108 protein-coding genes, 1 tRNA gene and 1 pseudogene (2 of these 110 running past the window's edge) are annotated in these 115,343 nt (G+C 69.8%); 42 read left to right on the top strand and 68 right to left on the bottom strand.

What is annotated here, in order from left to right; translation table 11 throughout:
* Positions 1-1,013 carry the 3' portion of a D-alanyl-D-alanine carboxypeptidase family protein gene (locus EDF50_RS01920; protein WP_148076739.1) on the top strand. Its footprint begins 166 nt before the window's first position, so the window shows 1,013 of its 1,179 coding nt (coding positions 167-1,179); its start codon lies off the left edge, out of view; the stop codon is at positions 1,011-1,013.
* A gap of 9 nt (positions 1,014-1,022) precedes the next feature.
* On the opposite strand, the gene EDF50_RS01915 is transcribed toward EDF50_RS01920, so the two are convergent.
* Positions 1,023-1,811, bottom strand: a complete 789-nt coding sequence (locus tag EDF50_RS01915; RefSeq protein WP_123517713.1) for an SGNH/GDSL hydrolase family protein — start codon at positions 1,809-1,811, stop codon at positions 1,023-1,025.
* A 22-nt stretch (positions 1,812-1,833) separates the two neighbouring features.
* On the opposite strand from EDF50_RS01915, the gene EDF50_RS01910 reads away from it, so the two are divergent.
* From EDF50_RS01910 to EDF50_RS01895, 4 genes are all read left to right on the top strand, one after another.
* Positions 1,834-3,036 (top strand): acyl-CoA dehydrogenase family protein, encoded by a 1,203-nt coding sequence (locus EDF50_RS01910; protein ID WP_233570264.1) that lies wholly within the window; start codon positions 1,834-1,836, stop codon positions 3,034-3,036.
* 91 nt (positions 3,037-3,127) lie between these two features.
* Positions 3,128-4,411: a DNA polymerase IV gene (dinB, locus tag EDF50_RS01905; protein ID WP_123517710.1), complete on the top strand. Its 1,284-nt coding sequence runs from the start codon at positions 3,128-3,130 to the stop codon at positions 4,409-4,411.
* Positions 4,412-4,422: 11 nt separating this feature from the next.
* Positions 4,423-6,303: a DEAD/DEAH box helicase gene (locus EDF50_RS01900; RefSeq protein ID WP_123517708.1), complete on the top strand. Its 1,881-nt coding sequence runs from the start codon at positions 4,423-4,425 to the stop codon at positions 6,301-6,303.
* 17 nt (positions 6,304-6,320) lie between these two features.
* A complete protein-coding gene (locus EDF50_RS01895) occupies positions 6,321-6,575 on the top strand; it encodes a hypothetical protein (RefSeq protein ID WP_123517706.1) in 255 nt (84 codons plus the stop codon).
* Here the strand turns inward: EDF50_RS01895 and EDF50_RS01890 are convergent.
* From EDF50_RS01890 to EDF50_RS01840, 11 genes are all read right to left on the bottom strand, one after another.
* Positions 6,524-7,081, bottom strand: a complete 558-nt coding sequence (locus EDF50_RS01890; RefSeq protein ID WP_148076738.1) for a hypothetical protein — start codon at positions 7,079-7,081, stop codon at positions 6,524-6,526. The genes EDF50_RS01895 and EDF50_RS01890 overlap by 52 nt on opposite strands.
* Positions 7,082-7,173: 92 nt before the next feature.
* On the bottom strand, positions 7,174-7,698 hold the full coding sequence (locus EDF50_RS01885; protein ID WP_233570314.1) for an adenylyltransferase/cytidyltransferase family protein: 525 nt from the start codon (positions 7,696-7,698) through the stop codon (positions 7,174-7,176).
* A gap of 62 nt (positions 7,699-7,760) precedes the next feature.
* Positions 7,761-9,218 carry a hypothetical protein gene (locus EDF50_RS01880; protein ID WP_148076737.1) on the bottom strand — a complete coding sequence of 486 codons (1,458 nt, stop codon included), beginning with the start codon at positions 9,216-9,218 and terminating at the stop codon, positions 7,761-7,763.
* Positions 9,215-10,012, bottom strand: coding sequence for a CDP-alcohol phosphatidyltransferase family protein (locus EDF50_RS01875; RefSeq protein ID WP_233570263.1), 798 nt, complete (start codon positions 10,010-10,012; stop codon positions 9,215-9,217). Before EDF50_RS01875 ends, EDF50_RS01880 begins: the two co-directional genes overlap by 4 nt.
* Positions 10,009-11,271 (bottom strand): glycosyltransferase family 4 protein, encoded by a 1,263-nt coding sequence (locus tag EDF50_RS01870; RefSeq protein ID WP_123517699.1) that lies wholly within the window; start codon positions 11,269-11,271, stop codon positions 10,009-10,011. Before EDF50_RS01870 ends, EDF50_RS01875 begins: the two co-directional genes overlap by 4 nt.
* Before the next feature lie 77 nt (positions 11,272-11,348).
* Positions 11,349-12,920, bottom strand: coding sequence for a sugar transferase (locus EDF50_RS01865; protein ID WP_123517697.1), 1,572 nt, complete (start codon positions 12,918-12,920; stop codon positions 11,349-11,351).
* Between the two features lie 689 nt (positions 12,921-13,609).
* Positions 13,610-14,623: a glycine betaine ABC transporter substrate-binding protein gene (locus tag EDF50_RS01860; RefSeq protein ID WP_123517696.1), complete on the bottom strand. Its 1,014-nt coding sequence runs from the start codon at positions 14,621-14,623 to the stop codon at positions 13,610-13,612.
* Positions 14,620-15,408 (bottom strand): ABC transporter permease, encoded by a 789-nt coding sequence (locus EDF50_RS01855; RefSeq protein WP_123517694.1) that lies wholly within the window; start codon positions 15,406-15,408, stop codon positions 14,620-14,622. The genes EDF50_RS01860 and EDF50_RS01855 overlap by 4 nt, the downstream gene beginning before the upstream one ends.
* Positions 15,405-16,655: an ATP-binding cassette domain-containing protein gene (locus tag EDF50_RS01850; protein ID WP_123518383.1), complete on the bottom strand. Its 1,251-nt coding sequence runs from the start codon at positions 16,653-16,655 to the stop codon at positions 15,405-15,407. The genes EDF50_RS01855 and EDF50_RS01850 overlap by 4 nt, the downstream gene beginning before the upstream one ends.
* Complete coding sequence (locus EDF50_RS01845) at positions 16,651-17,301, bottom strand: ABC transporter permease (protein WP_233570261.1); 651 nt, start codon at positions 17,299-17,301, stop codon at positions 16,651-16,653. Before EDF50_RS01845 ends, EDF50_RS01850 begins: the two co-directional genes overlap by 5 nt.
* A 244-nt stretch (positions 17,302-17,545) precedes the next feature.
* Positions 17,546-18,934 (bottom strand): LLM class flavin-dependent oxidoreductase, encoded by a 1,389-nt coding sequence (locus tag EDF50_RS01840; RefSeq protein WP_123518382.1) that lies wholly within the window; start codon positions 18,932-18,934, stop codon positions 17,546-17,548.
* 82 nt (positions 18,935-19,016) lie between these two features.
* Between EDF50_RS01840 and EDF50_RS01835 the strand changes: the two genes are divergently transcribed.
* Positions 19,017-20,216, top strand: coding sequence for an MFS transporter (locus EDF50_RS01835; RefSeq protein WP_233570260.1), 1,200 nt, complete (start codon positions 19,017-19,019; stop codon positions 20,214-20,216).
* A gap of 12 nt (positions 20,217-20,228) precedes the next feature.
* Here the strand turns inward: EDF50_RS01835 and EDF50_RS01830 are convergent, their stop codons facing one another.
* Entirely contained in the window at positions 20,229-21,686 is a 1,458-nt protein-coding gene (locus tag EDF50_RS01830) for an MFS transporter (RefSeq protein ID WP_233570259.1), read from the bottom strand.
* Between the two features lie 81 nt (positions 21,687-21,767).
* On the opposite strand from EDF50_RS01830, the gene EDF50_RS01825 reads away from it, so the two are divergent.
* Positions 21,768-22,340, top strand: coding sequence for a TetR family transcriptional regulator (locus tag EDF50_RS01825; RefSeq protein WP_123517691.1), 573 nt, complete (start codon positions 21,768-21,770; stop codon positions 22,338-22,340).
* Positions 22,341-22,432: 92 nt separating this feature from the next.
* On the opposite strand, the gene EDF50_RS01820 is transcribed toward EDF50_RS01825, so the two are convergent.
* The 5 genes from EDF50_RS01820 to EDF50_RS01800 form a co-directional block, all read right to left on the bottom strand.
* Positions 22,433-23,764 carry an NAD(P)/FAD-dependent oxidoreductase gene (locus EDF50_RS01820; protein WP_123517689.1) on the bottom strand — a complete coding sequence of 444 codons (1,332 nt, stop codon included), beginning with the start codon at positions 23,762-23,764 and terminating at the stop codon, positions 22,433-22,435.
* Positions 23,765-23,882: 118 nt separating this feature from the next.
* Positions 23,883-24,170: a BatC protein gene (locus EDF50_RS01815; RefSeq protein ID WP_123517687.1), complete on the bottom strand. Its 288-nt coding sequence runs from the start codon at positions 24,168-24,170 to the stop codon at positions 23,883-23,885.
* 97 nt (positions 24,171-24,267) lie between these two features.
* Entirely contained in the window at positions 24,268-25,245 is a 978-nt protein-coding gene (locus EDF50_RS01810) for an aldo/keto reductase (RefSeq protein WP_123517685.1), read from the bottom strand.
* A 55-nt stretch (positions 25,246-25,300) separates the two neighbouring features.
* Entirely contained in the window at positions 25,301-26,218 is a 918-nt protein-coding gene (locus EDF50_RS01805; protein WP_123517683.1) for an alpha/beta hydrolase fold domain-containing protein, read from the bottom strand.
* Between the two features lie 159 nt (positions 26,219-26,377).
* Positions 26,378-26,462, bottom strand: a tRNA-Leu gene (locus tag EDF50_RS01800).
* 109 nt (positions 26,463-26,571) lie between these two features.
* On the opposite strand from EDF50_RS01800, the gene EDF50_RS01795 reads away from it, so the two are divergent.
* The 5 genes from EDF50_RS01795 to EDF50_RS01775 all read left to right on the top strand — a co-directional run bounded on the left by EDF50_RS01795 (position 26,572) and on the right by EDF50_RS01775 (position 32,196).
* Positions 26,572-27,900, top strand: coding sequence for a M20/M25/M40 family metallo-hydrolase (locus EDF50_RS01795; RefSeq protein ID WP_123517682.1), 1,329 nt, complete (start codon positions 26,572-26,574; stop codon positions 27,898-27,900).
* A gap of 28 nt (positions 27,901-27,928) precedes the next feature.
* Entirely contained in the window at positions 27,929-28,771 is an 843-nt protein-coding gene (locus EDF50_RS01790; protein ID WP_123517680.1) for an undecaprenyl-diphosphate phosphatase, read from the top strand.
* A complete protein-coding gene (gene mshC, locus EDF50_RS01785; protein ID WP_123517679.1) occupies positions 28,768-30,030 on the top strand; it encodes a cysteine--1-D-myo-inosityl 2-amino-2-deoxy-alpha-D-glucopyranoside ligase in 1,263 nt (420 codons plus the stop codon). The genes EDF50_RS01790 and mshC overlap by 4 nt, the downstream gene beginning before the upstream one ends.
* 130 nt (positions 30,031-30,160) lie before the next feature.
* Positions 30,161-31,504, top strand: a complete 1,344-nt coding sequence (locus tag EDF50_RS01780) for a sensor histidine kinase (RefSeq protein ID WP_148076736.1) — start codon at positions 30,161-30,163, stop codon at positions 31,502-31,504.
* Positions 31,501-32,196, top strand: coding sequence for a response regulator transcription factor (locus tag EDF50_RS01775; RefSeq protein ID WP_123517676.1), 696 nt, complete (start codon positions 31,501-31,503; stop codon positions 32,194-32,196). The genes EDF50_RS01780 and EDF50_RS01775 overlap by 4 nt, the downstream gene beginning before the upstream one ends.
* Before the next feature lie 141 nt (positions 32,197-32,337).
* Here the strand turns inward: EDF50_RS01775 and EDF50_RS01770 are convergent, their stop codons facing one another.
* Positions 32,338-33,249 carry a proteasome assembly chaperone family protein gene (locus tag EDF50_RS01770; protein WP_123517674.1) on the bottom strand — a complete coding sequence of 304 codons (912 nt, stop codon included), beginning with the start codon at positions 33,247-33,249 and terminating at the stop codon, positions 32,338-32,340.
* 121 nt (positions 33,250-33,370) lie between these two features.
* Here EDF50_RS01770 and EDF50_RS01765 point away from each other — a divergent pair, with 121 nt between their 5' ends.
* The 9 genes from EDF50_RS01765 to lnt all read left to right on the top strand — a co-directional run bounded on the left by EDF50_RS01765 (position 33,371) and on the right by lnt (position 43,643).
* Positions 33,371-34,063, top strand: a complete 693-nt coding sequence (locus EDF50_RS01765) for an HAD family phosphatase (protein ID WP_233570258.1) — start codon at positions 33,371-33,373, stop codon at positions 34,061-34,063.
* A gap of 67 nt (positions 34,064-34,130) precedes the next feature.
* The gene (locus tag EDF50_RS01760; RefSeq protein WP_123517672.1) at positions 34,131-35,168 is read left to right on the top strand and encodes a tRNA (adenine-N1)-methyltransferase; all 1,038 of its coding nucleotides are present in this window, start codon (positions 34,131-34,133) and stop codon (positions 35,166-35,168) included.
* A gap of 84 nt (positions 35,169-35,252) precedes the next feature.
* On the top strand, positions 35,253-36,182 hold the full coding sequence (locus EDF50_RS01755) for a hypothetical protein (protein ID WP_123517671.1): 930 nt from the start codon (positions 35,253-35,255) through the stop codon (positions 36,180-36,182).
* 24 nt (positions 36,183-36,206) lie between these two features.
* A complete protein-coding gene (locus EDF50_RS01750) occupies positions 36,207-37,226 on the top strand; it encodes a YafY family protein (RefSeq protein ID WP_123517669.1) in 1,020 nt (339 codons plus the stop codon).
* Positions 37,219-38,235 carry a YafY family protein gene (locus EDF50_RS01745; protein WP_123517668.1) on the top strand — a complete coding sequence of 339 codons (1,017 nt, stop codon included), beginning with the start codon at positions 37,219-37,221 and terminating at the stop codon, positions 38,233-38,235. The genes EDF50_RS01750 and EDF50_RS01745 overlap by 8 nt, the downstream gene beginning before the upstream one ends.
* Before the next feature lie 80 nt (positions 38,236-38,315).
* The gene (tatA, locus tag EDF50_RS01740; protein WP_123517666.1) at positions 38,316-38,606 is read left to right on the top strand and encodes a twin-arginine translocase TatA/TatE family subunit; all 291 of its coding nucleotides are present in this window, start codon (positions 38,316-38,318) and stop codon (positions 38,604-38,606) included.
* A gap of 78 nt (positions 38,607-38,684) precedes the next feature.
* The gene (gene tatC / locus EDF50_RS01735; RefSeq protein WP_123518379.1) at positions 38,685-39,440 is read left to right on the top strand and encodes a twin-arginine translocase subunit TatC; all 756 of its coding nucleotides are present in this window, start codon (positions 38,685-38,687) and stop codon (positions 39,438-39,440) included.
* 4 nt (positions 39,441-39,444) lie between these two features.
* Complete coding sequence (locus EDF50_RS01730) at positions 39,445-41,940, top strand: RNA helicase (RefSeq protein ID WP_123517664.1); 2,496 nt, start codon at positions 39,445-39,447, stop codon at positions 41,938-41,940.
* Between the two features lie 74 nt (positions 41,941-42,014).
* On the top strand, positions 42,015-43,643 hold the full coding sequence (lnt, locus tag EDF50_RS01725; RefSeq protein ID WP_199738542.1) for an apolipoprotein N-acyltransferase: 1,629 nt from the start codon (positions 42,015-42,017) through the stop codon (positions 43,641-43,643).
* An 85-nt stretch (positions 43,644-43,728) separates the two neighbouring features.
* Here lnt and EDF50_RS01720 read toward each other — a convergent pair whose 3' ends face one another.
* The 4 genes from EDF50_RS01720 to EDF50_RS01705 all read right to left on the bottom strand — a co-directional run bounded on the left by EDF50_RS01720 (position 43,729) and on the right by EDF50_RS01705 (position 46,622).
* Complete coding sequence (locus EDF50_RS01720) at positions 43,729-44,094, bottom strand: RNA polymerase-binding protein RbpA (protein WP_123517663.1); 366 nt, start codon at positions 44,092-44,094, stop codon at positions 43,729-43,731.
* A gap of 116 nt (positions 44,095-44,210) precedes the next feature.
* Positions 44,211-44,999 carry a glycerophosphodiester phosphodiesterase family protein gene (locus EDF50_RS01715; protein WP_233570257.1) on the bottom strand — a complete coding sequence of 263 codons (789 nt, stop codon included), beginning with the start codon at positions 44,997-44,999 and terminating at the stop codon, positions 44,211-44,213.
* The gene (locus EDF50_RS01710) at positions 44,999-46,138 is read right to left on the bottom strand and encodes an SPFH domain-containing protein (RefSeq protein ID WP_199738540.1); all 1,140 of its coding nucleotides are present in this window, start codon (positions 46,136-46,138) and stop codon (positions 44,999-45,001) included. Before EDF50_RS01710 ends, EDF50_RS01715 begins: the two co-directional genes overlap by 1 nt.
* A gap of 4 nt (positions 46,139-46,142) precedes the next feature.
* Positions 46,143-46,622: an NfeD family protein gene (locus EDF50_RS01705; RefSeq protein ID WP_123517661.1), complete on the bottom strand. Its 480-nt coding sequence runs from the start codon at positions 46,620-46,622 to the stop codon at positions 46,143-46,145.
* Between the two features lie 126 nt (positions 46,623-46,748).
* Between EDF50_RS01705 and EDF50_RS01700 the strand changes: the two genes are divergently transcribed.
* From EDF50_RS01700 to EDF50_RS01675, 6 genes are all read left to right on the top strand, one after another.
* Complete coding sequence (locus EDF50_RS01700; protein ID WP_123517659.1) at positions 46,749-47,516, top strand: SDR family oxidoreductase; 768 nt, start codon at positions 46,749-46,751, stop codon at positions 47,514-47,516.
* An 11-nt stretch (positions 47,517-47,527) separates the two neighbouring features.
* Positions 47,528-47,992, top strand: a complete 465-nt coding sequence (locus tag EDF50_RS01695) for an NUDIX hydrolase (protein WP_233570256.1) — start codon at positions 47,528-47,530, stop codon at positions 47,990-47,992.
* Positions 47,993-48,141: 149 nt separating this feature from the next.
* Positions 48,142-48,645 (top strand): hypothetical protein, encoded by a 504-nt coding sequence (locus tag EDF50_RS01690; protein ID WP_123517657.1) that lies wholly within the window; start codon positions 48,142-48,144, stop codon positions 48,643-48,645.
* Between the two features lie 12 nt (positions 48,646-48,657).
* Positions 48,658-49,245: a GTP cyclohydrolase I gene (gene folE, locus EDF50_RS01685; RefSeq protein ID WP_123517656.1), complete on the top strand. Its 588-nt coding sequence runs from the start codon at positions 48,658-48,660 to the stop codon at positions 49,243-49,245.
* Complete coding sequence (folP, locus tag EDF50_RS01680; RefSeq protein ID WP_233570255.1) at positions 49,238-50,179, top strand: dihydropteroate synthase; 942 nt, start codon at positions 49,238-49,240, stop codon at positions 50,177-50,179. Before folE ends, folP begins: the two co-directional genes overlap by 8 nt.
* Entirely contained in the window at positions 50,176-50,940 is a 765-nt protein-coding gene (locus EDF50_RS01675) for a pyrimidine reductase family protein (RefSeq protein ID WP_199738538.1), read from the top strand. Before folP ends, EDF50_RS01675 begins: the two co-directional genes overlap by 4 nt.
* 48 nt (positions 50,941-50,988) lie before the next feature.
* Here EDF50_RS01675 and dhaM read toward each other — a convergent pair whose 3' ends face one another.
* From dhaM to dhaK, 3 genes are read right to left on the bottom strand one after another with little or no spacing between them, the layout of a single operon-like run.
* Positions 50,989-51,675 (bottom strand): dihydroxyacetone kinase phosphoryl donor subunit DhaM, encoded by a 687-nt coding sequence (dhaM, locus tag EDF50_RS01670; RefSeq protein WP_123517654.1) that lies wholly within the window; start codon positions 51,673-51,675, stop codon positions 50,989-50,991.
* A gap of 2 nt (positions 51,676-51,677) precedes the next feature.
* Positions 51,678-52,328, bottom strand: coding sequence for a dihydroxyacetone kinase subunit DhaL (dhaL, locus tag EDF50_RS01665; RefSeq protein ID WP_123517653.1), 651 nt, complete (start codon positions 52,326-52,328; stop codon positions 51,678-51,680).
* A 56-nt stretch (positions 52,329-52,384) separates the two neighbouring features.
* Positions 52,385-53,386 carry a dihydroxyacetone kinase subunit DhaK gene (dhaK, locus tag EDF50_RS01660; protein WP_123517651.1) on the bottom strand — a complete coding sequence of 334 codons (1,002 nt, stop codon included), beginning with the start codon at positions 53,384-53,386 and terminating at the stop codon, positions 52,385-52,387.
* 197 nt (positions 53,387-53,583) lie between these two features.
* Between dhaK and EDF50_RS01655 the strand changes: the two genes are divergently transcribed.
* Both EDF50_RS01655 and glpK read left to right on the top strand, forming a co-directional pair.
* Positions 53,584-54,321: an MIP/aquaporin family protein gene (locus tag EDF50_RS01655; protein ID WP_123517649.1), complete on the top strand. Its 738-nt coding sequence runs from the start codon at positions 53,584-53,586 to the stop codon at positions 54,319-54,321.
* A 157-nt stretch (positions 54,322-54,478) separates the two neighbouring features.
* A complete protein-coding gene (gene glpK, locus EDF50_RS01650) occupies positions 54,479-55,999 on the top strand; it encodes a glycerol kinase GlpK (protein ID WP_123517648.1) in 1,521 nt (506 codons plus the stop codon).
* Between the two features lie 78 nt (positions 56,000-56,077).
* Here glpK and trpD read toward each other — a convergent pair whose 3' ends face one another.
* On the bottom strand, positions 56,078-57,133 hold the full coding sequence (trpD, locus tag EDF50_RS01645; RefSeq protein ID WP_123517646.1) for an anthranilate phosphoribosyltransferase: 1,056 nt from the start codon (positions 57,131-57,133) through the stop codon (positions 56,078-56,080).
* 105 nt (positions 57,134-57,238) lie between these two features.
* Here trpD and EDF50_RS01640 point away from each other — a divergent pair, with 105 nt between their 5' ends.
* Genes EDF50_RS01640 through EDF50_RS01625 form a run of 4 tightly spaced genes read left to right on the top strand, consistent with a single transcriptional unit; the run spans position 57,239 to position 61,483 of the window.
* Complete coding sequence (locus tag EDF50_RS01640; RefSeq protein WP_082460212.1) at positions 57,239-57,883, top strand: heme-copper oxidase subunit III; 645 nt, start codon at positions 57,239-57,241, stop codon at positions 57,881-57,883.
* Positions 57,884-57,904: 21 nt separating this feature from the next.
* Positions 57,905-58,720 carry a c-type cytochrome gene (locus EDF50_RS01635; protein WP_056045057.1) on the top strand — a complete coding sequence of 272 codons (816 nt, stop codon included), beginning with the start codon at positions 57,905-57,907 and terminating at the stop codon, positions 58,718-58,720.
* Between the two features lie 37 nt (positions 58,721-58,757).
* Positions 58,758-59,825 carry a ubiquinol-cytochrome c reductase iron-sulfur subunit gene (locus EDF50_RS01630; protein ID WP_123517644.1) on the top strand — a complete coding sequence of 356 codons (1,068 nt, stop codon included), beginning with the start codon at positions 58,758-58,760 and terminating at the stop codon, positions 59,823-59,825.
* Between the two features lie 47 nt (positions 59,826-59,872).
* Positions 59,873-61,483 (top strand): cytochrome bc complex cytochrome b subunit, encoded by a 1,611-nt coding sequence (locus EDF50_RS01625; protein ID WP_233570313.1) that lies wholly within the window; start codon positions 59,873-59,875, stop codon positions 61,481-61,483.
* A 1,128-nt stretch (positions 61,484-62,611) separates the two neighbouring features.
* Here the strand turns inward: EDF50_RS01625 and EDF50_RS01620 are convergent.
* The 5 genes from EDF50_RS01620 to EDF50_RS01600 all read right to left on the bottom strand — a co-directional run bounded on the left by EDF50_RS01620 (position 62,612) and on the right by EDF50_RS01600 (position 67,807).
* Positions 62,612-63,028, bottom strand: a complete 417-nt coding sequence (locus EDF50_RS01620; RefSeq protein WP_056256104.1) for a cytochrome c oxidase subunit 4 — start codon at positions 63,026-63,028, stop codon at positions 62,612-62,614.
* A 5-nt stretch (positions 63,029-63,033) separates the two neighbouring features.
* Entirely contained in the window at positions 63,034-64,779 is a 1,746-nt protein-coding gene (gene ctaD, locus EDF50_RS01615; protein WP_082454413.1) for a cytochrome c oxidase subunit I, read from the bottom strand.
* Between the two features lie 11 nt (positions 64,780-64,790).
* The gene (gene coxB / locus EDF50_RS01610; protein WP_123517643.1) at positions 64,791-65,648 is read right to left on the bottom strand and encodes a cytochrome c oxidase subunit II; all 858 of its coding nucleotides are present in this window, start codon (positions 65,646-65,648) and stop codon (positions 64,791-64,793) included.
* A 246-nt stretch (positions 65,649-65,894) separates the two neighbouring features.
* A complete protein-coding gene (erpA, locus tag EDF50_RS01605; RefSeq protein WP_043594936.1) occupies positions 65,895-66,257 on the bottom strand; it encodes an iron-sulfur cluster insertion protein ErpA in 363 nt (120 codons plus the stop codon).
* Positions 66,258-66,391: 134 nt separating this feature from the next.
* Positions 66,392-67,807, bottom strand: coding sequence for a dipeptidase (locus EDF50_RS01600; protein ID WP_123517641.1), 1,416 nt, complete (start codon positions 67,805-67,807; stop codon positions 66,392-66,394).
* Between the two features lie 41 nt (positions 67,808-67,848).
* Here EDF50_RS01600 and EDF50_RS01595 point away from each other — a divergent pair, with 41 nt between their 5' ends.
* Complete coding sequence (locus EDF50_RS01595) at positions 67,849-68,427, top strand: DUF3043 domain-containing protein (RefSeq protein WP_123517639.1); 579 nt, start codon at positions 67,849-67,851, stop codon at positions 68,425-68,427.
* A gap of 86 nt (positions 68,428-68,513) precedes the next feature.
* Here the strand turns inward: EDF50_RS01595 and EDF50_RS01590 are convergent, their stop codons facing one another.
* The 3 genes from EDF50_RS01590 to hisD form a co-directional block, all read right to left on the bottom strand.
* On the bottom strand, positions 68,514-69,566 hold the full coding sequence (locus tag EDF50_RS01590) for a quinone-dependent dihydroorotate dehydrogenase (RefSeq protein ID WP_255410017.1): 1,053 nt from the start codon (positions 69,564-69,566) through the stop codon (positions 68,514-68,516).
* Entirely contained in the window at positions 69,563-70,045 is a 483-nt protein-coding gene (gene nrdR, locus EDF50_RS01585) for a transcriptional regulator NrdR (protein ID WP_123517638.1), read from the bottom strand. Before nrdR ends, EDF50_RS01590 begins: the two co-directional genes overlap by 4 nt.
* An 83-nt stretch (positions 70,046-70,128) precedes the next feature.
* Entirely contained in the window at positions 70,129-71,439 is a 1,311-nt protein-coding gene (gene hisD, locus EDF50_RS01580) for a histidinol dehydrogenase (RefSeq protein WP_123517636.1), read from the bottom strand.
* 33 nt (positions 71,440-71,472) lie between these two features.
* Between hisD and EDF50_RS01575 the strand changes: the two genes are divergently transcribed.
* Positions 71,473-71,991 carry a flavin reductase family protein gene (locus EDF50_RS01575; RefSeq protein WP_123517635.1) on the top strand — a complete coding sequence of 173 codons (519 nt, stop codon included), beginning with the start codon at positions 71,473-71,475 and terminating at the stop codon, positions 71,989-71,991.
* 47 nt (positions 71,992-72,038) lie between these two features.
* Here the strand turns inward: EDF50_RS01575 and dnaE are convergent, their stop codons facing one another.
* The 21 genes and pseudogenes from dnaE to EDF50_RS01470 all read right to left on the bottom strand — a co-directional run bounded on the left by dnaE (position 72,039) and on the right by EDF50_RS01470 (position 96,365).
* On the bottom strand, positions 72,039-75,503 hold the full coding sequence (gene dnaE / locus EDF50_RS01570; RefSeq protein WP_123518371.1) for a DNA polymerase III subunit alpha: 3,465 nt from the start codon (positions 75,501-75,503) through the stop codon (positions 72,039-72,041).
* A 98-nt stretch (positions 75,504-75,601) separates the two neighbouring features.
* On the bottom strand, positions 75,602-76,525 hold the full coding sequence (locus EDF50_RS01565; protein WP_123517633.1) for an RluA family pseudouridine synthase: 924 nt from the start codon (positions 76,523-76,525) through the stop codon (positions 75,602-75,604).
* The gene (lspA, locus tag EDF50_RS01560; protein ID WP_233570254.1) at positions 76,522-77,175 is read right to left on the bottom strand and encodes a signal peptidase II; all 654 of its coding nucleotides are present in this window, start codon (positions 77,173-77,175) and stop codon (positions 76,522-76,524) included. Before lspA ends, EDF50_RS01565 begins: the two co-directional genes overlap by 4 nt.
* A 4-nt stretch (positions 77,176-77,179) precedes the next feature.
* Entirely contained in the window at positions 77,180-77,953 is a 774-nt protein-coding gene (locus tag EDF50_RS01555) for a DivIVA domain-containing protein (RefSeq protein WP_123518369.1), read from the bottom strand.
* Positions 77,954-78,119: 166 nt separating this feature from the next.
* A complete protein-coding gene (locus EDF50_RS01550) occupies positions 78,120-78,422 on the bottom strand; it encodes a YggT family protein (protein WP_123517632.1) in 303 nt (100 codons plus the stop codon).
* 93 nt (positions 78,423-78,515) lie between these two features.
* Positions 78,516-79,043 carry a cell division protein SepF gene (locus tag EDF50_RS01545; protein WP_123517630.1) on the bottom strand — a complete coding sequence of 176 codons (528 nt, stop codon included), beginning with the start codon at positions 79,041-79,043 and terminating at the stop codon, positions 78,516-78,518.
* A 37-nt stretch (positions 79,044-79,080) separates the two neighbouring features.
* On the bottom strand, positions 79,081-79,779 hold the full coding sequence (locus EDF50_RS01540) for a YggS family pyridoxal phosphate-dependent enzyme (protein ID WP_123517628.1): 699 nt from the start codon (positions 79,777-79,779) through the stop codon (positions 79,081-79,083).
* Positions 79,780-79,785: 6 nt separating this feature from the next.
* Positions 79,786-80,946 carry a cell division protein FtsZ gene (ftsZ, locus tag EDF50_RS01535; protein ID WP_054146791.1) on the bottom strand — a complete coding sequence of 387 codons (1,161 nt, stop codon included), beginning with the start codon at positions 80,944-80,946 and terminating at the stop codon, positions 79,786-79,788.
* A gap of 138 nt (positions 80,947-81,084) precedes the next feature.
* Positions 81,085-82,239, bottom strand: coding sequence for an FtsQ-type POTRA domain-containing protein (locus EDF50_RS01530; protein WP_233570253.1), 1,155 nt, complete (start codon positions 82,237-82,239; stop codon positions 81,085-81,087).
* 39 nt (positions 82,240-82,278) lie between these two features.
* Positions 82,279-83,707, bottom strand: a pseudogene (gene murC / locus EDF50_RS01525) (UDP-N-acetylmuramate--L-alanine ligase); the annotation flags it as partial.
* Complete coding sequence (locus EDF50_RS01520; protein WP_123517625.1) at positions 83,704-84,819, bottom strand: glycosyltransferase; 1,116 nt, start codon at positions 84,817-84,819, stop codon at positions 83,704-83,706. The gene EDF50_RS01520 and the pseudogene murC, both read right to left, overlap by 4 nt.
* Positions 84,816-86,123, bottom strand: coding sequence for a putative lipid II flippase FtsW (gene ftsW / locus EDF50_RS01515; RefSeq protein WP_123517623.1), 1,308 nt, complete (start codon positions 86,121-86,123; stop codon positions 84,816-84,818). Before ftsW ends, EDF50_RS01520 begins: the two co-directional genes overlap by 4 nt.
* Positions 86,080-87,645, bottom strand: coding sequence for a UDP-N-acetylmuramoyl-L-alanine--D-glutamate ligase (murD, locus tag EDF50_RS01510; protein WP_123518367.1), 1,566 nt, complete (start codon positions 87,643-87,645; stop codon positions 86,080-86,082). The genes ftsW and murD overlap by 44 nt, the downstream gene beginning before the upstream one ends.
* Positions 87,642-88,745, bottom strand: a complete 1,104-nt coding sequence (mraY, locus tag EDF50_RS01505; protein ID WP_123517621.1) for a phospho-N-acetylmuramoyl-pentapeptide-transferase — start codon at positions 88,743-88,745, stop codon at positions 87,642-87,644. Before mraY ends, murD begins: the two co-directional genes overlap by 4 nt.
* On the bottom strand, positions 88,742-90,148 hold the full coding sequence (murF, locus tag EDF50_RS01500; protein WP_123517620.1) for a UDP-N-acetylmuramoyl-tripeptide--D-alanyl-D-alanine ligase: 1,407 nt from the start codon (positions 90,146-90,148) through the stop codon (positions 88,742-88,744). The genes mraY and murF overlap by 4 nt, the downstream gene beginning before the upstream one ends.
* Positions 90,145-91,695: a Mur ligase family protein gene (locus EDF50_RS01495; RefSeq protein ID WP_123517618.1), complete on the bottom strand. Its 1,551-nt coding sequence runs from the start codon at positions 91,693-91,695 to the stop codon at positions 90,145-90,147. Before EDF50_RS01495 ends, murF begins: the two co-directional genes overlap by 4 nt.
* Positions 91,696-91,709: 14 nt before the next feature.
* Entirely contained in the window at positions 91,710-93,476 is a 1,767-nt protein-coding gene (locus EDF50_RS01490; protein WP_233570252.1) for a penicillin-binding protein 2, read from the bottom strand.
* A 74-nt stretch (positions 93,477-93,550) separates the two neighbouring features.
* A complete protein-coding gene (locus tag EDF50_RS01485) occupies positions 93,551-94,210 on the bottom strand; it encodes a hypothetical protein (RefSeq protein WP_123517614.1) in 660 nt (219 codons plus the stop codon).
* Complete coding sequence (rsmH, locus tag EDF50_RS01480; RefSeq protein ID WP_123517612.1) at positions 94,207-95,157, bottom strand: 16S rRNA (cytosine(1402)-N(4))-methyltransferase RsmH; 951 nt, start codon at positions 95,155-95,157, stop codon at positions 94,207-94,209. Before rsmH ends, EDF50_RS01485 begins: the two co-directional genes overlap by 4 nt.
* Before the next feature lie 101 nt (positions 95,158-95,258).
* A complete protein-coding gene (gene mraZ / locus EDF50_RS01475) occupies positions 95,259-95,690 on the bottom strand; it encodes a division/cell wall cluster transcriptional repressor MraZ (RefSeq protein WP_123517610.1) in 432 nt (143 codons plus the stop codon).
* A gap of 273 nt (positions 95,691-95,963) precedes the next feature.
* Positions 95,964-96,365: a DUF3040 domain-containing protein gene (locus EDF50_RS01470; protein ID WP_123518366.1), complete on the bottom strand. Its 402-nt coding sequence runs from the start codon at positions 96,363-96,365 to the stop codon at positions 95,964-95,966.
* 110 nt (positions 96,366-96,475) lie between these two features.
* On the opposite strand from EDF50_RS01470, the gene EDF50_RS01465 reads away from it, so the two are divergent.
* Positions 96,476-97,597 carry a polyprenyl synthetase family protein gene (locus tag EDF50_RS01465; protein ID WP_123517609.1) on the top strand — a complete coding sequence of 374 codons (1,122 nt, stop codon included), beginning with the start codon at positions 96,476-96,478 and terminating at the stop codon, positions 97,595-97,597.
* 53 nt (positions 97,598-97,650) lie between these two features.
* Here the strand turns inward: EDF50_RS01465 and EDF50_RS01460 are convergent, their stop codons facing one another.
* A complete protein-coding gene (locus EDF50_RS01460) occupies positions 97,651-98,007 on the bottom strand; it encodes an Rv2175c family DNA-binding protein (RefSeq protein ID WP_123517607.1) in 357 nt (118 codons plus the stop codon).
* Positions 98,008-98,200: 193 nt separating this feature from the next.
* On the opposite strand from EDF50_RS01460, the gene EDF50_RS01455 reads away from it, so the two are divergent.
* Positions 98,201-99,556: a LysM peptidoglycan-binding domain-containing protein gene (locus tag EDF50_RS01455; protein WP_233570251.1), complete on the top strand. Its 1,356-nt coding sequence runs from the start codon at positions 98,201-98,203 to the stop codon at positions 99,554-99,556.
* 87 nt (positions 99,557-99,643) lie between these two features.
* Positions 99,644-101,602: a Stk1 family PASTA domain-containing Ser/Thr kinase gene (gene pknB / locus EDF50_RS01450; protein ID WP_123517606.1), complete on the top strand. Its 1,959-nt coding sequence runs from the start codon at positions 99,644-99,646 to the stop codon at positions 101,600-101,602.
* Between the two features lie 85 nt (positions 101,603-101,687).
* Here pknB and EDF50_RS01445 read toward each other — a convergent pair whose 3' ends face one another.
* The 3 genes from EDF50_RS01445 to EDF50_RS01435 form a co-directional block, all read right to left on the bottom strand.
* A complete protein-coding gene (locus EDF50_RS01445) occupies positions 101,688-103,016 on the bottom strand; it encodes a class II 3-deoxy-7-phosphoheptulonate synthase (RefSeq protein ID WP_199738598.1) in 1,329 nt (442 codons plus the stop codon).
* A gap of 95 nt (positions 103,017-103,111) precedes the next feature.
* Entirely contained in the window at positions 103,112-103,801 is a 690-nt protein-coding gene (locus tag EDF50_RS01440; protein ID WP_123517602.1) for a 1-acyl-sn-glycerol-3-phosphate acyltransferase, read from the bottom strand.
* A 30-nt stretch (positions 103,802-103,831) separates the two neighbouring features.
* The gene (locus EDF50_RS01435; RefSeq protein WP_123517600.1) at positions 103,832-104,782 is read right to left on the bottom strand and encodes an ROK family glucokinase; all 951 of its coding nucleotides are present in this window, start codon (positions 104,780-104,782) and stop codon (positions 103,832-103,834) included.
* A 101-nt stretch (positions 104,783-104,883) separates the two neighbouring features.
* On the opposite strand from EDF50_RS01435, the gene EDF50_RS01430 reads away from it, so the two are divergent.
* Entirely contained in the window at positions 104,884-106,722 is a 1,839-nt protein-coding gene (locus EDF50_RS01430) for a long-chain fatty acid--CoA ligase (protein ID WP_123517598.1), read from the top strand.
* On the opposite strand, the gene EDF50_RS01425 is transcribed toward EDF50_RS01430, so the two are convergent.
* On the bottom strand, positions 106,723-107,220 hold the full coding sequence (locus tag EDF50_RS01425; protein ID WP_123517597.1) for a peptide deformylase: 498 nt from the start codon (positions 107,218-107,220) through the stop codon (positions 106,723-106,725). It lies immediately after the preceding gene.
* 158 nt (positions 107,221-107,378) lie between these two features.
* Between EDF50_RS01425 and EDF50_RS01420 the strand changes: the two genes are divergently transcribed.
* Positions 107,379-108,191: a ParA family protein gene (locus EDF50_RS01420; protein ID WP_054146774.1), complete on the top strand. Its 813-nt coding sequence runs from the start codon at positions 107,379-107,381 to the stop codon at positions 108,189-108,191.
* Between the two features lie 92 nt (positions 108,192-108,283).
* On the opposite strand, the gene EDF50_RS01415 is transcribed toward EDF50_RS01420, so the two are convergent.
* From EDF50_RS01415 to EDF50_RS01405, 3 genes are all read right to left on the bottom strand, one after another.
* Positions 108,284-108,832, bottom strand: coding sequence for a MerR family transcriptional regulator (locus EDF50_RS01415; RefSeq protein ID WP_123518364.1), 549 nt, complete (start codon positions 108,830-108,832; stop codon positions 108,284-108,286).
* Between the two features lie 154 nt (positions 108,833-108,986).
* Positions 108,987-109,685 carry a MerR family transcriptional regulator gene (locus tag EDF50_RS01410; protein ID WP_123517595.1) on the bottom strand — a complete coding sequence of 233 codons (699 nt, stop codon included), beginning with the start codon at positions 109,683-109,685 and terminating at the stop codon, positions 108,987-108,989.
* 2 nt (positions 109,686-109,687) lie between these two features.
* Positions 109,688-110,176, bottom strand: a complete 489-nt coding sequence (locus tag EDF50_RS01405) for an FHA domain-containing protein (RefSeq protein WP_123517594.1) — start codon at positions 110,174-110,176, stop codon at positions 109,688-109,690.
* Positions 110,177-110,408: 232 nt separating this feature from the next.
* Between EDF50_RS01405 and EDF50_RS01400 the strand changes: the two genes are divergently transcribed.
* Complete coding sequence (locus EDF50_RS01400; RefSeq protein WP_123517592.1) at positions 110,409-111,914, top strand: S1C family serine protease; 1,506 nt, start codon at positions 110,409-110,411, stop codon at positions 111,912-111,914.
* 52 nt (positions 111,915-111,966) lie between these two features.
* On the opposite strand, the gene EDF50_RS01395 is transcribed toward EDF50_RS01400, so the two are convergent.
* The 4 genes from EDF50_RS01395 to EDF50_RS01380 all read right to left on the bottom strand — a co-directional run bounded on the left by EDF50_RS01395 (position 111,967) and on the right by EDF50_RS01380 (position 115,071).
* Positions 111,967-112,959 (bottom strand): NUDIX domain-containing protein, encoded by a 993-nt coding sequence (locus EDF50_RS01395; RefSeq protein WP_233570249.1) that lies wholly within the window; start codon positions 112,957-112,959, stop codon positions 111,967-111,969.
* A 211-nt stretch (positions 112,960-113,170) separates the two neighbouring features.
* A complete protein-coding gene (locus tag EDF50_RS01390; RefSeq protein WP_123517589.1) occupies positions 113,171-113,557 on the bottom strand; it encodes a VOC family protein in 387 nt (128 codons plus the stop codon).
* Between the two features lie 88 nt (positions 113,558-113,645).
* Entirely contained in the window at positions 113,646-114,593 is a 948-nt protein-coding gene (locus EDF50_RS01385; protein WP_123517587.1) for a J domain-containing protein, read from the bottom strand.
* Between the two features lie 70 nt (positions 114,594-114,663).
* Positions 114,664-115,071 carry a TIGR02611 family protein gene (locus EDF50_RS01380; protein WP_123517586.1) on the bottom strand — a complete coding sequence of 136 codons (408 nt, stop codon included), beginning with the start codon at positions 115,069-115,071 and terminating at the stop codon, positions 114,664-114,666.
* A 62-nt stretch (positions 115,072-115,133) separates the two neighbouring features.
* Between EDF50_RS01380 and EDF50_RS01375 the strand changes: the two genes are divergently transcribed.
* Positions 115,134-115,343 carry the 5' portion of an aldo/keto reductase gene (locus tag EDF50_RS01375; RefSeq protein ID WP_123517584.1) on the top strand. It continues 762 nt past the right edge of the window, so 210 of the gene's 972 nt are visible here — the first part of the coding sequence; it begins with the start codon at positions 115,134-115,136; the stop codon falls past the right edge of the window.

The raw sequence follows: 115,343 nt of genomic DNA, 5'->3' as shown, positions 1-115,343 counted from the left end.
TCGGCTGGGACGACAGCCTGACGACGAGCGGCGACGAGCAGCCCCGCCCGATCGCGAGCATCAGCAAGGTGGTCACGGCCCTCGTCGTCCTCGACGAGAAGCCGCTCGACGGCGGCGACGGCCCGACCCTGACCTTCGGCCCGACCGAGGCGGCCCTCGTCGACTCCTACCGCGCGCAGAACGGCAAGGTGGCGCCGATGGCCGCCGGTCAGACGCTCTCCGAGCGACAGGTGCTCGAGGTCATGCTGATCGAGTCGGCCAACAACTACGCGGAGGTGCTCGCCCGGTGGGCGTTCGGCGGCGACCAGGCCTTCGTCGACGCCGCCCGGTCGTGGCTCGCCGACCACGGCCTCACCTCGACGACGCTCGTCGAGCCGACCGGGTTGTCACCCCAGAACACGAGCACGTCCACCGACCTCGTCGAACTCGGTCGACTGGCCCTGGCCGACCCCGAAGTGGCCCGTGCCGTCGCGACGACGACGACCACCGTGCCCGGCATCGGTGAGATCAGCAACAGCAACGAACTGCTCGGACTCGATGGCGTGGTGGGCATCAAGACGGGCACCCTCGACGAGGCCGGCGCCTGTCTGCTCTTCGCGGCCGACTACACGATCGGCGGGCAGCGGGTCACGGTCGTGGGTGCCATGCTCGGCGGCGTCGACCACGACCAGCTCGACCGCGACGTGCAGGCTCTGCTGGCCAGCGTCGCCGACCGGTTCCGGACCGTGACGCTCACCAGCCAGGGCGACGCCTTCGCCGACTACGAGCTGCCCTGGGGCGACGCCGCCCGCGCGGTGGCCGCCGAGGACGCCAGCGTCCTCGTCTGGGGCGACGAGACCGTGGAGGCCTCGGTCGAGACCGACGCCGTGGGGCCCGCCTCGGCCGGCACCCGGGTCGGTGACGTGACCTTCACCGTCGACGGCGAGCGGCACGTCGTGCCCCTCGAACTGGACGCGACGATCGCCGAACCCGGCGCGTGGTGGCGGCTGACGCACCCCGACGACGTGCTCTGAACCGACCGCTCAGGACTCGTCGCGGTAGATCATGGTGACGGCGTCGGGCCGCTTCGCCTGGACGAAGTCACCCGACGACTGGTGCCGGATGCGACGGACGACCCAGGGCACCAGGTACTCGCGGGCCCAGCCCATGTCGTCGGCCCGCGCGCTGCGCCAGGGCCGTCGTTCGAGCGGCTCGGGCACGTAGGGCTCGAGGTCGTTCTCGACGGCGAGGGCCTGCAACACCATGCGGGCGATGGTGTGGTGACCGAGCGGGCTGAAGTGCAGTCGGTCGGGCGCCCACATCCGCGGGTCGACCAGTTGACGCAGCGCCCACATGTCGGCGACGACGGCGTCGTGCCGCAGCGCGATGGCGTGCACGTGCTCGTTGTAGATGGCGACCTTGCCGCGGAGACGACCGAGGACGGGCGTGAGGCCGATGTCGGGCCCGGTGAAGACGACGACGGTGGCCCCGTCGGACCGCAGCCGTTCGACGAGCCCCTCGAAGCCCGCGGCGACCTCGTCGGGATCGGTGCCGGGCCGGATGATGTCGTTGCCACCGGCCGAGACCGAGATGAGGTCGGGCCGCAGGGCGAGCGCGGCCTCGGACTGCTCGTCGATGATCTGCTCGAGCAGCCGACCCCGGACGGCGAGGTTGGCGTAGGCGAAGTCCTCGGTCGACGAGCCCAGCACCTCGGCGACTCGGTCGGCCCAGCCTCGATGGCCCCCGGGGGAGCGCTCCTCGGGGTCGCCGATCCCCTCGGTGAACGAGTCGCCGAGGGCGACGTAGCGGGACCACGGGTGTTGCTGACTCATGCGACCAAACTACTCTCGACGCGTGCCCGCACCGAAGCCCGCCTCCGCGTCCGACCCGACCCGCGCCTCCTGGTCGCCCGACGAGCTGTTGCCCGACGACCTGCTCGAGCGCTTCCGCGAGCGGGCCGCGGGCCACGACCGCGAGAACACGTTCCCGCACGACGACCTGGCCGAGCTCCGTGCGCGCGGTTACCTGCGGGCCTTCGTCCCGACGGCGCGAGGAGGCGCGGGTCTCGGACTCGAACAGGTCGCGTCCCTGCAGTCGCGCCTCGCGACCGCGGCCCCGGCCACCGCGCTGGCGATCAACATGCATCTGGTCTGGACCGGCTGCGCGGCCGTCCTGCACGCGCGGGGCGACGACTCGCTCGACCTGGTGCTCGAGGACGCAGCGCGCGACGAGGTCTTCGCCTTCGGCGTCAGCGAGCCCGGCAACGACCTCGTCCTGTTCGACTCGGTGACCTCGGCCGAGCCCACGGGAGACGGCGGCTACCGGTTCACCGGCACGAAGGTCTTCACCTCGCTCTCACCGGTCTGGACTCGCCTCGGCGTCTTCGGCCGGGACGAGACCGACCCCGACGCCCCGGCCCTCGTGCACGGGTTCGTTCGTCGCGACCAGCCCGGCCACGTCTCGCTGGACGACTGGGACACCCTCGGCATGCGGGCGACGCAGAGCCATACGACCCGCCTGGACGGAGTCGAGGTGCCCGCGTCGCGCATCGTCCGTCGGCTGCCCGTCGGTCCGAGCGCGGACCCGCTCGTCTTCGCCGTCTTCGCCGTCTTCGAGACGTCGATCGCCGCCGTGTACCGGGGCATCGCACGCCGGGCCCTCGAGCTCGCCGTCGAGTCGGCGTTCGGGACGACCTCTCGACGCGCCGGGGGAACGTCCCGGGCGCTCGACCCGGTCGTCCGGTGGCGCGTCGCCGACGCGGGGCTGGCCGTCGACGGGCTCGAGCCCCAGGTGGACCAGGTCGCCCGGGACGTGGACGCCCTGGTGGACCACGGCTCCGATTGGCCCCGACTCGTGGTCGGTCTCAAGACGCGCGCCACCGAGACGGCCCGCGCGGTGGTCGACCAGGCGGTCACCGTCGCCGGGGGCTCGTCCTACCGATCGTCCTCCGAGCTCGGGCGCCTGCAACGCGACGTCCTCGCCGGACGTTTCCACCCGTCGAGCACCGACGCGGCACACGCCACCATCGCCTCCGCGCTGCTCGGACCGGCGTCCTGAGGGCCGAGGCCACCCGGTCGGTCCGACGCCGGGCGCCCGGGGCCGGTGCCGTGGCGACGCCGATGTCGGTGGCACGTGTGAGGATGCACCGGTGAGCAAACAGGACGGTAGCGGGCGACTCGTCACCACGGTGCCGACCGACGACGCGACCGCGCCGATCTTCCACGTCGACATGGACGCCTTCTTCGCGTCGGTCGAGTTGCTCGACCACCCCGAACTGCGCGGTCGACCCGTGGTCATCGGGCACCGTTCCGACCGATCGGTCGTCACCGCCGCCACCTACGAGGCCCGCAAGTACGGCGTGAACTCCGCCATGCCGATGTCGATCGCGTTGCGTCGCTGCCCGCAGGCGATCGTGCTTGAGCCGCACTTCGAGAAGTACCAGTACTGGTCCTCGCGCGTCATGTCGATGTTCGACGACGTCACGCCGCTGGTCGAACGCCTCGGCATCGACGAGGCGTTCCTCGACGTCAGCGGGTCGATCCGCCTGATGGGCTCACCGTACGAGATCGCGACGGCGCTGCGACGGCGGGTGCACGCCGAGACGGGCCTGCACTGCAGCATCGGTGCCGCGTCGACCAAGTTCGTCGCCAAACTCGCCTCGAGCGTCGCCAAACCCGACGGGCTGCTGCTCGTGCCGCACCGTCACACCCTGGCCTTCCTGCACCCCCGGCCGATCAGCGCCCTCTGGGGCGTCGGCGGCAAGACCGAGCAGGTGCTGCTCGACCGTGGCCTGAGAACCGTCGGCGACGTCGCGGCGGCGCCTCTCGACCTGCTCGTCCACGCCGTCGGGACGGCGACGGGCGCGAAGCTGCACGATCTGGCCTGGGGTCGCGACCCGCGCGGCGTCCACACCGAGTCGAGCGAGAAGAGCGTCGGCAACGAGAACACGTTCGCCAGCGACGTCGTCGACCCCGACGTCGTCCGCCGCGAGCTGCTCCGCCTCAGCGACAAGGTCGGCACCCGCCTGCGCGCGGCCGGTGTCAGTGGTCGCACGGTCGTGCTGAAGTTGCGGACCACCGACTTCGTCACCATCACCCGATCGCGTACGCTCGCCGACCCGACCGACCTCGGACGTCGCATCTACGACGAGGTCCGGTCCCTCTACGAAGCCACGGGCAAGCAACACGAGCGCATCCGCCTCGTGGGCGTCCGCGTCGAGCAGTTGAGTCCGGGTGCGGGCGGCGACTCGCTCGGCCTGTGGGACGACGACGCCGACTGGCGCGAGGCCGAGTCGACCATGGACGCCCTCCGGGCCAAGTTCGGGTCGGCCATGCTGACACCCGCGTCGTTGCTCGGGGCCTCTCGCCGTCGGCCCGGCGCACCCCGCCCCGCCCCGGGCACCGCGTCCTCCGACGACTCCGGTCGAGGGTAAACTCGGTTCGAGTGAGCACCGCCAACGCATCCGACCCCGCCGGGGGTGAGCAACACCTCGACGGCACGTCACTCGACTCACTCGAGGGCACGTCACTCGACTCACTCGAGGTCGGGGTCTCGGCCGGCAACTCGGCCGCCGAGCATCTTTCACCCGCGTTCCCCGAGCGAGCTGCCTGGGGCACCGCGAGCAAGTTGCGCGCCTGGCAGGCCGAAGCCCTCGAGCTCTACTTCTCGACCTCGCCCAGGGACTTCCTCGCAGCGGCGACGCCGGGTGCCGGCAAGACCACGTTCGCCCTCCGCCTGGCCACCGAGCTCCTGTCCCGTGGCGAGGTCGATCGGGTCGTCGTCGTCGCCCCCACCGAGCACCTCAAGCGCCAGTGGGCGGACGCGGCCGACCGCGTCAACCTCCGACTCGACCCCATGTTCAAGAACGCCGACGGCACCTTCGGCCGGCATTACCACGGCATCGCCGTGACCTACGCCCAGGTCGGGATGAAGCCAGAGGTCCACAAGGCCATCACCGCGGCGGGCCGAACCCTCGTCATCCTCGACGAGGTCCACCACGGGGGCGACGCTCTCAGCTGGGGCGACGGCATCCGCGAGGCCTACTCTGGCGCCACCCGTCGGCTCTCGCTCACGGGTACTCCGTTCCGGTCCGACACGGCCCCGATTCCGTTCGTCCAATACGCCCCCGACGAACACGGCATCCGCACCTCGAGAGCGGACTACGCGTACGGCTACGGTCGGGCACTCGCCGACGGCGTCGTGCGACCGGTGCTGTTCATGGCGTACGCCGGTCAGATGCGCTGGCGAACCCGAATGGGCGACGAGATGAGCGCGTCCCTCGGCGAGGCGGTGACGAAAGACATCACGGCCCAGGCCTGGCGCACGGCGCTGTCGCCCCAGGGTGACTGGATCCCGGCCGTCCTGTCCGCGGCCGACAAGCGGCTCACCGAGGTGCGCCGGGGCGTCCCCGACGCGGGCGGGCTCGTCATCGCCACCGATCACACCGCGGCTCGCCAGTATGCGGCAGTCCTCCAGAAGATCACGGGCGAGCGGCCGACCGTCGTCCTCAGTGACGAGAAGGCGGCGTCCGACCGCATCCAGGCCTTCTCCGAGGGCGACAGCCGCTGGATGGTCGCCGTGCGCATGGTCTCGGAAGGCGTCGACGTCCCCCGACTGGCCGTCGGCGTATATGCGACGTCGGCGTCTACGCCGCTCTTCTTCGCCCAGGTCGTCGGTCGGTTCGTCCGCGCCCGGCGACGAGGTGAGACCGCCTCGATCTTCCTGCCGAGCGTGCCCAGCCTGATGGCACTCGCCAACCAGCTCGAGCTTCAGCGTGACCACGCACTCGACCGGCCCACGGACGCCGACGACGGCCTCTTCGCACCCGAAGAGGACATGATGGCCGCCGCCAACCGCGAAGAGAAGGCCTCGAGCCTGCTCGAGCAGCAGCCGTTCGAGGCGCTCGACTCCCAGGCCTCGTTCGACCGCGTGCTCTACGACGGCGGCGAGTTCGGCACCGGTGGCGAGATCGGCAGCCTCGAAGAACTCGACTTCATCGGCATCCCCGGGCTGCTCGAGCCCGATCAGGTGCGCGACCTGCTGCGGCAGCGGCAGGCCACCCAGGCTCGACGCGCACCCAAGACGGGAATGCCCACCACGGCTCCGCCCGCCGAAGCCCGGCCGCTGTACCAGACCATCAAAGAACAACGCCAAGAACTCAGCCGGCTTGTATCGATCTGGTCGCGGCACTCGAACGAGCCGCACGGGCTGATCCACGCCGATCTCAGGCGCATCAGCGGTGGACCGTCGGTGGCCCAGGCCAGCACCGAGCAGATACAGAAGCGCATCGACGTGCTGCGTGGACGCCTCGGCCAGCGTGCCTGACCCGGTACGATCGCCCGATGCTCGACGAGACCGTGTCCGATCGGTGGACCGTTCGCGCCCACCCCGAAGGCGCGCCCGAAGCGGTCGTCGAACGCTTCGGCGGCGGCTATCGCCTCAGCCGGTGGAGTTCGACCGACGACGAACCGGTGCGACTGGGCGTCTACACGTCCCCGGAGCTCGCCGAGACGGCCTGGTGGCGGTTGATCGACCGCGAGCAGAATCAGGGGAGACGCACGATGTCGGCACGGCGGACGGGACTCGAGGACGCCTGACGCCCGCCGGCCGGGCGTCCTCGGTCACCGCTGGGGTCGAGCACCGACACGCCCTCGTCGGAGCACAGCAACACCGGTCGGACGTCGAACGGTCGGCCTCGGCCGAGCACCGCGAGTCCCTCGCCCCAGAGACGGTCCGAGATGCGGGGCGATGCGGCCCCTACCCGCTCGAGGACGAATGCCACGGAGGCGGCGCCGAACTCGCTGGCGACGACCGCCAGGGCGTCACCGTAACGGTCGAGGGCGGTGCCGTCGGGCATCTCGGGGATTCCCTCGAGCGGCACCATGAGCGGCAGGGCGATGTCGTCGGCGTCGAAGAACAGCGTCCAGAGCTGGCGGCGGACCGCCGTCGGGACGATGGCCTCGACGTGTCGGACGAGCTCGGGGACATCGTGCACAGGCTCATGCGGGTCGGAGATCCGCGGAACGGAGGCGTCGTCGTGCCCGTCGGTTGCGTCCAGCGAGGGACGGGTCAGGGGGGCATCGAGGGTGGAAGCGACTGTCATGGGTCGAGCTTCGCGGGCCGACGTGCCCTCGACGAGGTTGTCCCCAGCGCCGTTCGACGACGCCCGCACCGTCTCGGGCTGGGGAGGACCGGTCAGCCCTGGAGCCGGACGGAGTCCCCGACGGCAGCCGCCTCGGTCCCGTGGCCCGGGGTGCCCGACAGGGCACGGAGGGCCCGGCGGAGGACCGTGCTGGAGGTGCTCATGGTGTAAGGGAAGTAGACGACCTCGACACCGACCGCCCCGAACTCGCGTTCGAGCCGCATGCCCTTCTCGGTGCCCCGCCAGTCGTCGCCCTTGAAGAACACGTCGAAGCGCAACTCACGCCAGACATCCATCTTGTCGGGCACGGTCTCGGCGTGGACACCGTCCACGACGTCGATATGACGGACGATCTCCAGCCGCTCGGCGAGCGGGACGACAGGCGAGATCCCCTTGGTCACCTGCAGCATCTCGTCGGACACGACCCCCGCGATGAGGTGGTCGCACTGCGCCGAGGCGTGCCGGAGCAGGTTCAGGTGACCGATGTGGAACAGGTCGAAGGCGCCGGCGGCGTAACCGACCCGGCCCGCGCCTCCTCGTCCCCTCGTGACCTCGACGGGATCGAGGCCGAGGCCCAGGGCGGGGGTGGGGATGACGTCCACGGGTGTGGTCCTCTCGTCGGGGTGGTGCTCGGGTGTGGTCATGACAGGGCACCGGGCCGACGTCGGCCGCGGGCGGGTTCGGGGAGACCCCGGGGTCCGCCCACGGCGGCCGCGTGGTCGACGAGGTCGGCGATGCTGAAGGTCGGTGCGGCCTCCTCGGCGGGACGACGGACGTCGTCGTCCTGCCAGGTTCCTCGCACGAGCACTCGGCGCCACGGGGGGACACCGGTCAGCACGACGCCGAGGGGCTCCACGTCGAGGCTGAGCAGTTCGGCGCTGAGGCTCCGGAGCGACTCGACGGTCGTGACACCGGATCGGACGACGACGAGCACCGCGTCGACCTCGTCGGTCACGCTCCGGAGCGCGAGCGGGTGGGAGTCGCTCGAGGCCTGGACGACCGACACCTCGTAGTCCTCCCGGAGCGCGGCGAAGAACGCATGCGTCCCGGAGCGGACCAGGTGACGGGACGATGCCACGACTCCGTCGGGCACCGGCACGCGGTCGTATCCGTGTCGATCGGCCTCGACTTCCTCGGGCACGGCGCCGACGGGCACCGTCGACGGGCGGGAGAGGGTACGGGTGTCGAAGTCGGACTGGACCAGGGCGCAGGTGGCGCCGAGCTCGACGACGGCGCGCGCGAGACCGCCGTCGACACCGACCGCCTCGCGGACCGAGTCCGTGCGTGCCAGCAGGAGCGTCGCGGGGAGCGAGCCACCGTGGAGGGCCCGCGTGTTCTGGACGACCTCACGCAGGGCGGTCCGGGTGCGGGCGGACGAGGCCCCGGTGACCGGGTCGTCGACGTGCCGCAGGGAGCCAGGAAGTTGTCCCACGACCGGAAGCCCCGTGATGCGGCGGACGTCGTCGACGGTGTCGACCGTCGGCCGGGCACGAGACAGGACGACAGCCGCCGCGAGACCCACCGCCAGGCCGGCGAGGAGTCCCGTGAGCACCGTGAGGGCGAGCCCCGGTTCGTCGGGCGACGTCGGCACGGCCGCCGGCGAGGTGAGGTCGAGGGCGACTGTCTGACCGCCCGTACCGGCCTGCGACTCGACGCGGTCGACGACTGTCGAGAGACTCTCGGCGACGTCGTCGGCCAGCGAGGCCGCTCCGTCGGGTGTGCCGGCCGCAGACCCGACCCTCAGGACGGCGGTGCCGCCCGGATTGACCACCGACACGCGCTCGGCGAGCTCGTCGACGGTCACACCGAGATCCGCCGCGACCGGGCCGAGGACCTCAGGGCTCGTGCCGAGTTCGGCGTAGGACGCCACGCGCTGCTGGGCGAACTGCCCGCGAGCGGCGAGACCCGACCCCGGGGAGTCGACCCGGACGAGCAGGGTGGCCTCGGCGTGCCAGGCCTCGGACGCCAACTGCGACGCGCCGACGCCGGCGGCCACACCGAGGAGGGCCGCCACACCGACGAGACCGGCATGACGCGACACGGCCCGACCGAACCCGCCGACGAGGGCACGACGGGCCGGAGCGCCGTCGCGGCTCACGGCCTCGGCCCGACCGGCGAGGACGTCATGGACGTGAGCTCCCGGAACCACTTCGGCAGCGCGAGAACGAGGTAACCGGCGTTGGCGACGAGGAGGGCGAGGTAGACGACGGTGAACGCCGGCGGCCAGGCCAGCAGGACGAACGCGAGGCACAACAGGCCGTAGTCGGTCGGGACGACGGCCAGGGAATAGAGGAGACCCGTCCGACGGCCCACGGGCGCGGCGACGCCCGTCCGGGCCGCTTCCGCGCGGCGGAGCTGGTCCGTCAGGACGATGGCGAAGAACGCCACCGTCGCCACGACCTGGTAGACGAGCGGCGCGGCCAGCAGGGCCTCACGGCCGTCCGGTTCGCGTAGCCAGGAAGCGAAGACCGCCAGGTGCAGAACGGCGATCTTCGTCGCGTCGATGACGTGGTCGAGCCATTCGCCCGCGGGGCTTCCACCGCCGCGGAGTCGGGCGAGCTGCCCGTCAGCCGAGTCGAGGGCGTACCCCACGACGAGGAGCAGGACGACGGCCAGGGCCGTGCCGACGCCCGACGGAGCGAAGGCGAGGACGGCGATCCCCGCGAAGGTGCAGGCCGCGCTCACCGCGGTGACCTGGTTCGGCGTCGCGCCCACCGTGTAGGCCACCGCGGCGGCCCACCGACCGAGGCGGCGGTTGACGAACCGGGAGTACGCGGGTGCACCCGTCGACGGCTTCTGGGCCGACGCGAGGGCCCTCAGGGCGGGTCGCACGGCTCGGGGCACGGAGGGGCGGGCGGAGGTCGCCTCGGCGGTGGTCGTGCGGTCGCTCACGAGGCCACCGCCAGCGAGTCGACGTCGGCCGTGTGCAGTTCGCGGGTGACGACCGCTCCGATTCGGCGGCGCATGCGCTCCGGCGTGAACCGCTGCAGGTACGCCTCGCGGGCGTGACGCCCGGCGACGGCGAGGGTGGGGACGTCCATCGACGACAGGATCGCCGACAGGCCGTCGACGTCGCGACGGTCGAAGAGCCACCCCGTGCGCCCCTCGTCGACGACTTCCTCGGGTCCGCCGGACCGGCTGGCGATGACGGGGCGTCCTTGGCTGAACGCCTCGAGCGTGACGAGTCCGAACCCCTCGAGGGTGTCGGTCGGCAGGATCACCGCGTCGGCATCGCGGAGGTACGGCGACGCATCGGCGACCTCACCCACGACGGTGACGGTCTCGGGACGCGAGACGATCGCGGCGACGAGACCGGGCACGTCGACGGAGGAACCGACGGCCGGGGGCCCGCCCAGGACGACGAGCTGACCGGGGCAACCCGCCGCGTTCCACGCGGTGAGGAGCGTGGCGTGCCCCTTGTGACCGTTCCACCGGCTCGCGACGACGTACTGCGGTGCGCGCCCCTCGGCGCGGTCGCTCGCGGCGATCGACCGGTCCGAGATGCCGTTGTGGACGACGACGGCACGGGAATCCTCCGACAGGCCGGACGAGTCGAGCACCGACTGCGAGACCGCGACGAGGGACGTGCAGGCCCGGGCCAACGGCCGGAGGCCTCGACGGTCTCCGTCGCTCCAGGGCTCCTGGAGGTGTCCGACGACACGGCTGACGCCCATCGCCCGGGCGACGGGAGCGACGACGAGGCAGGCGCTCGTGGCGCAGTAGACCAGGTCGAAGTGACGTCCCGACAGGCGGAGTGCCGTCCGGGCCGCGTCGCGGGCCAGGCGGAGGATGCCCACGGGCCCGAGCCGGGTTCGACGCAGGATCGGCAGAGGCGTCCGTTCGACGCGCGCGCCGAGTTCACGGAGCCTCGGCCCCAACGGCCCGACCGCGACGTCCGAAGGCAACCAGACCGTGACGTCGAGGTCGTCGCGGGCGGCGAGCTCGCCGACGACCTCGACCACGATGCGGTCCGAACCGTACATCTCGTCAGACGAGTGCACCAGCAGCACCCGGCTGCGGCGCGATCCCTTCCGTCGGCGGGGGAGTTCGGGCAGGTCGATCGCCGGCCGTGCGTCGTCACGCGTGGTCGGTGCGGTGGTCGCCGCCGGTGAGGACTCGCGGTCCCGGTAGTGCCTGATGTCGACGGACATGCTCTCTCCCCTGTCGTCGTGAGCGTGGTCCGGGCCCGTGAACGGCCCGTGGTGATCTCGGATGCTGCTCCGGGGACTCAATAGGCTCCCCGGTGTTCGAAGAGCACCCTCACGGTGCGCCACATGATGACGAAGTCGACCGTCAGCGACCAGTTCTCGACGTAGTAGAGGTCGAGGCGGACGCTTTCCTCCCAGCTGAGGTCGCTGCGTCCGTTCACCTGCCACATGCCGGTCAGGCCGGGCTTGATGTAGAGGCGCCGATGCACGTGGTCCTCGTAGCCCTCGACCTCGCGGGGCAGCGGCGGCCGGGGGCCGACGACGCTCATCTCGCCCCGGACGATGTTCCACAGCTGGGGCAACTCGTCGAGCGACCAGCGGCGCAGGACGCCCCCGACGCGGGTGACCCGAGGGTCCGACTTCATCTTGAAGAGGACGCCGGCGCCCTCGTCGGCCTGGGCCAGATCGGCGAGTCGGCTCTCGGCGTCCACGACCATCGACCGGAACTTCAGCATCTCGAAGGTGCGTCCGTCACGGCCGACCCGCCGCTGACGGAAGAGCACGGGGCCCGGGCCGTCGAGCCGCACCGCCAGGGCGACGACCGCGAAGACCGGGGCGAGGACGATCAGGGCGGCGGACGCCAGCACGAGGTCGGACAGGCGCTTGAGGGCATGACGGGGGCCGTCGAACTGCGGGAGTTCGACGTGCATCAGGGGAAGACCCTCGACCGGGCGGTAGTGGATGCGCGGCCCGGCGACGTTCGTCAGCCGCGACGCGATGACGAGCTCGGTGGCACGTCCTTCGAGCGACCAGCCGAGGTCTCGGAGGTATTCCCGGCCCCGACCCGGCTCGCCGGCGACGATGACGCTCTCCGCGCCCAGACGCCAGACCGCACGGGGGACACCGTCGAGGTCGGCGACCACGGGGACGACACGGCTTCCGACGACGATGCCACGCGGGTCGGCGTCCGGGACGGCTGCGCCCACGACGTCGTAGACGGCGCCGCTCGTCTTGTCGATGCGACGCACGACGTCGGCGATGTCGTCCCGCGACCCGACGATGACCGCCCGGGACAGGTAGTGCCCCTTCGCTCGCTGCTGCTCGAGCCAGCGCCGCATCGTCCATCGGCCGACGACCAGGCCCGCTGCGCCGACGGGCAGGGCCACGAGGAAGTAGCCCTCACCACCGATGTGACCGACCGAGGCGAACCCGATGGCCACGACGGCGAATGCCCAGACGCTGGCCGTCAGCAGGCGCTTGTACTCGACGACGCCGCTGCCGACGACGGCGAGGTCGCGGGTGCGGTGCAGCGTCAGGCACAGGGTCCAGACCAGTCCCACGACGACGGGCAGCCACGGTGAGCCGATCGACTCGACCAGGGTGGAGGCGTCCGATCCCCGTCCGGCGGCGATGGCCCGCGCGGCATCCACGGCGACGGCGCCGACGATGCTCAGGGTCAGGACGACCGTGTCGACGAGACGGAGCCGGCGGCGGTAGCGCCGCGCCCAGGCCGCGCCGGACTCGGCGTCGTGGGCCGGCGTGGGCACGACGGGGGTCGCGTCGGACGCGGGCAGGTCGATCGGGAGGTCGATCCGTCGGGGGGACGACGGTCCGACCAGGACTGAGCGGAGTTCGCTCTGCGTGCTGGACATCGGGTCTCGGGTTCGGGTAGGCGACGGCACGCCCACGTCGCTGGTGACGACGGGGCGGTGGCGGGCGGTCGATCGAGATTCGGGTTCGATCGACCGCCCAGGCGTCGCGCCGGAGCACGGACGTCACGAGGGTGCGGACGTCGGCGGGGCGGCGACGGGCACGCCGGGCAGCGGGTCTGCTCGACGCACGGTTCGGGTCGGTGCGGTGAAGGGAGCGGGCTCCCCGGGAGAGGGTCGGGTTTCTCGGTTCCTGGCGATTTCGGGTCGTCCAGGAGGATGGTGTGACTCTAGTTCGGGGGGCACCCGACACAGGAGTCTATCAAGACCCCCCGTTCGGGGGCGTCCTTGTCCCCCCTGTTGCCGACACCCGAACGGGTGACCCCGACCCCCCGTCCTGTCACCCGTGCGGGGGTGACAAGACGCCGTGAATCCCGTGTGTTCGGTGTGTCCTGTGCCGAGCAACGGGCGAGCACATGGGCGCCGTAAGGGAAATCCCTGGCCAGGAGGTTCTTTGAACCTGTCGTCATTACCGGAGGCATACGGGTGCTCGGCGTTCACGGACCCGACACATGTCGTTCATCTCGCGGGCGCGCCCCCCAGGTCGACGCCAGTGGGGTACAGACGGACAACGCCCCCCGGCCGGTCGGCCGGGGGGCGCATCACCCGTCACAATCACCCTCGTCGGCGCGTCACGGACGGGTGACGAATCCCTGTTCGATCATCCAGTCGAAAGCCACGTCGGCCGGTTCCTCGCCCTCGACGTCGACCGCCAGGTTGAGTCGGCGCATCTCGGTGTCGGTGAGAGCGGGTGAGATCTCGTCGTACACCTCGGCGAGCTGCGGGTACTGCTCCAGCGTGGCCGACGACAGCACCGGAGCCGCGTTGTAGGCCGGGAAGAACCCGAGGTCGTCCTCGAGCACATCGAGGTCGAGGGAGTCGATCCGGCCGTCGGTCGTGAAGACCTCGCCGAAGTTGCAGCTACCCCGGTCGGTCGCGGTGTAGACCGTGCCCGTGTCGAGGATGCTCACGTTGCTCGTCGGCACGCCGTCGGCCGCGCCGAGCTCGAGACCGTAGGCCGCGAGCATGGGGGCGAAGCCGTCTGCCCGCGAGTTGAACTCGGCCTCGACACAGAAGGTGCGCTGCTCGACGGGCAGGTCGGCGACCTGTGAGAGCGACGTGATGTCTCCCAGCTCGGGTACGGCCTCCGCTCGAACGGCCATGGCGTACGTGTTGTTGAGCGGCGCCGGCTCGAGCCAGGTCAATCCGTTGCGGGCGTCGGCGTCGCGGACGGCCTCGTACTGTTCCTGCTGGTCGGGGATGCCCTCTGCCTCGGCGAGGTAGGTCAACCATGCGGTGCCGGTGTACTCGTAGGTCATGTCGGCCGTGCCGTCGAGCATCAGCTGTCGTACCGCGACCGACCCCGGCACGTTCGTCATGTCCGTCACCTCGAAGCCCGCTGCTTGCGCGGCGAGCACCGCGATCTTGCCGAGGATGAGCTGCTCGGTGAAGTTCTTCGCCGTCACGGTGATGGCCGCGTCGTCAGGAAGCCCCTCGATGGCGCGGATCGAACCGGGTGCCACCGCGGGCACGAAGGCGGTGGCCGGTTGCAGGCCGCATCCGCTCAGCGCGAGCGTCGCCGCCGCGACGACGGCGAGGGACGAGGAGGTGCGCCGCAGTCGGCGGGGAAGGCGGGAGGTGGTCATGCGCGGAGTCCCTTCGGGCGGGCGATGTGTTCGACGACGCGGCCCAGCCAGTCGATCACGAGGGCGAGCAAGGCGATCAGCAGGGCCCCGGAGACCAGGACGCGAGGGAGGAAGAGATTGACCCCCGTGGTGATGAGCAGCCCCAGCCCGCCTGCGCCGATGAAGGTGGCGAGAGCCGCCGATCCGACGAGCAGCACCAGCGCCGTCCGGATGCCTGAGAGCATGACCGGCACGGCCAACGGCAGTTCGACCTTGAACAACACCGACGACGCGCTCATACCCATGCCACGGCCCGCCTCGACGAGGCGGGCGTCGACGCTCTGCAGACCGATCATGGTGTTGCGAAGCACCGGGAGCGCCGCGTAGAGGACGAGCGCGACGACGGCGGCCCAGAAGGTGAAGCCCAGCCAGAAGGCCAGCAGCACGATGAGACCGATGGCCGGAGCGGCCTGGCCGAAGTTCGCCAGCACCAGGACGGGGCCGCTGATGCGTACGAAGGGCCGCCGCGTGAGCAGCACCCCGAGGGGGATGGCCAGCACGAGCACGATGGCCGCCGACACGAAAGTGAGCGCGAGGTGCTCACCCGTGTACGCGAGAAGATCGGAGGGATTCAGGGTGGTCCGTTCCGCCGTCGTCAGGTCGGCCGTCGTGAGCCACACGACGAAGGCCGCGAAGACCACGAGCACGGCCACCGGCTGCACGAGCAGGCCGAGCCACGCCGGGCGAGCCCTGCGTGGATCGGCGGAAGCACCCTCGACGGAGGTCGGGGCGACCGTGGCGGTCATGCCGCGCCCTCGTCGGCCGGGGCCCCGGGCACGACGTCGAACGAGCCCGTGTTGGTGCCCACCGGGGCGTCGTGCTGTGCTTCCGCGGCTGACGCGCGCGCTCGGGTGATGGCCTCCATGACGACCTCGACGGTGATGACGCCGATGAAGGCGTCACGCCGGCCCGTGACCAGAGCGGCTCCCGCGCTCGAGACGAGCATGGTGTCGAGCGCGTCGTTGAGCGTCGCCCCGCTGCCGATGACGGGGAGGTCGGCGTCCGGCGTCGAGCCCAGCACGTCGAGACGGCCGAGCTGGCGGCGCGAGGGCCACGAGATCGGCCGCTCGCGTTCGTCGACGACGACGGCGTGGCCGTGGCCGGCCGCCTCGACCCGGGACAGGACGTCGGCGGCGTCCTCGCCGGACCGGGCGACGACGGCCTCGGCGAGGTCGACGTCTCGGACGCGTGTCAACGTCAGCTGCTTGAGACCGGCCCCCGACCCGATGAAGTTCTCGACGAACTCGTTCGCCGGCTCGGCGAGGATGCGCTCGGGGGTGTCGTACTGGACGATCCGAGCGCCCTCCGAGAAGATGACGATCCAGTCACCGAGCTTGACGGCCTCGTCGAAGTCGTGTGTGACGATGACGATGGTCTTCTGCAGCTCGTGCTGGATGTTGATCAGCTCGTCCTGCAGCCGCTGGCGGGTGATCGGGTCGACTGCGCCGAAGGGCTCGTCCATGAGCAGCACGGGCGGATCGGCGGCGAGGGCCCTGGCGACGCCGACGCGCTGCTGCTGACCGCCGGACAGCTCGCGGGGGTAGCGGTCGCGGTACGTGGCCGGATCGAGCGACACGAGTTCGAGCAGTTCGTCGACGCGGGCGGCGATGCGCTCCTTCGACCAGCCGAGCATCTTCGGCACGATCGCGATGTTGGCCGCGACGCTCATGTGCGGGAACAGACCGCCCGCCTGGATCACGTAACCGATGCGCCGCCGTAGATCGTCGCCGTCGATCGCGGTGACGTCGTCGTCGCCGAGGACGATGCGACCCTCGGTCGGTTCGATCAGCCGGTTGATCATCTTCAGGGTCGTGGTCTTGCCACATCCCGACGGGCCGACGAGCATGACGATCTTGCCGGCCGGGATCTCGAGGGTGATTCCGTCGACGGCCGGCCTCGCCTGGCCCGGGTAGCGCTTGGTCACCTGGTCAAGGGTGATGCTCCGGCCCGAGACCTCGTCCGAGGGGGACGAGGAGGGGCGGGTGGGGTCAATTCTGGACACGGATGCCTCTCGAGATGGTCAGGCGGCCGAGGCCGACGAGGAGGAGGTCGAGGACGAGGGCGAGCAGGACGACGCCCACCACCCCCGTGACCACGGAGGCGAGGGCGTTCGCCCCGCCGAGTCGGGACAGGCCCGAGAAGATGAAGCCGCCGAGGCCCGGGCCCAACGCGTAGGCCGCGACGGCGGCGATGCCCATCACCATCTGGGCGGAGACGCGCACCCCGGTGAGGATGACGGGCCAGGCGAGAGGCATCTGAACGGTGGCCAAGGTGCGGAACCGGCCCATGCCGATGCCTTGCGCCGATTCGACGAGCGACCCGTCGACCTCGTGGAGGCCGACCACGGCGTTGCGGAGGATCGGGAGGGCGGCGAAGAACGTGACGACGATGACGGACGGCGCGACGCCGAAGCCGGCGAAGGGGATCAGCAGCCCGACCAGGGCGAACGAGGGCAGGGTCAGCCCCACGGCGGAGACGCCGTTCGCCAGCGCATAGAGCCGGGGGCTGCGGTGGACGACGGCCGCGAGGCCGACCGAGATGACGACGGCCAGCACGAGGCACTGCACCACGAGCGAGAAATGCTGCCACGAGGCGAACCAGATCTGGCTCCACCGGTCCACCACGAAATCCCACGCCACGCAGACCATCTCCTCATCAGCAGCAACGACCACCAGTCCGAATTGCCGCTTCCCCGAGAGGCGACCGGCGTCCACACTAACCACGGCCACCCCACGTCGTCATGCCACCGACCACCCCTCAACGGGGTCGATCGTCCCGTGTCGTTATCTGATCGCGTCGACAGAAACGCAGATGAGAACGGCGTGTCGGTTTTCACCGACACGCCGTTGTAACGATCGTCAGATTCTTGCGCCTCGGCTTTCCTCAGGCCGTCGTGGCCGCCGACGACACCTTGTACCGTGCCCCGTGGTGTTCGGCCGGCAGCCGGTCGCCGCGGCCGAACAGCTTGTGCCTCAGGGAGCCCGTCTCATACTCGGTGGGGTAGACGCCCCGGGCCTGCAGCACGGGGATCACGTGCTCGACGACGTCCTCGAAGGTACCGGGCGTGATCGCGTACGCGAGGTTGAACCCGTCGACGTCGGTCTCGGCGACCCACTCCTGGAGCTGGTCGGCGATCTCCTCCCCGGACCCGACGATGCGCGGGCCGAGTCCACCGATGCCGGCCGCCTCGGCGATGTCACGGATGGTCCACTCCTTGCCCGTGTCACCCTCCTGCGCCTGGAAGTTGGCCAAGGCGGACTGGATCGCGTTGCTCTCGACGTCGCCGACGGGGTCGTCGAGGGAGTACGTCGACAGGTCCACGCCCATCCAGCCCGACATGAGCGTCAGGGCACCCTCGTGGGAGGCGTAACGCCGGTACTCCTCGTGCTTCGCCCGGGCGGCCTCCGGGGTGGCGTCCGTGATGACGGTCAGCAGCGTGTAGATGCGCGCCGAGTAACGGTCGCGTCCGGCGGCCTCGAGGGCGTCCCGGATCTTGCCGACGGTCGCGGCGAGGCGCTCCTTGGTCGGGGCGGCTACGAAGATCGACTCGGCGTTGCCTGCGGCGAAACGGATGCCCCGCGGCGAGGCGCCCGCCTGGTAGATGACCGGGGTGCGTTGCGGGCTGGGCTCGGCGATGTGGATGCCGGGCACCTTGTAGTACGTGCCGTCGTGGGCGATCTCGTGGACCTTGGTCGGGTCGGTGAAGACTCCCGATTCGCGGTCGCGCACGACCGCGTCGTCCTCCCACGAACCCTCCCAGAGCTTGTAGAGCACCTCGAGGTACTCGTCCGCCTGGTCGTAGCGGGCGTCGTGGTCGAGCTGGTCGTCGGCGCCCATGTTGCGGGCGGCGCTCGGCAGGTACCCGGTGACCACGTTCCAGCCCACCCGCCCGTCGGTCAGGTGGTCGAGCGTCGACATGCGCCGGGCGAACGGGTAGGGGTGCTCGTAGGCCGTGCCGGCCGTGATGCCGAAGCCGAGGTGTTCGGTCGCGGCGGCCATCGCCGAGACGAGCAGGACGGGGTCGCCGACCGGCGTCTGGGTGCCGTTGCGCAGCGCCGCGTCGTGGTTGCCGCCGTAGACGTCGTAGGTGCCGAGCACGTCGGCGATGAAGAGGCCGTCGAACACGCCCTTCTCGAGGAGGCGCGCGAGGGAGGTCCAGTAGCTCAGCTTCGTGTAGTCGGCCGAGCGGTCGTCGGGGTGACGCCAGAGACCGGGGGACTGGTGCCCCACGCAGTTCATGTCGAAGGCGTTGAACCGGATTCGTCGAGTCATGAGGCCATCCTCACGGGCGGAGCGCGTGCCGTCGTCGGTCATGACACACGGCGTCACACTCCACGCCCCGTAGCCTGTGTCGGTGCTCCCGTTCCGCCCCCGCGTCGTCGACGCCGACCGTCCCCGCCTCACCCGCGACGTGTACGTGCTCGGGGTCATCGCCTTCTTCGTCATGGTCGGCTTCGGGGTGGTCGTGCCGGTGCTGCCGGTCTACGCCCGGAGCTTCGGCGTCGACCACGCCTTGGTGGGGGCCGTCCTGTCGGCCTTCGCCCTCATGCGCCTCGTCGCGAGCCCCTTCGTCGGCCGGCTGATCGACCTGATGGGCGAGCGGGTCGTGCTCTCGGCGGGGATCGGCATCGTGGCGTTGTCGAGCGGGCTCGCCGGACTGGCCGAGACCTACCCGCAGCTCCTGCTGCTCCGCGGGGTGGGCGGCGTCGGTTCCGCCATGTTCAGCATCGCGGCCATGACGTTGTTGCTCGGGGCGAGCGACCCGTCGCTGCGGGCCCGAGCCGTGGGCTTCTACCAGGGCGGGTTCCTCGTGGGCGGCATGGCGGGGCCGGCCCTCGGCGGACTGCTCGCCACCATCTCGCTGACCGCGCCGTTCTTCTTCTACGCGGGCACGCTCTCCGTGGCCGGTCTGGTGGGCGTCGTGCTGTTGCGCCGGGCGCCGCAGCACTCGTCGACGACCGCCGCCGCGCCTCCGGTGCCCCTCGGGGTCGTCCTCCGCGACGTGCGGTTCCGCACCGCCTGCGTGGCCAACTTCGCCCAGGGCTGGTCGTCGCTCGGTGTCCGGAGCGCCCTGGTGCCCGTGCTGGTGGTCGAGGTGCTCCGGGGGCCCACCGCGTGGACCGGCCTGCTCTTCGCGGCCTCGGCGGTGGCCCAGACCATCGCCCTGGCACCCGCCGCGCGTTTCGTCGACACGGTCGGCCGCCGACCGGCCGTGATCGGAGCCTTCGCGGTCGCCGCCGTGACCTTGTTCGCGGTCGCCTTCGCGGCGGACGTCTGGACCCTCGGCGCGCTGCTCTGCGTCTACGGCGTGGCCACCGCGTTCATGGGCACGGCACCGGCGGCGCTCGTCGGTGACGCCGCGGGCGCCCGAGGCGGCCGCCCGGTCGCGATCTTCTCGATGTGCTCGGATGTGGGGGCGATCGCCGGGCCGCTCGTCGCCGGACTGCTGGTCGACACGGTCTCGTATCCCGCGGCGTTCGGTGTGGCGGCCGTCCTGCTGGCGGTGGCGTCCGGCGCGGCGATCCGGCTGCCCCGGACCACCGCCGCCGCCTAGACCCCCGCCTGATCAGCCGAGGTGGACGGGTGCCTCGGTGGGCAGCAGGTCCTCCTTGCGTCCGCGGATGAGGAAGAACGAGATCGGTGCGGCCAGCAACATGGCGATCGCGGCGGCCAGGAAGGCCGCCGAGTAGCCGTCGACGAGCGCACCGAGCGGACCGTTCACGGTGGACGTCGACGACGCGACCGCACCGGCATAGAGGTTGGTGAAGACGGCGAGACCGATCGATCCGCCGATCTGCATCATGGCGTTCGAGGTCGCGCTCGCCGCTCCGGCGTCGTGCGCTTCGACCCGGCTGAGCGCCAGGTTCTGCATGGGCACGAAGACCCCGGCGAGTCCGACGCCCATGACGAGCAGGGCCGGCAGCACCTGAACCGCGTACGAACCGTCGGCCGTGATCTGCGTGGCGAGCCAGAGCAGCCCCGCCCCGGCGACGAGCGGCCCGACGATCATCATCGGGCGGGGCCCGACGACCGGCAGCAGCTTCGTCAGCAGGGGAGCGCAGACCATGATCACGAGCGTCATCGGCAGGCTGGCGAGCCCCGCCTCGAGCGGACCGAAACCGAGCACGATCTGAAGGTGGAAGGTGAGGTAGAGCAGGGCGCCGATCATGACGCTCCCGACGATCAACTGCACCAGGAATGCGCCGCCCCGGACGCGGTCGGCGAGCACGCGCATGGGCAGCAGCGGGTGGTCGCTCCGTCGCTCGACGAGGACGAACAGGACCAGCAGCCCGGCCCCCAGGGCGATGAACCCGATGACGACGGCGGAACCCCAGCCGTCCTCGGCCCGCGTGAAACCGTAGACGAGGCTCGCGAGCCCGGCGGCGACGACGACCGTCCCGACGACGTCGAGGCGGTTGCGCCCCTCGGCCCGGCTCTCGCTCACCACGAAGGCGGCGGCGACGATGGCGACGAGCACGATCGGCACGTTGACCAGCAGGCACCAGCGCCAGCTGACGAACTCGGTCAGCACGCCGCCGAGCACGAGCCCGACGGCGGCACCCGCGCCCGAGATGGCGCCGAAGACGGCGAAGGCCGTGTTGCGATCGCGGCCCGATGCGAAGGTCGTCGTGAGCACGGCGAGGGCCGCGGGGGCGAGCAGGGCGGCGAACACGCCCTGGAGGCCACGGGCGAGGATGAGCTCACCGCCGGTCTGCACCAGACCGCCGAACGCCGAGGCGGCCCCGAAACCGACCATGCCGACGATGAAGGTGCGCTTGCGCCCCCAGAAGTCGGCGATGCGGCCACCGAGCAGCAGCAGGGCGCCGAAGGCGAGCGCGTAGGCCGTGACGACCCACTGGCGGTTCTCGTCGCTCAGGCCGAGGTCGGCCTGGGCGTCGGGCAGGGCGATGTTGACGATGGTGCCGTCGAGGACGACGACGAGTTGCGCGAGGGCGACGATGACGAGCACCCACCAGCGGCGCGACGAGCGCGTCTCGGTGGGAGCGGGGGCGACGGTGGTCACTGCGGTACCTGTTTCTCTGAGGGGACGACGGATCACCCTACCTACTAGTTGGTTGGTTCGTAAGTCGGCTACGGTGATCCGATGCGAACCGATGCCGCCGAGACCCGTCGAGCCATCCTCGAGGCCGCGACCGCCGAGTTCTCTCGCCACGGGCTGGCCGGGGCGCGCGTGGACCGCATCGCCGCCGAGGCAGGGTGCAGCAAGGAGCGTCTCTACGCCAACTTCGGCGACAAACGCTCGCTCTTCACGACCGTGCTGAACGGCACCTTCGAGACGATGGGTGACGCGGCGTCGCGCCCCGCCGCGAGCATCGAGGAGTTCGCCCTCGCCGTCTTCGACCACATGCAGGCCCACCCCGACCACAACCGGCTGATCGCCTGGGCCCGACTCGAGGGCGAGCACGACTGGGAGGCCTCCGTCCCCACCCTGCGCGCCGTCCAGGACGCCGCCCTGTCGCAACTCGACCGCCTCCGTGACGACCCGGCCGTGACCGTGTCCTGGAGCAGCGACGACATCTTCGCCCTCGTCATGTCGCTCGCCCGCGCCTGGCAGAACCTCCCCGGTCTCGGCGAGGCACACCCCGGTGTGGTCCTCGACCCCGCCGTGCAGCGCGAGATCGTGCGCGAGGCCGTGCGACGCCTCACCACCGCCTGACCGGAGCCACGACGGCGCGCGGGCCGCACCGACGACGAAGGAGGCGCGCCCCGGTCACCCGGGACGCGCCTCCTTCGGTCGCGGACTCGCGTCTACTTCTTGGCGTCGACCTTGGGGGTGACCTTGAGGAACCCGGCGCGCGGGTCGCCGAGCCCCACCAGCGGAGTGGTGTCGCGGCCGCCGACGAAGTTCGTGATCCAACCCGACAGGATGCGGAACTTGCGGTTCAGCGTCGGCATCGCGTACAGGTGGTAGCCGCGGTGCGCCAGCCAGGCCGGCACGTTCTTCAGCTGCAAGCCGAACATGCTGGCCGCACCCTTGCCGATGCCGTAGCTCGCGACGGTGCCGAGCGACTCGTGGCGGTACTCCTTGACGGGCTCGCCCGAGAGGGTCGCGATGACGTTGTCGGCCACGGTGACCGCCTGACGCACGGCGTTCTGCGCGTTCGGCGGGTAGTACGCCGGCTGCTTCTCGGCCAGGAGGTCGGGCACCTGCGCGCCGTCGCCGAGGGCCCAGACGCCGTCGAGCTTCTGGCCGTCCTCGGTCTGGACCTGCAGCGTCGCGCTGACGTTGACGTGCCCCTTCGGACCGAGCGGCAGACCCATCTCGCCGAGGACCGGGTTCGGCTTGACGCCGGCCGTCCAGACGATCGTGCCCGCGGGGATGGTCTCGCCGTCGCTCAGGACGACGTCGCCGTCGACGCACGAAGGCATCGTCGTCTTGAGGCGAATGTCGATGCCGCGGCCACGCAGCTGCCCCAGGGTCCACTTCGAGAGCTCGGGGCCGACCTCGGGCGCGACGCGGTCGAGGGCCTCGACCAGCACGAAGCGCAGTTCGTCGCGCGAGAGGTTCGGGAACGTGTCGACCGCCGAGTTGGCGGCGTCGGACAGCTCGGCGAGGGCCTCGACACCGGTGTAGCCGCCGCCGACGAAGACGACGGTGAGGAGCTTGCGACGAACGGCAGGGTCCTTGACGCTGGCCGCCTCGGCGATGTTGCCGAGGATGCGATCGCGGACGTACTGGGCCTCTTCGACGCTCTTGAAGCCGACGCCGTTCTCGGCGAGACCCGGCGTCGGGAAGGTCCGGGTGACCGCCCCGAGGGCGACGACCAGCTGGTCGTAGGCGATGTCGCTCGCCTCACCGTCCGCGCTCGTCACGGTCACCTTCTTGGCCTCGCTGTCGAGCCCGGTGACGGACGCTTCGACGACCTTGGTGCGCTTCAGCGTCTTGCGCAGCGGCACGGTGACGTCGCGTGCGGCGATGTGCCCGCCGGCGACCTCGGGCAAGAACGGCTGGTAGGTGAAGTACGGGGCCTGGTCGACGAGCGTGATGCTCGCCGCCTGGGGTGGGTGTCGCTTCTGCAGTTCGAGTGCAGTGGTGAGCCCGGCGGAACCGCCGCCGAGAATTACGATTCGCTTGGTCATGTAAGTGTTCCTCCCTCAGACGACCGTACCCCGGGGGGCGGTCGCCCGGACGCCACGCGCCGAACGGCCCGGCACCCCTCGGGGCCGGGCCGTTCGGCGCGTGGCGTCGGGGCCTCGTTCAGCGGCCGCCGTCGACGTCGCTCTGCGTGAACGACCCGTCGGGTTCACCGTCGTGGGGTCCGCCGTCGACGGCGGGTTCGTCGGGCACCTCGGCGTCGACGTACGAGCCGTCGCCCTCGCTCGTGCCGGCTTCCTCGGTGTAGGTGCCGTCGGCCTCGCCGTCGTGCGGCCCGCGCGTCCGGGCACCGCCGTCGAGGTCGTCGTCGACGTACGAGCCGTCCTCACCCGAGGTGGGGCCGCCCGTGCTCGACCGGTCGTGCTCGTGCTGGTTGGCGTCGCTGCCCATGGGTGCTGCCTTTCGTCGAGGTCGGCCGGCGTCCTCGCCGTCCGTGCCGCTCACCCTAGACCGGCCCGGTGCCGGCCGACCGGGCCGCGTGGCGGTGTCAGAACCCCTCGTTCTCTCGCGTCACGTAGGGCGACTCGAGTGCGTCCAGCTCGTCGTCGGTGAGCCACAGGTCGACCGAGGCCACGGCGTCGTCGAGGTGCTGCATCTTCGTGGCCCCGACGATGGGCGAGGTGACGGCGTCCTGCTGCCGCACCCAGGCCAGCGCGACCTGCGCGCGCGAGACGCCCCGCGCCTCGGCGACGTCGGCGACGGCCTGCGCGACGGTCCGGTCGCCGTCCTCGCGCTGCCGGTAGAGGGTCTGACCGAAGCGGTCCGTCTCGGTCCGGGCCGTGGTGGCGTCCCAGTCGCGGGTGAGCTTGCCGCGGGCCAGGGGCGACCAGGGCAGCACGCCGACACCCTGGTCGAGGCAGTAGGGGTGCATCTCGCGTTCTTCCTCGCGCTGGATCAGGCTGTACTGGTCCTGCATCGAGACGAAACGCGTCCAGCCGCCGAGGTCGGCCGCGTGCTGCATCGTGGCGAACTGCCAGGCCCACATGCTCGAGGCGCCGATGTACCGGGCCTTGCCCGCCTTGACGACGTCGTGCAGCGCCTCCATGGTCTCCTCGACGGGCACCTCGGGGTCGAAGCGGTGGATCTGGTACAGGTCGACGTAGTCGGTGCCGAGGCGGCGCAGGCTGTCGTCGATCGCGCTCATCACGTGACCCCGGCTGAGCCCCGCGCCGTTCGGGCCGGGACGCATGCGGCCGTGCACCTTCGTGGCGAGGACGACCTCCTCGCGGGTGGCGAAGTCACGCAGGGCCCGCCCGACGATCTCCTCGCTGGTGCCGTCCGAGTAGACGTCGGCCGTGTCGAAGGTCGTGATGCCGAGTTCGAGCGCCCGGGCGATGAACGGGCGGCTCTCGTCCTCGGGCAGGCTCCACTCGTGCGTCCCGCGGTCGGGGGCGCCGTAGCTCATGCAGCCGAGGGTGACCGACGAGACGGTCAGGCCGCTCGTCCCCAGTCGTGCGTACTCCATGTGTGCTCCCTCTGGTCGTCGAAGCGGGGCACCGGCGGCCGCGCCGATTGCGACCCTACGCGCGGGGCCATGCGGCCCGGCCCGCGATCCGCGCGTCACCGCGGATCACCGATGCGGCGTGTCGGAGCGCACGCCGCGCCTCCGGAGTCCAGGGCGCACCGACGAAGACGTGGAACGCCCCGCCGTAGAGCCGCAGCTCAGCCCGTCCTCCGGCTCCGACCACTCGGCGCACCAGCTGTTTCACATCGGGTGTCAGCAGGTCGCGGTCTCCCGCGTAGGCGAAGACGGGCGGCAGGCCCGAGAGGTCACCCCGAACCGGACTGATCGCCGAATCGGCCGGGTCGCGATCGCCCGCCCACCACCGACCGGCGGCCACGAGGCCTTCGCGTCCCAGCATGGGGTCGAGCGGGGCGACCTCGCCGACCGCGGGGGAGTCGAGCAGGGCGTCGACCCACGGCGAGAAGAGCACGAGGGCGTCGACAGCCGACCGGCCGGCGTCGCGTTCCCGCATCGCCGCGACGAGGGCCAGAGCCCCGCCCGCCGAGTCGCCCGCCAAGACGACTCGGGACGGGGAGGCGCGGCGCACCCCGTCGAGGACGGCGTCCAGCAACGGCAGCGCCTCGTCGACGTCGTGCGCCGGGGCGAGCCCGTAGAGCGGCACCGTGACGACGGCTCCGGAGGCGCGGACCACCCCCGCGAGCAGGTTCCAGTGAGTGGTCAGGACGGGGTGGACGTAGGCACCGCCGTGCAGGTAGACGACGTGCACGCCGCTCGGGGCTCGACGCGGCCGGAGGGTGACGACGCGGACCTCGCCGCTCTGCGCCTCCTCGACGATCGCGACGCGGTGCGCCGCCCGGGAGACCGGGGCCGCGGAGCCCTGCCGGGCGATCGAGCGCACGAGGGTGCCCTCGGTCTCGGTCGAGCGGGGGCGCAGGCGCAGCAGGGCGCGCGTGGCGGCCATCGAGAGCGACATGCCCCGACCCTACGCACGCGCCACGGGAGGCGGGAGGCGGGAGGAGGCAAACCAAGGAAGGCCCGGACACCTGAGGTGTTCGGGCCTTCCGTCGCTTGCGAACAAGCATCTGTCTCAACACAGATCTGGTGAATCACCCTCGGGAGAGGATGTTTCGAGTGTCCGAGGGGGGACTTGAACCCCCACGCCCTATACGGGCACTAGCACCTCAAGCTAGCGCGTCTGCCATTTCCGCCACCCGGACCGGATGGTGCCGACCGAAGCCGACACGAAAGATTAGCACGGCTCGGAGGGCCCTCGTGACCACGGCCACGTCCGTCGGCGCAGGGGGCACGGCAGGTAGCGTGGGGCGCATGACGACGACCCCCACGAGCACCGGCCCGACCGCACCCGAGCTCGACGAGACGGCCCGCATCGCCCGCGACCTGATCCGGTTCGACACGTCGAACTACGGCGGCGGGCGGTCGAACGGCGAGGCGGATGCGGCCGAGTACGTCGAGGCCGCCCTGCGCGACCTGGGCCTCGAGCCCCAGCTGTTCGAATCCGAACCCGGTCGGGTCAGCGTGGTCGCTCGGGTCGAGGGAGCCGAGCCGGCCAAACCCGGCCTGGTGGTGCACGGTCACCTCGACGTCGTGCCCGCCGACCCGGCCAACTGGTCGGTCGATCCGTTCGGCGGCGTCGTACGCGACGGCATGCTCTGGGGTCGCGGGGCCGTCGACATGAAGAACATGGACGCCATGATGCTGACGGCCGTCGGCGACATCCTCCGGGCGGGCGAACGACCGGCTCGCGACCTCGTGCTGGGGTTCCTCGCCGACGAGGAGGCCGGGGGAGTCCTCGGGTCGCACTTCCTCGTGACGGAGCACCCCGGGCTGTTCGAGGGTGCCACCGAGGCGATCAGCGAGGTCGGCGGCTACTCGACCTTCATCGACGGGCGCCGTTCGTACCTTCTGCAGACCGGCGAGAAGGCGCTGATCTGGGTCAAGCTCACGGCCCGGGGCACCGCCGGTCACGGCTCGCAGATGATCGAGGCGAACGCCGTGACGCGCCTGGCCGAGGCCGCCGCCGTGCTCGGACGCCAGCAGTGGCCGATCGTGCTGACCGAGACGACGACGGCCTTGCTGGGCGAGGTGGCACGCATCCTCGACGTCGACGTGCACGAGGTCGCACCCGACGAGCTGGTCCTGCGCACGGGCACGGCCAAGGGGTTCATCCGCGGCTCGCTGCGGACGACGACCAACCCCACGATGCTCACGGCCGGCTACAAGCACAACGTGGTGCCCGACACGGCCGAGGCCCTGGTCGACATCCGGTGCATGCCGGGCCAGGAGGCAGCGGTCCTCGCCGAGGTGCAGGCATTGATCGGCGACGACGTCGAGATCGAGACGCTGCACACGGACATCGGTCTCGAGACGCCGTTCTCGGGCCCCTTGGTCGACGCGATCACGGCCACCCTCGACCGACACGACCCGGGGGCGCCCGTGCTCCCGTACCTGCTCTCCGGCGGCACCGACAACAAGGCTCTCAGCCTGCTCGGCATCGCCGGGTACGGTTTCGCCCCGCTGCGCCTGGACGAGGGGATGGACTTCCCCGCCATGTTCCACGGTGTCGACGAACGGGTACCCCTCGACGCACTATCCTTTGGCAGTCGCGTCCTGCGGGACTTGTTGTCGACGTACTAGCAACCCCCGCACCAGAAGGGTCACCCGCGTGGAGCATCTCCTCCAGGCACTCCTGCTCGGCCTCGTCCAGGGCCTCACGGAGTTCCTCCCCGTCTCGTCGAGCGCCCACCTGCGGCTCGTCGGCCTGTTCTTCAGCGATCCCGGAGCGGCGGCCGAGTTCGACCCCGGCGCCACCTTCACCGCGATCACGCAGCTCGGCACCGAGCTCGCGGTGGTCATCTACTTCTGGCGCGACATCACTAGGATCGTCTCGCGCTGGTTCGCGGGCATGACCGGCAAGATCCCCCGCACCGACCCCGACGTCCGCATGGGCTGGCTCGTCATCATCGGCACGGTGCCGATCGTGCTGGTGGGCTACGTCGCGCAGGAGTACATCCGCACGGTGTTCCGCTCGCTCTGGATCGTCGCGATCGTGCTGATCGTCTTCGGCGTGCTGCTCGGCCTGGCCGACCGTCTGGGCAAGAAGACCGAGCGATTCGAAGACATGCGGTACGGGCACGGCATCGCCGTCGGCGTCGCTCAGGTGCTGGCGCTCTTCCCGGGCGTCTCGCGATCGGGTGCGACGACGACCACGGCGCTGGCCCTCGGCTACACACGACCGGCCGCCGCCCGGTTCTCGTTCCTGCTCGCCGTGCCCGCCGTCTTCGGCAGCGGCCTGTACGAGCTCGTCCAGAGCTTCAGCGATCCGGGGCCCTACTCGCTGGGCGAGACGCTGGCCGCGACGGTCGTCGCCTTCGTCGTCGGCTTCGTCGTCATCGCGTTCTTCATGAACTACATCTCGCGCCGCAGCTTCGCCCCGTTCGTGGCCTACCGCATCGTCCTCGGCATCGTCCTGCTCGTCCTGCTGGGGACGGGTGTGGTGGCCGCGTGAGGTCCTGGGCCGAGCCCGACGTCCCCCGCCTCCCCGGCCTCGGCGACGTCCCGGCACTGCACGACACCTCGACCGGCACGGTCCACCCGACCGAGGTCGCCGGTTCGCGGGCCGGCCTCTACGTCTGCGGCATCACCCCGTACGATGCGACCCACCTCGGTCACGCGTCGACCTACCTCGCCTTCGACACCCTGCTGCGCGTCTGGCGTGACGCCGGCGTCGAGGTCGAGTACGCCCAGAACACGACCGACGTCGACGACCCGCTGCTCGAGCGCGCGACGGCCACCGGCGTCGACTGGCGAGAGCTCGCCGACGGCCAGACGGACCTCTTCCGCAGCGACATGCAGCATCTCGCCGTCGTGCCGCCGACGCACTACGTCGCCGTGACCGAGGTGGTGACCGACGTCGCGGACGCCGTGGCGCGCCTCCTCGACCGGGGTCTCGCCTACCCCGTGACGACCGACGCCTCGAGCGCGGGCGACGACCTGTACTTCGACGTCCGGGCCGCCGAACGCGACACCGACTGGCACCTGGGCCTCGAGAGCCGCTATGACGCCGACACGATGGCCCGATTCTTCGCCGAGCGCGGCGGAGACCCCGATCGTCCCGGCAAGCGCGACCCTCTCGACCCGCTGCTCTGGCGCGCCGCCCGTGACGACGAACCGTCCTGGCCGACCACGCTGGGCGCCGGACGCCCGGGCTGGCACATCGAGTGCACGGTGATCGCCCAGCAGCACCTCGACGTCCCGATCACGGTCAACGGGGGCGGCAGCGACCTGGTGTTCCCGCACCACGAGATGAGCACGGCGCACGGCACGGCCCTCACCGGCCGCCCCTACGCCGTGCACCACACGCACACCGGCATGGTCGGGTACCAGGGCGAGAAGATGAGCAAGTCACTCGGCAACCTGGTCAAGGTCAGCGAACTCGTCGCCGGCGGGCACGACGCGCGGGCCGTCCGGCTCGCCCTGCTGGCCCACCACTACCGCTCCGACTGGGAGTGGTTCGACTCCGACCTCGTCGACGCCGAACGACGACTCGAGCGGTGGCTCGCCTGGGCCGCCTCGAGGGCAGGAGGCGCGGGTCCGGTCACGGCCCCCACCTCCTTGATCGTGGGACTGCGTTCCACACTCGGGGACGACCTCGACACGCCGTCGGCACTCGCCGCCGTCGACGCCGTCGTGTCCCAGGGCACCGCCCCGTCCGAGGTCGACGTCGACGCCGTCCAGGCCCTGCTGGGCATCGACCTCCGCGCCTGAGCGAACCTGCCGGAGCGAGCGGACACCATCGCCCCGGGCGACACGACGAAACCGGTCACTCACCCCGTTTTCCATGCATTTGCATGAGGTTTTCTCATTCAGCACGGGTGTCTGCCCTACGATGGTCGGCGTGGAATCGTCGATCACCGCGCCCGCCCCGGCCGCGACACCGAGCGACACCCGCAGACCCCTCACCCGACGCGACACGCGCATCGACCTCTGGATCGCAGCTCTCACCGTCGTGCTGGGCCTCGCCACGCTCTGGCTCAGTGCCGTCATCGTCGAGGACTCGGACGGGCCGGCCTCACCGTCGACCGTCGAGAGCGTGCTCTGGCTCGTCTGCTTGTGCACGCCGATCGCCTTCCGGCGCCTTCGGCCCGTCACCGTCCTCGTCGTCGTGTCCACCGTCTTCCTGGCCGCCCAGCTGAGGGGTTATCCCGACACGCTCACTCCGTCGATCGTCGAGTTCGTGGCGATCTTCACCGCGAACGCCTGGTCCACCCGGCGGGCCCGTGCCCTCGTCGTCAGCATCGTCGTCACCGCCGTCATGTTCGTCTGGCTCGGGGTGTGGCTGCGCTCGGTCTACACGTCGGACGCCGAGGCGCCCGACCCCGTGACCCTGGCCACGATCGCCTACACCCTCGTCTCGAACGGCATCGTCCTCGTCACGGCTATCGCCTTCGGTCGCGCGGCTCGCGTCTCCGCCATCAGGCTGCACGCGCTCGAACGCACCGGCGTCGAGCTCCGCGCCGCACACGAGCTCGTCGCCGACCGGGCGATCAACGAAGAACGCACCCGCCTCGCCCGCGAGTTGCACGACGTGGTCGCCCATCACGTCGCCGTCATCGGCATCCAGGCGGGAGCGGCCCGGCGCACCCTCGATCGGCCCGAGATCGCGCGAGGTGCGCTCTCTGCCGTCGAGAGCACGGCTCGGACGACCATCGACGAGCTCGACCGACTGCTGTCCGTGTTGCGATCGCGTGACGGCGAGACCGGTTCCGGCCCATCCGGCCTCGACGCGCTGCCCGAGTTGATGGCCGACACGCGCGCCCTCGGTCTCGAGGTCCGGTTCTCGGTGCACGGCGACGCGCGTGACGTCCCCGAGAGCATCGGGGTGACCCTCTACCGCATCACCCAGGAGGCCCTGACCAACACCCTGAAACACGGCAACGCGTCGGTCGCCGAGGTACGCCTCCGCTACGGAGACCGCTCGGTCGAGGTCGAGGTCGTGGATGACGGCCGCCCCGGCCCGACGCCCTATCCTGGTGCGGTCGTCCACCAGGCGACGGCCGGCCCGGGCGCCGGCCTGGGGCAACGGGGCATGCGCGAACGGGTCGACCTGCACGGGGGAGAACTGCAGCTGGGCCCCCGACCGCGCGGAGGCTACCGCGTCCGTGCGGTCTTGCCGGTCGGTGCCTGCGGCGACGCCCGCCCCCACGACCACGTCACCACCGACCACACCGAGAGCGCATGACCGACACGACCGATCCCGTCACCGTCCTCCTCGTCGACGACCAGGACCTGGTTCGCACTGGCTTCCGCATCATCCTCGACACGGCCCCCGAGATCCGGGTCGTCGGTGAGGCCAGCGACGGCCTCGAGGCGGTGGACCTCGTCCGGCGGCTGTGCCCCGACGTCGTCGTCATGGACATCGAGATGCCCGTCCTCGACGGGCTCGAGGCGACGCGTCGCATCCTCGAGCAGCCCCCCGGGGGATGCCCCGCGGTCCTCGTCCTCACCACCTTCGGCCGGGACGACTACGTGTTCCGGGCGCTGCAGGCCGGCGCGAGCGGTTTCCTGCTCAAGACCGCGACCCCCGAAGAACTCATCGAGGCGATCGCCGTGGTGCACCGGGGCGACGCCCTGCTCTCTCCCCAGCTCACCCGCGCCGTCGTCGCGCGCGCCGTCGGTGATGCGACGGCGACCCGGGTCGTCGTCCCCAGCCCGGCCCTTGCGACCCTGACCGAACGCGAACGCGAAGTGCTCGACAGGCTGGCCTCCGGGGCATCGAACGCCGAGATCGCCCGTCGTCTCTTCCTCGGCGAGGCCACGGTCAAGACTCACGTCTCGAACGTCCTCGGCAAACTCGGCCTCCGTGACCGGACGGCGGCCGTGGTGTTCGCCTACGAGAACGGCGTCGCGGTCCCGGGCGAACTCCCGACCTGATCGCGGCCGTCGATCGGGCGCGTCCGACCGGGCCCGTCCTCGCGAGACGGAACGCTACGGGTCGGGTCGGGTCGGACCGGGTCGGACCGGGTCGGGTCGGACCGGGTCGGGTCGGACCGGGTCGGGTCGGGCCGTGTCGGGTCAGGGGACCGGGGGATACCGCGGGTCGTCCGGCCGGCCGTCCCCGCCCTTGCCGTCGCGGCGGCGGAGGTACCGCTCGAACTCCTGCGCGATGGCCTCGCCGCTCGCCTCGGGGCTGTCGACCGTGTCGCGAGCCTGCTCGAGCTGTTCGATGTAACCCGCCATGTCCTCGTCGTCGGCCGCGAGGGCGTCGATTCCTGACTCCCAGGCCGTCGACTCGGCGGCGAGTTCGCCACGGGGGATCGTCACGCCCGAGAGCTCGTCGAGCTTCTCGATGAGGGCGAGCGTCGCCTTGGGCGACGGGGCGTTGTGGACGTAATGCGGTACCGAGGCCCAGATGGACAGGGTCGGCACGCCGGCGGCCTCGACGGCGTCGGCGAGCACCGACAAGATGCCCACCGGCCCTTCGTAGGTGCTGCGTTCGAGGGTGTATTCGTCGCGGACGGCTTCGTTCTCGCTGCTCACGAAGACGGAGATGGGACGCGTGTGCGGGACGTCGGCGAGCATCGCCCCGAGGAACACCACGCCCGTGACGTCGTGCACGTCGATCAGGTCGACGATCTCGGCGGCGAAACCCCGCCAGCTGCGAGAGGGTTCGGCACCCAGCAGCACGAGCACCTCGGTGGCAGGTGACGCCAGGTCCCGGGGGAGCCCCGTCGCGGCGTCGGCCGCCGCGTGCAGCTGGATGCGGGGCCACACCAACGACCGCTCGCCGTCGTCGTCGAGCCCCACCTGCGGTCGGTTGAACTGGTAGTCGATGTACCGTTCGCCGTCGAGCTCGGCGACCGGTTCGAGCGAGAGCGTCTCCACCAGGCTGCGCGCCACACCGCTGGCGGCCTCGCCGGCGTCGTTCCAGCCCTCGAAGGCCACCACCAGCAGGCGTCCCGCAGCGAAATCCGACGTGTTCGTCAACCTGAGTCCTCACCGTGCCGGAAGGGCGTCCGGCGCTTGACCTTCCACGATAGACCGTGACCGCGACCAGGAGGCGCGGGCCGGGAAGCCACACGGGTCACGCCCGGTAGACTCCTTCGCCGTGACCGAAACCCTGCCTGCCGCCGTCCTGTGGGACATGGACGGAACCCTCGTCGACACCGAGCCCTATTGGTTCCTCTGCCAGGTCGAACTGGTCGAGTCGTTCGGCGGCACCTGGAGCCGCGAGGACGGCGACGCCATGATCGGCAGCGGTCTGTGGCAGTCCGCCCGGGTCCTGCAGGCCCACGGCGTCGACCTCTCCGAGGACGAGATCATCGACCGCCTGACCACCGCGGTCCTCGAACGCGCCGCGGTCGAGATCCCCTGGCGTCCCGGCGCGAGAGAACTGCTCGCCGAGCTGCGACGCGAGGGCGTCCCGACGGCCCTCGTCACCATGTCGATCCGCCGCATGGCCCAGTTCATGGTCGACGCCATCGAGTTCGAGGCCTTCGACGCGATCGTCGCCGGCGACGACGTCGAGCACGCCAAGCCGCATCCCGAGGCCTACCTCCGCGGCGCCGAACTCCTGGGCGTCGACCCCGCCGACTGCATCGCCATCGAGGACAGCACGCCCGGCCTCGCCTCGGCGATCGCGGCCGGCACCGTCGCGATCGGTGTCGAACACCATGCGCCGCTCGCCGACGACGGCCCCTTCATCCGTCGCGAGACCCTCGTCGGCACCACGGTCGACGACCTGCGCGCGCTGCATCTGGCCGGTCGCGCCGTCCGTGACCGGACGACCTCCGATTCCTGACCCCGGCGCGCTCGGCGCGCCTCCTGCGCCCTTCGGGGTGCGACCCGATCGAAAGCAGCAGCCCCGCATGACCGCGTTCCGCCGCCAGTCCGGCCCCTTCGTCGAGGGCGACAAGGTCCAGCTCACGGGCCCCAAGGGCAAGATGAACACCATCGTGCTGACCCCGGGCGCCGTGTTCCACACGCACCGCGGCATGATCGCGCACGACGACGTCGTCGGCCTTCCCGACGGGTCGGTCGTCGCGAGCACGACGGGTGACGAGTACCTCGCCCTCCGTCCGCTCCTGAGCGACTTCGTGATGTCCATGCCCCGGGGCGCGGCCATCGTCTACCCGAAGGACGCCGCCCAGATCGTGGCCTTCGCCGACATCTTCCCCGGTGCCACCGTGGTCGAAGCGGGCGTGGGCTCGGGCGCCCTGTCGCTCTGGCTGCTCCGCGCCGTCGGCCCCGAAGGGCGTCTGGCGTCCTTCGAGCGCCGTCGGGAGTTCGCCGACGTCGCCGAGGGCAACGTCGCGAGCTTCTTCGGCGCCGAGCCCGAGAACTGGACGGTCACGGTCGGCGATCTGGCCGACGAGCTCCCCTCGGCGATGTCCGACGGAACCGTCGACCGGGTCGTGCTCGACATGCTGGCCCCGTGGGAGAACGTCGACGTCACCGCCGATGCGCTCAAGCCGGGCGGTCTCGTGATCTGCTACGTCGCCACGGCCACCCAGCTCTCCCGCACGGCCGAGGCCCTGCGCGCCTCCGGGGCCTTCACCGAGCCGGACGCGTCGGAGACCCTCGTCCGTGGCTGGCACGTCGAAGGTCTCGCCGTCCGACCCGACCACCGCATGATCGGCCACACGGGCTTCCTGATCACCGCACGACGACTGGCTCCCGGGTCGGTCCTGCCGCAACTGAAGAGGCGTCCCTCGAAGTCCGACTACAGCGACGCCGACGTCGAGGCCTGGACTCCCGGCGCCCTCGGCGAGCGGTCGGCCAGCGACAAGAAGCTGCGCAAGACGGCCCGCCAGGCCCGGACGGCGGCCGACGCCGCCATCGCAGCGACCGAAGCCGTCGACCAGGGCCCGGCCACCGGTCCGTCGACCGGTACCGCCACGGCCTGAGCTCGGCGAGGGTCCTGACCACCCCCGCTAAGCTGTCCCCGCATCCGCGCGACCCGACCGGTCGCCTCCACGAAATGAGTCCCCGTGCGCAAGATCCCCGCCCTCGTCGTGACGGTCGGCCTGCTCGCTTCGATGACCGCCTGCTCGACCACGGCCGGGCCCGGCTCGACCGGCTGCCCACCCACCGGTGATGCCGCCTCGGTCGTCACGGCGACCGGTGACTTCGGTGCGAAACCCGACGTCGACGTGCCGACCCCGATCGTGACGAAGAAGACCGAGGTCTCGACCCTCATCCAGGGCGACGGCCAGCGTCTCGTCGACGGCACCCCGGTCGTCATCAACTACACCCTCTTCGACGGCACGACGGGACAAGAGCTCGAGGACAGCGGCTACGACGGTTCGACGAACGTGCCGTTGACCGTGGGTGGCCAGACCCTGGCCCCGCTCGTCGACGCGCTCGATTGCTCCACCGTCGGATCGCGGGTCGCCGTCGCCGTCAAGGCGAGCGATCTCTCGGCGTCGATCAACGGTGCCGCGTCGACGCCGAACGACGACCCCGACGCCGCCTACGTCGCGGTGGTGGACGTCAAGCGGGCGTTCCTCGCGAAGGCCGACGGCGCCCTGCAGCTCGGGGCGAACGGCCTCCCGGCCGTGGTCACCGCCCCTGACGGCGCACCCGGCATCACGATCCCGGCCGGAGACGCGCCGACCGGCGAAGTGGTGCACCTCGTCCGCAAGGGTCACGGCACGACGTTGACGGCCGACGACACAGCCGTGGTCCAGTTCACGGCCGTCACCTGGAGCCAGCCGTCCACCGTCGCGGGCTCCACCTGGACGAACGGCGGCTCGGCGACGCCCGTCGATCTCGGCGACGCTCAGATCCCGGACGACATCCGCTCGGCCCTGGTCGGTCAGCAGGTCGGTTCGCAGGTCATGGTCGTGCTCCCCGCATCCGCCGACAGCGGCGGTTCGGCTTACGTCTACGTCTTCGACGTGCTCGGGGCCATCCGATGACGCATCCCTGCTGAGCCTGCCGCCGTGCCCACTGCCCGTGCCCCCCGCGTCCCCGTCGAAGAGCGCCTGTTCAGCCTCGTGCTGGCCCTGCTCGCGACCGATTCCGGGTTGAGCAAGACCGAGATCCTGTCGACCGTGCAGGGCTACCGGCAGAAATATTCACGGTCCGGCGACAACGCCGCACTCGAGCGACAGTTCGAGCGCGACAAGGACGACATCCGCGAACTCGGCGTCCCCCTCGAGACGATCGACGACCCGTCGGCGGCCGGCAACAACCAGGCCCTGCGGTACCGCATCCCACGGGGTGCCTACGAACTGCCGGACGACATCGCGTTCTCTTCCGAAGAGACCGCGTTGCTCACGTTGGCCGCGATGGTCTGGCGCGAAGGGTCGTTGTCCCACGAGTCCCGGCGGGCACTCCTCAAGCTGAGGTCGCTCGGGGGGTCCGCCAGCGTCCCCGAACTCGAGTACGCACCTCGGCTCCGCTCTCGCGACGCGGCGTTCGAACCGCTGCGCACGGCCCTCGACCGTGGTGTCGTCGTGCGGTTCGACTACCTCAAACCCGGTGACGAGTCGGCCCGGCGACGCGAGGTCGCCCCGGCCGCCCTGGTCCAGCACCACGGGCGCTGGCTGGTGTCGGCGGTCGAGGTCGGGTCCGGGGCGATCAAGACGTTCCTGCTCTCGAGGGTCGTCGGTCCCGTCCAGCTGACCACCACTCCGTTCACGCGGCCGAGCGCCGCCACGGCCGAGCGCGCGCTGGCCGACCTCGAGCAGGTCTGGCACGACCGCACGGCGACCGTCCGCGTCGAACCGACGTCCGACGCCGAGACCCGACTCGGCAAGCGCCGCGGTACCACCCGTGTCGGCCCCGACGCCCTGACCGTCCACTGGACCGACGAGCACCTCCTCGCCGATGAACTCGCCTCCTTCGGCCCCGAGGTGACCGTCCTCGAGCCCGAGAGTCTGCGGGCACTGGTGCGGGCCCGTCTCGCGACCGTGCTCGACGCGCACACCGACGCACTCGACGGAGACGACCGTGGCTGATTCCCGGGGCGGTGTCCACGCCGCCGACAAACTCGCCTTCTTGCTTTCGCTCGTGCCCTGGCTCATGGACCACGAGCGGGTCAGCGTCGCCGAGGCCGCCGCCCACTTCGGCGTGAGCGTCTCCGAGATCCGCCGGGCGGTCGAACTGATCGCCGTCTCGGGCGTTCCCGGTGAGACGACGCAGTACCAGCACGGTGACCTCTTCGACATCGCGTGGGACGACTTCGAGCAGAACGACGTCATCGTGCTGACCAACCTCGTCGCCATCGACGACTCTCCGCGGTTCTCGGCTCGTGAGGCCGCCGCGCTCATCGCAGGGTTGCAGTACCTCTCGTCGTTGCCCGAGAACGCCGATCGCGCGGCCATCGCGACCCTGATGAGCAAACTGTCCCGTGGGGCCTCCAGCGAGCCGAGCCAGGTGGCGGTGGACCAGTCCGACACGAACGAGGTGCTCGGACTCGTCGGCCGGGCAGTCGAGGCCGGGGTCCAGCTCGAGTTCGATTACCGGGGCACCCGAGGCGTGGCCGAGCGACGCCGAGTCGATCCGCTGCGAGTCGAATCCGTGGACGCCGACTGGTATCTGCGCGCCTGGGACCACCTCCGTGAGGCCCCCCGCACGTTCCGGCTCGACCGGATCGCCGCGCCCGCGCTCACGTCCACGCCGATCGCCCACCGGGCCGACGACGTCACCCTGCCCGAGACGCTCTTCGAGGGATCACCGGACGACCTCGTCGTCGTGCTCGACCTCGACGCCGCAGCGGCACCGCTTCTCACGGACTACGGGCCCGACGAACCCGAGCCCCTCGACGACGGTCGCGTGCGACTCCGGCTCCGTGTCAATCGACTCGGCACGCTCTGCCGGCTCGTCGCCGGGTTGCCGGGGCGCCCCGAGGTCGTCGCACCCGAGTCGGCCCGCTCAGCCGTCGCGGACTGGGCACGCCGGGCGATCGAGCGGTACGACGTCGACGCGACCCCCGCCTCCCAGGAGTCACGCCCCCAGCTGCCCTGAGGATCGCCTGCGCCGTGCCTCGTCACGCGTTGTCCGGACGATAGACTGATCGTCACCCTGCCCGGCAAGGAGACCCCATCATGTTCGGAAACGCGTTCACAGGCTGGCACCTGATCATCATCCTGGCGATCGTCCTGTTGCTCTTCGGTGCGCCGAAGCTCCCCGCCCTCGCGAAGAGCATCGCCCAGTCGATGCGAATCTTCAAGAACGAGGTCAACAGCGACAAGAAAGACCCCGTCGACGACGACTACGACGGTCGTACCGCCCGCCGCGCCGACGACTCCGGCGTCCGGTACACGGACGAATCGTCCGCTCGCCGTGGTGACGACTCGTACCCGTCGCCGACTCGCGACGTCCCGCCGAAGTCCTGACGCGTGGCCACGACGACGACTCGTGGCGACAGCACCCGGGGGAGCGGCACGGGCCGCAGCCGAGGGCGTGACGGCAAGATGTCGCTCGGGCAGCACCTGCTCGAGTTGCGCAAACGGCTTTTCATCTCCGCCCTGGCCCTCATCCTGGCCGCTGTCGCCGGTTGGTTCCTCGCGCCATTCGTGCTCGACGCCCTGCGCTCGCCGGTCGAAGCCATCGCCGCGGCACGGACCGGTGAGACCACCCTCAACTACTCGAACATCACGGGCGCGTTCGACCTCAAACTCCAGATCGCGATCACCGTGGGGGTCGTCATCTCGAGCCCCGTCTGGCTGTACCAGGTCTGGGCCTTCATCGTCCCGGCCCTCGTACGCAGGGAAAAGCTCTACGCCGTCGGCTTCATCGGCACGGCGATACCCCTGTTCCTCGGCGGTTGCCTGGCGGGCTGGTACGTCCTGCCGCACATCGTCGAGGTCATGACGGGCTTCGTCGACACCCAGGACGCCACGATCATCGAGTCGAAGGTCTACTACGACTTCGTCCTCAAGCTCGTCCTCGCGGTCGGAATCGCCTTCGTCATGCCGGTGTTCCTCGTGTTGCTCAACTTCGTCGGCGTCGTCTCGGCGGCCGCCATCGTCAAAGGGTGGCGCGTGGCCATCCTGGTCATCGTGCTCTTCACCGCCATCGCGACGCCGTCGGCCGACATCTTCTCGATGTTCCTCCTGGCGATCCCGATGATCGTGCTCTTCTTCCTCGCAGCCGGCGTGGCCTGGCTGCACGATCGACGGGTCGCGAAGCGAGCTGCCGCCCTCGATGCCGAGTTGGCGGCGGAGTGAACCGATGAGCCCCGACCTCAGCCCGGCGGAGCGCTTCGCGGCGGCGAAGACGCGCGTCAGGACGCCCAAGCTCGAGGCCTTCCGGTCCCGCCTGGGCTTCGCGCTCGACCCTTTCCAGGTCGCGGCCTGCGCCGCCCTCGAAGACGGTGACAGCGTCCTCGTCGCGGCACCGACGGGCGCCGGCAAGACACTGGTGGCCGAGTACGCGATCCACCTCGCGATGCAAGACCCTCGGGCCAAGGTCTTCTACACCGCGCCGATGAAGGCGCTGAGCAACCAGAAATTCCAAGAACTGGTGGCCGAGTACGGCCCGTCGGAGGTCGGTCTCCTGACCGGTGACACGAACGTGAACTCCCGCGCGCGCATCGTCGTGATGACGACCGAGGTCCTCCGCAACATGATCTACGCGGGGTCGGAGATGCTGGCCGACCTGCGCTACGTCGTCCTCGACGAGGTCCACTTCCTCGCGGACCGCTTCCGTGGTGCCGTCTGGGAAGAGGTGATCATCCACCTGCCCCTCGACGTCCGCCTCATCTCGCTCAGTGCCACGGTGTCGAACGCCGAAGAATTCGGTGACTGGCTGCAGACCGTTCGTGGCAGCACCGAGGTCATCGTCTCCGAGGACCGTCCCGTGCCCCTCGACCAGCACGTCCTGGTCGGGGGCAAGTTCCTCGACCTGTTCGACTCCTCGGGGCAGGCGGCGACCAACCGGGTGAATCCCGAACTCCTACGCGCCACCTCGCTCGGGCGGCGTGGCGGGCGCAGTGGCGGTCGACGGGACTCGCACCCCGCCGGGCGGACCGGACCTCGCGGTCACGTCGTCCCACCCTCGCAGGGCGGCCCCGGGCGTCTCGACCGCTGGAAGATCGTCGAGATGCTCGACGACCAGAATCTCCTCCCCGCAATCTTCTTCGTCTTCAGCCGTGTCGGCTGCGACCAGGCCGTGTCCCAGGTGTTGCGGTCCGGCATCCGCTTGACGACCGCCGACCAGCGACGCGAGATCCGCGAGATCGTCGAGGCACGCTGCCGCACGCTGCGCGACGAAGACCTGGCGGTGCTCGGTTACTGGCGCTGGCTCGACGGGCTCGAGCGAGGCGTCGCGGCCCACCACGCGGGTCTGCTACCGGCCTTCAAAGAGGTCGTCGAAGAACTGTTCCAGAAGAAGCTCGTCAAGGTCGTGTTCGCGACCGAGACCCTCGCTCTCGGCATCAACATGCCGGCCCGTACGGTCGTGCTCGAGAAGCTCGAGAAGTTCAACGGCGAGGCCCGCGTGCCCATCACCCCGGGTGAGTACACGCAGTTGACCGGTCGTGCCGGTCGCCGCGGCATCGACGTCGAGGGGCACTCCCTCATCCAATGGCAGCAGGGACTCGACCCCCAGGCGGTGGCCTCGCTGGCCTCACGACGTACGTACCCCATGAACAGCAGTTTCCGGCCGACCTACAACATGGCCGTCAACCTCATCGAGCAGTTCGGCCGGTCCCGTACCCGCGAGGTGCTCGAGACCTCGTTCGCCCAGTTCCAGGCCGACCGTTCGGTCGTCGACCTCGCTCGCAAGGTCCGATCGCAGCAGCAGTCGCTCGACGGTTACGCCGCCTCGATGGCCTGCCATCTCGGTGACTTCGGCGAGTACACGATGCTGCGTCGCGAGGTGGGCGATCTCGAGAAGCAAGGCGCGGCTCGGGCCGACACGCAATCGCGGGCCGAGCGCGACAAGCGGCAGCGCCGCATCGGCGAGCTCCGTCGCCAGGTCCGCCAGCATCCGTGCCACGCCTGCCCCGAACGCGAGCAGCATGCCCGGTGGTCAGAGCGCTGGTTCAAGCTCAAGAAGCAGACCGACCAACTGTCGGCGCAGATCCGCAGTCGCACCGGCGCCGTCGCGAAGGTCTTCGACCGCGTCACCGACGTCCTGCTCGACCGCGGCTACCTGGTCCCCACAGGGGCCGGCGCAGGAGGCGCGGGTCGCGTCCCCCGGGACGCCGAGGTCGCGGTCGCCCCGACCGGCCGCACGTTGCGTCGCATCTACGGCGATCGCGACCTCCTCGTGGCCGAGAGTCTCCGGCTCGGCCTCTGGAACATGCTCGACGTCCCGTCGATGGCCGCTATGGCCGCGACTCTCGTCTATGAGCCCCGTCGGGACGAGGGTCAGCTCTCCGAACGGTTCCTGCCCAGGGGCGAATTCCGTGCAGCCCTCGACGCCACACAGCTGCTCTGGGCCGAGCTCGACGATCTCGAGCACGAACACCGCCTGCCCGGCAGCCAACCACCGGCGCCGGGTCTCGCGTTGGCCATGCACCGCTGGGCCCGGGGTGCCGCCCTCGACTCCGTACTCGACGACGCCGACCTCGCTGCCGGCGACTTCGTCCGATGGACGAAACAGACCATCGATCTGCTCGACCAGCTGTCCGTCGTGGGCGACCTGCCGGTCGGCCCGACGGCCCGGCAGGCGCTCGACGCCGTCCGACGGGGCATCGTGGCCTACACCGCGCTCGGTCCCTGATCCCTCATCCGACCGGCGACGACAGCCGGTCGGCGACGGCCGGCCTCCCAGACGCGGCCACCTAGAATCACGGGGTGTCTTTCCGAGCGACCGACGTCCGACTGCCCCTCTGGCTGGCCCTGATCGTCGCGCTCGGTGCCGGCGCCGTCCTCGACGGTGGCTTCCCCGACGGCGACGTCTGGCCGCTGACGTTCGTCGGCATCGCATTCGTGCTGTTGGCTCTCAGGGGTCGCTCGATCGGGGGATCCTTCCTGGTCGGCCTCGTGGCGGGCCTCTCCTTCTACCTGATCCACATCTCGTGGGCGACGCTCTTCCTCGGTGTCGTGCCCTGGGCCGCCTTGTCGACGCTCGAGGCACTGTTCTTCGCGGCCGGAGCCGTGCTCATCACCCTCGCGTACCGCTGGGTACCCCGTATCTGGCCGGGTGCACTGGGCCGCACGGTCCTGCTGCCGGTCGTCGTCGGCGGACTCTGGACGCTCCGCGAGTTCGTGGCCGGCACGTGGCCCTACGGTGGTTTCGCCTGGGGGCGGGTGGCCCTCAGCCAGTCCGAGAGCCCGTTCGCCGGTCTCGTCGCCTGGCTCGGCATCTCGGGGCTGTCCTTCCTCATGGTGGCGATCGTCGCGGCGCTCGTCCAGCTCGCCCTCCAGACGACCGTCCGAGGCTCGACCCGCGTGCTCGCGGGCGCCACCGTCGTGGTCGCCGCCCTCGCGGTTCCCGCCTGGCCGACGTACTCGTCCGGCACGGCCACCATCGCAGCGGTCCAGGGTGACGGCGACGCGGGCTACTTCGCCGACCGGGAATACGGCGACCTCACCAACGCGCAGGTGCTCGCGATGAGCGACCTCCAGGCCCGACTCGCGCAGTTGCCCGAGGACCAGCGCGACCTCGACATGATCGTCTGGCCCGAGGGGGGCAGCGACCGCGACCCCACCCGGGACGCCACCGGCCGGTACGTCTTCGACGCGATCAGCCGTGGTTACGACGCGCCGCTCGTGTCGGGCGTCATCACCGAGAGCGACGACGGCTCGACCGTGTACAACTCGTCCCTGCTCTGGTCCGACGGGGGCGTGCAGGACCAGTACGACAAGAAGCACCCCGTCCCGTTCGGCGAATACGTCCCTGACCGCGACTTCTGGCGACCGTTCGCGCCCGATCTGATCGACCTCATCGGGCGCGACTACACGCCGGGCACACGGGACGAGGTCTTCGACCTGGGTGGCTTCCGCGCAGGCATCTCGATCTGCTTCGACATCGTCGACGATCAGCTCATCACCAACATGATGGACGAGGGCGCTCAGGTGATCATCGGCCAGACGAACAACGCGGACTTCGGCACCCGACCCGGCCAGACCGACGAGAACGAGCAGCAGCTCGCGATCGCCCGCCTGCGCGCCATCGAGACGGCCCGCCCGCTCGTCAACGTCTCGACCGTCGCCTCCACGCGCGCCATCGACGCCTCGGGTAGGACGACCGCCAGCATCCCGGACTACGAGCCCGGCACCATGGTGGCCGTCGTCGACCTCGGAACGGGGACGACGCCCGCCGTCGTCGCCAGTCGCGCGATCGAGTTGCTCGTGTCGTTCTTCGGTCTCGCGATGCTGCTGTTGTCTCGTCTCTTCATAGGCACCCGCGGGTCGGCTCGTCGCCGCCGGCTCGACGAGGCACCCGATCCGATCCTGCCGCGGTGGCGTGTGATCGACTGACGCCTTCCGGCCGCGTGGAACGAGAGAAGGCCCGACCACCTCGAGGTGGTCGGGCCTTCGACGTCGACGTGGTGCCGGACGGCCGTCAGGCGTCGATCTTGTGCTGACCCTTGCGGGCCCTCAAGAAATCGAGTCGTTCTTGCAGGAGCTCTTCGAGCTCGTCACGGCTGCGACGTTCGAGCAGCATGTCCCAGTGGCTGCGGGGGACCTTCACGTCACCGGCGTCGATCTCGACCGGTTTGCCGTCGGCCGAGAGCAGACGACCTTCTTGACCACTCCTGGGAGACTGCCAGATGTCGGGGATCTCGGCGTCCGCGGCGAACACCATGTCGAACGTCTGACCGTCGGTCGTCTGGTAGACGGCCTTCTTGCGGGGCGAGAACTCCACGCCCTCTTCGCTCTGCAGGCTTTGGCTGCCGAGCCTCATTCCGCGCAAACTGCGATCTGCCATTGTGTGGTCTCCTCTCGCGTTGCAATCACCCGTTGTAACCCGTTCTGGACCTCAGCCGTTCCGAGTCGTGCGATTTCACAGTCCCTTCACAGTGCCTGGGCAGCGTGACGCCGCGCTCACTCGGTGCGTCGGCGCACCTCGTCGAGGGCCAGGTCGGCACGGTCCGTGACGATGCCGTGGACACCCAAGGCAAGCAGTCGCGCCATGTCGACCGGGTCGTTGACGGTCCAGACGTGGGTCTCGACCCCCAGGGACGCCAACTCGGCGACACGTGCCGACGTCACGATGCGGACCGGACCCTTGCGCTCGGGCACCTGGACGGCTCCGCAGCCGACCAGGGCACGCCGGAGCAGCGACCGCCTCAGCCGCGGGACGGGGACGAGGCCCGCGGCCACCGCCGCGGTGATGCCCCGGGACGAGGCGGACGTGGCGACTCCCGGCAGCGCCCGGACCGCCCGCAGGCGCCTCCGGTGGTCGAACGAGGTCACCAGGACGCGATCCGTCGCCCGGACGCGGGCGACGGCACGGACGGCCGGCGCCACGGCCTCGTCGGACTTGAGATCGATGTTGAACCGGGTCTCGGGGAAGGCGTCGAGCGCCTCGTCGAGCGTGGGGATCTCGTGTTCACCGTCGAGACGGATCGCCTTGACGTCCGACAGGTCGAGGTCGAGGAGGCGCTCGTCACGTCCCGTGAGTCGCGTCAGGTCGGGATCGTGGCTGATGACCGCGATGCCGTCCCGCGTGGCGTGCACGTCGGTCTCGACGTACGTCGCCCCGGCCGACACGGCGAGTGCGAACGCCAGCATGGTGTTCTCGGGAGCGTCGACGGCCAGGCCGCGGTGCGCCAGCACCCGGGGGCCGGCCGGCGCGAACCAGCCGGCCGAGACCGGGGGAGCGGCCGGCACTACGAGGTCGCCGGGGGAGCGGTGGGCCCGGTGCTCGGGGTACCCGTCTCGGGGGCGGGACCACCGGAGGCGGCCGTACCCGCGCCTCCGGATGCACCGTCAGGAGCGGTGGTTCCCGGCGTGGTGACCGTCGGGAAGCCCAGGTCGGGCTCGGCCTCGAGGTCGACGGTCGACGCGAGGTCGGGGGTGACGTCCATCTCGGACACCTTCGGCGCCTCGGTCGGGGTCCAGCCGGGGGCGTTCGGGTCGCGAGGGGCGAAGAAGCCCTGGCCGATCCCCTTCAGGGCCTCGGTCAGCTCGCTGGGGATGATCCACAGGGTGTTGGCCGAACCGTCGGCGATCTTCGGCAGGGTCTGGAGGTACTGGTACGCCAGCAGTTTCGGGTCGGGGTCTCCGGCGTGAATCGCGTTGAAGACCGTCGCGATGGCCTCGGCCTCGCCCTGGGCCCGCAGCACCTGGGCCTTGGCGTCGCCCTCGGCCTTGAGGATGGACGACTGTCGAGAGCCCTCCGCCTCGAGGATCTGGGACTGCTTGGTGCCCTCGGCGGTGAGGATGGCCGCGCGACGGCTGCGCTCGGCACGCATCTGCTGCTCCATGGAGTCCTGGATCGACAGGGGCGGATCGATGGCCTTCAGCTCGACGCGACCGACCCGGATGCCCCACTTGCCGGTCGCCTCGTCGAGCACGATGCGCAGCTGGCCGTTGATGTTGTCTCGGCTGGTGAGGGCCTGCTCGAGGTTGAGCCCGCCGACGACGTTGCGCAGCGTGGTGGTCGTGAGCTGTTCGACGGCCCCGAGGTAGTTGGCGATCTCGTAGGTCGCCGCCCGGGCGTCGGTCACCTGGAAGTACACGACCGTGTCGATGGACACCACCAGGTTGTCCTCGGTGATGACGGGCTGCGGCGGGAACGAGACGACCTGCTCGCGCATGTCGATCAGGGGTCGCACCCGGTCGATGAACGGCACGAGCAGGTTCAGCCCGGGGGAGAGGGTCTTGTGGTACCGCCCCAGGCGCTCGACGACGCCGGCACTCGCCTGCGGGATGATGCGGACCGAGCGGAAGAGGATGACGAGGACGAGCACGACGACGATCGCGACGACCACGATGGTGACGACGGTGCCGGCACTGATGGTGTCCATGGTTTCAGGACCTCTCTGCGGAGGCGACGAAGGCCGTCGACCCCTCGATGGCTGTCACGACGACCGGGGACCCGGTGTCGAGTGCGACGTCGGCGCCTGCCGACGCCGCGGGGGACGAGAGCACCCTGGCCGTCCAGGTCTCGCCGTTCGACAGCTTGACCTGGCCCGGACCGGAGCCGATGGGAACCACGACCGTGCCCCGCAGACCGAGCAGGGCCTCGACGTTGCTGGGGGTCGGATCGCCCCCTCGTCGCAGGGCCCGGAGCATCGGTGGTCGGACGGTGAAGAGCAACAACACGGCCAGGACGGCCGCGACGATCGCCTGCAGCCACCACGGTGCACCGAAGAGGCCGACCAGGAGTCCGCCGACGCTGCCGATGGCGAGCATGAGGAAGGTGAACTCGAGCGTCGTCACCTCGATGATGACGAACACCAGGATGAGCGCGATCCACGCGACCCATGCGTAATCGTTCAGGACGTCCATGCCGACCTTCTCTCGTTCCCCTGTTATGGAAACTACCACCCGCCTCCTGCGGTGACGAGGGGGATTGGTAGGGTCGAGTCCGGCCCCCGGGCCGATCGACCCCCCCCGCACAGTCTGGAGCACGCCTTGTCCAACCCCCTCGCCGCAGAGTCCCTCGCCGGAGCCCGAGTCCTGGTCACCGGGTCGTCCCGGGGGATCGGCGCCGACACCGTGCGCTACTTCGCCGAGGCCGGGGCCAAGGTCGTGGTGAACTACCGCAACAAAGAGAAGCGCGCGCTGCAGCTCGTCGCGAAGATCGAGGAGGCGGGTGGTGAGGCCATCGCCATCGGCGCCGACCTGACCGACGAGACCAGCCTGGCGACCATGTTCGACACCGTGCGCGACGCCTGGGGCGGGCTCGACGTCCTCGTCATGAACGCTTCGGGCGGCATGGAGACGGGCATGGCAGAGGACTACGCGCTGAAGCTCAATCGCGATGCGCAGGTGGCGCTGCTCACGGCGGCCCTGCCGCTGCTCGCCCCGGGCTCGCGGGTCGTCTTCGTCACGAGCCACCAGGCTCACTTCATCCGCACGACCGAGACGATGCCCGAGTACCTGCCCGTCGCCCTGAGCAAGCGCGCCGGCGAGGACGCCCTGCGCGAGATGCTGCCGCAACTCGAGACGGCGGGCGTCGAATTCGTCGTGGTCTCGGGGGACATGATCGAGGGCACCATCACGGCGACCCTGCTCGAGCGGTCGAACCCGGGCGCCATCTCGTCGCGCAAAGAGAGCGCCGGAAAGCTCTACAACGTCGCCGAGTTCGCCGCCGAGGTCGCGTCGGCCGCCGTCGACCCCGTACCGGCCGACCACACCCGGCTCGTGGGCGACGTCAGCGACTTCGCCCCGATCGTCTGAGGCCAGTCCTCGTGTCCGAGCGGATCGTCCGACCGACCTCGCGCCTCCTCGTCCTCGACGACCACGACCGCGTGCTGCTGATGAGGACGGTGGCACCCGATTCGAGCCGGTCCGCGCGCTGGATCACCCCCGGCGGCGGAGTCGACCCGGGCGAGACCCACGTCGAGGCCGCCGTCCGGGAGCTGCGCGAGGAGACCGGCCAGGTGGTCACCGAGGTCGGTGAGGTCGTGCGGGTGGACGACTTCGAGGTGTCGTGGGACGACGCCGACCACACGCACGGCCACGCGGAGTTCTTCGTCGTCCGCCTGCCGCACTTCGAGGTCGTCGACGACGAATGGACAGACGAGGAGCGCACCGACATCCTCGAGTCGCGCTGGTTCGGCCTGGACGAGCTGACGGCCACGGACGAGCCGGTCGAACCGGAGGACCTCGCCGAGTTCGTCCGCAGGGTCTTGTCCGCGGGTTCGACGGCCTGACACCGGAACGTGTTCACACCGAACCGGGCCCTATATCTGACCACCGCGCAAGTGACCGATAATGCACATTATGTCAAGTAAAGTGATCCGGGGCCTTCCAGACGCTCCCCGGTGACGCAGGCCGTGCATCCTCGGAGTTGCCTGGTCGCATGACGAACGACACCACACCCCACACACCCCCCGACGATGCGCATCGCCGACCCGACGGACTCGACGACGACACGGTCGCAGCACTGGGCGAACTCTCGGCGGCGCTCGAGGTCGTCGAGCAGGCCCGGGGGTTCCTCTATGGTTTCCATCGATTGACCGGCAAGGCCGACCTGGCGCTCGGCGAGGCCGTCGACTCGCTGCGTGGGGCCGGCCACGCCGAACTCGCCGACCTGCTCGAGCGTGACCTCATCGGTCGCAACGTCATCGAGGGCCGCTGGACGTACCAGCTCGTCGAAGACTACGACGAGGGGTACTACGCAGCCTTCCGCGGCCATGAGCATAACATACGTCATTCTCTCGCGGACGGCAAGAAGCACCTCTTCGAGGCCGAGATGAAGGAGGCGCGGCGCACGCACGGACGGCGGCACCACGAGGCGCTCCCCCACGAGTCGGCCGGCGAGGGCGTCGTCGGCAGGGACGACCCGGCTGCTCCCCTCGCCTGAGAGGATGGTGCGATGACTCCCCCGCCGATCGACCGGCCCCGCATCGAGGCCGCCGTGCTCGAACTGCTCGCCGCGATCGGTGAGGACGTCGCACGGCCCGGACTCGAGTCCACTCCCCGACGCGTCGCCGACGCCTACGCCGAGTTCTTCTCGGGACTGACCGTCGACGCGGCCGATCTCGTCCGGCAGGCTACCGTCGCGGCGGAACGACACCAGCTCGGCGAGGTCGTCATCGTCCGCGACATCTCGTTCCGGTCGGTGTGCGAGCACCACCTCCTGCCCTTCGTCGGGGTCGCACACGTGGCCTACGTGCCCGGCGAGACGATCGTCGGGTTGGGCGCACTCCCCCGGGTGGTCGACGTCCTGGCCTCCCGCCCGCAGTTGCAGGAGCGACTGGGCGAGGAGATCGCCGACGCCGTCCAGGCGGGTGCCCAAACCGATGGCGTCCTGGTGGTCCTCGACGCCGCGCACGGTTGCGTCACGACACGGGGTCCCCGTCAGACCGGCAGCACGACGGTGACGCTCGCGAGCCGAGGCGCCCTGTCCGAGGCCTCGGCTCGGGCGGAGGCCGTGGCCCTGATCGGCGCTCCCCGTGTCTGAGCGGGCGGCCGATCCCCGCCGGCCCGACGCACCAGGGCTCGTCCTGCCGCCGTTGCTCGTACCCCGGCGGCGGATCGGGTCGCGGACCTTCGACTTCTCCCGCCAGGTGGCCGTGATGGCGATCGTCAACCGCACGCCCGACTCGTTCTTCGACCGAGGCGCGACCTTCGCGCTCGACCTCGCGGTGCAGGCCGCCGTCGACGCGGCCGACGCGGGCGCCGACTGGGTCGACATCGGCGGCGTCCCCTTCGCCCCGGGGCCCGAGCTGTCCGCCGCCGACGAGCTCGACCGGGTCCTGCCGGTGGTGCAAGCCCTGGCGAGCCGGTCCGACGTCGTCATCTCGGTCGACACGTTCCGCCCGGAGGTGGCCGAGCGCGTGGTCGCCGCCGGGGCCCACGTCGTCAACGACACCACGGGGCTCCACGACCCGGGCCTCGCGGACGTGGTCGCCGACAGCGGTGCCACGCTGGTCGTGACGCACAGCCTCGCGCTGCCCCGGCGGGAACATCCCCGTCCGCGGTACGACGACGTCGTGACCGAGGTCGTGGAGTTCCTCGCCCGCCGGGTCGACGTCGCTCGCGCCCACGGGGTGCCCGACGCACGGCTCGTGATCGACCCGGGTCACGACCTGAACAAGACGACCCGGCACTCGCTCGAACTCACGAGACGACTGTCCGAGGTGGCGGCCCTGGGCCACCCGACGCTCGCCGCGGTGTCCAACAAGGACTTCATCGGCGAATCGCTCGGTCGCGAGAAGCCCGATCGCCTGGCCGGCTCGCTCGCCGCGGCCACGATCAGCGTGCTGCAGGGGGCACGCATCGTCCGGATGCACGACGTCCGGGCCAGCGTCGACGCCGTCCGCATGGTCGAAGCCGTCCTGGGCTGGCGCGGCCCCGTCTTCGAACGACACAACCTGACCGAAGGGCCCTCGTGACCGACACGAAGATCACGCGGCTGCACCCTGCTCCCCCGGTGGCTGGCATGCCCCTGACGGTCGACGACCTCGTCGAGCTGCACCGCCCCCGCGATCGGCAGGCGCCCCGCGTGCGGGCGAACTTCGTGGCGAGCGTGGACGGTTCGGCCACGGCCGCAGGTCGGACGCGCGACCTGGGTGGCCCGGCCGACCTCCTCGTCTTCGATCTGCTGCGTCGGCTCTGCGATGTCGTCGTGGTGGGGGCGGGCACCGTCCGCGACGAGGGCTACGGCCCGATGCGACTGGCCGACGACGCGGTCGCCTGGCGGCGCGAGGCCGGCCTGCCCGATCATCCCGGCTTCGCGATCGTCTCGAGCGGCCTCGACCTCGACCCGACGAGCGCCGTGTTCACCGAGGCCCCGGTCAGGCCGTTGGTGCTCACCCACGACTCGGCACCGCGGGCGACTCGTGCCCGCCTCGACGAGGTCGCCGACGTCGTGTCGTGCGGAAGCGATCGAGTCGACCCGCACCTCCTCGTCCGCGCCCTCGTCGAACGGGGATCGCCGCAGATCCACACCGAAGGCGGACCGACCCTGCTCGGCGACCTGGTCGCGGCGGACGTCGTCGACGAACTGTGCCTGACCGTCTCACCGAACCTGGAGGGCGGAGCCGGCCCCCGCATCGTCGCGGCACGAGAGGCCATGGCGCTCCGCGGCCTCGCCCTCGACCACGTGCTGCTGTCGGACGACATGCTGCTCACGAAGTGGTCGCGTCGGCGCTGAGCCCGGGTGCCGACCTCCGGTGTCAGGAGGCGCGGCGTGGACGAGCGGTCAGCTCGCCTCCTCGCCGAAGCCGCTCTCGATCAACGCGATGAGGTCGTCCACGGCGGCCGAGGCGTCCGGGCCGGTCGCCATGACGGCCACCGTGGAGCCCACGCCCACGTTCAATCCCATGATGCGCAGCAGGCTCTTCGCGTCGACTCCGTTGACCGTGACGTCGGCTTGGAACCGCGACGCGTGCGTCACGAGGTCGGCGGCCGGGCGGGCGTGCAGCCCCGATGCATTGACGAGCACGGCTGACCGCTCGACGGCGATGCCACCGCGGAGGTCGCGCTCGTCGGCGTGCGCGTCGGCGACGCCGGTGGCCGTGCGGGCTGCCGCCGCGACGGCCTCGAGGTCTCCCCCGGTCTCGGCGGCGACGGCCGCGGCGACCGTGCCCTCGACGAGCGGGGCGTCGGCGATGACCACGCGCTCCTTCTCGGCGTCGTCGAGGAAGTCGACGACGGTCTCGCTGGTCAGGATGGCCGAGCCGAGGTCGCAGAGCACGACGGCGCCGCCGGCCCTACCAGCCTCGGCGAGGGCGGCGGAGATCTTGTCGAAGCTGGTGCCGATGGACCCGTCGTCGGCCCCTCCGGCGGCCACGAGGGTGGTCGTGGGGGCCATCTGGCGTGCCAGATCGACCACGCCCTCGGCGATCTTGGCGCTGTGCGAGACGACGACGATTCCGATGGTGGGCATGTTCAGGACTCCTTGTTCGTGCCGTCGGCGGCGTCGGCCGCGGCGGCGATGATGAGAGACGACGACTGGGCGCCGGGGTCGCGGTGACCGACGGCACGCTCGCCGAGGTAGCTGGCTCGGCCCTTGCGGGCGACCAGGGGTTCGGTCGCCGCGGCTCCCGCGGACGCGGCGTCGGCTGCCGCGCGGAGGACCGCCTCGGGCGAGGCTCCGTCCGCGGCGGCGGCGGCGGCCGCGTCGACGGCCGGGGTCCACGCGTCGATCATGGTCTTGTCCCCGACCTCGGCCTTGCCCCTGAGTACGACGCCGTCGCGGGCCGCCGTCAGGAAGGCGACCAGCGCCTCCGCGTCCAGTTCGGTGGCATCGCCCAGGGCGGCCGATCCCTTGAGGTAGGCCGTGCCGAGCAGGGGGCCCGAGGCTCCGCCGACCGTCGAGATGAGGGTCGTGGCGACGAGTTTGAGGGCGGCTCCGGGCGTGGCGTCGGCCGGCAGGTCGGCGAGCCGGGCCCGGACGGCGGTGAAGCCCCGCGAGAGGTTCTCACCGTGGTCGCCGTCGCCGATCTGCCGGTCGAGCTCGCTGAGCGCCGTGTGCTCGGCGGCGACGACGTCGGCCGTCCTGTCGATCCAAGCCCTGGTCCAGGTGGCGTCGAGTGTCATGCGGTGGTCGTTCCTCTCGTGATGCGGTGGTGCGTTCCGGTGGTCGTGCGCGACGCTCAACGACCCCGGCGCAACGCGACGGTCTCGACCGGGGCGTCCCAGAGTTCGGTGAGCTCGTCGTCCAGGCGGGTGAGCGTGATCGACATGCCCTGCATCTCGAGCGAGGTGACGTACGAGCCGACGAGGCTCCGCGACACCTCGATTCCCCGCGCCTCGAGGGCCTCGGCCGCGCGGCGGTAGGCGATGTACAACTCGACGAGCGGAGTGCCTCCCATGCCGTTGACGAAGAGGAGCACCCGCTCACCGGAGACGAGCCCGAGGTCGTCGGTGACGGCGGCGAGCAAGCGGTCGACGATGGCGTCGACCCGTTCGAGCGGGATGCGCTCCCGCCCCGGTTCGCCGTGGATGCCGATGCCGATCTCGACCTCGTCGTCGGCCAGCGTGAAGCTCGGTTCGCCGGCATGGGGGACGGTGCCCGCGGCCAGTGCGACCCCCATCGACCGGGTGGCCGCGTTCGTGCGTCGGGCCACCTCGGCCACGGCGTCGAGCGTATCGCCCCGTTCGGCCGCGGCCCCTGCGGTCTTCTCGACCACGACCGTGCCGGCGACACCTCGGCGGCCGGCCGTGTAGAGCGAGTCCTTCACCGCGACGTCGTCGTCGACGAGGACCGACCGCACGGTGATGCCCTCTGCTTCGCAGAGGTCGGCGGCCGTCTCGAAGTTCAACACGTCGCCCGTGTAGTTCTTGACGACGTAGAGGACGCCGGCACCGGCGTCCACCGCCTGCGTCGCGGCGACGATCGGGTCGGGTGTGGGCGACGTGAAGACCGGTCCGGGAACGGCGGCGGACAACATGCCGAATCCTACGAAGCCCGCGTGGAGCGGTTCGTGTCCGCTGCCCCCGCCACTGACGACGGCCACCTTGCCCGGGACGGGGGCCGCGGCACGGCGGACGAACGTCGGGTCGTGCGAGACGACCACGAGGTCGGCATGCGCCGCACCGAACCCCGCGACGGACTCGTCGACGACGGCGGACGGATCGTTGATGAGCTTCTTCATCGAAGTACCTTTCTCGGCGCGGGAGACGGTGCTCGGGTGCACCAGGCTGCGCTCAATTTACTCCCAGGGCGGTCTGATGCACATATGTGCAAACACCTGATCTTTCCTTCTCATCTCGTGTGATCACAGCACTAGGGTGTTGACACACGCTCACCGCGGGTGCATTGTCGCCCCGCCGTACGACAAGGAAGGTCGACGTGAACCTGGGATTGATTTTTCTTTCAGAGACGGTGGGCACCGCATTGCTGCTCACCCTCGGTGGCGGCGTCGTCGCCAACGTCGCGCTGACGAAGACGAAGGGCTTTAACGGCGGGACGCTCATGGTCAACTTCGGCTGGGGCCTCGCGGTCTTCGTCGGAATCCTGGCCTCGTACTCGTCGGGCGCGCACCTCAACCCGGCCGTGAGCATCGCGCAGCTCATCCTCGGCAACATCACGTTCGCGGCGTTCCTCGTGTACGTGGCGGCGCAGATGGTCGGTGCGATCATCGGTGCGGTCGTCGTCTGGCTGGCCTACAAGCAGCACTTCGACGAGGAGCCCGACCCGGCGACCAAGCTGGGCGTGTTCTCGACCGGTCCTGCGATCCGCAACTACGGCTGGAACCTCGTGACCGAGATCATCGGCACCTTCGTGCTGGTCTTCACGATCATCGCCATCACCAACGGCGCCTCCCCCAACGCCGCCAACCTCGGCCCGCTCGGCGGCCTGGCCGTCGCACTGCTCGTGGTCGGCATCGGCGCCTCGCTCGGTGGGCCCACCGGCTACGCCATCAACCCGGCCCGTGACCTCGGACCCCGCATCGCGCACGCGTTCCTGCCCATCAAGGGCAAGGGCGGCAGCGACTGGTCCTACGCCTGGGTACCGGTCGTCGGCCCCCTCGTCGGCGGTGCCCTCGCGGCACTGCTGTCCTTCCCGCTCCTCCCCCTCGCCGCCTGACCCGGCGACCCACTGATCGGTCGAGGCCGGCTCCCCCGGGCCGCCCGACGCCGGTCGATCCACCCGCTCCCAGCAGAGGCTCGGGCCCGTCCGCTCGAATGGACCGACCCGGGCCTCCGTGCGAGCCGCATCCATCAACGACGAAGGAGTACCACCCGTGAGCGACACCGACTACGTCCTGGCCATCGACCAGGGAACCACCAGCACCCGCGCCATCATCTTCGACCACTCGGGCTCGATCGTGGCGACCGGCCAGAAAGAGCACGAGCAGATCTTCCCCCGGGCCGGTTGGGTCGAGCACGACCCCGCCGAGATCTGGGAGAACACCCGTGAGGTCATCGGCCAGGCACTGTCCCGCGCCGACATCACACGGCACAACATCAAGGCAGTCGGCATCACCAACCAGCGCGAGACCGCGGTCGTCTGGGACAAGACCACCGGCAAGGCGGTCTACAACGCCATCGTCTGGCAGGACACCCGCACCCAGCCCATCGTCGACCGCCTCGCGGCCGACGGCGGCGTCGAGCGCTTCAAGCCGATCGTCGGCCTGCCCCTCGCCACGTACTTCTCGGGCACGAAGGTCGTCTGGATCCTCGAGAACGTCGAGGGCGCCCGCGAGAAGGCCGAGGCCGGCGACCTGCTCTTCGGCACGACCGACACCTGGGTCCTGTGGAACCTCACGGGCGGCACCGACGGCGGTGTCCACGTCACCGACGTGACCAACGCCTCGCGCACCCTCTTCATGGACCTCGAGACGCTCCAGTGGCGTGACGACATCCTCGAGGCCTTCGACGTGCCGAAGTCGATGCTCCCCGAGATCAAGAGCTCGTCCGAGGTCTACGGCACCGTCGAGGCCTCGAGCCTGCTGCGCGAGGTGCCCATCGCCGGCATCCTGGGCGACCAGCAGGCCGCGACCTTCGGCCAGGCCGCGTTCGACCAGGGCGAGTCGAAGAACACCTACGGCACCGGCAACTTCCTGATCTTCAACACGGGCGAAGAGATCGTCCACTCGAAGAACGGGCTGCTCACGACGCTCGGCTACAAGCTCGGCGACGCCGCACCGCACTACGCCCTCGAAGGGTCGATCGCCGTCACGGGCTCGCTGATCCAGTGGCTGCGCGACAACCTGGGCATGATCGGCTCGGCACCCGAGGTCGAAGAGCTGGCCAAGACCGTCGAGGACAACGGCGGGGTGTACTTCGTCCCCGCGTTCTCCGGCCTGTTCGCTCCGTACTGGCGATCCGACGCCCGGGGTGCCCTCGTCGGTCTCACGCGCTACGTCAACAAGGGCCACATCGCCCGTGCCGCACTCGAGGCGACCGCGTTCCAGACCCGCGAGGTCCTCGACGCGGTCAACGCCGACTCGGGCGTCGACCTGACCGAGCTCAAGGTCGACGGCGGCATGACCGCCAACGACGCGCTCATGCAGTTCCAGGCCGACATCCTCGACGTTCCCGTCGTCCGCCCCGTCGTCGCCGAGACCACGGCGCTCGGTGCTGCCTACGCGGCCGGTCTCGCCGTCGGGTTCTGGGAGACCCTCGACGACCTCCGCGCCAACTGGCAGGAGGACAAGCGCTGGACCCCGAACATCGACGCCGACGAGCGTGACCGCACGCTGCGTCTGTGGAAGAAGGCCGTCACGAAGACCTTCGACTGGGTCGACGACGACGTCAACTGATCCTCCAGGCGAAGGGCCCGTCCGACCGGACGGGCCCTTCGTCGTCCGCCCCCTCGGGACGAGGAGGCGCGGTGCGTCTCAGGAGGCGCGGGTCGCGGCCACCCACTGGTCCAGTTTCGCGATCGCCGCGCCCGAGTCGACGGCCCGGGCCGCGACGTCCAACTGCTCGCGGAAGCGGGCGAGGAGCGGCCGTTCGCGCTGGCCCGGGTCGGCCGCCAGCCCGTAGGACACCAGCCCGGCCGCCGCGTTGAGCAGCACGATGTCGCGGACCGGACCGCGCTCCCCCGCCAGGACCTCACGGGCGATGCCCGCATTGTGCGCGGCGTCACCGCCGACGAGGTCGGAGATGCGCGCGCGCGGGATGCCCAGCTCGAGGGGATCGAGGTCGTGCTCCGTCACCGACCCTCCGGTGACCTCCCAGATGTGGCTGTGGCCGGTGGTGGTCAACTCGTCGAGACCGTCGTCACCGCGGAACACGAGGGCCGTCGCACCTCGCGTCTGGAAGACGCCGACGATCAGCGGCACCTTGTCGAGGGACGCGACGCCGACGGCGCTCGCCTCGGGTCGCGCCGGGTTCACGAGGGGACCCAGGAAGTTGAAGACCGTCGGCACCCCGATCTCGCGCCGGACGGCCGCCGCGTTGCCGAAGCCCGGGTGGAAAGCGGCGGCGAAGGCGAAGGTCAGCCCCGCTTCCCTCAGGACATCAGCCACGCGGTCCGCCCCGATGCTCAGGTCGATCCCTAGGGCCGCGAGGACGTCCGACGAGCCGGACGACGAGCTCGCCGCCCGGTTGCCGTGCTTGATCACCGGGACACCGGTCGCGGCCACGACGACCGAGGCCATCGTGGAGACGTTGACGGTGCCGAAGCGGTCACCGCCCGTCCCGACGATGTCGACCGCCATGGTGTCGACCGGCAGGGCCACGGCATGGGCGAGCACGGCGTCCCGGAAGCCGACGATCTCGTCGACCGTCTCCCCTTTGGCCCGAAGGGCCACCAGGAAGGCCGCGAGCTGGGCCGAGGTGACGTCGCCCGTCATCACTTGTTCCATCGACCAGGTGGCCTCGCTGATCGAGAGGTCCCGACCCGAGAGGAGTGCGTCGATGATCAAGGGCCAGGTGAGCTCGGAGGTCATGCGCCCAGGCTACCGGCGGCACCGACGCGCTCCGATGTCTCGGCGTCAAGGGAAATTCCCGACCCGGGGTTTTGAGCGCAAACCCAAGGCGACTTACCAGGCATAATGGACCTCGTGACAAGTACCTCTCTCTCGAGACCTTCTGGCGGCCCCGTCGTCAATCGACCCAGCACGGTTGCCGTGGGCACCATCGTGTGGCTCGGCAGCGAGGTCATGTTCTTCGCCGGCCTCTTCGCGATCTACTTCACGCTCCGCTCGACGTCTCCCGGCTTGTGGGCCGACCAGACGGCCCTGCACAACGTGCCGTTCGCGCTGACGAACACGATCACCCTGGTGCTCTCGTCGGTCGCGTGCCAGTTCGGCGTGTTCGCCGCAGAGCGCATGCAGCCGCACCGCACCGGTCGCCTCTTCCAGGTCGGCCGCTGGGGCATGGTCGAGTGGTTCTTCCTCACCTACGCGATGGGCGCGGTCTTCGTCTGTGGCCAGGTCTTCGAGTACGCGACCCTCATCTCCGAACACGTCACCCTCAGTTCGAGCGCCTACGGCTCCGCCTTCTACATGACGACCGGCTTCCACGGCGCCCACGTCATCGGTGGTCTGATCGCCTTCCTTCTCACCATCGGCCGTGCCTACGCCGTCAAGAACTTCGGCCACAAAGAGGCCACCACGGCCATCGTGGTCTCGTACTACTGGCACTTCGTCGACGTGGTCTGGATCGGCCTCTTCATCGTCATCTACCTCCTCAAATAGGCATTGGATCGTCTGCACAGCATGTTCTCCAGAACTTCGTCCTCCCGACGCACCAAGAAGGCCGGCCGTCGCGGCCCCGTCGCCACCGCCTCGCTGCTGCTCGTCGGCCTGCTCACCACGGGCGGTGCCTACGCGCTCTTCTCCTCCACCGCCTCGGCTGACGAGAGCAGCGCGACCGCGACCTCGCAGCAGAGCATCGACGAGGGTCAGAAGCTCTTCGCGTCGAACTGCGCCACCTGCCACGGTCTGAGTGCGGCAGGCACCGACAGCGGTCCGAGCCTGATCGGCGTCGGAGCCGCCTCGGTTGATTTCCAGGTCGGCACGGGGCGCATGCCCATGGCCGTCAACGGCCCGCAGGCCGAACAGAAGCCCACGCAGTTCTCCGACGAGCAGGTCGCCGCCATGGCCGCCTACGTCGCGTCGCTCGCCCCCGGCCCCGCCATCCCCGACGAGTCACTGCTCCAGGCCGACGGCGACACGACCAACGGTGCCGAACTCTTCCGCATCAACTGCGCCATGTGCCACAACGTGGCCGGCGCGGGCGGTGCACTCACGCAGGGCAAGTTCGCCCCCGCACTCGACGGCGTCACCGCCCACCACATCTACGAGGCCATGCAGACGGGCCCGCAGAACATGCCGGTCTTCAACGACCTCAACCTGTCGCCCCAAGACAAGGCCGACATCATCACGTACCTCAAGTACGTCGAGAACAACCCGTCGCCGGGTGGATTCGAGCTCGGGAGCCTCGGCCCCGTCGCCGAAGGTCTCTTCATCTGGATCTTCGGGCTCGGTGCGATCGTCGCGATCACCATCTGGCTGACGGCCCGGTCGAACTGACCCGCGTTCTCTCCGTACTTCACGAAAGGCAGAATCAATGGCAGAGCACGACGACGAGGCCCCCACGGCGGGCTCGGCTGTCGAGAAGCGCGAGCCTCGACAGGTATCGGCCGGCACGGCGGTCGTGACGTCCGACGTGTTCCAGAACCCGGGCGAACCGCCGCACCGCGATCGAGTCACCGACATCGACCCCAGGGTCGAGAAGCGTGCAGAACGTCAGGTCAGCCTCTTCTTCTTCCTGTCGATCGTGGGCAGCATCGCCGCCATCGGCGCGTACGTCGCATTTCCCATCACGTCCGGCGACTCGGGTTCGGTCCGTCTGAACAACCTGTTCCTCGGTCTCGGCATCGCCCTCGGGCTGCTGTCGGTCGGAATCGGTGCCGTGCACTGGTCCAAGACCCTCATGCCGGCACGCGAGATCACCGAGATGCGCCATGACACGCGCGGCTCCGAACCGACGCGTGAAAAGGCCGTCGAGGTCTTCGCGCTGGGTAACCACGAAAGCGGCTTCGGTCGCCGTTCACTCATCCGCAACAGCCTCATCGGTGCCCTCGTCGCGACCCCGCTCCCCGCGGTCGTCCTGTTCCGTGACCTCGCACCGGCCGAAGACCCCAACGCAGTCCTCCGTCACACCTTGTGGGAAGAGGGCATGCACCTCGCCGCCGACCCCTCCGGCACCCGCATCAAGGCGTCGGACGTCACTCTCGGCTCGGTGTTCCACGTCATCCCCGAGAACCTCAACGAATCAGAACATCTCCTCGAAGAGAAAGCCAAAGCGGCCGTCCTTCTCATGCGCCTCAAGCCGGAAGACCTCCACCCGGCCGAGGGACGCGAAGACTGGCAGTACGACGGGATCGTCGCTTACTCCAAGATCTGCACGCACGTCGGGTGCCCCGTGGCCCTCTACGAACAGCAGACACACCACCTGCTCTGCCCCTGCCACCAGTCCACGTTCGATGTGACGAACAACTGCGAAGTGATCTTCGGGCCCGCCAAGCGCCCCTTGCCGCAGCTGCCCATCACGGTCGACGCCGACGGGTACCTCGTCGCGCAGAGCGACTTCCACGAACCTGTGGGCCCGAGCTTCTGGGAGCGCGAAAAGTGATCACCACCACCCCGGCACAAGGTGCCGAACCGGCCACGTCGGACAACATCGGCAAGGCTCCGGCCTTCGCTCCGACGAAGACCAACAAGATCCTCGGCGCGACGGCCAACTACATCGACGAGCGCACGAGCATGTCCGGCCTGGTCAAAGAGGTGGGTCGCAAGATCTTCCCCGACCACTGGTCGTTCATGCTGGGCGAGGTCGCGCTGTACTCGTTCGTCGTCATCCTGCTCTCGGGTACGTTCCTGACGTTCTTCTTCCAGCCGTCGATGGCCGAGGTCAACTACAACGGGTCGTACGTTCCGCTCAAGGGCCTCAACATGTCGGCCGCGATGGCGTCGACGCTCGACATCTCGTTCGACATCCGCGGTGGTCTGCTGTTCCGGCAGATCCACCACTGGGCGGCCCTCCTGTTCGTCGCCGCGATCATGCTGCACATGCTGCGCGTCTACTTCACCGGCGCGTTCCGCAAGCCTCGCGAGATCAACTGGGTCGTGGGCTTCACCCTGTGGATCCTCGCCATGGCCGAGGGCTTCACCGGATACTCGCTACCCGACGACCTGCTCTCGGGCAACGGTGCACGCATCATCGACGGCATGATCAAGGGCATCCCCGTGATCGGCGTCTGGATCTCGTACCTCGTGTTCGGTGGCGAGTTCCCGGGTACCGACATGGTCGGTCGTTTCTACTCGCTGCACATCATGCTGCTGCCGGCGCTACTGATCGCCTTGCTGGGCGTGCACCTGCTGCTGCTCATCATCAACAAGCACACGCAGTTCGCCGGTCCCGGCAAGACGAACCAGAACGTCGTGGGCGTCCCGGTCATGCCGGTCTTCGCGGCCAAGGCCGGTGGATTCTTCTTCATCGTCTTCGGCGTGATCGTCCTCATCGCGTCGTTGTTCACGATCAACCCCATCTGGAACTACGGACCGTACGACCCCTCCCCCGTGTCGGCAGGTACGCAGCCCGACTGGTACATCGGCTTCGCCGACGGCGCACTGCGTCTCGTGCCGCCGGGCTGGGAGTTCGTGGCCTTCGGTTACACCGTCTCGATGAACATCCTGGTGCCGATCGCCGTCCTCGGCCTCTTCATCGTCGTCGTCCTGCTGTACCCGTTCTTCGAAGCCTGGGTGACCGGCGACAAGCGCGAGCACCACATCCTCGACCGGCCTCGCAACGCTCCGACCCGCACCGCCATCGGCGCGGCCGGCATCGTGTTCTATGCCAGCCTCTGGGCGGCCGCGAGCTCCGACATCATGGCGACGCACTTCCACCTGTCCCTGAACTACGTGATCCATGCCTGCCAGGCAGCGTTGATCCTCGGTCCGTTCATCGCCTTCTGGGTCACCAAGCGTGTCTGCCTGGCGCTGCAGAAGAAGGATCGAGAGATCGCTCTGCACGGCTACGAGTCGGGCCGCATCGTGCGTCTGCCGGGTGGCGAGTACATCGAGGTGCACGAGCAGCTCGACGAGTACGAGCGCTGGCGTCTCCTCGACTTCAACGAGTACGAGCCCCTGATGGTCCGTCCCAACGCGAACGGCAAGATCACGGCTCTGCAGCGCGCTCGCGCATCCGCGTCGTCGTTCTTCTTCGAAGACCGCATCGCCCCCGTGAAGCGTTCCGAGATCGAGTCATCGCATCACGACGAAGGTCACTGAACACCACATCCCGTAGGCCCGGTCGCACATGTCGTGCGGCCGGGCCTTCGGCATGTGCCGCGGACTTCTGAGGGTTGCCGGCGGTCTTAGTCAGGTCGAGGGCCGACAAAGTACCCCGGCTGAGCCACGCGGTGTTCGCTTGTCTCCGGGAGACACCATCATGTCCAGCCTCAACTGACGCCCAGACGACGGCACCCGCCCTTCTGCCGGTCCGCCGTACCCGGTTTGACTGAGCCTCCGCACGCCGCCGGCGCCTCGGCACGACGCCTGCGCCAAGGCACGCCGCCGGCGCCTGGCCCTCCCCTCTCCCCTGCAACGACATGCCGTCCGTGCATCCCCTACGCCCGGACTCCTCGCACCCCTCCCGTACGGCCCGTCGGTCATCCCGCGATCGATCTGTGCGAGCTCGATCAACTCTTCCTGAGGGGGTCGACCCTCGTGAGCAGGGTTCCGATTCCGCGAAGCATGCGGTGACTCCCCTAGCCACCAGACCTTGGCCCCTCGGGGCCCACTCACTAACCCGGGACGGCGCCTGATTCCGGTGGCGGGCTCGGACCAGAGAGAGGGCGACGGCGTCGCAGGAGACGCGGTGGTGGCCTGGATCAGGGGTCACCTCATCGCGGCTCCCTGCGGCCCTCCTGGCGTTGCTGGGACTGCCTCAGCCCCAGCCCCACCCAACCGGAGTAAGGCGTGATGTCACGCACAAGAACGAGAGCGTCTGATGAAGTCGCCGCCCTCATCACGAGGACCGCGATCAGTCACGATTCCCCGTTCGCGACCGCCTCGATCCAATCGGTGGCTCCGTCAGAGAGAAAGACGCCTTCCAGGCCGTTGCGCCCGAGCCACCCGGACTCGGTCCCTGAGTCACCGCCGGCGGCGACGATCTGATCGAGTACTCACTCGGGAACGGCATCACCGTTGTCGACCGTCAGCCACTCCCGCGCCCCGACGCTCAGCGTGGGCCACCATCTTTCGATGTCCATGGCGGCATGCTGGCACGGATCGGCGTCCTGGGCACGCCCGATTCCGCACGCTGGCCCGGAGGGCACTGACCTAACCCGTGAGCAGAGACGACGAAGGGCGCCGGTCCGTAGACCGACGCCCTGGCAACTCGAGGGAGGAGTGAAATCAGTGCGCGAAGTTGCCGCGGTAGTACTCGTAGACCCATCCGACCAGAGCCACGGCCGTGAGGGCGGCTCCGATGTAGATGATCCACATGCCGACGGCCAACGCCAGGAAGATCAGGCTGCAGCCGGCGGCCAGAATGATGGGCCACCACGACCACGGGCTGAAGAAGCCCATCTCGGGGTCGCCGTCGTCGATGTTGGCGTCCAGACGGTCCTCGGGAAGTTCGCCCCCCTGTGTGGCGTGCGAGCGACCCATGTAGAAGGCCAGGAAGGCACCGAGCATGCCCGCCAGCCCGATGCCGAGCGTGCCGGCCCATTCGACACGACCCGTGTCGAGCAGGCTCCACAGTACGTAGACGGCGCACATGAGGAAGAAGAAGATCGCGAGGATCCAGAACAACGTCGCGTTGGTCTTCATCGGGACTACTTCACTTTCTCGCTGGAGGCGTCATACGTGGGGGCATCCGGAGCATCCTTCACCGGACCGATGCCGACGGGCAGGCCCGCCTCGGGGTGGTTCAGGTCGAAGGCCGGCGACTCGGAACGGATTCGCGGGATCGACGTGAAGTTGTGTCGCGGCGGAGGGCAGGACGTGGCCCACTCGAGCGAGCGTGAGTAGCCCCATGGGTCGTTGACCTCGACCTTGGGAGCACGGCGAGCGGTGATGTAGACGTTGTACAGGAACGGCAGGATCGAGACGCCGAGGAGCATTGCCCCGATGGTCGAGAGCTGGTTCATCCACGTGAAGTGGTCCTCGGGCTGGTACGTGGCGTAGCGGCGAGGCATGCCCATGACGCCGAGCCAGTGCTGCACGAGGAACGTCGTGTGGAAGCCGATGAACAGCATCCAGAAGTGGATCTTGCCGAGACGCTCGTTGAGCATCTTGCCCGTCCATTTCGGCCACCAGAAGTAGAAGCCGGAGAACATCGCGAACACGACGGTGCCGAAGACGACGTAGTGGAAGTGAGCCACGACGAAGTAGGTGTCGGACACGTGGAAGTCGAGAGGGGGCGACGCGAGGATGACGCCCGTGAGGCCACCGAAGGTGAAGGTGATCAAGAAGCCGATGGCCCAGAGCATGGGCGTCTCGAACGTGACCGACCCGCGCCACATGGTGCCGATCCAGTTGAAGATCTTCACCCCGGTGGGGACCGCGATGAGCATGGTCATCAGCGAGAAGAACGGCAGCAGGACGGAACCGGTGACGTACATGTGGTGTGCCCACACCGTGACCGACAGTGCCGCGATCGAGATGGTCGCGTAGACCAGAGTCTTGTAGCCGAAGATCGGCTTGCGGCTGAAGACCGGGAACACCTCGGACACGATGCCGAAGAACGGCAGGGCGATGATGTAGACCTCGGGGTGGCCGAAGAACCAGAAGAGGTGCTGCCACAGGATGGCGCCTCCGTTGGCCGGGTTGAAGACCTGGGCGTCGAAGACGCGGTCGAAACCGAGTCCGAAGAGTGCAGCCGCGAGCACCGGGAAAGCCATGATCACGAGGATCGAGGTGATCAGGGTGTTCCAGGTGAAGATCGGCATCCGCCACATGGTCATGCCCGGGGCCCGCATCGACACGATCGTGGTGATGAAGTTCACCGATCCGAGGATCGTGCTGAAACCGGTGAGACCCAGACCGAAGACCCACAGGTTGCCACCGAGTCCTGGAGAGAACGTCGTGTCGCTGAGCGGAGCGTAGGCGAACCAACCGAACGAGGCTGCGCCCTGCGGGGTAAGGAAGCCTGCGACGGCGATGATCGACCCGAACGAGTAGAGCCAGAAGGCGAAGCCGTTGAGGCGGGGGAACGCGACGTCCGGCGCACCGATCTGCAGCGGCATGAGCACGTTCGCGAAGCCAGAGAAAAGGGGCGTCGCGAACATGAGCAACATGATCGTGCCGTGCATCGTGAAGAGCTGGTTGTACTGCTCTTTCGTCGCGACGATCTCGAGACCCGGCGCGAACAGCTGGGCACGGATGATCAACGCCATGACGCCGCCGAGGCAGAAGAAGAGGAACGACGTGATCAGGTACATGTACCCGATCGTCTTGTGGTCCGTCGACGTGATCCAGTTGACGACGACGTTGCCCTTGCGGCCGACCTTCGAGGCGCCGAAGTTCTGACCGGACGAGGTCCCGCCGGTGGTGGGACGGGTGGCGGTGGCTGAGCTCATCGAACCGTGCCTTACTTCTCGGAGTCTTCTGTGCCGGCGGCGTTGGCGGGTGCCTCGGTGCCGGGCTGGTTGGTGTTGGTGTTGTACTGGTCGCCCAGCAGACCGGTGTTGCCCTCGGCGTCGAGCGACGCGAGGTACTGGTCGTACTCGGACTGGGAGACGACCTTGACGTTGAAGAGCATCAACGAGTGGTACTCGCCGCACAGCTCGGCGCACTTGCCGCTGAACGTGCCCTCTTTCTCGGGCGTGAAGTACATCGAGTTGGTCTTGCCGGGGATCGTGTCCTTCTTGTAGAGGAAGTCGATGATCCAGAACGAGTGCGCCACGTCGCGCGACTTGAGGTCGATCTGTACCGTTTTGCCGACCGGCAGGTACAACTCGGGCAGCTGGCTCTCGTCGACGGTGCCGTCGCCGAGCTCTTGCGCCTGGATGCCCTGGTAGTAGACGCTCTCGTCTTCGTTCTGCTGGTCGATGTAGTTGAAGTCCCAGGCCCAACGCTTGGCGTAGACGTCGATCTTGACGTCAGGGCTCGCGGTGGGCTCTTCGATGGCGGCCTGGTCACGCGCGGTGAAGGCGAAGAAGCCCAGCACGAGGATGAGCGGCACGACCGTGTAGAAGATCTCGATCGGCATGTTGTAGCGCAGCTGGACAGGGAGACCGGTCTGGCCCTTGCGGCGGCGGTAGGCCACGCAGACCCAGATGATGAGGCCCCACACGATGACACCGACGATGAGGAGGACGATCCACGAGGTGACCCAGAGGCCGATGACGCGGTCCACGTGGTTGGTCGTGCCCGCGGTGGTGGGCAGCCACCCCTGCAGCTGGTCGGTGGTGCACCCCGCTAGCACGAGAGCCAGGACGACTGCCATGGGGGCGGCAGCCCAACGAAGACGGCGGTTAGAACGCACTGTTACCTCTCGGATGACACGACAGTGGGGGTGTTCCCAGTGTTCACGGGGACCTGCCTAGCTTACTCGCAGGTTCGACCCCCCAGCGCACGGCACGCGCCGGAAGCCTCTCGACGTCGAGCGACAACGACCCCGAGACGCACGAGAGGGGACCACCCTCGCGGATGATCCCCTCACGACGGACGACTCGGAGCCGCCCCTCGACGATCAGTGGAAGCTGTCGCCGCAGGCGCAGCTGCCCTGAGCGTTGGGGTTGTCGATGGTGAACCCCTGCTTCTGGATGGTGTCCTCGAAATCGATCGCGGCGCCGTCGAGGTACGGAACGCTCATCTTGTCGACGATGACCTCGACGCCGTCGAAGTCGACCGTGGCGTCACCGTCGAGCATGCGCTCGTCGAAGTACAGCTGGTAGATGAGCCCTGAGCAGCCACCGGGCTGGACGGCCACGCGAAGGCGGAGGTCGTCCCGGCCCTCTTGCGTGAGCAGGCTCTTCACCTTGTCCGCGGCGGTGGACGTGATCGTCACGCCGTGCGCCTTCGCGTCGACGGGAGCGGTTGCGATGTCGGTCATGGTGCCTCCTTCGGGCCGGGTCGAGTGCGGGGCACTCGTCGTCGACCAGTGTAAGCAGCCGAGAGCCGGTTTTGTTCCGGAGCCGCGCCTCCTCGGGACGTCGACCGGGGCGGAGGAGGCACGGCTCGCGCCGGTCAGCCTCGCGCGTCCAGGCGTGCGAGCAGGATGGCCTCGCTGAGGATCGCCCGGTGCAGCACCCCGAGGTGCTGGGATTCGTTCGGGCTGTGGGCACGCGTGTCGGGGTCCTCGACGCCGGTCACGAGGATCTGGGCCTCGGGGAAGGTCCTGACGAGGTCGGCGATGAACGGGATCGACCCGCCGATGCCCGTCTGGACCGGCGCCTCGCCCCACCCCTCGGTCATCGCGACGGTGGCGTCGGCGATCGCCGTGCCGCTCGTGTCGACGAGGAACGGGTCTCCGCGGTCGACGTCGTCGATGCGGACGTGCGCCCCGAAGGGCGCGTGCCCGTGCAGGTGCGCGTCGAGGGCGGCGTAGGCGTCGTCCGCGGTCTGCCCGGGAGCGATGCGGGCACTGATGCGGACGGACACCTCGGGGCTCAGCGTGTTGGACGCGTTGGCGACCGACGGCGCGTCGATGCCGGTCACGGTGATCGACGGCTGCGACCACATCCGGCTGAGGATCGGGCCTCGTCCGATCGGTGTCACCCCCTCGAGCAGCCCGCTGTCGTCGCGCAGCTGCTGCTCGCTCTGCTCGGGGTGGTCGGCCTCGCGGCTCGTCAGCCCGACCACGGCCACGCTGCCGTCGTCGTCGTGCAGGGTCGCCAACAACTTCACCATGGCCATCATCGCGTCGGGGACGGCGCCGCCGAGCATGCCGGAGTGGGAGGCGTGGGCCAGCGTGCGGACGGTCAAGCGGAAGGTCACGTTGCCGCGCAGTCCGACGGTGATGGCGGGAACGGTCGTGCTCCAGTTGTCGGAGTCGGCCACGACGATGACGTCGGCTCGGAGCTCGTCCTCGTGCTGCGCCAGGAAATCGGCGAAGGAACGCGAACCGAACTCCTCTTCGCCCTCGATGAACAACGACACGCCGACACCGAGGTCGTCACCGAGGACCTCGTGCACCGCTCGCAAGGCCGCCACGTGGGTCATCACACCTGCTTTGTCGTCGGACGCCCCACGTCCGTACAGCCGGTCTCCCTTGACCGTCGGCTCGAACGGAGGGGTGTCCCAGTCGGCGTCGTCCCCCTGCGGCTGCACGTCGTGGTGCGCGTACAGCAGGATGGTCGGCTTGCCGTCCCGAGGCGCCCGACGCGCGAGCACGGCGGGCTGGCCGAGCGTGCCGCTGTCGCCGATGGGTGCCCTGCTCACGGTCACCCGGTCGAAAAGGCCCGTGCCCTCGACCAGGGCGGCCACCGCGTCGGCGCTGCGTCGCACGTGCTCGGGGTCGAACGCCTCCCACGAGACGGAGGGGATGCGCACGAGGGCACCGAGATCGGCGATCGTCGCGGGCAGACCCGCATGCACGGCCTCCGCGAGTTCGCTGACAGTACGGGGATCGGTCGGTCGGACAGGATGCTGCGAGTCGCTCATGCAGGTAATCTTAGGAACTCGGACAACCCTGAGGATCTCCCGTGGCCAAGCCAGACAGCAAGACGACCGAGACGACCACCGCCGCCGAACCCGAGTCGACCGCGGTCGGCAAGGGTCGCCCGACTCCCACGCGGCGTGAGCGTGAGGCCGCGAATCAGCGCCCGCTCGTCGCCTCCGGCAAAGAAGCCCAGAAGGCACAGCGTGCCCGTCTCGCCGAACAACGCGACCGAGCGCGCGTCGGTCTTGCGAACGGCGAGGAGCGTTTCCTGCCCGACCGCGACAAGGGCCCCCAACGTCGGTTCATCCGCGACCACGTCGACGCGCGGTTCAGCGTCGGCGAGGCCATGATCCCCATCATGGTCGTCGTCATCGCCATGACGCTCGTGCAGTCGGCGGCCATTCAGTCGATCACCCTCCTCGTGCTCTGGGGCTTCTTCGCCCTCGCCGTGGTGGACTGCCTGATCGTCGGCCGCAGCGTCAATCGCAAGCTCGCCGCAAAGTACGGCGCCGAGAACGTCCGCAAGGGCAACCGCTGGTACGCCGCCATGCGTGCCATGCAGCTCAAGCCCATGCGCCTGCCCAAGCCCCAGGTCAAACGCGGCGAGTACCCGACGGCCTGATCGGAGGGCGCCACCCGCCGACCCACGGCGTCACCCGGTTCGGGTGACGCCGTTCGTCTTTCCCGGCCGGACGACCGAGGACGTCGTCAGACGACGGACCTCCGACGCCGGAGGGTGACGAGGCCGCGGTTGATCTGGCGGGCCCAGAGGGGCCCTCGATAGAGGAACGCCGTGTAACCCTGGACCAACGTGGCCCCGGCCCGGAGTCGTTCGTCGACGTCCGCGGCGCTCGAGACCCCGCCGACCGAGATGATGCACGTCTCGGTCGGGACGGACTCGCGGACGAGCCTGAGCACCTCCATCGATCTGGCGGCGAGCGGCGCACCCGACAGACCGCCGGCGCCCGCGGCCGCGACGACGGATTCGTCGCTCGCGAGACCCTCTCTCGACAGAGTCGTGTTGGTGGCGATCACACCGGCCAGACCGAGCCGGGTGACGAGCGCACCGATCCGTCGCACACCGTCGTCGTCGAGGTCGGGAGCGATCTTGACCAGCACGGGCGTGTGCCCTGCGGCATCGCGGACGGCCTCGAGCAGGGGCGCGAGCTTGTCGAGTTCTTGCAGCCCCCGCAGCCCTGGAGTGTTGGGAGAACTGACGTTGACGGCCAGGTAGTCCGCCAGCGGAGCCAGGAGGCGGGCGCTGGCGAGGTAGTCGTCGATCGCGTCGTCGACGTCGACGACGCGGCTCTTTCCGATGTTCACGCCGATGACGGGTCGCGAGGGGGCCGAGCGGGCCCGGCTGAGTTCGAGGGCAGCCGCATGGGCGCCGGAGTTGTTGAATCCCATCCGGTTGACGACCGCGAGGTCGGGCACGAGACGGAAGAGCCGTGGGCGCTCGTTGCCGGGCTGCGGCCGAGCCGTCACCGTGCCCACCTCGACATGGCCGAATCCGAGTGCCCCGAGACCGGCGATGCCCGTGGCCTCTTTGTCGAAACCGGCGGCCACCCCGAAGGGTGAACTGAAGTGGAGCCCGAGAGCGTCGACGGCCAGGGAAGGCGCCGGGGCCGTGAAGCGACCGACGATGCCGGCCAGACCGAGCCTCGGGATGGCCGTGATCACCCGGAAGGCCAGATGGTGGGCGTCCTCGGGGTCCATCTTGGCGAAGACGGTGTCGAACAGGACGCGGTACGGGCTCCTCACTCGTCGACCGATCGGGAGGGGCGAGGACGTGACGCGTGCTCCTCGCGCAGTTGACCGATGGAGGCCTCGAAGTCCTCGAGCGAGTCGAAGGCCTGGTAGACGCTGGCGAAGCGCAGGTAGGCCACCTCGTCGAGGTCACGGAGTGGGGGCAGGATGGCCAGACCGATGTCGTTCGCCTCGAGCTGCGACGCGCCGCTCGCACGGACGGACTCTTCGACCTTCTGGGCCAACACGGCGAGATCGCCGTCGGTCACCGGGCGACCCTGGCAGGCCTTGCGAACGCCCGAGATGATCTTGTCGCGACTGAACGGCTCGAGGACGCCGTTGCGCTTCACCACATTGAGGCTCGCGGTCTCGGTCGTGCTGAACCGGCGACCGCAGTTCGGGCACTGCCGACGACGGCGGATCGACGTGCCGTCGTCGCTGGTACGGGAGTCGACGACTCGGGAGTCGGGGTGGCGGCAGAAGGGGCAGAACATGGTGCGGCCAGATTATCGGACGCCGGGCCCGACGACGGACGCCCGACGAGCGACGGACCGTGGCCGTGCCCTACGGACCCGGCTCAGGGTCGCGAGAGCCGGGCGGCGACGGCCTCACCGTGGGCAGGCAACAGTTCGGCGTTCGACAACGCCACGAGCCGCTCGGCCACCACGCCCAGGGCCTCGGCGTCGTACCGGACTATCTGCTGCGGGCGGAGGAACGTGAACGCGCCGAGCCCCGACGAGAACCGCGACTGCCCACTCGTGGGCAGGACGTGGTTGGAACCGGCCAGATAGTCGCCGAGGCTGACGGGAGTGTCGGGGCCGACGAAGATCGCGCCCGCGTCCGTGATGTCGGCCAGCACGGCGTCGTCGTCGCGGGTCTGCACCTCGAGGTGCTCGGGCCCGTAGGCGTTGCTGAACGCGGCGGCCTGGCGGAGGTCGTCGACCAGGACCACCGCCGACTGGCGTCCGGAAAGGGCCGTCCGGACCCGGGCGGCGCTGAGGGTGCGCGGTACGAGGCGGGTCAGTTCGGCGACGACCGCCTCACCGAACGGTGCCGAGTCCGTCACGAGCACGGCCGAGGCCTCCTCGTCGTGCTCGGCCTGGCTGATCAGGTCGACCGCGACCAGCGTGGGGTCGGCCGAGTCGTCGGCGATCACGAGGATCTCGGTCGCACCGGCCACGGAGTCGATGCCCACGCGCCCCCGGACGAGCTGTTTGGCGGCCGCGACGAAGTTGTTGCCGGGACCGGTGATGACCTGGACCGGCTCGAGCTCGAGCTCGGGGACGCCGTAGGCGAGTGCCCCGATCGCCCCGGCCCCACCGATCGCGTAGACCTCGTCGATGCCGAGCAACCCGGCAGCACCCAAGATCACGGGGTGGACTCCCCCATCGTGGTCTCGCTGCGCCGGCGACACGAGGGCGATCGACGCCACCCCCGCCACCTGCGCCGGGACGACGTTCATCACCACGCTCGAGGGATACACGGCCTTGCCGCCGGGTACGTACACGCCGGCTCGTGTGACGGGCTGCCACCGCTGCTCGATGATCGCGCCCGGAGCGGGACGGGTCGTCGTGGGCGCCGGCACCTGCGCGCGGCTGGCCTCGGTGACTCGCGCGATCGACTCGACCAGCGCCTCCTTCACCAGAGGATCGAGGGCCGCGACGGCGTCGTCGATGGTCTGCGTGGCGACGCGCAACGTGTCGGGACGGACGCCGTCGAAGCGTGCCGCCTGGTCACGCAGGGCGGCGGCACCCCGCTCACGGACGTCGTCGACGAGGCGTCGGGCGGCGTCCGTCGCGGCGCCGACGTCGGCGTGGGACCTCGGGACGAGGTCGAGCAGCTGGGCGTGCGTGGGCGCGAGACCGCGCAGATCTGTGGTCTGGATCATGACCCGACCAGCCTAGTCAGTAGGGTCGGGAGCATGACGGACGACAACGCGACTGCCTCGCGGCCCGACGATTCTCTCGAGGTGTTCAAGGAGGCGTTCCGACGGCACGCCGCCGGGGTCGCCATCGTGACGGCCCGTGACGCCGACGGCACCCCGGTCGGGTTCACCGCGACGTCGCTCGCGTCGCTGGCCGCCGTCCCGCCGCTCGCGACCTTCAACATGGCACGGACCGCGAGTTCGTGGGCCGCCGTCTCGGAGACCGACCAGGTCATCGTGCACTTGCTCGGCCTGCGCAATCGGGATCTCGCCCGACGCATGGCCGGCCCGGCTGCCGAGCGCTTCACCGGGGGCCAGTGGACCGACGGACCGAACGGAGTGCCGCTGCTGTCCGGGGTGACGGCGTGGATGACGGGAACCGTCGTCGAACGGGTACCCGTCCACGGCAACGCCGTCATCGTCGTGCGCATCGGAACGGGCGGCGTCGGTGCCGACGACGACGCCCTGCTTTACCACGACCGTCGTTACCTCGGGCCCGTCCACCTCGAGGGCTGACACCGGGCGGGCGCCGGGTGGGCGGCGGTCGCCGGGCGCCGGTGGCCTCAGACGAGGCAGCCGGGGCCCAGCAGGCTCTTGAGCTCACCGAACAAGTCGGCCGTGACGTCGACCGGCATGGGGATCTCGAACACCCGGGCCGCCTCTCCCTTGACGAGACGGAGACGGACCTCGGTGCCGCCGGCATGTCGGCCGAGGACCGCCGCGAGCTCGGTGACCGTGTCGTGGGTGGCTCGGTGCTCGGGCATCTGCAGCAGCAGGGGCCCGTGGTTGACGCCCACGCCCAGGTCGGGCATGAACATGCTCGCGGCATGCATGTTCATGCCGTCGTCGCGGACGCTCACGCGTCCCTTGAGCACGATGATCGAGTCACCGACGAGTGACGGCCCGAACTCTTGGTACGTCTTGCCGAGGAACATCGCCGAGATCTCGCCCCCGAAGTCCTCGACGGTGATGATGCCGTACGGGTTGCCCGAGTTGCGTGCCACACGGTGCTGCACGCTCGTGATCAGACCGGCGATCGTGACCGTCTCGCCGTCGATCGTGGCCGGGTCGCTGGCCAGGATGTCGGTGACCGTCGTCTGGGCGTGCTTGGCCAGGGGCAGCTCGAGGCCGGCGAGCGGGTGGTCGGAGACGTAGAGACCGAGCATGTCGCGCTCGAAGGCCAGCTTGTCGCGCTTGGACCACTCCGGCCGCTCGGGCACGTGCTGGACGTCTTGCGGCTCGTCCCACAAGGAGTCGAAGTCGAAGCCGACCTGCCCGTTCGCCTCGGCGCGTTTCTCGCTCACCGCGGCCTCGACGGCGGACTCGTGGATCTCGACCAGGGCGCGCCTGGTCGACCCGAGCGAGTCGAACGCTCCCGCCTTGACCAGCGACTCGACGGTGCGCTTGTTCGCGACGGGAAGCGGCACCTTGCGCAGGAAGTCGTGGAACGACGTGAACGCGCCCTCTTTCTTGCGGGCGGCGATGACGTGGTCGACCACGTTGAAGCCCACGTTGCGCACGGCCCCCATGCCGAAGCGGATGTCGTCACCGACGGCGGCGAAGAACCCGATGGACTCGTTGACGTCGGGCGGCAGCACCTTGATGCCCATGCGGCGGCACTCGTTGAGGTACAGGCCCAGCTTGTCGCGGGAGTCACCCGTGCTGGTCAGCAGGGCAGCCATGTACTCGGCCGGGTAGTGCGCCTTGAGGTAAGCCGTCCAGTACGAGACCACGCCGTACGCCGCCGAATGCGCCTTGTTGAAGGCGTAGTCGGAGAAGGGCAACAGGATGTCCCAGAGCATCTTGACGGCGTCGGGTGAGAACCCGTTGTCGAACATGCCCTGCTCGAAGCCGGCGTACTGCTTGTCGAGCTCGGACTTCTTCTTCTTGCCCATGGCGCGTCGCAGGATGTCCGCCTGACCGAGCGAGAAGCCCGCGACCTTCTGGGCGATCGCCATGACCTGCTCTTGGTAGATGATCAGGCCGTAGCTGGTCGACAGGATCTCTTGCAGCGGCTCTTCGAGCTCGGGGTGGATCGGGGTGATGTCTTGGGCGCCGTTCTTGCGCAGGGCGTAGTTCGTGTGCGAGTTGGCACCCATCGGTCCCGGCCGGTAGAGCGCGATGACGGCCGAGATGTCTTCGAAGTTGTCGGGCTTCATCAGACGCAGCAGCCCTCGCATGGGCCCGCCGTCGAGTTGGAACACCCCGAGCGTGTCGCCGCGACCCAATAGCTCGTAGGCCCCGCGGTCGTCCAGCTCGAGATCTTCGAGCACCAGGTCGAAGCCACGGTTCGTCTTGATGTTGTCGAGGGCGTCGTTGATGATGGTGAGGTTTCGAAGCCCCAGGAAGTCCATCTTGATGAGGCCGAGCGACTCGCAGGCCGGGTAGTCGAACTGGGTCACGATCTGACCGTCTTGCTCGCGCTTCATGATCGGGATGATGTCGATGAGCGGATCGCTCGACATGATGACACCTGCCGCGTGCACACCCCACTGTCGCTTCAGTCCCTCGAGCCCGAGCGCCGTGTCGAACACCGTCTTGGCCTCGGGGTCGGACTCGACCACGGTGCGGATGTCACCGGCCTCTTTGTACCGGTCGTGCTGCTTGTCGAAGATGCCGGTGAGCGGAATGTCCTTGCCCATCACGGCGGGAGGCATGGCCTTCGTCAGCTTCTCGCCCATGCCGAAGGGGAAGCCGAGCACGCGTGAACTGTCTTTCAGGGCCTGCTTCGCCTTGATGGTGCCGTACGTGACGATCTGGGCGACGCGTTCGTCGCCGTACTTCTCGGTGACGTACTGGATCACCTCGCCACGGCGGCGGTCGTCGAAGTCGACGTCGAAGTCGGGCATCGAGACGCGGTCGGGGTTGAGGAACCGCTCGAAGATCAGGCCGTGACGCAGTGGATCGAGATCGGTGATGCGCATGGCGTAGGCAGCCATCGAACCGGCCCCCGAGCCACGGCCGGGACCGACCCGGATGCCGTTCTCCTTCGACCAGTTGATGAAGTCGGCGACCACGAGGAAGTACCCGGGGAAGCCCATGCCCGTGATGACGCCGATCTCGTACTCGGCCTGCTTACGCACGTCGTCGGGGATGCCCGCCGGATAGCGGTAGACGAGACCCTTCTCGACCTCTTTGATGAACCAGGTCTCTTCGGTCTCGCCCTCGGGCACCGGGTACCGGGGCATGTAGTTGGCCGACGTGTTGAACTGCACGTCGCACCGCTCGGCGATGAGCAGCGTGTTGTCACAGGCCTCGGGGTGGTCGCGGAACAGGTGTCGCATCTGTTGGGCGGACTTGAGGTAGAACTCGTCGGCATCGAACTTGAAGCGGTTCGGGTCGTTCAGCGTCGAGCCCGATTGAACACAGAGCAGGGCCGCGTGGCTGGTCGCGTCGTGCTCGTGCGTGTAATGGAGGTCGTTCGTCGCGACGAGCGGCAGGTCGAGGTCTTTGGCCAGGCGCAGCAGATCGCCCATGATCTGGCGTTCGATGCCGAGCCCGTGGTCCATGATCTCGGCGAAGTAGTTCTCTCGGCCGAAGATGTCCCGGAAGTCGGACGCCGCCTTGAGCGCCTCGTCGTACTGGCCGAGTCGGAGGCGCGTCTGCACCTCGCCGCTCGGGCAGCCGGTCGTGGCGATCAGACCATCGGAATACTGCGAGAGCAGCTCGCGGTCCATGCGCGGCTTGAAGTAGTACCCCTCGAGCGAGGCCCGCGACGACAGCCGGAACAGGTTGTGCATTCCTGTGGTGTTCTCGGACAGGAGGGTCATGTGCGTGTACGCACCGGAACCCGACACGTCGTCGCGCCCGCCGTCACCCCACCGCACCCGCGTCTTGTCACCCCGGTGAGTACCCGGCGTGATGTAGGCCTCGGTGCCGATGATGGGCTTGACGCCGGCCTCGGTCGCGGTCTTCCAGAAGTCGTAGGCGCCGAACACGTTCCCGTGGTCGGTGACCGCCACCGCAGGCATCCCCTGCGCCGCGGCCTCGGCGACCAGTGGTTTGACCCGGGCCGCCCCGTCGAGCATCGAGTACTCGCTGTGCACGTGCAGATGGACGAATGAGTCTTTGCTCGAGGCCACGGGGCTCCTCGTCTGGTGGTGGATCTGGCGACTAGGGGAACAGCCTAACTCCGACGGAGGACATCGAGAGCGTGCTGCAGATCGTCTGGGTAGGTCGACCGGTACACCACCGGTTCACCCGTGCCCGGGTGTCGGAATCCGAGCTGCACGGCGTGCAGCCACTGCCGCGTCAGACCGAGGGTCTGTGACAGCGTGGGGTCGGCGCCGTAGGTCGCGTCGCCGACGCAGGGGTGTCGCTGTGCCGCCATGTGGACCCGGATCTGGTGGGTCCGCCCCGTTTCGAGGTGGATCTCGAGCAACGACGCCGAGGGGAACGCCTCGACCGTCTCGTAGTGGGTGACCGAGGGCTTGCCGTCGACGACGACCGCGAACTTCCAGTCGGACGAGGGGTGGCGCCCGATGGGCGCGTCGATCGTCCCCGTCAGCGGGTCGGGGTGGCCCTGGACGACGGCGTTGTAGATCTTCTCGACCGTCCGCTCACGGAATGCCTGCTTCAGCAGCGCGTAGGCGCGCTCGGTCTTGGCGACCACCATCAGGCCGCTGGTGCCGACGTCCAGGCGGTGCACGATGCCGGCACGCTCGGACGCACCCGACGTCGACACGGTGAACCCCGCGGCCGCGAGCCCGCCGAGGACGGTCGGACCCGTCCACCCCACCGAGGGATGCGCCGCGACGCCGACCGGCTTGTCGACGACCACGATCTCGTCGTCGTCGTGGACGACGGCCATGCCCGGGACCTCGACGGCGACCACCGAGGGCGCCTCACGCGGCGACCACGTGACGTCGAGCCACGCACCGGCCTCGAGCCGGTCCGACTTGCCCACGGTGCGGCCGTCGACCGTCACGCCGCCTGATGCCGCGACGTCGGCCGCGAAGGTGCGACTGAAGCCGAGCAGTTTGGCCAGGGCGGCGTCGACACGTTCGCCCGCGAGCCCGTCGGGCACCGGAAGGGCACGCGACTCGCTCACGAGGTGCTCCGGCGGTCCGCAGGAGGCGCGGTGTCGGCAGAAGAGGTCGAGTGCGACTCATGGGGCGAGGAGTCCCCGCCGGACGACCGACCGGTGTGGCCGTCGTCCTCCGCGCTCCGGGCCTTCTTCGCGCTCTGGGTGCGGGTGCCGTCGAGACCGATGCCCAGGAGCGTCAGCAGCAGGAGCAGCCCCATGCTCGACACGATGAAGACATCCGCCACGTTGAAGATGGCGGGCAGCAGGGACGGGAAGTAGATGAAGTCGATCACGTGTCCTTGCCCGAACGATGGCTCGCGGAGCAGGCGATCGGTCAGGTTGCCGAGGGTGCCGCCGAGCAGCATGCCCAGCATGATCGCCCAGGCGCGTGATCGGATGCGTCGCGCCACGACGACGATCGCGACGGCGACCCCCGTGGCGGCGATCGAGAAGATCCATGTCGCCCCACTCGCGAACGAGAAGGCGGCCCCGGGGTTCTTGACGAAATGCAATTGGAAGAACTCGCCGATGACGTCGACGGAATCGCCCTCGACGAGCGCCCGGGTGACCAGCCATTTGGTGCCCTGATCGAGGCCGTAGGCCACGACCGCGACGAAGGCCAGCGTCGCGAGAACGCGGACGCTGGCCTTCGAGGTGGGCTTGTCGCTCGACAAGACCCTAGTTCGAGCCGAAGCCCTGGGCGCTGGCGGGCGTGGGCCGGGCGGCCTCGCCCGTTCCGTCGCCGTCGAGCTCGTGCAGCTGGCCCTCGATGTAGCTCTTGAGCTTGGATCGGTAGTCACGCTCGAACGAGCGCAGGTCGTCGATTCGACGTTCGACGCTCGACCGCTCCGTGTTGAGGCGGTCGAGGATCTCGCGCTGCTGGGTCTCGGCGGCACCGACGATGTCGCGCGACTTGGTCTCGGCCTCGGCCACGACCTCGCGCTGGCGCGCCTCGGCCTCGGCCACGAGACGGGCGGCGGAGGCGTGGCCTTCGGCGATGAGCGCGTCGCGCTTCTCGACACCCTCTCGAACGTGCTCTTCGTGCAGACGGCGGGCGAGCTGCAACAGGCTGTTGGTGCTGCTGGTCTCGTCGGCCTCGGACACGGCCGGGGCTGCGTAGGCCGGTGCGGAAGCGACCGCGGCGGGGGACGCGACGGGCTCGGGCTCGGCGACCGGCTCGGGCTCGACGACCTCGGGGGCCGACGCGGGGGCCGGGGCGGAGGCGGGGGCCGGGGCGCTGGCCACCGGAGCCGACGCCGGGGCGACCTGCGCTGCGGGGGCGGATTCTCCGGACGAGAGGCGCTGGCGCAGCTCGTCGTTCTCCTGGTTGAGACGTCGCAGCTCGGCGACGACCTCGTCGAGGAAGTCGTCGACCTCGTCCTGGTCGTATCCCTCGCGGAACTTCGTCGGCTGGAACCGCTTGTTGACTACGTCTTCCGGCGTCAAAGCCATTGCCGTCACCTCGTGCATCTGTTGGATCGTGTGATCGTGGTCTGGGTCGTTCTTCTACACCGTAGAGGAGCGAGGCCCGGTCGGGCCGGGATCGTGCCGTTCGGGCGCTGCAGTGAGCCTACCCTGTCGCTCGCCGGGGGCGTGGTCAGCCTCACCGGGGGCGTGGTCAGCCGAAGGTGCGGAGATTGGACGCGACACTCATCAGGATGATCACGGCCAGCATGATGATGCTCCAGCCGAAGTCGAGCGCAACCGAGCCGAGCCGCACGGGCGGCAGGATCTTGCGCACGCGGCGGATGGGCGGATCGGTCACGGTGTAGGCGACCTCCGCCAATACCAGCACCGGACCCTTCGGCCGCCAACCGCGGCTGAAGGACTGAGCCAGGTCGAGCACGAACCGCGCCCACATCAGGAGGAAGAAGATCAGCAGCACGTAGTACGCGATCGTGGCGATCAGGTAAGTGATCATCGGGAAAACATCAGCTCACACGAGTCGGCGCGAGGGGGCTCGCGGTCGGGCAGGTCGTCACGTCGACGTGGGACCGCCACGACGACGCGCGCGTCACGACTGGGCGAAGAACGACGCGTCGATGTCGGACTCCACCTCGGCCTGGTCGCCGCTCACCGCGATGTGCGCCGGTGACAGCAAGAAGACCTTGTTGGTGACACGCTCGATCTTGCCGTAGAGCCCCTGGGAGAGTCCGCTGGCGAAGTCGACCAGACGACGAGCATCCGCCTCGGTCATCTGCGACAGGTTGATGATCACCGGGATGCCGTCGCGGAAGCTCTCGGCGATCGCCTGCGCGTCCTTGTACTCGCGGGGGTGGACCGTCAGGATCTCGTTCATGTCGTGGGGCACCGTGTTCTTCGGGGGCGAGGAGCGACGCAGAGGCGTCACGGGGGCGCGGGTGGGCGCGGGAGCGGCGGCGGGCGCCGAATGGACCGGGGCGACGGGAGCGGCGGCCTGGGCGGTCGCCTGCGGTCGCGACGACTGCTGGGGCTGCGCTCGCTCGTGTGGCTGCTCGTCGTACTCGAGCTCTTCGTCGGCGAGGCCCAGGTAGACCATCGTCTTGCGCAGCGGGTTGGCCATGGTGTTCCTCCGAGTCAGTGGATCGTCAGGTCCGACATTAACGAGCTTCGGGGCGAGAACCCGTGATTGCCGTGCCGATCCGTAGGTGTGTCGCGCCCTCGGCGATCGCCTCGGCGAAGTCGTGCGACATGCCGGCCGAGACGGCGTCGGCCGTCGGCTCGAGGGACCGGACCCTGTCGGAGACCGTCCGGAGTCGCGCGAAGGCGGGTCGCGCCTCCTCGCCCAGGGGGGCGACGGCCATCACGCCCCGCAGTCGCAGGCCCGGAGTCGTGAGCACCCTCTCGGCGAGCCGCTCGACGTCGGCTTCGGAGACTCCCCCACGGCCGGGGTCGTCGGTCAGGTTGACCTGGACGAACCCGTCGAGCAGGGAACCGGAATCGTCGGTGAGGGCATCGACCACGGAGTCCCGGTCGATCGAGTGCACCGCGTGCGCGTAACGCCGGGCCTGCCGCGCCTTCTTGGATTGCAACTGCCCGACGAAGTGCCAGCGGAGCCCCTCGAGATCGCCGAGTTCGGCGGCCTTGGCCTGGGCCTCTTGGTGCCGGTTCTCACCGACGTCCCGGACCCCGAGGGCGTACAGCGCCCTGATCAGCCCGACCGGGTGGTACTTCGTCACGACGATCGTCGTGAGCTCGGCCGGTGAACGCCCGACCGCCGCGCACGCGTCGTCGATTGCCGCGGTGACCCGGGCGAGACGCTCGCCCGGGTCGCCGTCGACGGTCGTCGGATCGGTCACGCGTCGTTACTTGAGGAAGTCCGGGACGTCGAGGTCGTCGTCACCGTCGTCGAAGGCGGGGTCGACGGCCTGGGTCGCGGGCTCTTCGGGGCGCTTCCAAGCGGCGGGCTCGTGGGTCGCGCCGCTGTCGGCGATCGCCGACACACCGGCGACCGAGGTCGCCGTGGGCCCCTCGGAGTCGACGAAGCTCGACCGGCGGTCCTTCACCTTGGTCGAGGGCTCTCCGCCGTCGAAGCCGGCCGCGATGACCGTCACGCGCACCTCGTCACCGAGGGTGTCGTCGATCACGGCACCGAAGATGATGTTCGCCTCGGCGTGGACGGCCTCTTGCACGAGACGCGCCGCGTCGTTGATCTCGAAGATGCCCAGGTTCGAGCCGCCCTGGATCGACAGCAGCACCCCGTGCGCACCGTCGATGCTGGCCTCGAGCAGCGGGGACGCGACGGCCAGCTCGGCCGCCTTGATCGCGCGATCGGCGCCGCGCGACGACCCGATGCCCATGAGGGCCGAACCGGCCCCCTGCATGACCGACTTGACGTCGGCGAAGTCGAGGTTGATCAGACCGGGCGTCGTGATGAGGTCGGTGATGCCCTGGACACCGGCGAGCAGCACCTGGTCGGCCGTCCCGAAGGCTTCGACCATGCTGATGCCGCGTTCGCTGATCTCGAGCAGACGATCGTTGGGGACGACGATGAGGGTGTCGACCTCGTCCTTCAGGGCGGCGACGCCCGCCTCGGCCTGGGCCTGGCGGCGCTTGCCCTCGAAGCCGAAGGGCTTCGTGACGACACCGATGGTGAGGGCGCCGATCGACTTCGCGATGCGGGCGACGACCGGGGCTCCGCCCGTGCCGGTGCCACCACCCTCACCCGCCGTGACGAAGACCATGTCGGCGCCCGCGAGGGCTTCCTCGATCTCTTCGGCGTGGTCTTCCGCGGCGCGACGTCCGACCTCGGGGTCGGCGCCGGCGCCGAGGCCGCGGGTGAGCTCGCGACCGACGTCGAGCTTGACGTCGGCGTCGCTCAGCAGCAGCGCCTGGGCGTCGGTGTTGATGGCGATGAACTCCACCCCGCGGAGCCCGAGTTCGATCATGCGGTTGACGGCGTTGACGCCACCGCCGCCGACACCGACGACCTTGATCACGGCTAGGTAGTTATGGTTCGTTGTCACGTCCGGGCCTCCGCTTGAACCTTAACTCTGCAGTTGAAGGTCAAAGTTGTACATGGTATGCAAGTTCTGCACTCACAAGGTATGGGTGCGCTGCAGGCGCTGTCGCCAGGGCGGCCAGCGTGTCGCGAACACACCCTCTCATCTCGTCCTGATGATCCCGTTGTCGGGAGCGGACACGTCGTACTCGACGCTCGCGCCCGGGTCGCGCCGTGCCTGGTCCGCGATCAGCCCCGCGAGCACCTGCGCCTTCTTCGCCGACTCGTCGGCGCTGCCCCACACGACCCGTTCACCGGAGGTGAGCTGCAGGGTCACGTCGTCGGCCGTCGACGCGGTCACGGTGCCGACGGTCGAACGCAGCGTGACCGGCAGTGCCAGCAGCACCTCGGCGACGGACCGGTACGCCGGGCCGTCGAGGGCCGCTCCCCCGACGTCGACGAGAGGCACTCCCTCTTGCCGGGCGTCGAGCCTCTGCACCACGACACCGGCCGGGTCGACGAGCTCGAAGCCGTCCCCCGCGGCGACCGTGGCGACGGGCTGCCGCTCCTGGATGCGCACGACCAGCGTGTGCGGCGGAGCCGTCTCGGTCACGTAGCTGGCGATCAGGGGGAAGGCCGCGAGCTCACGGGTGACCTCGTCGAAATCGATCAACGCGAGGGGTGTGCCGATCTGCCCGTCCAACGCGGTCCGAACGGCCGAGGCGTCGACGCGATCCGTCCCTTCGACGCGGATGGTCTGCAACGACAGCAACGGCGAGAACACGGCGACCGCGACGGACGCGACGAGGAGGAGCACGACGGCCCCGAGCGAGACCAGGGTCGCCCGACGGTGTCGGCTGCGTCGCGTGAAGCGACGGACCTCGACGCGTTCGACGCGCCTCCGTTCGCTCGACGCCCTGCGAGCCTGTCGGCGGGCGGCGACGGCTCTCTCTCTGGCCTCGGCGGCCGTGCCGTCGGGCGCGTCGATGCGCGGCGGCTCCGAGCCGACGGCAGTCGCCCTCGGTGATCCGGCCGGCTCGGGAGGCGCGGGCTTCGTCAGTCGGCCACGCAAGGCCGAGGGGGCCCCGGCGACAGTCCCGAGACGATCCCTCAGCGAGGACGGGGAGGACGACGCGCGGGATGCGTCGTCGGCACGATCCGCGATCGTCGCGCCGCCGTTCTCGCCACGCGGTCGCGCACCGCCGACGACGGGAACGGGCCCGGTCGCGTCGGCGTCCCGGCCCCGGCGACGTCTGGACGGAGCCGCGGGCGCGACCTCGGCGGCTTCCGGCTCGTCGAATCCGTCGGGCCGCTTCACCGGAGGCTCCCCGAGGCCACGGACCTGGTGTGACAGGTCACTCCGCGGACTCCTCCGCGACGGCGACGACGGGCTCGTGGGCCGCGTCCAGCGATCCGAGCAACTGCGGCACGATGCGGTACACGTCGCCGCAGCCGAGCGTGATCACGAAATCCCCCTCGCGCGCGACCTCGGCCGTACGGTCTGCCGCAGCCTGCCAGTCGGCCACGAAGTCGACGCGACCGGAGTCCGCGAAACGGTCGGACACGAGCGCACCGGTGACCCCGGGCTCGGGGTCCTCGCGGGCACCGTAGACGTCGAGCACGATGGTGTGGTCCGCGAGACGCTCGTAGGTCTCGGCGAACTCGCCGGCCATCATCCGCGTCCGACTGTAGAGGTGCGGCTGGTGCACCGCGATGAGCCGTCCCTCGCCGACGACCGAGCGCGCGGCCTGGAGGGCCGCCGCGACCTCGGTCGGGTGGTGCGCGTAGTCGTCGTACACGCTGACGCCGCGGACGACGCCGTGCAGCTCGAATCGGCGCTCGGTGCCACCGAACGTCTCGAGACCGGCGATGGCCGCCTCGGGTTCGACCCCCAGGCCGACGAGGACCGCGAAGGCGCCCGTGGCGTTCACCGCGTTGTGCCGCCCGGGGACCCGCAACTGCACGGGCCACGATCGCCCCTCGGCGTGCAGGGTGAAGGAGACCGGGCCGGTCGAGGCGACGTCGCTCAGGCGCACGTCGGCGTCGGTGGCCTCGCCGAAGGTCACGACGCGCGGGTGGTCGAGACGACCGGCGACACGCACCGCACCGGCGTCGTCGCTCGAGACGACGACGAACTCGCGTGCGGCGGAGGCGAACCGGACGAAGGCATCGTCGAACGCCTCGTGCGAGCCGTAGTGGTCGAGGTGGTCGGCATCGACGTTCGTGATCAGGGCGACCGAGGTGTCGTAGAGCAGGAACGACCCGTCGGACTCGTCGGCCTCGACCACGAACAGCTCGTCGTCGCCGCCACGGGCGCTCACGCCCAGGGACTGGATGACGCCCCCGTTCACGAAACTCGGGTCGTGCCCGGCGGCGAGCAGGGCGGTGACGATCATGCCGGTCGACGTGGTCTTGCCGTGTGCACCGGCGACCGAGACGAGTCGCTGCGTCCCGATGAGCCAGGCGAGAGCCTGCGAGCGGTGGAGGACCGGCAACCCCTTCGTCAAGGCGAGCTGGTATTCGGGGTTGTCCTGCCAGAGAGCCCCGGTCACGACGAGCGTGTCCGCGCCGCCCACGTTGGCGGCGTCGTGCCCGATGGCGATCTCGGCACCCAGGGCCCGAAGGGACTCCACGGCCGCGCTGTCACGGACGTCCGACCCGGTGACCCGGTGGCCGGCGGCGAGGAACACGCGGGCGATGCCGCTCATGCCCGAGCCGCCGATGCCGACGAAGTGGACGGCACCGAGTTCGGTGGGGATCGGCTGGTCGAGGTCGGGCTTGATCATGATCTCTCGCTGAGGTCGGGGTCGATGGATGACGAGGAGGCGCGGCCGACGGCGTCGAGGACGAGGTCGACCGTGCGGTCGGTTCCGTCCCGAACCCCGACCGACGCGGCACGGACCGCCATGTCGGCCACGACGGCACGGTCGAGCAATAGTGGGACGAGCGTGCGCTCGACCCACGCGGGCGTGAAGTCGGCGTCGGCGACCAGCAACGCCCCCCCGGCACCGACGACGTCGGTGGCGTTGTGTCGTTGCTCACCGTTGCCCACCGGGTAGGGCACGAGCACCGAGGGCAGGCCGAGGGCCGTGAGCTCGCTCACCGTGGCCGAGCCCGCTCGCGAGACGACGAAGTCCGCAGCCGAGAGGGCGAGGTCCATGCGGTCGCAGTAGCGCATCAGGTGATGGCCCTCGAGATCGGTCGAGGTGAGATCGGACTTCTCGCCGGTGATGTGCAGGATCTGCCAGCCGGCGCCGAGCACGCTGACGGCGGCCCGGGACATGGTCTCGTTGAGTCGGCGCGCACCGGTCGAGCCGCCCGTGACGAGCAGGGTGGGCCGTGCGGGGTCGAGGTCGAACGCCAGGACGGCCTCGTCGCGGCGTGCCCGTCGGTCGAGCGTCTCGATCTCGTCGCGCAGCGGCATGCCGACCTGCCTGCCACCTCGGAGACGGGTGGACCGGAACACGACACCGACGTGCGACGAGAGGAAGGACCCGAGCACGTTCGCCATGCCCGGCTTCGCATTGGCCTCGTGGACGACCACGGGGACCTTCGACCGCCACGCGGCGACGTAGGCGGGAGCGGCCGCGTAGCCGCCGAACCCCACGACGACGTCCACGTCGTGCTGGGCGAGCAACGAGCGGATGCCGTCGATCGCATCGGCGAGCCGGCGCGGGAAGCGCAGTGCCGCCGCCGATGGCTTCCGGGGGAAGGGAAGCCGGGGCACGGTGAGCAACTCGTACCCACGCTGCGGGACGAGACGGGCCTCCAGCCCCTCGGCCGTGCCGAGGACGAGGACGGTCGCGTCGGGTTCTCGTCGACGGAGCCGATCGGCCACGGCGAGGAGCGGGTTCACGTGCCCGGCGGTGCCACCGCCGGCGAGGAGATACGTCGTCACCGCAGAGACCCTACCCGCTGTCGCGGGAGCCCCTGCCGCGCGTCGCCCTCGTCGGGGACCCGCGCGAACGAGAGCACCACGCCGATGGCCACGAGGGTGACAATCAACGCGGACCCGCCCGCCGAGATGAGGGGCAGAGGAACACCGAGCACCGGCAGCAACCCCAGCACGACCGCGATGTTGACGAGCGCCTGGCCGATGATCCACGCCGTGATGGCCCCGGTCGTCACGCGGACGAAGGGGTCGTTCGTGCGACGGATGATCTTGACGAACCCGACGGCGAGGACGATGAACAACGCCAGCACGACGATCGCCCCGATCAGCCCGAGCTCTTCGCCGATGATGGCGAAGATGAAGTCGTTGTCGGCCTCGGGCAGCCAGGACCACTTCGACTTCGAGTTTCCCAGGCCGACGCCGAAGAGTCCCCCGGAGGCCAGCGCCCAGGTGCCGTGGAGGGTCTGCCAGCACTCGGCCTGGTACTGAGTGGAGTCGGTGCATCCGGACAGCCAGGCGGCGATCCGAGAGTTGCGAGAGCTCGACCCCTGGGCGATCAGGGGCACGACGACCGCGAGGAACGCGAGCGGCGCCAGCAGGTAGCGAAGGCGCACCCCGGCGAACCAGACGGCCGCGAAGACCAGCAACAGCATGATCATGGTCGTCCCGAGGTCGCCACCGAGCACGACGAGGCCGATCGCGACGCCCGCGACGGGCACGAGCGGGATGGCAAGGTGCTTCCAGTCGTCGAGCAGATCTCGCTTGACCGAGAGGATCATGCCGAGCCACAGGGCGAGAGCGAGCTTCACGGCCTCGGACGGCTGGGCGGTGAACGCCCCGAAGTTGACCCAGTTGCGGTTGCCGCCGCTCTCGTAGCCCAGGGGCGAGAAGACCAGCAGCTGCAACACGACCGTCGCGCCCAGGATGTGCCAGGCCCACCGCTTGAAGAACGACACGGGCAGGCGGGACACGATGAGCATCAGCGGGATGCCGACCGCGGCGTAGGTGCTCTGTCGGATGAATGCGCCGAAGAACGAGGTGTGCTGGGACGAGATGTACTGCTCGACCGACGACGACGAGAGCACCATGACGAGGCCCAGCACGACCATGAACAACGTCGTGCCGAGGATCACGAAGTACGAGCCCGTCTCGGCCGCGAAGAGCTTCTTGACGCGGACCACCGCACCGGCGGTGCGCTTCGAGGACCCCAGGCCGCTCGACGCCTCGTCGGTCGGCTCGACCGGCCCACGGCGCGTCCGACTCGGTTCAGTCGGTCGGCGGCGCGGGAGGCTGGACGGCGGGTTGGCCATCGACGTCACCCCTCAAGTGCTCGTGTACGGCCTGGGCGAAGGATCGCCCTCGGGCCGTGTAGTCGGTGAACTGGTCCATGGACGCCGCCGCCGGGGCGAGGAGCACGGTGTCTCCGGGCCGGGCCACGCTCGCAGCGAAGCGCACGGCCGTCGGCATCACCTGCCCAGTGTCGGTGGCGTCCACCTCGAAGACGGGGATGCCGGGCGCGTGTCGGGAGAAGGCCCGCCGGAGCGGCTCCCGGTCGACCCCGACGAACACCGCTGCCCGGACCGCGCCCGTCGCTTCGAGGACGAGTGGCTCGACGTCGACGCCCTTGAAGAGGCCACCGACGATCCACACGACCGACGGGAAGGCCGTCAGGGAGGCGCGCGCGGCATGGGGGTTGGTCGCCTTCGAGTCGTCGACCCACGTCACTCCGCCGGACTCGGCCACGACCTCTGTGCGATGGTGGTCGACCGCGAAACCGGCGAGGGCGTCTCGGATCGACACGGGGGCGACTCCCACGGCGCGGACGAGCGCGGCGGCGGCGAGCACGTCCTCGACGAGGTGGTCGGCCCCGAGACCGACACCCCGCAAGGCCTCGCGCGTGGTCAGTTCGAGCGCCTGGGTGTGCCGTGCGGCCAGGAAGGCACGGTCGGCCAGGACGGCGACGCCGTCACCCGTCACGATTCCGACCTCGCTCGGCCCGGGGGCGTCGAGCCCGAATCCGACGGCGCGACAGCCCTCTTCGACCTCGGCCTCCTCGACCATGCGGAGAGTGGCCTCGTCGGCCTTGTTGTAGACACAGGCCACGACCGTGTTCTCGTACACCTTGGCCTTCGCGGCCCGGTAGGCATCCGCGCCGCCGTGCCACTCGAGGTGGTCCGCCTCGAGGTTCAGACAGACGGAGGCGCGGGGACGGAGGGCACCGGGCCCGTCGGTGGGCAGGTAGTGCAGTTGGTGGCTCGAGAGCTCGACGACGAACAGGTCGAAACCGTCGGGGTCGCGCACCGCGTCGAGGACGGGGACGCCGATGTTGCCGCAGGGTGCGACACGCCGTCCGTCGGCGGCGGCCATCGCGGCCGCCAACTGCGTCGTCGTGGTCTTGCCGTTCGTTCCCGTGACGAGCACCCAGTCGGCCACGCGCTCGGCTTTGTCGCGGACCCGCCAGGCCAGCTCGACGTCGCCCCACACGGCCAGCCCCGACTCGACCGCCCACCGGACGAGGGGGTGATGCGGGGAGAACCCGGGGCTGGCGACGACGAGTTGGGCGTCGAAGGCCGTGAGCGTCGACGAGGGCGACTCCACGGATTCGACCTCGTCGAGACGCGCCCCGATCAGCTGCAGCAGTTCGGCCCTGTCGGGATCGACCGCGGGAGCCACCACGAGGACGTCGGCGCCCAGTTCGGCCAGGGTGTCGGCCACCGAGAAACCGGTCGAGCCGAGACCGAGGACGGCCACGCGGAGACCCGACCAGTCGGCACGCCAGCTGTCGAGCCCGGCCAGTCGTTCGACGAGGGGGGCGGTGCTGCCGTCGCTCATGAGGTGCGGAGGATCCATTCGAGGTAGAAGGTGCCGACGCCGGCGGCGACGAAGAGCCCGGCGATGATCCAGAAGCGGACCACGACGGTCACCTCGGCCCAGCCCTTGAGCTCGAAGTGGTGATGCAGGGGGCTCATCAGGAAGATGCGCTTGCCCTTCGTGATCTTGAAGTACGCGCGCTGCAGGATCACCGACCCCGTGACGACGATGAACAGTCCACCGATGAGCACGAGCAGCAGCTCGGTACGGCTGAGGATCGCCAGCGCGGCCAACGTGCCACCCAGGCCCAGCGACCCGGTGTCACCGAGGAAGATCTGGGCGGGAGAGGTGTTCCACCAGAGGAATCCGATCAGACCACCGCAGATGCAGGCGGCGACGACCGCCAGGTCGAGCGGATCCGCCACCTGGTAGCAGGCCGCACGGGTGGCCTCGTCGAGTCGGACGCTGGTGCAGAGCTGGTTGTTCTGCCAGAAGCCGATGAAGATGTACGACGCGATCGCGAGGATCGAGGCACCGGTCGCGAGTCCGTCCAGGCCGTCGGCGACGTTGACGCCGTTCGACGTGCTCACGGTGATCAGGACGACCCAGATCAGGAACAACCCACCGCCGATGATCGTGCCGAAGAACATGAAATCGAGCCACGGGATGTCGCGCAGGCCGGAGATCATCGTCGAGGCGGGGGCGAGACCCCGGTCGTTCGTGAACGAGAGCGCCAGGACGGCGAACACGGCCCCCACCACGACCTGCCCCGCGATCTTCGCCCACCCGCCGAGCCCCAGACTGCGCTGGTTGCGCACCTTGAGGAAGTCGTCGAGGAATCCGACCACGCCGAGACCGACCATCATGAACAGGACGAGCAGCCCGCTGAGCGTGAGCTCGTCCCCGCCGACCAGATGACCGATGAAGTAGCCGAGCACGGTACCGATGATCAGGACGATGCCGCCCATCGTCGCCGTGCCGCGCTTGGTGTGGTGCGACTGGGGGCCGTCGTCGCGGATGAACTGACCCCAGCCGAGTCGGTGGAAGAGCTTGATGAACGCGGGGGTCATCAGCAGCGTGAAGGCGAGGGAGAACCCACCGCCGATCAACAGCGCGATCATGCCGTCACCCCGGCCAGGCGGTCGCCGAGGAAGCGCAGGCCGGCCGACTTGGACGACTTCACGAGGACGACGTCCCCGGCTCGCAGGGTGCCCCGCAGGAGGTCGTACGCCTCGTCGATCGTGTCGACCAGCACGCTTTCTCCGTCCCACGAGCCCTCGAGGCCCGCCGCCATGTGGATGTGTCGCGCCTCGTGGCCGACGACCACGAGTTGGCGGACGTTGAGCCGGACGACCAGACGGCCGACGCGGTCGTGCTCGTCTCGCGCGTACTCGCCGAGCTCGGCCATCTCACCGAGGACGGCCACCGAACGGTGGTCGGGGCCTGTGATCTGGGCGAGGGTCTTCAGCGCCGCGGCCACCGAGTCGGGGCTCGCGTTGTAGGCGTCGTTGACGACGGTCACGCCGCCGGGGGCGTCGAGGACCTCCATGCGCCAGCGCTCGGCTCGGGTCACGCCCTCGAGGACCGTGACGGCCCGATCGAGGTCGACTCCCCACTCGCCGACGACACTGAGCGCCGCCAGGGCGTTCATGACGTGGTGCTCACCGAGGATGCGCAACGACACGCGGCGAGTCGTGCTGCCGTGCTCGAAGGTGAAGGAGGTGCCCGAAGCCGAGACGTCGACGTCGGACGCCCGGTAGTCGGACCCGGGGCTCTGCCCGAAGGTCACGACCCGGGCGGCGGTCACGGTCGCCATGCCGGCGACGCGGTCGTCGTCGGCGTTGAGGACTGCCGTCCCCGTGGCGGGCAGATCGGTCACCATCTCGGCCTTGGCCGCGCGCGTGCCTTCGATGCCGCCGAAGCCGTCCGCGTGGGCGAGGCCGACCTTCAGCACGACCCCGGTGTCGGGGCGGGCGATCTCGACGAGCCGGGCGATCTCGCCCGGGCCACTGGCGCCCATCTCGACCACGAGGTACTCGGTGGCCTCGTCGATGCGGAGCATCGAGATCGGTGCCCCGACGTGGTTGTTGAAGGACCCCTCGGGCGCGACCGTGGGCGCGACGTCGCTGAGGACGGCGCGCAGCATGTTCTTCGTGCTGGTCTTGCCGTTGGAGCCGGTGACGCCGACGACCTTCAACCGACCGAGACCACGGACGTGCTCGACGACGGCGGCGGCGAGGCGGGACAGCGCGACGACTCCGTCGTCCACGACCACGAGCGACGCAGTCGTGTCGACCTCACGCTCGGCGACCACGAGCGCGGCACCGTTCGCCGTGGCCGCCCCGACGAAGAGGTGACCGTCGGTGACCTCACCACGCAGGGCGAAGAAGACGGACCCCGGGGTGACCAGACGCGAATCGGTCTCGACCGTGCCGTCGACCGCGGTCGCGGCCCGCGCCTCCTCGGGGTGGACCAGGCGTCCGCCGGTGATCTCGGCGACACGGAGGGGTGTGAGGGCGATCACTCGGACCACCCGGCCTCGCGCAGGGCCGCGCGGGCTTCGTCGCGTGCGGAGTACGGGGTGCGCTCGCCACGGATGTCGCGGTAGTCCTGGTGGCCGGGACCCGCCCAGAGGATCGAGTCGCCCTCGCCGGCCAGGGCCACGGCCGCACGGATTGCGGCCTCGGGCGGACTGACCTCGTGGATCTCGTGCTCGGGGTAGGCCTTGCGCGCGGCGTCGACGAGGGTCTTGCGGATCGAGGACGGGTCCTCGAAGCGGGGGTGGTGGTCGGTGACGACGAGGATGTCGGAGCCGGCGGCGGCCACCCGGGCCATCTCGCCTCGCTTGGTCGTGTCACGGTCGCCGTCGGCGCCGAACAACATGATGACCTTGCCGGGCGTGAAGGTGCGCACCGCGGCGAGGGTCGTCAGGAACGCGTCCGGGCTGTGACCGAAGTCGACGTAGACGCTCGGTCCGGTGTCACCCGAGACGCGCTCGGTGCGTCCGGGGAGGTACGCCACGATGCCGCCGTCGGCGTCGAGCGCCTGGCCGATGGCCTCGAGCTCGAAGCCCGCCTCGACCAGCATGACGATCGCCAGGGCCGCGTTGGCGACCATGTGCCATCCGATCAGCGGGACGCGCGTGACGAGGGAGCGCTGTTCAGGACCGGACAGGCGGAACTCGGTGTAGGCGGCCTGCTCGTCGAGGATCTCGACCGTCCAGTCGGCCTCGACGTCGGGCAGGATCGTGATGGTCGTCAACGGGATTCGGGCGTTGTCGACGACGCGTTGCCCGTAGGGCGAATCGAGGGAGACGACGGCACGACGTGCCCGGTCGGGCTGGAACAACGGCAGTTTGGCGTGGAAGTACTCTTCCATGTCGGCGTAGTCGTCGAGATGGTCGTGGCTCAGGTTGGTGAACGCGGCGACGTCGAAGACGAGGCCGTCGACGCGATTGCGACTGAGGGCTTGCGCGCTGACCTCGACGGCCACCGCACGCACCTCGCTCTCGCGCATGCGGGCGAGGAGTGCGTGCATCTCGCTGGCCTCGGGGGTCGTGAGGCGACTGACGACGGTGAGGTCGCCGATGTGGCGCTCGGCCGTGCTGCTGAGGCCGGTGACGAGCCCCAGCTGTCGCAGGACGCCCTCGAGCAGGTAGGACGTGCTGGTCTTGCCGTTGGTACCGGTGACCGCGAGCAGCAGGGGCGCGTCGTCGCTGTCGGTGCGGTAGATCCACGCCGAGAGCTCCCCGAGCGCGGCCCGGGGCGAATCCACGAGGACGACCGGCAGGCCGCTCGACCGGGCCAGCTCGGCTCCGGCGGCGTCGGTCAGCAGGGCCACGGCCCCACCGTCGCGTGCCTGCTCGGCGAACTCGGCGCCGTGCCGGTGCTCACCGGGCACGCCCACGTACAGATCGCCGGGGTGGAGGTCCGCCGTGCTCAGCGTGATGCCGGTGATCTCGATGCCGTCGAGGGAACCCTCGTGCTCGAGTCCGAACTCGCTGACCAGTTGGGCGAGTGACCTCGCCGACGGATGTTCCGGTCGAAGGACCGGGGGGATCCGGGCGCTCAAAGAATCCTCTTCTCTCACCAGGTCTCGGGCAGGCTGGGTGCCGGCTCCGTCGACGGAGGGACCCGATACATCTCGAGGACCTGGGACATGATCTTGTTGAAGGTCGGCGCCGCAGCGGCCGACGTCTTGATGGTACTGGGCTTGGTGAAGGTCACGACGACGACGTACTGCGGGTTCTCGGCCGGCGCGATGCCCGCCACCGAGACGATGCGGTCTGAACCGTAGCCGGTTCCGTCGGACCGCGCGACCTCGGCGGTGCCGGTCTTCGCGGCGACGCGGTAGCCGGGGATGGTCAGGACGTCCTTGAGGTCGCCGTCGCTGACGACCTTCTCGAGCATGTTCACGGTCGTGTCGGCAGCCCACGGCGAGACCACGGTCGTGCCCTCGGCCGACGGGGTCCCGGTGACGGTGCCGTCGGGAGCCGTGCAGCCCGCGACGAGGTTGACAGGCAACCGGACCCCGTGGTTGGCCAACGTCTGGTAGATGCTCGCGAGGTGGATGGCCGTGGTCGAGACACCCTGCCCGAACATGGTGTTGATGCTCGTCTGCTGATCCCACTGCGACGCGGGACGGATACCTGTCGTGGGCTCACCGAGGAAGTCGACGCCGGTCGGGTCGTTGAGGCCGAACTTGACCATGTAGTCGTGCCGTTGCTGCGCCGACAACGACTGGCCGAGCAGCGAGATGCCGACGTTCGAGGAGTCGCGCAGGATGCCCGTGAGCGTGAGGTTCTCGGTCGGGTGGAAGGTCGCGTCGTGGATCTCGCCACCCCACGGGAAGCTGCGGGAATAGGGCACGGTCGCCCGCGTCGCAGGATCGGCCTTGCCCGAGTCGAGCAGCATGGCGGCGGTCATGGCCTTGAACGTCGACCCCGGCTCGTACGACGAGGTGAAGGCCTTGCTGCCCAGGTCGTCGACGGCGGTACCGTTCACGTCGTTGGGGTCGACGGCGGGATAGTCGGCGACCGCGAGCAGCGAGGCGTCGCTCGCTTTCATGACGACGGCCGTGGCCGACTCGGCCCCGATGGCCTCGGCCTGTTCGCCGAGCGCCTGCTGGGTCATGTACTGGAGGTCACCGTCGACCGTGAGGCGGAGGGTTCCACCGGCGACGGCTTCCTTGGTCGTCACGGTGCTACCGGGGAGCTGGACGCCGTCGGCTCCACGTTCGTAGGTCTCGGAGCCGTCGGTGCCGGCCAGGCAGGCGTTCTGGCTCAGCTCGAGACCGGCCTGCGGACCATCGGTCCCGATGAAACCGGTGAGGTTTCCGGCCACCGCGCCGTTGGGGTACGTGCGTGCGGCCTGGCGCTGGAAGTACACCCACGACACGTTCATCTCGCGGACCTCGCGGAAGGCGTCGACGTCGACGCCCTTGACCAGGTAGGCGAAGTTGGCCTCGGGGTCGGTGGTCAGCGCCGTGGTCATGGCTGCGGCGTCACCCCCGGTGATCTTCGCGATGCGATCGACCACCTGGTCGACCGTCAGCTCGGTGGTCTTGCCGTCGTCGCCCTTCACCTTGGCGGTGGTGGCGAAGGCCGGCGCCGCAGTGATGTTGTACCGGGTGACACTGCCCGCGAGCACGGTCCCGTCGACGTCGGTGATGTCACCGCGATCGCCGTAGGTCGTCTGCACGATCTCGCGCTTGTTCTGGGACTGCTCGTTCAGCTCGGCGGCCTGCACGAGTTGGATGTCGGCCAGGCGGACGACGAACACGCCCACGAGCGCGATGACGAGCGCCATCGCGAGCGTCGCACGGAGGCGGCGGCTTCGGGGAGCTGCTTTCACGAGAGGTTCCTCACCGCGGCCGAGCGCCTGCTCGACCCGCTGTCGTCGATCGATGTACCGGTGACGGCACGCCGCTAGCGGGTCTGGGGGGCCGCCAGCTCGTTCGAGCCCGACGCTACCGACTCGTCGGCCGATCGCCCGTCCGGCGCGCCTGCGTCGGTCGGAACGGCCGCGGCGCCCGCCGTCGCCGGCGCGCCGATCGACGTCGCGGCGGGGTCGGAGGCGGCGGCCGCGTCGTCGGTGGCGGAGGTCGCCGGTGCCTTCGTCGCGAGAGGCACACCGTCGAGCAGGGTGTTCGGGATGAGGTTTCCCGACGTCGCGACATCGGCACCCTCCGCGGGAGCCGGCGAACCGTGGATCGCACCCGTCGCGAGATCGAGGTAGACGGGGTTCGAGTTGCGGACCATGCCGAGTTCGTCGGCGTTGGCGGCGAGGTTCTGCGGCGACGACAGCACATCGCGCTGCTCGCTGTACTTCTGCTGGTCCCGCACGAGTTCGGTCTTGGCGGCCTGCAGGTCGGAGATCTTGTACGCGCCGTCGCTGAGGGCGATGCTGATGGCCAACTGGGCCAGCAGCAGGACGAAGAGGGCGGCCGTGGCGATGAGCGCGTAGGCGATCTTCGGGCGCGCCCGTCGCTGCGACCGGCTCGTGACGATCTCGACCGGTCGGGCCGCCGGGGTGGACGAGGGCCGCGGGCGCGTCGACGGGGTCGCGATGGCCAGGTTGCTGCTCATGCTGTTCTCCGGATTCGTTCGGCGGCACGCAGTCGCACGGGCTTGGCTCGGGGGTTGAGGTCGCGCTCGGCGTCGGAGGCCAGTTCGGCTCCCCGGACGATCAGGCGGAAGTCGGGACGGTGCTCTGGCAGCTCGACCGGCAGCCCCTGAGGCGCCGTCGAGGTCGTGCGCGCGGCCAACTCCCGTTTGACGAAGCGGTCCTCGAGTGATTGGTAGGCCAGCACGACGATCCGCCCGTCGACGGCGAGCCGGTCGAGGGCCACGGGGACGGCAGCCTCGAGCGACGCCAACTCGCCGTTGACCTCGATGCGCAATGCTTGGAACACACGCTTCGCGGGGTGTCCAGCTCGCTGCAACGCCATGGGGGTCGCCGCGATCAGCAGGTCGACGAGCTCGCCGCTCCGGGTGAGCGGGGCGTCGGCCCGGTGCTCGACGATGCGGCGGGCGTAGCGCGGGGCCAGTTTCTCTTCGCCGTACTGGTAGAAGATGCGCCGCAGTTCGCTCTCGGGGTACTCGGCGAGGACGCGTTCCGCGGTGACGGACGAAGTCGGGTCCATGCGCATGTCGAGCGGCGCGTCCTTGGAGTACGAGAACCCACGCTCGACCCGGTCCAACTGCAGGGAGGACACGCCGAGGTCGAAGAGCACACCGTCGACCGTGTCGAGACCGAGTCCGTCGAGGGCCTCGGCGATTCCGTCGTAGGTCGTGTGGACGAGGCGTGCGCGCTCACCGAAGGGTGCGAGCCTCTCGCCTGCCAGGGCGAGGGCCTCGGTGTCGCGGTCGAGCCCGACGACGGTGAGTCCGGGGAAGGCCTGGAGCATCGCCTCGCTGTGACCGCCCATGCCGAGGGTGCAGTCGACGACGACGGCACCGGGACGCGACACGGCGGGGGCGAGGAGCTCGAGGGTGCGCTCGAGGAGGACGGGGGTGTGGATCTGATCGGCCATGGCGACACGGGCTGTGCTCGTCGGCCCTGATCCCCATCCGTCGGGACCTGGCACCGGGGAAGGTGTGCCAGGGCTGACGGCTGAGGGTCGGGGCCCACGGGCTAGAAGAGCCCGGGGATCACCTCCTCGGTGGTGTTGGCGAACTCGGCCTCTTGTGCCTCGTAGTAGGTGTCCCACGCGTCGGTGGCCCAGATCTCTGCCCGGTTGCCCGCGCCGATCACGGTGAGGTCGCGGCCCAGGCCGGCGTACTCGCGAAGCGTCGCGGGGATGGTCACCCGGTGCTGCTTGTCGGGGATCTCGTCACTGGCTCCCGACAAGAAGAGGCGCATGTAGTCGCGGGCCTGCTTGCTCGTGACCGGCGCCTGGCGGATGCGCGAGTGCATGTCTTCGAACTCTCGCTGGCTGAAGACATAGACGCACCGTTCTTGCCCACGGGTCATGACGAGGCCCGAAGCGAGCTCGTCACGGAATTTCGCGGGGAGGATGATGCGCCCTTTCTCGTCGAGCTTGGGCGAATAGGTGCCGAGGAACATGCGCCCGTCTCCCCTCGCCCCCGCACCCCTCTGTGGCACGTACCTCCACTTTACTCCACAACGAACCACCCGGCAACGAGACAGCCCCTCCGACAACGCGTGTCTGCTCCTCCATCCGCTCCACTTCGGGGGTCAGGGAGGTGGAGGACGGTGGAGGGAGAACGCCCCGAGGAGGCGCGGCCAGCGTGTCGTGGAGGTCCCGCCGGGCCGCCGGGCGCACGAAAAAGGGGCCGGCCCGAAGGCCGACCCCTGAGGTCGTGGTGCGAAGAGAGGCTAGGCGTCGCGCCCGTCGCCGTCCTGACGGCGGTCCCACCGCTCGTTGAGGCGATCCATCAACCCACCCTTGGCGGGGTGGGGCGGCCGAGAAGTGGAGGATCGGGGAGCAGAAGGCATCGAGGGAGCCGAGGCCCCCTTGCGCTTCGGCGGCGCGATGGCGAAGAGGACACCGGCGAGCATGACCACGAATCCTGCGACGCCGATGAGTGGCTGGCGGAAGATCACGCCCGCGACGATCACGGCGATGCCGACGAGCGCGCCGAGGACGCCGACCACCACGAGGGTGTAGTTCGGTCGGCCACCGCGGTTGCCGACCGTCGCCACGAAGTCGGAGTCGTTGCTGTAGAGACTCCGCTCCATCTCTTCGAGGAGCCGCTGCTCCTGTTCGGAAAGTGGCATCTTGGTGTTCCCTTCGAGCACGGGCTCTCAAGCGCGAGGCGGGAGCCTCGGGATCGACGCGATGAGTAGCTGCGAGTGTATGCCCGACAGCTATCGCTAGGCTAGGCAGCGTGGCTGAGAGTACGCGGTTAGTGGACGTCGTTCAAGAGCGCATCGATCGGTTCCTCGAGCGGCAGCGACCGGCCCTGACGGGCATCGCTCCCGACCTCGACCCCTTCTCGATCCACTCGGGCGATCTGCTCCGGGGCGGGAAACGTTTCAGGGCGCTCTTCTGCTACTGGGGCTGGCAGTCGATCGCGGGACTCGACACGGGGTTCGACCCTCTCGGCGAGGCCCGCGACGAGCGCGAGATCGAGGCCGTCATGACGGCCTCGGCCGGCCTGGAGTTCTTCCACGCGGCAGCGCTCGTCCACGACGACATCATGGACAACTCCGACACGCGCCGCGGACTGCCGTCGGCGCATCGACGCTTCGAGGCCCTGCACCGCGAGGGCTCCTGGCTGGGGTCGCCCGAGGCGTTCGGCCGGTCGGGCGCCCTGCTCATGGGCGACCTGCTGCTGGCGTGGAGCGACGAGCTGCTGAGCGAGGCCCTGGACTCCCTCCCGTCCCGTGAGGCGGCCCGTTCGGCCCGCGTCGAACTGAACCGCATGCGGACCGAGGTCACGGTGGGTCAGTACCTCGACATCCTCGAAGAGAACGCCTGGAGGACGGTCGACGAGCTGCAGCTGCTGCCGCGAGCTCAGCGCGTCATCGTCTACAAGTCGGCGAAGTACAGCGTCGAGGCTCCCCTGACGGTCGGTGCGGCGATGGCCGGTGGCGACCGGTCAGCCCTCGAGTCCCTCCGGCACTTCGGGCTCCCCCTCGGCATCGCCTACCAACTGCGCGACGACCTGCTGGGCGTCTTCGGCGACCCCTCGGTCACGGGAAAGCCGGCAGGCGACGATCTGAGAGAAGGCAAGAGGACGGTCCTCGTGGCGACCGCCCGTCGTGCGCTGCCCCCCGGGGCCGTCCGACTGCTCGACGAACTCCTCGGCGACCCCGAGCTCGACGACGACCAGATCAGCATGCTCCAGGCGACGCTCCGGGACAGCGGTGCCGTCGACGCGGTCGAGCAGACGATCGCCGACCAGGTCGAACGCGCCGTGCATGCACTCGAGAGGTCGGCGCTCGCGCCGTCGGCGCGGACGCAGCTGACCCGACTCGCCGAGACCGTCACGCGTCGCGCCTCCTGACCCCTGCGCGGCCACGCCGCGCGCGATCGACGAGGGTTGACGGGCCGACCCGACTAGAGCAGGCTCTGCGCGATTCGGCGGACCTCCGCCTTGCGTCCGGCCTGCAATGCGGCGACGGGGCTCGTACCCAGTGCCTCGTCGTGGGACAAGAGCCAGTCCAGCGCCTCGTCGTCGTCGAAGCCGTTGTCGGACAGGACCGTCAACGTGCCCCGCAGGTCGTGGCGCGGCTCGGAGCCGTCGAGGAAGACGGCCGGCACCTTGGTGACGCCGTCCACGCGGGCCCCGACGAGGACGTGCTCCTCGAGCAGGCGACGCACACGGCTCACCCCGAGGCCGAGCCGCTCGACGAGGTCGGGCACGGTCAGCCATTCGGTGTCGGCGAACCAGGGGCGTTGAGAGAGATCGGTCACGCGACAACCTTGCCACGGGTTCGCGACCCTCGCCGCGCCTCCTCGATCCGCTCCCCCGGCGCACGTCACATCCGCAACATCCGTCACACTGATTGACTTGGATATCCACGTGTGCCAACTTGGGACGACGTGGCACCGCGGCTCACCGATCACCCAGCGACCGTGTCCCCGCCCCCGAACCGAGGATCAGCCCATGAACGACGTCACTTCCGCCCGCCCCGACTCCGAATCCGAGTCCGCGACGACCCTGGACGGACGCTCGACCAGCGCCTTCGGCCCGCTCGGCGGGGCCGAGGAGCGGAAGCCGCTCTCGCGCATGGCGCGGTCCATGCTGAACACGGTCCCCATCGTCGTCGCGGGCTCCATGGCCCTCAGCATGAGCGTCACGGGACCTGTGTTCGCGCTCGACCACAGCCCCACCAAGAAGCCCGACGCCTCCCCCCGTCCCGTGCTCCCGCCCCGGCTGTCGGCACCCGAGCAGAGGATGGCGGCGACGGTCGAGACCGCCTCCAGCTCGGCGACCCTCTTCGGGGCCGCCCCGGCGACCTACACCGTGAGGTCCGGGGACACGGTGGCGAGCATCGCCGGCTCGTTCGGGCTGAGCACCGCCTCGGTGCTCGCGCTCAACGGCCTCAGCTGGAAGTCCACCATCTTCCCGGGCCAGACCCTCAGCCTCAGCGCGGCCACGAGCGCCGCGTCCAAGGCACCGTCCGCGCCTGCGCCGACGAAGGCGACGGGCGGGCGGTACGTCATCGTCCGTGGCGACACGTTGAGTTCCATCGCGCGTGCCCACGGCGTCACGACGAGCTCGCTCATCCAGGCGAACGGGCTGGGCTTGTCGAGCATCATCTACCCCGGCCAGTCGCTGGCGATCCCCTCGGGCGCGTCCGCGGCCGTCGCCCCGACGCCGGCCCCCGCCGCGGGGCCCGCCGTGGGCAGCTACGTCATCCAGCGGGGCGACACCATCGCCTCCATCGCCGCCAAGTCGGGCACGAGCGTCAAGGCGCTCCTCGCTGCGAACGGCCTGTCCTTCACCAGCACCATCTACGCCGGCAAGACTCTCACCCTGCCCGGGGCCTCGGCCCCCACCGCCACGACCGTGGTCGCGTCGACGTCGGCCGCTCCGATCGGGGTCAGTGCGACGTTGACGGCGGAGCAGGCCGCGAACGCCCGGATCATCATCTCGGTGGGACGCCAACTCGGTGTCGGAGATCGCGCGATCGTCATTGCCCTGGCCGCGGCCGCGCAGGAGAGCAGCCTGCGCAACCTCGACCACGGCGACCGTGACTCGCTCGGCCTCTTCCAGCAGCGCCCGAGCACCGGGTGGGGCACTCCCGCGCAGCTGCGCGACCCGGTGCACGCCACCAAGCTGTTCTTCGGTGGCGCGTCCAACCCGAACACGGGCAAGACGAGGGGCCTCCTCGACGTCAAGGGGTGGCAGTCGATGCCCCTGACGAAGGCGGCCCAAGCCGTGCAGTACTCGGCATTCCCCGACGCGTACGCCAAATGGGAGGCTCCGGCCACCACCTGGCTCGCGACCCTCCGCTGAACCGCCGGCGACCTGCACGCGGGGCGGTTTGCCGCCGTGCGGTGAGTTGAGACACCCGCACGGCCCACGGTCCGTAAAATCACGAAGGTGAGCGTGAACCAGACTGACCCGATGATCGGCCGTCTCATCGAGGGCCGGTACGAGGTCCGTTCGCGTATCGCCCGGGGCGGCATGGCCACGGTGTACCTCGCCACCGACCTGCGGCTCGAACGTCGCGTGGCGATCAAGATCATGCACGGCCATCTCGCCGACGACGCGTCGTTCAAGGAGCGTTTCATCCAGGAGGCCCGCTCGGCCGCCCGACTCGCGCACCCCAACGTGGTCAACGTCTTCGACCAGGGGCAGGACGACGACTCGGCGTACCTGGTGATGGAGTACCTGCCCGGCATCACCCTGCGCGAACTCCTGCAGGACCACAAGGTGCTGACGCCCGAACAGGCGATGGACATCCTCGAGGCCGTCCTCGCCGGTCTGGCCGCCGCCCACCGAGCGGGCATCGTGCACCGCGACCTCAAGCCCGAGAACGTCCTCCTCGCCGACGACGGACGCATCAAGATCGGCGACTTCGGCCTGGCCCGCGCCGCGACGGCCAACACGGCGACGGGCGCGGCGTTGTTGGGGACCATCGCCTATCTCTCCCCCGAGCTCGTGACCCGCGGCATCGCCGACACCCGGAGCGACATCTACGCGCTCGGCATCATGATGTACGAGATGCTGACGGGCGAGCAGCCCTACAAGGGCGACCAGCCCATGCAGATCGCCTATCAGCACGCCAACGACACGGTTCCGACTCCCAGCTCGGCCAACCCGCACGTGCCGGTCGAACTGGACGAACTGGTCCAATGGGCGACCGCGCGCGACCCCGAACAACGACCTCGGGACGCTCGGGCGCTGCTCGACCAACTGCTCGACGTGCAACGGGTGCTCGCCGATCCGTCGGGCCCACCGGTGAACAGGACGATGATCCTGCCCGCCGCAGGCGCGACGTCGGTCCTCCCCAGCGTCGGCACGGGCGAGACGCAGGTCCTGCCGAAGGCTCGGCACCGCACCGGACCGGTGCAAGCCGAACCCGACGACGCCGCCACGACGCTCTCCGCCGTCGCCGACCGTCGTCGACGACGTGGTCGGGTGCTCCTGGCCCTCGTCATCGTCGTCGCCCTCCTCGCGGGCGGCGTGGGCTGGTGGTTCGGATCGGGGCCCGGCGCCCAGGCGTCCGTCCCCGACGTGACGGGGCAGGACCCTGCCGCGGCATCGGCCGCCCTCACGTCGGCCGGGTTCGTGGTCGCGCCCGACCCGCAGTCGGACTTCTCCCCGGTGGTGCCCACGGGGCAGGTCACGCGAACCGACCCTGATGCCTCGACCCGAGCACAAAAAGGTTCCACCATCACGCTCGTGGTCTCTCAGGGGCCCCGTCAGCTACCGGTTCCCACCGTCGTCGGCGAGACCGAGACGGCCGCGGCGGACGCACTCGCGGACTTCTCGCTGCAGCCGACGTCGAGCCAGTTCGACGCGTCGGTGGCCGGAACCGTGTTGGCCGTCAGCGGAGTGGACGCCGCCGGCGCCCCGGTCGATCTCGCCGGTGCGACCCAGTACGGCGAACAGCAGCCGGTGACGCTGACCGTCTCGCTCGGCCCCGTCCCTGACGTGGCGGGACTGTCGGTGACGGACGCGCAGGGAGCACTCTCCGAGGTCCAGCTGACCGGCGTCGAGAGCGGAACCGAATTCAGTGACGGAATCGCCTCCGGAGAGGTGATCCGTTACGAACAGCAGGCCGAGGGGCCGCTGAAACAGGGCGACACGGTCAATCTCGTCGTGTCGAAGGGGCCACCTCCCATCACCATCCCGGACGTCCGCGGCAAGACCATCGACACGGCGACAGCCCAGTTGCAGGGGCTCGGCTTCCGGGTGAGTTACCCCCGGTGCACGGCGTTCACCTGCGCGTTCTACGACTGGGAGGCCAGTCTGCCGGTGACGGCGACCGACCCTGAGGCCGGGCTGACCGCCACCAAGGGGGCGACCATCGCCCTCTCGTACCGGGTGGAATGACGCGGGCCGAACCCCGTCGTCGACGCGTCGACAGAGCGACGGCCCCGTGACCGGTGGTCACGGGGCCGTCGTCGTGTCGTCGATCTCAGTCGGCAGCGAGCTCTTCGGCCACCAGGAAGGCCAGCTCGAGCGACTGCATGTGGTTCAGGCGCGGGTCGCAGAGGGACTCGTACCGGGTCGCGAGCGTGGCCTCGTCGATGTGCTCGGACCCACCCAGGCACTCCGTGACGTCGTCACCCGTCAGCTCGATGTGGATTCCGCCCGGGTGCGTTCCGGCCGCACGGTGTGCTTCGAAGAACCCCTTGACCTCGTCCATGATCTCTTCGAACCGCCGGGTCTTGTAGCCGGTGGGCGTCGTCAGCCCGTTGCCGTGCATCGGATCGCTGACCCACAGCGGGGTGGCGTCGGCCTTCTTGATGGCGTCGAGGAGGGGCGGAAGGGCATCGCGGATGGTGCCGGCGCCCATGCGGGTGATGAAGGTCAGGCGCCCGGGCTCGCGCTCGGGGTCGAGCTTGTCGATGAGGCGCAGCATGTCGTCGGCCGTCGTCGTCGGGCCCAGCTTGACGCCGATGGGATTGCGCACCCGGGAGAGGAAGTCGACGTGGGCACCGTCGAGGTCGCGTGTGCGCTCACCGATCCAGACGAAGTGGGACGAGAGGACGTAGGGCGTGCCCGTCCGCGAGTCGATGCGGGTCAGCGGGCGCTCGTAGTCCATGAGCAGGCCCTCGTGACTCGTGTAGAACTCGACGCGCTTGAGCTCGTCGAAGTCCGCGCCGGCCGCCTCCATGAAGCGGATCGCCTTGTCGATCTCGCGGGCGAGGTGCTCGTACTGCGCGTTCGCCGGATTGCTGGCGAAGCCCTTGTTCCAGCTGTGCACCTGTCGCAGGTCTGCGAACCCGCCCTGGGTGAAGGCCCGGATCAGGTTGATGGTCGAGGCGGAGGTGTGGTAGCCCTTCACCAGACGCGAGGCATCCGCACGCCGGGACTCGGGCGTGAAGTCGTACCCGTTCACGATGTCGCCCCGGTAGGCCGGCAACGTGACGCCGTCGCGCGTCTCGGTGTCGCTCGAGCGCGGCTTGGCGAACTGGCCGGCCATGCGACCCATCTTGATGACGGGGACGGACGCGCCGTACGTCAGGACCACGGCCATCTGCAGGATGGTCTTGACGCGGTCACGGATCTGGTCGGCGGTCGCGCCCGCGAAGGTCTCGGCGCAGTCACCACCCTGCAGGAGGAACGCCTCGCCCCGGGCCGCCGACGCGAGTCGTGTACGGAGGGTGTCGACCTCGCCCGCGAAGACCAGCGGCGGAAGGATGGACAGCTCTGCCGACGCAGCCTCGACGGCCGCACCGTCGTGCCAGGTGGGCTGCTGCTTGATGGGGAGTGTGCGCCAATGGTCGAGACCGTCGATCACGTCGGGATCGGTGACGACGAACGGTTCGCTGAGCTGGGCCACGGTCTTCCTTGCCAGTTGACGGTCTCGAGGCCGAACGACCTCGACAGGCGAGCCTACCGTGAAAGGGTCGAGCGCTTCTCTTTCACGCTCGTCGCGTAGACGTCGCTGTACTGCTGACCGCTGAGGGCGTTCAACTCGTACATGATCTCGTCGGTGATGGACCGCAGGATGAACCGATCGCCCTCCATGCCCTCGAAGCGGCTGAAGTCGAGCGGTTCGCCGAAGACGATGCCGACGCGGTGGAGGCGGGGGATCTTCGTGCCGGTCTTCATCACCTTCTCGGTTCCGATCATGGCGACCGGGATCACGGGCACGTGGCCCTCGAGGATCATGCGCGCGACCCCCGTCCGGCCACGGTAGAGCTTGCCGTCGGGGCTCCGGGTGCCCTCGGGGTAGATCCCGAGTTGCTCCCCGCGACGCAGGACCGAGAGCCCCGTCGCCAGGGACGCCTCGGAGGCCTTGCCCCCGGACCGGTCGATGGACAGTTGCCCCGTGGCCGTGAAGAACAGACGGATCGCCCAGCCCTTGACGCCCCGCCCGGTGAAGTAGTCGCTCTTGGCGAGGAAGGAGATGCGCCGGTCGAGGACGAGGGGCAAGAAGATCGAATCGACGAACGAGAGATGGTTGCTCGCGAAGATGACCGCACCCGAGGCGGGGACGTGCTCGCGACCGCTGACCCACGGTCGGAAGATCGACAGCACGAGCGGACTCGCGACCATCGTCTTCAGGAACCAGTAGAGCATCGGTGCTCCTCTCAGCGGGGCGTCGGGAGTCTAGCGGTCGGTCGCGTGGAGGCGTGCGAGGTCGGCGGCACCGACGACCCCCGCGTCGTTCACGAGCTCGGCGATGACGAATTCGGGCTCGGGGTGGTAGCCGCGAGCAGGCAGGTGTTCGAGGTAGGCGGCCCGCACGGGTGCAAGGAGCAACTCGCCGGACTGCGCCACGCCGCCACCGAAGACGAACACCTGAGGGTCGAGGATCGCGCTCAAGGACGCGGCGGCCTGACCGAGCCAGGTGCCGAGACGGCGGAGGGCCTCGACGGCGCCGGGGTCTCCGGACTGGAGCAACGTGCTGACGTCGTGGCCCGAGAGCTCGCCGCTTTCGTCACGGAGCTGGGCGAGAGCGCGACCGACGCCGCCCTCGTCGGCCACCTCGCCCGCGATCCGGAGCAGGGCACGGCCCGAACCGTACTGCTCGATGCAGCCCCGGGCCCCGCAGCCGCACGGCAGGCCGTCGGGCACGATCCTCATGTGGCCGAGCTCGCCACCCGTGCCGAAACCTCCACGCAGGAGACGGTCCTGCGCCACGATGGCACCACCCACCCCCGTGCCGATGGTGAGCATGGTCATGTCGCTCGCGAGGCGGCCGGCCCCGAAACGGAACTCGGCCCAACCGGCGGCGTTCGCGTCGTTGTCGATCGTGATGTGCAGGTCGAGCCGTTCGGACAACCGCGCCCGCAAGGGTTCGTTGCGCCACGCGATGTTGGGGGTGTAATAGACGGTCGACTGGGCGGCGTCGATGAACCCTGGGGCGGCCACCCCCGCGGCGACGACGCCGGGGTGGCGTGCCTGCAACGAGGTGATCATGTCGACGACGGCGTCGACGATCGCCCCGGCGTCGCCCGCCGGCGTCGCGACGCGCTCTTCGTCGACGATCTCGCCGAACTCGGTGACCACCCCGCCCGCGATCTTCGTCCCACCGATGTCGATTCCGATTGCCTGCACGAGGACCGAGTCTAACCTCGACGGCCGTTCACCCTCAGCACCGTCTCCGGCGAGGTCACGTTAGGGTTGTGGAACCATCGTTCGGTACCGAAGGAGCTGCCGTGAACGAACACACCGTCCCACCCGTCGTCCCCGCCGACCCGTCCGCCAACGCGACCGACCTGCTGCTCATCCGGGCCGCGGCCACGCCCGACGAACCGCTCTTCTCCGTCCCGGACGGCACGGGCGGATGGCGCGACGTCACGGCCGCCCAGTTCCTCACCCAGGTGCGCGCCCTCGCGAAGGGCTTGATCGCGGCGGGCGTCGAACCCGGCGACAAGATCGGCCTGATGTGCCGCACGCGGTACGAATGGACGCTCATCGACTTCGCGACGTGGTTCGCGGGTGCCCTGCTCGTCCCCGTCTACGAGACGTCCTCGCCCGCACAGGTCCACTGGAACCTCAGCGACTCCGAGGCCGTCGCCGTCATCGTCGAGACCGCGGACCACTTCTCGCGCTTCGACGAGGTGCACCCCGAGCTCCCCGCCGTCACGCGTGTGTGGCAGGTGGACCTGGGTGATCTCGACAAGCTCGCCGTGTCGGGCGTCGACGTGTCCGACGACGAACTCGAGCGCCGCCGCAGCGCGGCCGTCGCCGACGACGTGGCGACGATCATCTACACCTCGGGCACCACGGGCCGCCCCAAGGGCTGCGTCCTCACCCATGCCAACTTCGTCGAGACGAGCCGCAACGCCGCCGTCGCCATGAGCGATGTCGTGGCCCCGGGCTCGTCCACCCTGCTCTTCGTGACGACCGCCCACGTCTTCGCCCGCTTCATCGCCGTGATGTCGGTGCACGCCGGGGTGAAGGTCGGCCACCAGGCCGACACCAAGCAACTGCTCCCGTCGCTCGCCTCGTTCAAGCCGAGCTTCCTGCTGGCGGTCCCCCGGGTCTTCGAGAAGGTCTACAACTCGGCCGAGCAGAAGGCCGAAGCCGGGGGCAAGGGCGGCATCTTCCGCCAGGCCGTCGCCGTCGCCATCGCTCACAGCAGGGCGCTCGACGAGGGCACCGTGCCCCTGGGTCTCAAGCTCCGCTTCACGCTGTTCGACCGCCTGGTGTACGGCAAGCTCAAGAAGGCCATGGGCGGCAACATCCGCTACGCCGTCTCGGGCTCGGCCCCGCTCGGTACGCGACTGGGCCATTTCTTCCGGAGTCTGGACATCCGCATCCTCGAGGGATACGGGCTGACCGAGACCACGGCACCAGCGGCCGTCAACCTCGTGTCGAAGTTCAAGATCGGGACCGTGGGACCGGCCCTGCCCGGGGTCGGCATCAGGATCGCCGACGACGGTGAAGTCCTCGTCAAGGGTGTCAACGTCTTCGCGGGGTACTGGAAGGCCGACGAGGCCACGGCCGAGGTCATGGACGACGGGTGGTTCCGCACCGGCGACCTCGGGTCGCTCGATGCCGACGGCTACCTCACCATCACGGGCCGGAAGAAGGAGATCATCGTCACCGCCGGCGGCAAGAACGTCTCGCCCGCGGCCCTCGAGGACCCGATCAGGGCGAACCCCCTGGTCGGTCAGGTCGTCGTGGTGGGCGACCAGCGCCCGTTCGTCGCGGCCCTCGTGACCCTCGACACGGAGATGTTGCCCGTGTGGCTCAACGACGCCGGAGAGGCAGCCGACATGCCGCTGGCCGAGGCCGCCCGGCACCCGAAGGTCCGCGCCGAGATCCAGCGTGCCGTCGACGGCGCGAACACGTCCGTCTCGCGCGCCGAGTCCATCCGCAAGTTCGAGATCCTGCCGGTGGAGTTCACCGAGGCCGGCGGCCACCTGACTCCGAAGATGAGCGTCAAGCGTGCCGTCGTCGTGAACGACTTCGCCCAGCAGATCACCGACATCTACACGGCCCACCCCGACACCGAGTCGGTCCGCACGGTCACCGAACGCGGACGCTGATCAGGCTCGCCACCAGTCGGCGGTCCGGATCTGCCGCATGGCGTCGCGTTTCGTCTCGGGGTCCAGGGTGAGCACGTACAGGATGCCGTCGAGGTGATCCGTTTCGTGCTGGAGGGCCTGGGCCATGAGCCCGGTGCCCTCGAGCACGACCTTCGCCCCGTCGAGGTCGACCCCCTCGACCCGGGCGTAATCGTAACGCGGGGTCGGGAACCAGAACCCGGGCACCGAGAGGCACCCCTCGTCGACGAGTGTCTTCTCACCCGAGACCTCGACGACGACGGGGTTCAGGACGTATCCGACCTGACCGTCGACGTTGTAGCTGAAGGCACGGAGCGACACGCCGATCTGAGCCGCGGCGACCCCGGCACGCCCCGGCTCGCGAACGGTGTCGAGGAGATCCTCGACCAGGGAGGCGAGTCGCGGGTCGCCGATCGTCACGGGGTCGGACGCCGACCGAAGGACGGGGTCGCCGAACAGGCGGATGGGTCTCACGCTCACGGCGCGCCTCCTGGGGGGTCTGGGGGCGGTGCGGACGACGCGTCACGACACCGTGCCGACGACGGGTGGACAGGCGCGGTCGCTTCGCGGAAGCGGACGCACGCCGGATCGACGTGGCTGTTGGGTGATTCAACAGTAGTGAAGGTATCGTCTGTGTCGTGCATGTACTCAGCGTCAGCTCCCTCAAAGGCGGCGTCGGCAAGACGACGGTGACGCTCGGACTCACGTCGGCCGCCTTCGCCAAAGGTCTCAGGACCCTCGTCGTCGACCTCGATCCCCAGTCCGACGTCTCGACCGGCCTCGACATCACGGTCTCGGGCCATCTCAACGTCGCCGACGTCCTCGCCTCCCCGAAAGAGAAGACGGTCAGGGCGGCCATCGCTCCGAGCGGTTGGACCAAGGGTCGCCAGGGCAAGGTCGACGTGATGATCGGCAGCCCCTCGGCCATCAACTTCGACGGTCCGCACCCCTCGATCCGCGACATCTGGAAGCTCGAGGAAGCACTCGCCAACGTCGAGGCCGACTACGACCTCGTCCTGATCGACTGCGCCCCGTCACTGAACGCCCTCACTCGAACCGCCTGGGCCGCGTCCGACCGCGTGACGGTCGTCACCGAACCGGGCCTCTTCAGCGTGGCCGCCGCCGACCGGGCCCTCCGGGCGATCGAAGAGATCCGCCGAGGCCTCTCGCCGCGCCTCCAGCCCCTCGGCATCATCGTCAACCGTGCTCGTGTGCAGTCACTCGAGCACCAGTTCCGCATCAAGGAGCTACGCGACATGTTCGGTCCCCTCGTCCTGTCCCCCCAACTGCCCGAGCGTACGTCCCTCCAGCAGGCGCAGGGCGCGGCGAAGCCTCTGCACGCCTGGCCCGGTGAGAGCGCTCAAGAGATGGCCCGCAACTTCGATCAGTTGCTCGAGCGCATCATGCGGACCGCGAAGATCGGCGACTACGCCGAGCCTGCTGCCCGCTGACCGGAGCAGACGGCACGACGAAGGCCCCACACGATAACGTGCGGGGCCTTCGTCGTCGACGAGCGCGTGTCGCCGTGCGGGTATAGGACGTCTCAGCTCGCGCGCGTGCTGCGGCGGGCTGCGAGCTCGTCGGACGGGTCGGCGGCAGGGGTGCTGTCGATCTCGACGAGACTCGACTCGACCTCACGGAGAACCTTGCCCACGGCGATGCCGAACACGCCCTGACCGCGACTGACGAGGTCGATGACCTCGTCGTCCGACGTGCACAGGTAGACGCTGGCTCCGTCGCTCATCAGGGTCGTCTGGGCGAGGTCGTTCACGCCGGCTTCGCGCAGTTGGTTCACGGCCGTGCGGATCTGCTGCAACGAGATGCCCGTGTCGAGGAGGCGCTTGACGAGCTTGAGGACGAGGATGTCGCGGAAGCCGTAGAGGCGTTGCGAACCCGAGCCTGCCGCACCGCGGATGGTCGGCTCGACGAGTTGCGTGCGAGCCCAGTAGTCGAGCTGGCGGTAGCTGATGCCGGCCGCCTTCGCCGCCACCGTGCCGCGGTAGCCGCTGTCGGCGTCGTGTTCGGGGAGGCCGTCGGTGAAGAGCAGACCCAGCTCGTAGCGGGATTCCTCGGGGGAACCTGACTCACTCATGCTGTTGCCTTCCACGTTCTTCTTCCGGAGCTCAACGTTCAACATCGGGTTGATGGTTGTACAGGACTCACGGTACCCACATCGGGGAGCTGCCTGGGCGACATTCGCTCCGACGGGTCGGCGTGTCGAGGATATTCGCCGGGAGGGCCGACGTCTAGGCGTCGAGGCGCCCCAGAGCAGAGCGGACGAGCCCGGCGCGGACGACGTCGACCTGCGCCGAGAGCTCGCGGGAGAGTTCGGCGACCCGGGCCCGGGAAGCCGCATCGTGTTTGCGGGCCAGCGGTGCGAGGGCCGTCTCGATGAGGCTCAGTTCGCGATCGACCGAGGCGCGAACCGTCCGCAGGTGGCGGGGGCCGATGCCCGACTTGCCCAGCTCGACCAGGGCCGACAGCACCGAGACGGATTCGTCGCCGTACCGACCCGCTGCGGGCAGAAGCGAAGCCGAGACGGCCTCGTCGAGGAGGGCGGACGATGCGCCGGTCTCGCGGAGCAGCTCATCGCGACCGAGCCGACGACCGTGCGTCAGGATGGAGACGGGCGCCGCCCCTGACGGGAGCGTCGCCGGACGACCGGCGTCGAGGTCGGCGAGATGCTGACGGATGACCTTGAGCGGGAGGTAGTGGTCGCGCTGGAGCCCGAGGATGAAGCGGAGACGCTCGACGTCGGCGGGCGAGAACTTGCGGTAGCCCGAGGGGGTGCGCACCGGGGTGACCAGCTCGCGCTCTTCGAGGAAGCGCAACTTGCTGTTCGAGAGATCGGGGAACTCGGGCTTGAGCCGTGAGAGGACCTGCCCGATCGTCAACAGGTCGGACGGCCCGGTCTGCGACGACCGGGCGGCGGCGGTGCGGGGCACGACTACGTGATCGCTAGGTTCGCGAGGTCGACCCGCGATGCGTAGAACGTCAGGCGGAACTTGCCGACCTGGACCTCGGCCCCGTCGGAGAGCCGGGCCTCGTCGATGCGGACACCGTCGAAGTAGGTGCCGTTGAGCGACCCGAGATCACGCACGCTGAAGCTGGTGCTCTCGCGTCGGAACTCCGCGTGCTTGCGGCTGACCGTGACGTCGTCGAGGAAGATGCCGGCATCGGGGTGACGCCCGGCGACCGTGACGTCGGAGTCGAGGAGGAACCGGGCACCGATGTTGGGGCCTCGACGGACCACGAGCAGCGCGGAGCCCGAGGGAAGTGCCGCGACGGCGTCGCGCTCGTCCGAAGACACGCCACCCTCGAGAGCGGCCAGTTGCGCCTGGAACTCTTCGTTGAAACTGAGGGTCGTGTCGACCTCGCGAGGGGCGCCGTGAGCGCGGTCCTGCGCGCCGGGTGCCGGGTTGGCGGGCTCTGCCATCGTGGACCTCCTTTGACATCCCAGCGTATCGGAACTCCGACCCTCGTCGGGAACCGATTTCGTCGACCGCCCCGGCGCGGAGGGGCACGCGAGGTGGTGAGACGGTCTCGACTCCGTTCACCGCGCCTCCTCATGCGACTCCCCACCGCCTCAGGGTCTGGTCATAGGGATCTCTTGGGATCGCACCGTTCCATGGACCCATCGTCACCACCACCGCCACAGGAGGCACACCATGAACGACCGAGACGGCGACATCACGACCGGCACCCCGGACGAGGCCACGCCCGTGACGCCTTCCGCGTCGACCGAGCAGCAGGCCAGGGAGGACGTCGAGCAGGTCGTCGGGCAGCCCGCCGAGGCGCACACGCTCCCCCACGTCACCGGCGTGTCCGATGCACGCTACGTGTCGGCGGCCCCGACCTGGATGGCCGGCGACGAGGCGCACCAGTCGTACGACGCGACGGCCGGCACCTCGACGGCGGCCGGTGGTGACGGCACACAGGGTGCGGTGCCCCCGGCCTTCGACGGCTCCCCCCGTCCCCGCCGCTCGAGGAAGTGGCTGGCCCTCACCGGCGCGGCCGCGGCCGTCGTCATCGTCGCGGGTGCGGCGGGCGGCGGCGCCTACGCCGCCGGTCGCTCGGCCGGCACCGCGGCGGCACAGGCCGCGAGCGAACGCCAGGCCCTCGAACTGCTTCCCCAGCTCACGCGGCCGGGCGGCGGATCGAGCGGCTCGACGTCCCCCTTCGGCGGCTCGACCCCGCAGGGTGGGTCGTCGCAGGATGACTCGTCGCAGCCGGGCACCTCGACCCAGACCAGCGCCGCGGCGGCCACCGACGAGGAGAAGGCCGGCGTCGTCACCATCGTGTCGACATTGAACTACGACGCGTCGTACAAGTCGGCGGGCACGGGCATGATCCTCACCTCGGGCGGGCTCATCCTGACGAACAACCACGTGGTGCAGGGCGCGACCAGCATCCAGGTGACCGTCGAGTCGACGGGCGAGACCTACACGGCCGAGGTCGTGGGCACCGACGCCACCAACGACGTGGCCGTGCTGAAGCTGCAGGACGCGACCGGCCTCACCCCGGTCGGCTTCGACACGTCCGGCGACGTCGCCACCGGCGACGCCGTCCACTCGACCGGCAACGCCGAGGGCACGGGTGACCTGGTCACCGCCGAGGGCACGGTCCTCGCCACCGACCAGTCGATCACGGTGCAGAGCGAGTCAGGCTCGGGCACCGAATCGCTGTCGGGCCTCATCGAGGTCGACGCGGACGTGGTCTCGGGCGACTCCGGCGGCCCGCTGCGGGACAGCGACGGTGACGTCGTCGGCATCGTGACGGCGGCCTCGCAGGGCTCGTCGACGATCACCGGGTACGCCATCCCGATCGACCACGCCCTGGCCATCGCGAAGCAGATCCAGTCGGGCACGGGGAGCTCGACCGTGCAGATCGGCCTGCCCGCCTTCCTCGGCGCGCAGATCTCGAGCACGACGGACGGCACCGCGGGCGGCGTCACGATCGCCGGCACCGTCGAGGGCAGCGCGGCGGCGTCGGCCGGTCTGGTCGCCGGCGACGTGATCACCGCCGTCGCCGGGACGGCCGTCGCGGACTCGACCGCGCTGACGGCCGCGATCCAGGCGCACGAGTCGGGCGACCAGGTCTCGGTCACCTGGACCGACACGGCCGGCACGTCGCACACCGCGACCGTCACGCTGGGCGACGGCCCCGCCGCCTGACCCACGAGTCGGCTCGCCGACGGCCCGCCCCACCGATCGGTGGAGCGGGCCGTCAGCCGTGTGGGTCGAGACCGACGGCCCGGCGGAAGACGCCCGGCCCGACGACGGTCGCGCCGGCGGCCACCGCCCGATCGGCGAGAGCGCGGTCGGCGGTCACGACGACGACGCGAGACGCACTGCCCGAGACGGCCCGCAGCTCGCGCACCCTGGCCACGATCGCCGAATCGCCGTCGGCCTCGGCCCGGACGACGGTCAGGCCGGGGAACGTGTCGCCCACGGCGCGGGCGTCGCCTTCGACGACGACGGTCATCCCCGGCCACCGCCAGGTGGGCGCCCCCGGTGGCTCGGCGGTGGAGGCGTCCGCGAAGGCGCCGGAGTCCGCCGTGGACGCGTCCGCGGCCGACCGACGCGACGCGACGGCCGCCCGACCCCGATCACCGCCCGACACGACGAGCGACTCGGCCACCCCGTGCCCGACTCCGCGCGACACGGCGTCCAGGAACCGGTTCGTGGCCCCGGCCCGGTCACGCCACCAGCCGTCGGGCCGAGAGCCGAGGACGTTCGCGACGTCGACCACGACGTGCACGTCGGCACCCATCTCGACCCGGAGCCTCGGCCACGACGCGGCGAACCCGGGGTGCAATGGGAGATCGGCGACTTCATCGGCCGGCACCCAGCTCAGGGCGATGCTCTCGGCGTCCGAGACGACCGGCTCGAACGGGCGCACCGCTCGGGCCACGACGGTCGTGTACGACCAGAATCCGAGGTCGAGTTCGGACGCGAAGAGCAGGCGCAGGGCGTCGCCCGGCACGGCGGCCTCCTCACCGCTCTCGCGGAGCGCCCCCTCGACGGCGCTCTCGTCGTGGTGGCGCGCGCCTCCGGGGAGCCCCCACGTGCCGCCGAAGTGGCTCCAGTCGGCCCGGTGCTGCAGCAGGACCCGGTCGTCCGGGTCGACGACGAGCAGGCCCGCGGCCCCGGCGCGACCCCAGAACCGACGCCCGTCGGGCGCTTCGACCCAGCCGTCCGCGGGTTCGTGCGTGTTCACGGGTCGAGCTTGCCACAGGGACCAGGAGGCGGTGCTCACCCCGCCTGCCGGACGTCACGTCGAAGGGACGACCGGCGGGTCGCCGACCCAACCGACGCGGCGACCGCTCCGAAGGAACACCTGGGGCTGGCCCGGAACCCGATGTCGGGCCAGCCCTCCCCGGCTTCCGGCACCGCGCCTCCTCGGTTCACCGACCGGGCCGCGAGGGCCCTCAGGGTTGCTGGACGGAGAAGACGTTGCCGGCGGGATCGGTGAACCAGGCGATGTCGGGGCCCCTGTCGACGCTGCGGCCACGCAGGACGCCGCGAGCGTCGGAGTGGCCGCCGAAGCGCTCGGGCTCGAGGCCGAGATCGGCCAGGTCGTCGAGGGCGACGTCGACGTCGTCGACCACGAAGTTCACCACCGTGAACGACGCCGGCACGTGGTCGGGCTTGCCGTAGACGAGGACCCACGCCGCGCCTCCCGGGAGGCGGAGGCGGAACATCTGACCCTCGACGACGACCTCGGTCTCGAGACCGAGCACGTCACGGTAGAAGGACATGGCGGTCGACACGTCGTCGACGCTGAAGCCGGAGTAGCCGGACTGCGGACGGAACACGGGTGTCCCCTTTCTCGGGTGGGACGTCCGACGGACGCCGACGTCGCGCCCAGCGTGGACCCTGCCCGCCCGACGCGCCAGCCCCCGGTCAGACGAAGCGGATGGCCTGCTGCAGCCGAGCGCGCACCTCGAAGACGTCCGAGATGCTGGTGCGGTCACCGAGCTCGGGACCGTGACGGAGCACCTGCGGCAGGACGGAGCGGCGTACGACCCAGGTGCCCCCGGCGCGGCGCCCGACCTTCTCGAGGGCCGGCGCGAAGTCGTCGTCGGGCACCACGATCAGCTGGGCCGTGAACGACACGCGCGTCTCGCGACGCACCGCACGGGCCTGGCGGGTCAGATCGCGGACCGGTTCTTCGTCGGCGGGGATGCCTCGACCGACGAGCTCGCCGCGCGACACCTGCACCTCGCTGCCCCAGTCGGAGGACTGGACCGCGAAGAGACCCGACGGACCGAGCACGACGTGGTCGAGCTTGCCCTCGGGGCCTGCGTCGACGTCGCTCCAGACGGTGAAGCCGATACCGAGGTCGGTGACGGCGGCGACCGTCGCCTCTTCGGCCATGGCGTCGGCCAGGACGTGACGGATCTCGGGAGGCGCGCTGCGGACGAGGCGCTCGTCGTAGGGATCGTCGAGCGGGACGCCGCGACCGACCCACTCGCGCATCAGGCCGAGGTACCGCTCACGATTGGCACCACCCGGGTGGCCGTGCACCCGAGCCTTGGGCTTGGAGTCCGTCCGCGCCGGTTCACGCGGCGGCGGTGACCAGCCCGGGGCACTCGAACCCGCGGACCGTGCACTGCCCGACGGGCTGGTGCTCCGTGAGTCCGACCCACGGTCGTAGGCGGCGCGCGCCTCGGGGGTGCCCACCTGGTGCCACGCCTGCTGCAGGTCGCGGAACGCCTGCGCGGTGCCGCCGAGGTCGGGGTGGGTCTGACGGGCGAGACGCCGGTAGGCGCGACGCAGGTCGTCGGTCGACGCCGTGGACGGCACGCCGAGCACCTCGTAAGGCGTGGCGGAGGCGGGACTGGGCGTCACGACGGCGACATTACCGAACGTCCGCTGGGCGTCCGGTCGACGACCACCCGATAGCGGTCGGCCCGGTGGTTCACCGCGACGGGACGGCCGACGCATCCACGGTCGACGAACGACGCGCCGACCGGGCGACCCGCCACGCGCGCCACCGGAGACGGGCGCGTCGCGCCAGTCGACGCACCCACTGGGTAATGCGGTGGGCCGCGGGGAACTCGGTGCCCAGAACGGCGACGCCGACGAAGACGACGAGCCAGCCGGGACCGGGCAGCGGGACGAGGATCAACCCGACGACGACGATCACGGCCCCGAGCACCCCGACGCCGATCTTGTAGAGCGATCGGAGGCGCGGGTGCGCGTCGAGCCGGAGACGCATCCTGGCATGGGCGTCGCGGAGGGCACGGCGCCGGCCGCCGCGACGCGGACCGGCCTCTCGCGGCTCGGCCGGGGGCACACCGTCCGGGGTCTCGGGCTGCTGGCTCATGACGGCGACGTTAGGGGGCGTTCCTGTGAGCAGGACGGCCCACGAGGGGGTAGCCAGGGAACATGGATTACACACACCTCGGACGCACAGGGTTGTCCGTCTCACGGGCCGTGCTCGGCACGATGAACTTCGGGCCGCAGACCACGGAGGACGACTCCCACGCGATCATGGACCGGGCCCACGAGCTCGGCGTCAACTTCTTCGACACGGCGAACGTCTACGGCTGGGAGAAGGGCGAAGGCATCACCGAGCAGATCATCGGGCGGTGGTTC

Origin of the sequence: Frigoribacterium sp. PhB24 (genome assembly GCF_003755185.1) — a bacterium.
Lineage (GTDB): Bacteria > Actinomycetota > Actinomycetes > Actinomycetales > Microbacteriaceae > Frigoribacterium.
Note: the sequence above shows the minus strand (reverse complement) of the source record. Positions and strands in the feature narration are given on the sequence as shown.

Bases quoted from the DNA above. Each gene is read 5' to 3' on its own strand.
- EDF50_RS01820 (WP_123517689.1), bottom strand. From the start codon at position 23,764: ATGACCAAGCGAATCGTAATTCTCGGCGGCGGTTCCGCCGGGCTCACC.
- EDF50_RS01545 (WP_123517630.1), bottom strand. From the start codon at position 79,043: ATGGCCAACCCGCTGCGCAAGACGATGGTCTACCTGGGCCTCGCCGAC.
- dhaK (WP_123517651.1), bottom strand. From the start codon at position 53,386: ATGAAGAAGCTCATCAACGATCCGTCCGCCGTCGTCGACGAGTCCGTC.
- hisD (WP_123517636.1), bottom strand. From the start codon at position 71,439: ATGATCCAGACCACAGATCTGCGCGGTCTCGCGCCCACGCACGCCCAG.
- dhaM (WP_123517654.1), bottom strand. From the start codon at position 51,675: ATGCCCACCATCGGAATCGTCGTCGTCTCGCACAGCGCCAAGATCGCC.
- EDF50_RS01620 (WP_056256104.1), bottom strand. From the start codon at position 63,028: ATGAAGACCAACGCGACGTTGTTCTGGATCCTCGCGATCTTCTTCTTC.
- EDF50_RS01865 (WP_123517697.1), bottom strand. From the start codon at position 12,920: ATGTCCAGCACGCAGAGCGAACTCCGCTCAGTCCTGGTCGGACCGTCG.
- rsmH (WP_123517612.1), bottom strand. From the start codon at position 95,157: ATGGCCGATCAGATCCACACCCCCGTCCTCCTCGAGCGCACCCTCGAG.
- nrdR (WP_123517638.1), bottom strand. From the start codon at position 70,045: ATGTTCTGCCCCTTCTGCCGCCACCCCGACTCCCGAGTCGTCGACTCC.
- EDF50_RS01635 (WP_056045057.1), top strand. From the start codon at position 57,905: ATGTTCTCCAGAACTTCGTCCTCCCGACGCACCAAGAAGGCCGGCCGT.
- trpD (WP_123517646.1), bottom strand. From the start codon at position 57,133: ATGACCTCCGAGCTCACCTGGCCCTTGATCATCGACGCACTCCTCTCG.
- tatC (WP_123518379.1), top strand. From the start codon at position 38,685: ATGTCGCTCGGGCAGCACCTGCTCGAGTTGCGCAAACGGCTTTTCATC.
- EDF50_RS01550 (WP_123517632.1), bottom strand. From the start codon at position 78,422: ATGATCACTTACCTGATCGCCACGATCGCGTACTACGTGCTGCTGATC.
- tatA (WP_123517666.1), top strand. From the start codon at position 38,316: ATGTTCGGAAACGCGTTCACAGGCTGGCACCTGATCATCATCCTGGCG.
- EDF50_RS01710 (WP_199738540.1), bottom strand. From the start codon at position 46,138: ATGGACACCATCAGTGCCGGCACCGTCGTCACCATCGTGGTCGTCGCG.
- ftsW (WP_123517623.1), bottom strand. From the start codon at position 86,123: ATGGCCAACCCGCCGTCCAGCCTCCCGCGCCGCCGACCGACTGAACCG.
- EDF50_RS01720 (WP_123517663.1), bottom strand. From the start codon at position 44,094: ATGGCAGATCGCAGTTTGCGCGGAATGAGGCTCGGCAGCCAAAGCCTG.
- mraY (WP_123517621.1), bottom strand. From the start codon at position 88,745: ATGATCGCGCTGTTGATCGGCGGTGGGTTCTCCCTCGCCTTCACGCTG.
- EDF50_RS01840 (WP_123518382.1), bottom strand. From the start codon at position 18,934: ATGACTCGACGAATCCGGTTCAACGCCTTCGACATGAACTGCGTGGGG.
- EDF50_RS01810 (WP_123517685.1), bottom strand. From the start codon at position 25,245: ATGGAGTACGCACGACTGGGGACGAGCGGCCTGACCGTCTCGTCGGTC.
- EDF50_RS01815 (WP_123517687.1), bottom strand. From the start codon at position 24,170: ATGGGCAGCGACGCCAACCAGCACGAGCACGACCGGTCGAGCACGGGC.
- EDF50_RS01705 (WP_123517661.1), bottom strand. From the start codon at position 46,622: ATGGACGTCCTGAACGATTACGCATGGGTCGCGTGGATCGCGCTCATC.
- murD (WP_123518367.1), bottom strand. From the start codon at position 87,645: ATGAGCGACGGCAGCACCGCCCCCCTCGTCGAACGACTGGCCGGGCTC.
- EDF50_RS01730 (WP_123517664.1), top strand. From the start codon at position 39,445: ATGAGCCCCGACCTCAGCCCGGCGGAGCGCTTCGCGGCGGCGAAGACG.
- EDF50_RS01860 (WP_123517696.1), bottom strand. From the start codon at position 14,623: ATGACCACCTCCCGCCTTCCCCGCCGACTGCGGCGCACCTCCTCGTCC.
- EDF50_RS01895 (WP_123517706.1), top strand. From the start codon at position 6,321: ATGCTCGACGAGACCGTGTCCGATCGGTGGACCGTTCGCGCCCACCCC.
- EDF50_RS01890 (WP_148076738.1), bottom strand. From the start codon at position 7,081: ATGACAGTCGCTTCCACCCTCGATGCCCCCCTGACCCGTCCCTCGCTG.
- EDF50_RS01825 (WP_123517691.1), top strand. From the start codon at position 21,768: ATGCGAACCGATGCCGCCGAGACCCGTCGAGCCATCCTCGAGGCCGCG.
- EDF50_RS01805 (WP_123517683.1), bottom strand. From the start codon at position 26,218: ATGTCGCTCTCGATGGCCGCCACGCGCGCCCTGCTGCGCCTGCGCCCC.
- EDF50_RS01380 (WP_123517586.1), bottom strand. From the start codon at position 115,071: ATGAGCCAGCAGCCCGAGACCCCGGACGGTGTGCCCCCGGCCGAGCCG.
- EDF50_RS01485 (WP_123517614.1), bottom strand. From the start codon at position 94,210: ATGAGCAGCAACCTGGCCATCGCGACCCCGTCGACGCGCCCGCGGCCC.
- folE (WP_123517656.1), top strand. From the start codon at position 48,658: ATGACTCCCCCGCCGATCGACCGGCCCCGCATCGAGGCCGCCGTGCTC.
- EDF50_RS01455 (WP_233570251.1), top strand. From the start codon at position 98,201: ATGAACGACGTCACTTCCGCCCGCCCCGACTCCGAATCCGAGTCCGCG.
- EDF50_RS01470 (WP_123518366.1), bottom strand. From the start codon at position 96,365: ATGCCACTTTCCGAACAGGAGCAGCGGCTCCTCGAAGAGATGGAGCGG.
- dhaL (WP_123517653.1), bottom strand. From the start codon at position 52,328: ATGACACTCGACGCCACCTGGACCAGGGCTTGGATCGACAGGACGGCC.
- EDF50_RS01775 (WP_123517676.1), top strand. From the start codon at position 31,501: ATGACCGACACGACCGATCCCGTCACCGTCCTCCTCGTCGACGACCAG.
- EDF50_RS01440 (WP_123517602.1), bottom strand. From the start codon at position 103,801: ATGCTCTACTGGTTCCTGAAGACGATGGTCGCGAGTCCGCTCGTGCTG.
- EDF50_RS01555 (WP_123518369.1), bottom strand. From the start codon at position 77,953: ATGGCTTTGACGCCGGAAGACGTAGTCAACAAGCGGTTCCAGCCGACG.
- EDF50_RS01855 (WP_123517694.1), bottom strand. From the start codon at position 15,408: ATGACCGCCACGGTCGCCCCGACCTCCGTCGAGGGTGCTTCCGCCGAT.
- ctaD (WP_082454413.1), bottom strand. From the start codon at position 64,779: ATGAGCTCAGCCACCGCCACCCGTCCCACCACCGGCGGGACCTCGTCC.
- EDF50_RS01415 (WP_123518364.1), bottom strand. From the start codon at position 108,832: ATGAGTGAGTCAGGTTCCCCCGAGGAATCCCGCTACGAGCTGGGTCTG.
- EDF50_RS01690 (WP_123517657.1), top strand. From the start codon at position 48,142: ATGACGAACGACACCACACCCCACACACCCCCCGACGATGCGCATCGC.
- EDF50_RS01915 (WP_123517713.1), bottom strand. From the start codon at position 1,811: ATGAGTCAGCAACACCCGTGGTCCCGCTACGTCGCCCTCGGCGACTCG.
- EDF50_RS01870 (WP_123517699.1), bottom strand. From the start codon at position 11,271: ATGTCCGTCGACATCAGGCACTACCGGGACCGCGAGTCCTCACCGGCG.
- dnaE (WP_123518371.1), bottom strand. From the start codon at position 75,503: ATGCTCGACGGGGCGGCCCGGGTCAAACCACTGGTCGCCGAGGCCGCG.
- coxB (WP_123517643.1), bottom strand. From the start codon at position 65,648: ATGGCAGTCGTCCTGGCTCTCGTGCTAGCGGGGTGCACCACCGACCAG.
- EDF50_RS01400 (WP_123517592.1), top strand. From the start codon at position 110,409: ATGAACGACCGAGACGGCGACATCACGACCGGCACCCCGGACGAGGCC.
- mraZ (WP_123517610.1), bottom strand. From the start codon at position 95,690: ATGTTCCTCGGCACCTATTCGCCCAAGCTCGACGAGAAAGGGCGCATC.
- EDF50_RS01795 (WP_123517682.1), top strand. From the start codon at position 26,572: ATGACGACGACCCCCACGAGCACCGGCCCGACCGCACCCGAGCTCGAC.
- erpA (WP_043594936.1), bottom strand. From the start codon at position 66,257: ATGACCGACATCGCAACCGCTCCCGTCGACGCGAAGGCGCACGGCGTG.
- EDF50_RS01575 (WP_123517635.1), top strand. From the start codon at position 71,473: ATGACGGACGACAACGCGACTGCCTCGCGGCCCGACGATTCTCTCGAG.
- EDF50_RS01760 (WP_123517672.1), top strand. From the start codon at position 34,131: ATGACCGCGTTCCGCCGCCAGTCCGGCCCCTTCGTCGAGGGCGACAAG.
- EDF50_RS01405 (WP_123517594.1), bottom strand. From the start codon at position 110,176: ATGGCAGAGCCCGCCAACCCGGCACCCGGCGCGCAGGACCGCGCTCAC.
- EDF50_RS01630 (WP_123517644.1), top strand. From the start codon at position 58,758: ATGGCAGAGCACGACGACGAGGCCCCCACGGCGGGCTCGGCTGTCGAG.
- EDF50_RS01600 (WP_123517641.1), bottom strand. From the start codon at position 67,807: ATGAGCGACTCGCAGCATCCTGTCCGACCGACCGATCCCCGTACTGTC.
- EDF50_RS01640 (WP_082460212.1), top strand. From the start codon at position 57,239: ATGGACCTCGTGACAAGTACCTCTCTCTCGAGACCTTCTGGCGGCCCC.